Source organism: Limosilactobacillus pontis, assembly GCF_002940945.1.
Lineage (GTDB): Bacteria > Bacillota > Bacilli > Lactobacillales > Lactobacillaceae > Limosilactobacillus > Limosilactobacillus pontis_A.
Genome location: NZ_PNFV01000001.1, coordinates 1 through 115,343, shown reverse-complemented (window position 1 = coordinate 115,343; position 115,343 = coordinate 1). Strand labels below are relative to the sequence as shown.

Here is a 115,343-nt window from a genome sequence, read left to right as displayed (position 1 = left end):
GTTGCCCCAAACGTGCTCAGCAAGCTCGGTCGTGAGCCGGTCCGTTCCAGCCACGGTACCGGAACCGCCTTGCAGAATCTCAACCAGCGTTTGGTCGGCCTTTATGACAAGCGAAGCCAGCTGAACTTTGCCACCAGTAAGGCCGGGACTACGGTTACCATTTCAATTCCGTTAGTTACGAAAGGGGAATCATAATCATGAAGGTGTTAATTGTCGACGATGAACCGCTCGCCCGGGATGAGCTCCACTACTTGGTTGAGCAGAATCCACAGGTAACGGCAATCTGTGAGGCTGATGGGGTGGTGAGTGCCCAGCAGGTGGTGGATAAGGAGCATCCGGACCTGATGTTTCTTGATATTCAGCTGACGGACGGAAGCGGGATGGCCCTGGCGGAACGCCTTAAGAGCCGCCCCAACCACCCTTACATCGTCTTTGCCACGGCCTATGACCAGTACGCCCTGGATGCCTTCAAAGCCGATGCGGTTGACTACCTGCTCAAACCGTTTTCTCAGCAACGAGTGAACGACGCCATCAAGCGGGTCGCTAAGCTGACCGGGCCCAGTCAGCCGGCTCCCGACCAGCAGAACCAGCAGACCAACCCGCGTCTATCGCTGACTAACGACGAGCGGACAATCGTTTTACAGAAGGACACAATCTTTTATATTCAGACCCAGGACGGGATGACCACGGTTTGGGCGAAGGGTGGTCACCGTGTCGTTAGTAAACAATCACTGACCGGTCTGCTCAAACAACTGGATCCGGCCCAGTTTATCCGGATTCATCGGAGCTTTGCCGTTAACCTTAATATGGTCAGTGAACTTCAGCCCAGCTTCAATCATACCTATCAATTAACCCTCAAGGATGGCAGTAAGGTCCCGGTTAGTCGGTCCTATGTAGCTACCGTTAAGCAGGCGTTAGGAATGCAATAATTACGGAAACCGTCTTGATACGGTTTCTTTTTTTACATTAAATAATAATTTGTTTAGCTTAGCCAAAATTGTTGGTAGTTGAGCAAGAATAAGGGTATTTCGTCCCAGGAGGAGGGTATCTCAGACCAAATTTTGGTTATTTCAGTGTGAAAACCCGCACAAAGTATAATGTTGCGTTAAGATTACAACTGTAATGATATTGCAATCGCAATATTGAGCAATTATTTCTATTTATTTCTGTGGGAGGGAATATCTTATGGACAAGAAGGATAAAAAGCCAGAAGCTTCTAACATTTATGTTCAAATGGGAATCTTCGCTGCTATTCTGTTTGTTTCTCAACTGATCTCTGATCTTTTTCCAAAGAGCTTCGTTGTGCCAACGCCGCTGATTGGGATGGTGCTGCTTTATATTTTGCTAGCTTGCCACATTGTTAAGCTGCACCAGGTTGAAAAGTTCGGGACGTTCATGATCGGCTTGATCGCATTCCTGTTCGTTCCATCGGGTATCCAATTGGCCGCTCACTTGGACATCATGCGTCGTGAAGGAATCCAGGATGTATGTGTTATTATCATTTCGACGATTATCATCCTGGTTGTTATTGCCTATATCGGTGCCCTGGTTATGGGCATTCACCACAAAATTACTGGTAACAAGAAAGACTAGGGGGCGCAATAAATCATGTCAGCTACAATTGCAACAAATCTAGCATTACCATTTACTGGTATTTTCATTTCATTAGTTGTTTATCTTATCGGGATGTGGTTAACCAAGGTTAGCAACGGTTTCTTCCTCTTCAACCCACTGCTGGTTGGGATGATTCTTGGGATCGTTGTTCTGGTCATCTGGGCTAAGAGTACCGGTTCCACGACCGAAGCTGTTTACACGAAATACTACCTGCCAGGTGGTAACATTATCTTCTGGTTCCTGAACCCTGCTACCATGGCCTTCGCCATTCCAGTTTACAAGGTTAACAAAACCTTCAAGAAGTACTGGTTCGATATCATTGTTATCTGCTTCGTCGGTGGTTTTATTTCCCTGTTCCTGATTCAATTAGTAGCTAAGCTCTTCGGTCTGTCCGCAGCTTCAACTGCTTCCATGCTGCCGCAAGCCGCAACGACTGCCGTTGCCATGCCAATCGCTGCCGGTGTTCATGGTGTTCCTGCTGTCACCGCAATGGCATGTATCTTAAACGCCGTTGTTATCTACGCCTTGGCTGAGTTCCTGATCAAGATTCTGCGGCTCGACAAGATCTCTGCCGTTGCTACTGGTTTAGGTTTGGGCTCTGCCGGACACACGGTTGGTTCTGTTAAAGCCCTGCAGTTAGGTGATATTCAAGGTGCCATGGCTGGTGTTTCTGTGCTGGTCATTTCCCTGGCAATGGATATCCTGGTTCCAATCTACGCTCACTTATTCATGTAATCTGCTGACGGGAGATAATCGATTATGACCAACAATCATCAAAAAGTCGTCCTTGTCGGTAATGGGGCGGTTGGGTCAGCCTATGCCTTTGCAATGGTTCAGCAAGAGCTTGCTGAAGAATTTGCAATCATCGACCTGACGAAGAAGCGGGCTGTAGGTGACGTTCTGGACCTGGAAGACGCGACTGTCTTCACGGCACCAAAGCAGATTTATGCTGCTGATTACGATACTTGTAAAGATGCTGATGTAGTGATTATCTGTGCGGGCGCGGCCCAGAAGCCTGGTGAAACTCGTCTGCAGCTGGTTGACAAGAATCTCAAGATCATGCGCGAGATTGTTCAACCAATCGTGGGTGCCGGATTCAACGGTATCTTTATTGTCGCTGCCAACCCGGTTGATGTTCTGACGTATGCGGTCCAGAAGATCTCTGGATTCCCAGCCAGCAGGGTCATCTCTTCCGGTACCTCACTCGACTCTGCTCGGTTGCGGGTAGCCCTGGCAAACCGGTTCGGGGTAGATCCACGGGACGTCAACGTCAATGTAATGGCTGAGCACGGTGATTCAGAGTTTGCCGCTTATTCCAGTGCAACCATTGGTGGATTGCCACTTTATGAGCTTGCCAAACGTGAGCACATTGCTCAGAAAGACCTGCTGAACATTGAGGATGGTGTTCGCAAGAAGGCCTACGAAATTATCAATCGCAAGGGTGCCACCTACTATGGTGTTTCCACCTGTCTGGCACGGATCACGAAGGCTATTCTGCGTGATGAAAATGCCGTGCTGCCGGTTGGTGCCTACGTCAACGGCGAGTACGGAGTCAAGGATCTCTACATTGGTACCCCGGCGGTCATCAATGCCAACGGGGTCGACAAGGTTATCGAGGTGCCGCTTGATGACCGCGAGCGCGCCGCAATGGCTAAATCAGCTGAAACATTAAAGAAGACTGCCACAGATGGGATGACGAGGGTTGGCTTAGTCAACTATCTCTGGTAGTAAAAGTAGCCCACGGTTAGGACCTGTAAGGCTAGCCTAGGACGATTGTTGGCGCGGAACGAGCCAGCTGGCCGTAGCTAGACGCTAAGGCCCCTGGGGTATGGCACGTGATATCTTTGTAATATTCGATAATAAGCAAACGGGGTTGCGGCAAAACATTGTTTTGTCACAACCCCGTTTTTGAATATGTAATGAAAATGACGTTAGCGAAAACGAATGCTTCGCTAACGTCATTTGATGTTTAAATCAGCCCGCGCTGCTGGGCGTATTCGTAGAGCGGTCCCGTTAGGATAAAGTCAACTTGGCTGAGGTCGCTAAATTGGTGTGCTCCGACCAGGGTCAGCAAGCGGGGAAGCTCGGTCTGCCAGTCGGTCAGGACCTGGTCTAGAGCGGGGACGCCGGAGTGGATTAAAAGGTTGAGAAAGTAGCCAGCCACCCCAACGGCTTGGGCACCGAGGACCCCGGCCTTGATAACGTCAAGCGGGCAGGTGATTCCACCCGAGGCGATGATGGCGGCCTTGCTGTTCCGGGCCTCAAGCAATGACTCGGGAGTAGTCTGGCCCCAATCGGTGAGGTCAGCCATATCGAGCTGGTGGTTACGGCGATTTTCAATCATGGCGAAGTTGGTCCCGCCACGACCACTGACGTTGATCAGCTGGACACCAACTTCTTGCAAGCGGTCGATCGTGGCCCGGCTCATCCCGAAACCGACTTCCTTGACGATTACTGGAACGTCGAGACCGTCGACAAGGCGGGCAATGTTATCCAGCCAGTAGAATTGGCGGTCGCCTTCAGGCATTACCAGCTCCTGGGCGGCGTTGAGGTGGAGTTCCAGGGCGTCGGCTGACAAGAGGTTAATGGCATCTCGCGCCTGGGTTAGGCTGGCGTCGGCACCGAGGTTAGCGATCACGACACCGTCCGGGTTTGTTTCCCGAACTATCGTGAAGGATGGTCGGGCCGCTGGTTCTCTAAGGGCCACACTGAGCGAGCCGGTTGCCATCGCCAGGTGATGTTTCTTGGCCAGCTGTGCTAGGGCCTGATTGACCCGGGCGGCCTGCTTGCTGCCGCCGGTCATCGCCTCCAGGTAGAACGGCCATTCTAGCTGAAGATTGTCTGCCAGCTGGACGGTATGATCAACCGCGTCAACAGCCATTTCCGGCAAGGCGTCGTGGATCAGGCGGACCTGGTCGAAGTAGTGGTGTTGGTGGGCCTGCTGGTAGGATGCGGTGGCCAGGGAAAGGTGTTCATCCTTGCGATGGGCTTGTTGTGACTCCATAGAATTTACCTCCTAAAAAGGGCCGTAGCAAACTGAATTGTCACCGCCCCTTTTTTGATATTTCTTAAATTAACGGCAGGTGTTCCCGCACGGTGTACTTGACGTCGCCAATGAAGTGGACGGACAGGGGTAACTGTTCGATTTTTTCCTTGGCCCACGACTTGAGGACGGCCTTGAAGTCGGCATTGCGGTCGATAGCAACGATTCCGCAGTCACCGCCGCCAGCACCGGAAGTCTTGGCGGCGCCGCCAAAGTGCTCCGCAATCTGGCAGAGGCGGTTGAGCACGGGGGTCTCGATGTCGACTCCCGAGTTGGCACCGAGTCGCTTCAGCAGGTGACGGTTGAAGCGAATTTCCCGTTTGATGGCGTCGAGATCCTGATGGTGGAAGCCTTCCACCATCCGCTGGATGCAGGCCTTGCTGTCCTCAAGAAAGCGGTGGTATTCATCCTGCTGGCGGGCCTTGAAGAGGGAGATCTTATCGACTAGTTGGGAGGTAGAAGCCGGTTTACCGGTCCAGCCAATTAATAGCTCCAGATTTTTGGGGGCCGTCAGCGATTCAATCTTGAGATCTGGCCAGGGGAGGTCGATCAGACTCTTCAGGTCAAGGTACTGGCGTTGCTGAGCCAGCCATTGCCGATCGAAGGAGTGGTAGGAGATCCAGCCGCCATAAACTGAGGCCGCCACGTCTCCCAACGAGCCGTTGCCTTGGACCTCAAAGTGGGCAATAGCCGCCAGCTTGAAGATCTCATCCTTGCTTACGGGCAGGTGGTAGTAGTGACAAAGGGCTTTGACAGTTGCCACCGTGACGGCCGCTGAGGACCCCAGACCGTACTTGCGGCCATTGGCGCTGTCGAGCTGACTGTCAATCTGCATGTCGTAGATTCGCAGCTCGCGTCCGAAGCTGCGGGCGTATTCTTCCGTGATTCGGATGGCTGACAGGATGTAGGAGAAGGGGTTGTCGCGTTTGTCGACCACCATCCGTTCCCCCATCCGCCGCCAGTTCAGCTGGTCATTGGTGTACTGCTGGCTGATGATCTGGCCAATCTCACGGGCACTATCCTTGATCGTGCAGGTGACAAACTGGTCCAGGGCCACGAGGATGGCCGGGTAGCCGTTCTCAACAACCGCGTATTCGCCAGCAATATACAACTTCCCAGGTGCTTTTTCAGTTATCAAAGTCTATATATCCCCCTATTTGTTAATCAATTGTTCTCATCCCAAATTTCAATCCCCGGACCAGCCGGTGAAACCACCAGGCGGTCCCGGTCAAAGGTCGCCGCAAGTCCGTCCACGATCCGTTCGCGGTCCCGTCGGTCATAGATGACCTTGACGTTGGGTCCGGCATCCATCGTGAAATAGCAGCTGATGCCCTGCTCGCGAAGACGGTGGATGGCTGTGATGGCGGTCAGGGTCTCACTGTTGAAGTAAGTATACCCCGGATCCGCCGAGAGGGTCAGGGCGTGCATCCGGAGGGCGTTTTCCTCAGCGGTGTGGCCGATGGTCGGAATATCGCGGGCCGTGATGGCGGCCTTCATGGTAACCATGTCGTTGGCCACGACTTCTTTCCAGCTATCGTAATAGGGCGAGCTGATCACGCTGGACTGCATCCCGTAGCGGCTGGAGATCTTTTTGCGATCGGTGTTGATCATGATGGCCAGCATCTCCAGGCCGAAGTCGAGTTTTTCCATGATCGGTTCGGCATAGGAGGTTGCGTCGTCGTGACCACGATGCCATTCGACCAGGCCCCCGTAAATGGAACGAGTGGCTGACCCAGACCCGCGCCGGGCCAGGCGGGACAGGTCCCGCCTGGAGAGGTGCAGGCCGGCGGCTTGGCTGGCGGCCCCGGCCAGGGCAGCAAAGGCGGAGGCTGATGAGGCCAGCCCCGCCGCAGTTGGTACGTGGTTGTGGGAGTCAACCCGGGCAAATTGATGGCGACCACTCAGCTGCCGGACAAGATCAAGGAAGCGGGTGATTCGCGCCAGTCCGTCGCCGGTTACCGGCCGGTCGTTGACCATGACTTGGTCCGCGGTCAGGGCAGGATCAAAGTTGACCCGGGTGGTTGTGTAAAATTCATCCAGGGTCATTGACAGGCTGTCTGTCTGCGGAATGATCAGGTCTTGGTCCTTCTTACCCCAGTACTTGACTAGGGCGATGTTGGTATGTGCTTTAGCGGTCGCCATTAGTCTTCACCTCGTGATGTGTCTAGCGGCTGAATCCAGGTCTGACGGGCGCCATTGTCTTTCAGGATTCCGGATAAGCGGCGGGCCCCCAGGGCAGTCCGGGTGATGGCAAACATGCAGCCACCGCGTCCGCCACCGGTCAGCTTAGCCCCCAGAGCGCCGTTTTCAATGGCGACGTCGATCAGGTGGTCGAGCTGGTCATCGCTAACCTGGAGGGCACGCAGGTCTTGCTGGGCAGCGTTTAACGTTGTACCTAGCTTAAAAACTTCATCCTGGGCCAGGAAGGTCCGACTCGCCACGACTAACCGGCCCAGGTGGTCAATGTGCTCCTGGGCCCGGTCGTGGTCATGGGCGAGGAGGTCTTGAACAGCCATGATGGCCTCTTTGGTGGCGCCCTTAACTCCAGTATCGGCGATTACCATCGTCGCCTGGAGGTTCATCGGGATGGCTGTGCCTGCGTGACCTTTGACGTAATAGAGTGGGGTTTTGGAACTGACGGTCGCCGCATCGAGGCCGGATGGACTCCGGTGGGTGATTTGTTCTTCGACGTCTGCCAGCGCCAGCAGTTCAGGACGACCGAGCGGCTGTTCATAGTAGTCAAAGAAGGCCCGGACGATGGCCACCGCGGTTGCGGCCGAAGAACCCATCCCACGTTCGGCAGGGAGCTGGCTGTCAATCTGCATCTTCCAAGGATCGTCTTGGCCATTAAAGTGATCGACTAGGGCGGCGATCAGCTTACGGACCCCCTGCATAACAGGCGGCAGGGCGTGCCAGTCACCGCTGAAATAGCGGCTATCAACGGTCTGCCCCTGGTGGGTAGGTGTCATGGTGACGGTCAGCTTGACCGAGGGGAGGGGCAGGGCGATGGCCGGTTGTCCGTACACAACGCTGTGCTCCCCCATTAAGATGATTTTTGCGTGGCTGGTGCCAATCCCTTGTTCTTTCACCATCGTAACCTACTTTCTTCTAAAAATTCCATTCTTCATCATAACTTAAAATTGATTATTAGAAAAGGGGCGACCCCGACTTATTACTAAATCTAAATATTTGGCCGGCGTTCACCCGCGGAAAGGGTTGATCAAGGGACAAACGCGCGGTAGATGGTGTATCATAAAGAAAGTAAATTATTGAAGAGATTCGGTGATAATTGTGAAGAAACAAAAAACAACGCGCCGTCAGAAACGCGACAAGCAGGCGCCAATTTATGCCGTGGTGGACCTGGAGACAACCGGGACCAACGTGAACCACGGTGATCGGATCATCCAGGTCGGCTGTGTACTCGTCCAGGATGGCCAGATCATCAATCAATTTGAAACCAAGGTTAACCCGCGCGAGAAGATTCCGCACACGATTGTTTCACTGACCGGGATCCGCAACCAGGACGTTCGCCGGGCCCCACTCTTTGAGGACGTCGCCGGTACGATCTACAGCCTCCTGTCGGGGACAATCTTCGTGGCCCACAATGTTAACTTTGATTTTCCGTTTTTAAATGCGGAATTGGAACGGGCGGGATATCCGCGGCTGCCGATTCCGGCGATTGATACGGTGACGATGAGTCAGATCCTCCTGCCAACCGCACAGAGCTTCCGCTTGCGGGACCTGACCAGCACGCTGGACATTGAGCATGACCACCCGCATAGTGCGGTGTCCGACGCGGAGGCAACCGCTCAGCTGCTGATTGACCTGCTTGACCGGGTGCACCGTCTGCCGACTCTGACCCTGGGAAAAATCGTTGACCTAAAACTTGCCCTGCCGCAACAGACCAGTGCCGTCTTTGAGCGTGAACTGGCGCGTCGGGTCGACCACCCGCAACCGCTGGCCGACGCACTCTATGTCAGCCATGGTTTGGTCCTCCACAAGCAGCGACCCTTGACGGTTGATAAGGTCAGTGATACGCCACGGTACCCGTCGACCAAGCGGGGAAAGGCTAAGCTTTTTGGCGACCACCTGACCGTTCGCTCGGTGCAATCTAAGATGATGAACAGCATCTATAATAACTACACCCATGACGAACCCAAGAACATGATCGTTGAGGCGGGAACCGGAAGCGGTAAGACGCTGGGCTACCTCCTGCCGCTGAGCTACGCAGCCCACCCCGACAAGCGGATTGTGGTCAGTACCGCCACGAACCTCCTGCAGCAGCAGATCGCCCAGCAGGCGGTTCGCCAGTTGAACACGGTCCTGCCATTTAAGATGAATGCCGTAGTCGTCAAGGGCAACGACCACTACCTGGACCTGGCTAAGTTTGCCCACTCCCTGAGTGTGATTGAGGATTCTAAGCTAGTTCAGCTGCTCAAGGCCCGAATCCTGGTTTGGCTGACGACCACGACCAGTGGCGACCTGGACGAACTCAACCTGACTACCCAGCAGTCGCCGTATTTCACCGAGATCCGCCACCACGGGGTCAAGAGCCTCAACCCGGCCAGCGAATTCTATAACGACGACTTTCTTGTCCGCCGTAACAAGCGGCTGCAGCAGGCCAACATCGTGATCACTAACCACGCCTACCTGGTAGCACATGCCCAGGAACTGGGGGATGGGACCCGGCGACCATACCTGGTGGTCGATGAGGCCCAGCACCTCAGCGACAGTATCCTGCGGCGGTCACGACGACAGTTTGATTTTCCCCGTCTGCGGACCGCTATCCACGTCCTGGCCGGTCTGGTCAGCAATGGAGAGGATCGCAACCTGACTGACATCTTCGCCGCCCATGCCTTGGCCAGCTACAATGTTGAGCTCCTTCGCGGCGACCTGACCAATATTGAGGCGGCGCTCGATCGTTTCCAGCAGGCTCTCTACCGCCAGTTCGTCCAACAATCAACGGCTGGTGGGGAGAATGAGCTGATCGAACAGGAGCTGGATAACCAGCAGCTTGCCCAACTCCTTGACGTTAGCGGGCCGGTGATGATGGACCTGGAGCAGGCTCTGGGAAGTGTCCAGCTGCACTTTTCCGCCCTCCAGCATATCTTTAACCAGCAGGCCGACCGCTGGCTGCCCAGTGACCGCTACCTGATGAGCCAGTTCCAAAGTCAGATGGCTAAGCTGACCGCTGCCGATGCCACACTGAATAAGTACAACGCAACCTTAAGACAGCGGGGTGACTCGGCGGCCTTCTGGCTTACCATTCGTCAATCCAGCGAGTATAGCGCAATGCGGCTGACGGGGGGACTGCTGGCTACCAACCACTACCTGACCGAAAACGTCTACCCGTATTTTGCCCAGCCGCTGTTCGTTGGCGCCACCCTTTTCTCGTCAAGCCGGTCCCACTACCTTTACCAGCAGCTGGATCTTGATCGGCGGTCAACCCTCGCCAAGCGGTTTGCCTCGCCGTTTGATTATCAGCAGCACGCCCGGGTTCTAGTGGCTACTGACGCACCAGTACCGAATTCCCAAAATAACACCGAGTATGTTCACTACCTGAGCAGGACGATCTACAAGCTGACCAAGCAGACGAACTGTCAGACGATGATCCTTTTCAACTCTTTGCTGATGATCGAGCAGGTATACAGTCAGCTGCGCACGACCGACCTCTTCGACCAGCGGGACATTCTGGCTCAGGGGATCACTGGTGGTCGGGAGAAGCTGCTCAAACAGTTTGCCAACGGTAAGAACGCGGTCCTGCTCGGGGCCGCCAGCTTCTGGGAGGGAATCGACCTGCCCAAGACTGCTTTGGAGCTGTTGATCATCACCCGGTTGCCGTTTGACGCCCCCGGCGAGGCCATGACCCGGGCATACAACGACCTGCTCAAGCGCCAAGGCCGCAATCCCTTCTACAGTGCCGCCCTACCTAAGGCAACGATGCGTCTGCGTCAGGGGATCGGCCGCCTGATTCGGACGGCCGATGACTATGGGGTTGCGGCGATCCTGGATTCTCGCCTCCACAGTCGGCACTATGGGGCGACAATTTTGAAGAGCTTCCCTAAGGACCTGCCGATCAAGGAGTTACCGACGGACCAGCTGATTGATGTGGCAAATAATTTTATCAAAAAGAATCATCGGGACCCGCAAGAGTGAATTATCTGGTATAATCAAAAAGATTAACATGATTGTTGACGAATCGTTCGTCAGACGTAAGAAGGGAATAATTACATGCAAAGTCGACGCGAAGTGCAGCGGGAGCAGAGTCGAGGTTCGGCGCTGCGCACGATTCGAAATATACTACTGACTATTCTAGTACTACTATTGCTGGGCTGGAGTGTCTACGCGGTTGCCAACCAGCCCCGGGCCGCCGCCCGCCGGCAGACGGTCTCCATGGCTGAGAAGTATGCCCACCTGCATAGCCCGGGCCACTTCTACATCTATAACCGGGAGAGCACCTATTATACGGTGGCCGGCAAGAACCAGAATAACCAACCGATCCTGGTGATTGTCCCCCAGCACGGTGGAAACATCCGGGTGGTCAAACAAAGTGCGGGCATCAACGAGCAGCAGGTGCGGGCGATGGTTACGTCGGCCCGGCACCCAGCCCAGATCCTGAAGGTCGCTCCCGGAGTCTTCAACAACAAGGTGGTGTGGGAGGTTACCTACCGCAACCATAAGGGGAGCCTGTGTTACGACCTGATCAATTTCAAGAACGGTCGCTATATTCAAAATATCAATAACTTGTAGTTTTAATAAAGAGGAGTTGTAACCCTGGTTATAATTCCTCTCTTAATTTGTTATGAAGGGAATGGTGATGATTGTGACAGAAGAAACACCGCTGCAGCGCTACATTCGGGCTGGTCAGACGACGGTCAGCAACCTGCTGGTGCACCACTACAAGCAGCTCGGCATGTCGACCGCCCAGTTGGTTCTCTACCTGCAGTTTAAGTCCTATCAGGACCGGGGAACGATGAATCCAGATGTCCGGGTGATTGCCAAGAACCTCGGGACAACCGAAACCCAGGTCTTCAATCAGCTTCATCAGATGATGGTCAACCACTTGGTGAAGCAGGGGATGCGACAGCTGCCGGACGGCAAGGAGGATGCCATTTATGACTTCACTCCGCTGCTCGACAAGTTGGCCCTGCTAGAGGACCAGACGACCGCAACGGCCCAGGAAGAGGCAAGCCAGAATAGCCGCCAGCAGGTCTTCGCCACCCTGGAGAGCGAATTTGGTCGGCCCCTGTCTTCGATGGAAATGCAGATTGTCAATGACTGGCTGGATAAGGACGACTATTCGGCAGTCATGATCAAGCTGGCCCTTCGCCAGGCAGTGATGAACTCCGCCTTGAACCTCCAGTATATGGAGCGAATCCTGCAGAGCTGGGCGCGGCAGGGACTGCGGACCGAACACGACATCAACGAACATGAGCGCCAGTTTGAAAATCGCCGTGAGGGACAGGCAACTACCCAGCGGGGAAATCAGCCTCGCTCAGCCGGGCCGAAGATCCCAATCTACAAGCTGGGTGAATAACAGAAAGGAATGATTAAAATGCAGAACACATCGTCACGCCACGTCATGAAGGGGATTATCATCGCCGCCCTAGCATCAACCATGTGGGGGATCTCGGGGACAGTTCTTCAGCTGATCTCGCAGAACCTGGCGATCCCGGCTACCTGGATGCTCTCAGTCCGCACCCTGGTCACCGGGAGTATCCTGCTGATTATCAGTGCTTTCATCTACGGTAAGCGGATCTTCAATGTCTTTGCCACCCGGAGTTCGACCATCTCGGTGGTCACCTATGCGATCTTCGGGTTGATGGCCAACCTTTTGACTTTCTACTATGCCATCCAGCGGGGGAACGCCTCGGCAGCTACAATTCTTCAGTACCTATCACCACTGTTCATCGTGCTCGGGGGAATTGTCTTCATGCACCGGCGACCGTTTAGAAGTGACATTATCGCCTTTGTTATCGCCCTGCTGGGAGTTGTCTTGAGCATCACCCGGGGGAATATCACCAAGCTGGCGATTCCGTTTGACTCCCTGATGTGGGGGATCGGTTCGGGAATTACGGCAGCCTTTTACGTGGTCTTGCCACAGAAGGCGGCAGAGAAAAATCCGCCAATCGTCGTTCTCGGCTGGGGGACCATGATCGCCGGGATCCTCTTCAACCTCTATCGGCCATTTTGGATTAATCCACCGCAGATCTCTACGACTTTGGTTGCCTCGGTCGGAACAGTGGTCCTGTTCGGGACGATCCTGCCGTTTGGCTTACTGATGGAGGCCACCAAGTTTGCCCCGTCGGACGTGGTTAGTATCATGGACGCCCTCCAACCGATCGTTACCTCGGTATTGAGTGTGATCTTCTTCCACCTGGTCCTCAACTGGGTCGAGATCCTGGGGATTATCCTGGTAATTTTGGCCATCTACATCCTGCAAGAGGGGCGGCGTCGCAAGCTCAAAAATGTCTGAATATTTATAAGCAAAGTACAAAAAACGCTGAATACCAACTTTTACATGAGCTGGTATTCAGCGTTTTTGTTTGCGCTTGATTTTGATTATTGACCGTCGTTAGCGGGTTGTGAGTTCGGCGCTGGAGCGGTAGACGGCGCGGAAGACGTCGAAGCTGACGAGGCCGATGAGGAATCAGCTGCAGAGGAAGCAGATGAGGCTGCGCTAGACGAGGAGGACTCGCCAGAATGATGATTGTTGTCACTGCTGGATTCACTGCCGTTAGATTCGCTGTGACTGGAACTGGACGATGATGAGGAGTGGTCATTATCATCATTGCCATCGTCGTAGTCGACGTTTGCGGCGTATTCAAGGGCCCACTTAGAGTCCTTGATGACTAATTGCCGCTTGCCGTTGACCCGAACAGCCTCAACCGTATCGGGCATTGCCCAGTTGCTTGCGTGGTTCTGACTGTCGAGGTAGCTCATCAGGTCCTTGTACAGGAGGATGGCGGACTGGGTACCGGAATCACTGAGCCCCGGTGATTGCATCGGGTGATCATAGCCGGTCCAGACAGCGATCGAGTAGTTCTTAGTATAACCAGCCATCCACGAATCCATGGCGCCGGAGTGACCGGTGCCGGATGGGTAGTCGGTCGTCCCGGTCTTCCCAGCCTGGTTGACGCCATCAAGCTTAGCCGCGGTGGCACTTCCCTGTTCAGAAGAGTCGAAGACGCCCTTCAGCATGTCAGTAATCATGTAGGCGGTAGCCCGGCTCATAGCCCGCTTTCCTTGCGGGTTGAACTGCTTGACGTTCCCGTCCTGGGTAGTGATGGAACTGATGTAGTATGGCTTATAGTATGTTCCGCCATTGGCAAAGGCCGCATAAGCAGCCGAAACCTGGAGTGGTGAGATATAGAGGGCGATCCCGCTTTGCAGGGTGTAAGGATCTTTTTGGGAAATTCCCAGGCCGTTGACAAAGTCGGTTGCCCGTTTGAGGCCGACCTCTTGGAGGGTCCGGATAGCAGGAACGTTCCGCGATTGTACGAGGGCGGCCCGCATCGTCATCGAACCCTTGTATTTATTATCGAAGTCACGTAGGACCTTGTTAGTACCAGGATAGACGAACTTGGTATCCTCGACCCGCTTGAAGGTTGGCCATTGCAGGTATTCAATGGCTGGACCATAATCCATCAGCGGCTTAGCGGTTGAACCAGAACTCCGGTTGGTCTGAACGGCCCGGTTCAGTCCATAGACGACGTTACCGGTGTGCCGCCCCCCAAGCATGGCCACAACCTGACCATTGTGGGGATCGGTAACCGCAACCCCGGTCTGCACCTTATCTCCTTGGAAGGAGATGGTGTTGTTGGCGGCGTCGTAGAGGTGTTCTTGGGCGTCCAAGTCAAGGTTGGTGTGAACCTTGAGGCCATCGTTATACGGGTTATAGCCGCGGGCCTCCAGGTTGGCCAACACCTGCTTGACGTAGGCGTCGATGACTTTACCCTTGACCCCGGTTCCGTTGCCAGAGGTGTTGCCGTGGTCCGGATCGAGACCGTCAGTGACGCTTTCACTGGCAGCCTGGTTGGCCTGGGACTGACTGATGTACTTGCTGCGGACCATAGCGTTCAAGACCTCGTTACGCCGTTGGGTGGCGTACTTGGTATTATCGGCCAGAGGGTTGTAGTAGGAAGGTGACTGCGGCATCCCGGCGAGCAGGGCCTGCTGAGAGAGGTCCAGCTCATCGAGGTCCTTACCGTAGTAATACTGGGCCGCGGTCTGCATCCCGTAGACCCCGTTACCCATGTAAACCTTATTAATGTAGAAGTCAAGAATCTGGTTCTTGCTGAAATGCCGCTCGACGTTGATGGCCAGCCAGGCTTCCTGGGCCTTACGTTTGAAGGTCCGATCCGAGGCTGCAGTTGAGAAGACCGACAGCTTAACCAATTGCTGAGTCAGGGTACTACCACCCTGCATTCCGGCGGAGCGGCCGAAAATGTTGGCGGTAGCAGCACCGACGATCCGGATCGGGTCGACCCCGTGGTGTTTGTAGAAGCGCCGGTCCTCAATTGCGACGACGGCGTGCTTGAGGGTGTCTGGTACCTGATCGCTCTTGGCGTATTCACGCTTCTGAGCACCCAGTCGGGAGATAATCCGGTTTTGGTCGTCATAGATTGTGGTGGTACTCTGTCCGGCTAACTCACTCCGGCTGATGCGGGGAGCACTGGAGGCATAGTAGAAGAAGAGGGCGGTTCCCGCCACAAACAACAGGATGATGATCCCGAGAATCCAGAGGAGGATCCGCTTGACGAGTCCTCCGTGACGCGGTTCATCATTATTGTAGTCATAGTCATCGTAGTCAGGCCGGTGCCGGTCGCTGCGACGCGGTTGATCATTACTTGTCATGATAAACTCCTTTGCGTTCGGCAGCGATAATCTGATCGACTGCCTTTAAATATGGTAGGCGGGGGTTGAGCTGGTATTCAATCTGGAAGCCCCAGTGTTGGATATCAGCCAACGCGATTGATTTGCGGCCACCCTGACCCTGCTCGTCCCAATAATGAAATAGAATTGTTGCAGGTAATAGATAGACAAGGTCCAGGTCAGTGAATTTGATGAAGGCAAAACAAATCCCGCCTTGGTTGACACATTCCCGCATGTGGTTGATCTGGTGAGAATGAAAATTTTTCAGGGGGAATGAACGGCGATTGCGCGTTTCCTTGGCATCGAAATCGATGTAGCGGCCCCGGTATATTCCATTGTAGTCCGTGGTCGATGGGCGGCGGAAATAGGCCTCCCGGATCACGGCCGCACTCCGCTTCGGGTAATCGACCTTGACCAATTGAATGGGGGTTGGCTTCTTATGGATTACTGCGATGTGGCGGGCCAGGTAGTACTGGTTACTATGGTTAATCTCATCCTCTAACGACATCCCCCGCTTGGCATAGATCGATTGGTGGGGTGTCGGCAGATCACGGTTGACATGATATGTCTGCCGCGGGTGTTGACCATTGGGATAGTGAATCGTCATTTTTGCATCACTCTCCTAACTAGCCTTATATTATACCAGAATGTCGGGTAAAATAATGATACAGAAATGTTACGGAGGTGAGTTTCGTGCGCCGCTTATGGGTAACCGGCTATCGCAGCTATGAATTGAACGTATTTAAGGATGATGATCCCAAGGTCCAGGTTATCAAAAAGGTCTTGACCGACTACCTGAAAAACTACCTAGAGGAAGATCCGGAAGAGTGCTGGCTGATCTCGGGTCCCCAGATGGGGGTCGAGCGGTGGGCCCTGGAGTGCGGCCTAACCCTCAAGGATGATTATCCCCAGGTTCGCTTGGCCCTGATGGAACCCTACACGGCATTTGATCAGCGCTGGAACGAGGGCAACCAGGAAAAACTGGCGATAATTAAGAGCAAGGTTGATTTCACCGCCCCAGTGACCGACCACCCTTACCAGTCGCCCCAGCAGCTGCGGACCTACCAGCGCTTCATGCTGGACCATACGGACGCCATGCTGATGGTCTATGATCCGGAATACGCGGGCAAGCCCCAGTATGATTACCGCCAGGCTCAGCAATACCAGGAGCAGGGGGATTACCCGATCACCTTAATTGACTTTGACGAACTCCAGGAGGCGGCGGTCATGTGGCAGGAAGAACAGCATTCAAAAAATCAGGAATGACCCCTTGAATTTACGGGTGAGTTTGGTAAAATAATTATTGTGTCACGTATAGCTTAAAGGGGTGTTTGAGTTGGATAACATTAAGTTTACACCGCAAGATATCTTGCATAAACAGTTTAAGGAAAAGAACATTGGTAAGGGCTATGATGAGGCTGATGTCGATGCCTTCCTGGACGATGTTATCAAGGATTACGACACCTACAACAAGGAGCTTGACCGCTTGAACAACGAGAATGAGCGCCTGCGGACCAAGGTTGATGAGCTGAATCGGCAGGTTGAGGTGGGCTCCACGATGAGTGCCCACACCAATAGTCAACAGCCGGTTTCTAACGCCACCAACATGGATATCCTGAAGCGGCTGTCTAATTTGGAACGGCGGGTCTTTGGCTCTCAGATCAATGAGGGTCAGGGTCAAGATGACTCCCATCTGCTATAAGATACGTTCTTAAAATTGAATACTTTGCAAGCTTTGGGTAATTGAGCACAGCTTATGTTGTGTTAGGAAGGTCCATGCTCGCACAGGCTGCGATGCCTGTAGTGTTTGTGCTCGCTGAAAAAATAAGGCGGGGCACCGATTCTTCGGTGACGGCGGAAAAAACGGCTAATGCTTCGGCGATGCCCGAGTATTCCTGAAAAGTGCCACAGTGACGATACAGGTCGGGAAACTGACCTGGTGGAACGCGGTAAACCCCTCAAGCGGTAAACCCAAACTACGGTAGGGGAGCTTTGGATAACGAATTGAAGTGATTCCAGGGGAGAGTTTTTTACTCTGAGATAGATGATTACCTCGGGGCCATCATTACCTGGTGGTGGTTCTACGACAAAACATGGCCTACAGATGCTTGCAAACAGGTGCCCGGATTCGTCCGGGCTTTTTATTTTTAAATTTAGCAGGGTGTATAATGGAGACGTTCGTTAACGATGATAAAGGAGTGACTTTTCATGAAAACAGTAAGGTTAAACAATGACGTGGTCATGCCGATGGTTGGCTACGGGACCTATCAGATTCCGGTGAGCACGCCCCGGGATAACGTCCTCCAGGCCCTACGTACGGGTTACCGATTGATCGATACGGCCCAGTACTATGGCAACGAGGCTGGAGTTGGCGAGGCTATCCAGGAGAGTGGCCTGCCCCGGGATGAGGTCTTTGTAACTACAAAGGTCCAGACGACTGGTTACGCTGCGACCAAGCAGGGATTAGATGAATCGCTGAACCGGTTTAACCATGACTACTTTGATCTGGTCCTGATCCACTGGCCAACCGGGAACGATCTTGAAACCTACCGGGCACTGGAAGATGCCTACCAAGACGGCAAGGTGCGGGCAATTGGCTTGAGCAACTTTAATGCTGCCCAGGTTCAGACAATCATTGATAATTCGACGGTGGTACCGATGGTTGACCAGATCGAAACCCACCTGCGTTGGCAGCAGAAGCGGATGCATGCCTTCCTGGCGAGTCGGGGGATTGTCCACGAGTCCTATGCTCCGCTGGGTGAGGGTCAGCCAGGCTTCATGGATGCCCCGGAGCTGGTCAAGATCGCTGCTAAGTACCATCGCACCCCAGCCCAGGTTGTTTTGCGCTTTCTCAACCAGGAGGGGATCGTGGTGATTCCTAAGACCCTGAACCCGGAGCACATGGCCCAGAACCTGGGGATCTTTGACTTTGAGCTGGATAGTGCTGACCGGCGTATCCTAGAGGGCCTCGATCGTAAGCAGGCACTCGACGGCTGGCCGGAGTCGATGCGTGAGGATAACTATTAATTAAAAGAACGGGATTGTGACAAAACAATGTTTTGCCGCAACCCCGTTTGCTTATTGTCGAATATTACAAAGATATCACGTGCCATAACCCAGGACCTTAGAGTCTAGCTACGGACAATTGCTGGCCCGTTCCGTGCCAACAATCGTCCTAGGCTAGCCTTACAGGTCCTAACCGTGGGTTATGTCACAGCTTCGTTTCTAGTATGGTAGAATACTGGTAGCACTATGAAGCAAAGGAGCAATAATTGTGGAGAAGTATCAATTGATCGCAACGGCAGCGGCCGGTATTGAGGCCCTAGTCGGCAAGGAGCTACGGCGCCTGGGGTATGACACCCGGGTGGAGAACGGCCGGGTCCGTTACCAGGGGGATATGAAAGACATTCTGCGGACCAATCTCTGGCTGCGAACCGCGGACCGGGTCAAAATTGTGGTCGGCGAGTTCGACGCCCGCAACTTTGAAGAGTTGTTTGACCGGACCAACGACCTGGCATGGGAGAATTTCCTGCCGGTCGATGCTCAGTTTCCGGTTGAGGGAAAGAGTCATCACTCTCAGCTGCATAACGTGCCCAGCGTTCAGGCAATCGTGAAGAAGGCGATTGTCCAGCGGTTGAACCACTTCTACCACCGGCGGACCCGCCTACCGGAAACCGGGGCCCTTTACCCGCTGGAGGTTGCCATCAACAAGGATCACGTCCTACTGACCCTGGATACCACCGGGGAGGGACTCTTCAAGCGGGGTTACCGGAAGAATAAGGGGGGCGCACCGCTGAAGGAGAACATGGCAGCGGCCCTGGTGATGCTGGCTCACTGGTTCCCGGATAACCCGTTTGTTGATCCCGTTTGTGGTTCGGGGACGATCCCAATTGAGGCCGCCCTGTATGGACATAACATTGCACCAGGGATCAACCGGTCCTTCATCTGCGAGCAGTGGGTCAACCTGACTCCGGACGGCCTATCCGATGAGGTTCGCGATGAGGCGGATGCGGCGGCCGACTACGACGTTGAATTGGAGATTCACGGCTATGACATCGACCAGAACATGATTGACATCGCTGACGAGAATTGCCGGGCCGCGGGGTTGACCCACGACATCACCTTCAAGCAGCTGGCTGTCAAGGACTGGCGTACCGATGAGCTCAACGGGGTCATCGTCGCCAACCCGCCGTATGGGGAGCGGCTAAGCGATCATGAGGCGGTCCACGAACTCTACCGGCAGATGGGGACTCTCTACCGGCCGTTGACAACCTGGAGTAAATATATTCTAACGGCCGACATGGAGTTCGAGAAGTACTACGGTGCCCCAGCTACCAAGCGGCGCAAGCTCTACAACGGGGCGCTGCGAACTGACCTCTTTCAATATTGGGGGCACAAGAAACGGTAGGCTCATTAGATGTCTCTATGCCAATCAAGGCTTCCAGACGTTGTGAAACACTGATAAGTGGCTAATAGGTGGCTTTCTGCTTCGATTACAAGCTAAAAATAGTGTCATCCCACTTTGACTTTGCATTTTGTGTGCCGTGCAAATAAATTCCGCTTCATTTTGCCCCAAAATCTCGTTGCCACTTGATTTGTGTTTCACGGGCTTTGAATACGTGTGAAAATGCCATGAACAAACTGACTTTTTGTAATTGGATGAGGTGAGGATTGACTAAATAGGAAAAGGAAGCTACTTATTTGCCACCCATTATCGTTTCAACAGAGAAGACGACACCCTCGAAATGGGCTACTCCCCCTAGGGTAGACACGGAATTATACAAAGATTCCATCTACCTTAGGGGGAGCATATCTGCGCTGACTTCGGTTGGCGCTTTTTGTTTTAGGCTAATTGTCAAACTAAGTACAACGGGTGACGTGATCTCAGCCACGAAGGTTTACATTGACGCTGGTTCAACCGTATTTAAGGGTAAAGGCTTTGTAAGCCAAAGGAGGAGATAAGCATGGCACAAAGAAGAATGTTTAGTCAAAAGGTGGTTGAAACGGACCGCTTCCTCGACATGGCACTAACCGCCCAGACCCTGTACTTTCACCTGGGGATGAGTGCTGACGATGATGGCTTTGTCGGCAACCCGAAGTCGATCAAGCGGATGATCGGGGCCAGTGACGATGACCTCAAGGCTTTGGTTGAGCGAGGGTATTTGATTATCTTTGATGATGGGGTGGTCGCAATCAAGGACTGGCAGGTGTCCAACTACGTCAAGAAGGACCGCTATACGCCCACCATTTACTCGACAGATCGCAAGCAGCTGGCTGTTGATCGCAACAAGCGTTATCAGCTGGCGACTGCGGTGGATGAGCTCCCTGTTCAGGATCGAACCACTGTGGAACCAAGACGGATCCAAAACGGCTCCAAGGTGGATCCCCAGGTTAGGTCAAGTCAGGTTAAGTCAGGAAAGGGTAAGGATAGTTTAAATGAGACTACTAGTGCTGCTGAAGCCAAACTTAAAAGTCTTCACATAAAACTCACCCCCACTCAGCAACGGATTTTAACCGACTACATTGAGAAACTCTCACCTGCGGTCGTCGATTTTGCCATCGATTCAATGGCCCGGTTTGCGGATAAACCGCGTTTCAACTACCTGGACCGAATTCTCAGCCGTTATCAAGCGAGCGGGATTTGCACCCTGCATCAGGCCCAAGAAGATGATGATCTTTATCATGGCAAGGCTGTTCAGGCCCCACCAGGACCGGTTATCCCCATCTACAAGCTGGGGGAGTAGACCTTCTCACATTCTTTTTGCTATATTGGGGTCATGAATGTCGGTGTTAAAATAAATCTAGAAAGGACTAGATAAAATGGTAAAAATTGACCTTGATTTTGTTGAAGGATTAACACTGGAAGAACGGGCATCGCTGGTTTCGGGGAAGGACTTTTGGTTTACTGCTAAGGTACCGGGTGTTGATCGGATGATGATGTCTGATGGCCCATCAGGTCTGCGAAAGCAAGACATTGATGTTGCGCCGGCAGATATTAATAGTTCGGTGGATGCGGTTTGTTTTCCTTCTTCAGCACTGACGGCCAGTTCCTTTGATGATCAAATGCTATTTAAACTGGGGCACCACCTTGGTGTAGCAGCTAATGCTGAGAAACTCGGTGTACTGTTGGGCCCGGGAGTTAATATCAAGCGAAGTCCGTTAGCCGGACGGAACTTTGAATATTTTTCAGAGGATCCACTGTTAACGGGCCGGATGGCAACCGCTTACGTTAAGGGAGTTCAAGAAGAGGGTGTCGGAGTCAGCGTTAAGCACTTCGCGGCTAATAACCGTGAAGATCAGCGCTTTACGTCTTCGTCCAATATTGATGAACGGACACTTCGGGAAATTTACCTTGCCCAGTTTGAACGGATTGTAAAGGAAGCACATCCCGCAACCTTAATGTGCTCCTATAATCGCCTGAATGGAACGCTAAATTCACAAAATCAGCGGCTTCTGACAGATATCTTGCGGAACGAATGGGGCTTTGAAGGACTTGTGATGTCTGACTGGGGTGCGGTAGCTGATCATGTTGCAGCACTCAAGGCCGGGTTAGATCTTGAGATGCCTGGAAAGGGTCAGGCCTCGGTTGATGAAGTTGTGACAGCAGTTAAGGAAGGCCGGTTACAGGAGTCAACGTTGAACCGGTCTGTACTGCGGGTTTTAAAGATGGTTGAAAAATGGGGGAAGGATGTCAATAAGAAGGAACCATATGATAAGGAAGAACAACATGAGTTTGCTCGGCAGATGGCTGATGACAGCATTGTCCTTCTTAAAAATGATCATCACCAGCTGCCATTAAAGACGAGTGAGTCACTCGCAATTATTGGGGAACTGGCTGCGAAGCCTCGCTTTGAGGGCGGCGGGAGTTCTCACGTTAACGCTCACCACGTTGTGACACCGCTAGATGCGGCACCGGCCAGTGCAAACTATGCGGCAGGCTATTCACTAACGACGAGCACTTCAGATGAAAACTTAACCAAGGATGCGTTGCAGCTGGCTAAACAAAGTGACCGGGTGATCTTCTTTGCCGGCTTCCCCGAGCAGATGGAAACGGAGGGTTTTGATAAGAAGACCATTTCGTTGCCGAGAAACCAAAATGAACTTTTAGCTCAGGTGGTGAAGGTTAATCCGAACGTAACGGTTGTGCTACAAAATGGTTCGGTGGTTGAGATGCCGTGGGCAGACCAAGTACCGGCGATTGTTGAAACTTACCTGGCTGGTGAAACAGTTGGTGAAGCTACCTGGGATATTTTGACTGGGAAGGTTAATCCATCTGGTAAGCTATCCGAAAGTTTCCCGCTTCGTTTGCAGGATAATCCAACGTACGGGACTTTTGACAGGGACCATGATGAGGAAGATTATCGTGAAGGGATCTTTGTTGGCTACCGTTACTACGACCTGTATGAGATGCCAGTACGCTTCCCGTTTGGTCATGGGTTAAGTTACACTAGTTTTGATTATTCTGACTTACGGGTTAATGAAGAACGTAACGAGGTGAAGGTTGAATTTACGATTACCAATAGCGGGAATGTTGCTGGTAAAGAAGTTGCTCAAGTCTATGTTGCTAACCGCGTGAGCCGGGTGGTAATGCCGGTAAAAGAACTACGTGACTTTGTGAAGGTAACACTTCAGCCTGGGGAAAGTACGGCGGTAACGCTTAGTCTGCCGCGGCGGGCGTTTAGCTATTATAATGTTGCCAAGCAGCAGTGGGAAGCCGATAATGGTGCCTACGAGATTATGGTTGGCAGTTCTTCGCGGGATATTCGCTTAACAGCCAACTTCGACTTGACGATTGGCGTTAGTCCATTGGGTGAAATTACGGCGGATAGTTACATTGGTGACATCTGGAACGATCAGGATCCACAAGTTCAATCAGCGCTCAAAGACTCGGGCCTTTATGAAGTCTTAAAGCCAATGATGGATGATGAGCAATGGGTAGCAATTTCGGCCAATATGCCACTACGGTCAGTTGCCGCTACTGGAATTGATGAAAAAGTGCGAGATAAATTTATCCGTTTAGTAAGGGATATTAAATAGGAGATATCTCCTAACATAAATAGAAGTACAATATACAAAGGGGCCGCCAGCGTTTATGAAATCTAAACGCTGGCGGCCCCTTTCTTAAATTTAGTTGTTTTTTGAGATGTATTTAGGCGACGTTTCTGGTGCCCAGATTAGGCAGATGGTTCCACCGACAATTAAAACCACCAGGCAAACCAGCATGGCGAGGTGGGCGCCGCCAAGGCTAGTCAGGATAGGTAACAAGAAGGTCCCACTAGCTGCCCCAATTCGGCTGATCGTAATGCTAGTTCCTACACCGGTTGCTCGTACCTTAATGTCAAATAGCTCAGTTGGATAGGGATAGTCTAATGTCAGGCTGGAAGAGAGAATAATTGAAAACAGGGCAAAGAACGCCATTTGAAAGACGAAAGAACGGGCAGGCCCAAGTAGCATTAGCAAAAGGGCTAATGCTGATAAGAAAAATGACCCAATCAGGAAAGTACGACGGCTTAAGGTTTGGAATAGTCGGCTACCAAGGAGAACTCCGACTAGCATACAGCCGTTATAAAGAATTCCGGAAAAGTTACTGTCGCTCATCCCCATGCTTTCTAGCAAAATAGGTAAGAAGATACTGATGCCAAAGAAAGCAAAAGCCTGGCAAGCATAGAACAGTCCGCCGACCAGTGTTCTGCGGCGATACTGTTTTGTAAACAGGGTCTTCCATGACACGCTATCGGTTGGCTTTGCTTTTAGGAGTTTGAATGGTAGACCCCACTTTTTACCAATATGCTTCTGAATTAATTTTTGGGCGGTCTTGTATTCACCTTGGCTGGCCAACCAGCTGGGGGATGCCGGAAGCTTGGCAACCGAACGAAAAATTGCGGTAATCAAGCCTAAAATGGCTGATGAAGCCAGAATTATCTGCCAGTTTCGACTGCCAAAGCCGTGAATTGTAATCCCAGCGATATACGAGAGAATGAATCCGATGGTCCAATAAACAATTAACTGGCTCTGTCGCTTACCACTCTCATTAAGAGGCAGCCATTCGACTAATAAGGAATTACCAACGGTATAGTCAATGGCGATCATTAGTCCGATAAGGAAACGGATAAGAAATAGTGCCAATGGATTTACCGTTAACAGCTGGAGCAGGGAGAGAAGTGCGAATAAGTACATGTCGATCATGAGCATTTTCCGGCGACCAAATTGATCGGCAATCCGGCCCATAATGGCGCTCCCCATTAGTCCTAGCAAGCTACCAGCCCCGATTAGGCCAACCCAAAGATCGCTAATATGGATATAGTTTTGTGCATCGTTTAATGCAGTTCCGGATATTCCTAATGCGTATCCGCAAGCTATTTGTCCAAGAACGATTGCTAAAAATACCCGTAAATGGACTTCTTTAATTGGTGCTTTTTTGTAGTTCTTTTTGTTATAGTTATGATTAGTCGGTATGATCTTGGCTTTCTCTCCTTTATATTTAAGAAATTACGTTACAAGATAAAGTATAATGGTTTAGAAAAAGGCCTGTCAAATTGGCTCTCCTTACCAGGGAGGTAATACAAATCATAAGGAGTCACCACAGTATGTTAACCAGCAGCTTTATTAAGAAGCTTACTAATGATAGCAAGCTAAATATAGAGAACCTCGTGATCTTAACATGTGCAATATTTATCGCCAGCATTGGACTAAATATGAACTCAACGGCAACCATTATTGGTGCCATGTTAATCTCTCCCTTGATGTCGCCCCTATTGGCGATCGGTGCTGGGCTGGCTATTTATGATACTAAACTGATCAAAAACGGTGGTATTACAATCCTTGTGGAAATTGTGATTAGTATTCTGGCATCCACCAGCTATTTCTTCTTTTCACCGCTTTCCTATGCAAGCAAGGAGATCCTCGCCCGAACCAGCCCGACCATTTGGGATGTAATGATTGCTTTTTTTGGTGGGGTAGCAGGCATTATCGGTGCCAGCAAAAAAGAAGTGACTAATATTGTCCCTGGAGTGGCCATTGCTACTGCGCTAATGCCCCCGCTTTGTACGGCCGGCTATGGAATTGCGGTACATAATTTACGATTTTTCCTTGGTGCGGCTTACCTCTTCTTGATTAATGCGGTTTTTATTATTTTAACCGCATTTTTAGGGGCTAAGATTATGCACTGGTTAGGCCGTCCTAAGGGTTCTCCTGCTAGTTTCTTTCGCCTGCCGACTAGCAAAGAGTTTATCTTTATAACGGTCTTATTATTGCTGATTGTACCTAGTGTCTTTTCGGCAAAACAAATGGTTCAGCAATCAATTGTTGAGAATAATGTTCACAAATTGGTCTCGTCAGAATTTGCTGATTCGTTAGTCATTAAAGAAGATGTTGATAATCAAAGCAAAACCATTAATTTAACAATCTCTGGTTCTAAGGCAGACTCAAGGAAAATCAAACATATCAAGGAAAAATTAACTAGTTATGATCTTAAGGGATATTCATTAAATGTTATCCAGGTTGCTCAGCTAAATGCGGCGACGGAAGCCCAGTTCAATAACCAGGTAACAAGTATTATCAACCAGCAAAAACAGGCAGAGGCTGAAAAGAATAGGCAACGCTTAAAAGATCAGGATAAGCAAAATAAAGAGATTGCCAAGTTATCGCGCAATATTAATTCAGTTACTTCCGTTAGTGATACAAATAATAAGGATTCGATTATTGTGGAACTTAATAAAAAGATGGACCACGATCAGAAAGATCAGTTAACGTTAAAGATCAAAAAGCACTTTCCACGGGTCGAAAAGATTGATTATGTGTTAGCGGATTCCTAATGGACAAAATAGAGTTGTGACACAACCCACGGTTAGAACCTGTAAGGCTAGCCTAGGACGATTGTTGGCACGTGATATCTTTGTAATATTCGACAATAAGCAAACGTGGTTGCGGCAAAACATTGTTTTGTCACAACCACGTTTAATTTAGTCTGCGATGTTTAATTCAAAAGCAATCCGGTGGGGATCAATTTTATCGTCAACGAGGACTTGGCCGCGCTTGACGAAGCCAAAACTTTCTGCCAGGTGTTGCATCCTAGTGTTCTTGGGATAGGTATCGAGGCGAAAATTTTTGATTCCTTGAACCTGCCCCATTGAAATCAGGTTAGAGAATAAGTATTTGCCTAAATGCTGACCGCGGAAACTACTGGAGATGGCCACCCGGTGAATCGTGGCATATGGTTGATCGATTATTTGCCATGCGCCGTCTCTTATCTCGGAATAGGTCGGTTCTGGGGTAGATTGAAGGGTAGCTGTACCGGCAATTTCATTACCAACGGTCAATACCCAGTTGGTCTGATCCTTGATATCTGCCGCAAACATCTCTCGACTGGGATGCCCATCTTGCCACTGTGGACTGCCTTCCTTCTTTAATAGCATTTTAGCATCGTCCACAATCTTCATGATTTGGTCTAAGTCAGCACTTGTCGAGTGGCGAATTGAAATCTGCGCCATTATTTTTCCTCCTTGCTTTATCCTGCTAAAGTGAATGCCGTTCGACGGTTTCGACGGGGAGAAGGGTGGTTGAACTAGCACTATCCTTCTTACTTATTTGCGTCAGCAACTTATCGGCGGCGATGTTGCCCATCAGTTCCATATCCTGTTTTAAAAGAAAGATTCCATCACCCACGTACTGTGACCATTCCCAGTCATCAAAGCTGACGAGTCCCACGTCGGCCGGGAAGGTAAGGTTAAGATTCCTGAAGATGCTGAGGAGGTCAAAGAGAACGGGTCCCATCAATGAAACGACGGCCGTCCGACCATTTAGTGCATTGAATTGGTTATGGAAGGCATGGGTTAGCCACTGCCGGTCATGGCCTCGTGTTTCGATATTATGATAACTCAGGCCGTCCTCTTTTGCCGCCAGCTTAAGACCGGCAATCCGGGGGATTTGTCCCGATGCTTCAGCAAAGCGGGCGCTAATGGTTAGGATATTGTCATAACCACGCTGGCTGAGTAGCTTCCCCAGTTGATAGCAGGCATCCCGGTTGGTACTGGTAACCTTACCGGTAGTTTGCGGCTGGTCATCGACTTCCCGATCGACAATGACAAGGGGAACATTATTCCTTTTGGCAAATTCGTACTGCGAAAAATGACGGGAATTCGGCTGGACGATTATTCCATCGACCCGTTGCTGGTATAGCCGTCTTAATGCCCGTGCTTCGGTATCAATCGAGTTGTTTGTATTCATTAGCAAGATATCATAGCCCGCCTTCTGCAATATATCATCTATTCCCTTAGCGAGCAGGGATGAAAAGGGGTTAGAGATATCGCCGACCAGGACGCCGATTACGTGGCCCTGTGCTTGGCGAAGGCGCTGGGCTGATGCAGCTGGGACATAGTTGAGGTTATTAATTGCCATTTCGACGCGCTCGCGGGTTGCTGGCCGCATTTTCTCGTAGTGGCCATTGAGAATCCGGGAAACGGTAGTTACTGAGACGCCAGCGGCTTTGGCGACATCTGCAATTGTAATGTGCTGTGTCATTGTCATCTTCCTTAGTTATACTTAATATTTGGTTCCTGCCTCATGGGATAACTTTGCCAGCAGAAAGTGGCCGGGATTGTTATAGCAAGGGATCAAACAGCATCCCCAAAGCAGGAGTACTGCCCACAAAATTTTAATGATGGCAGGGTTTGCCTGCGTGCAAATTAACCACTACGGACAGGACGCAGGTAATAATATTTTTTAAGATAAGAATGGGAAACAACCATTCTGCGGCTATTTCCCAATTCTACTGTTTACGTCCATTATACGCTAATAGGGGGATTGAGTCCCCTCCAATTATAAAAAGGAGCCCCAACGTGTTGGAGCTCCCTTTTAAATTAGCAGTGTAGATATATGTTAAACGAATAGTGAAATTGCGTATACCGCACCCAGTCCGGCAATTGCCAGGACGGAGGTTAGGGTTGACCAGGAAAGCAGGGTTTCCTTCAGAGAGAGGCCAAAGTATTCCTTGATCATCCAGAAACCGGCATCATTGACGTGATCACAGAAGACAGACCCGGCACCAACGGATAGAACCATTAGGGCGGCCATCGCCGAGTTGGAACCGAACTGATGCGCCATTGGAGCAACAAGACCAGCGGCGGTCATTGCCGCAACCGTAGATGACCCTAGCGATACACGGAGAATTGCGGTGATGAGCCATGCGGCCAGAATTGGTGAAATATTGGTTTGGGCGAAGAGGGTTGAAATATACTTCGAAATTCCACCGTCAACAAGGACCTGTTTAAAGGCACCCCCACCACCGATAATCAAGAGCATTACGGAAATCTGTTTAATGGAAGCAACCATAGAGTTGGAAATTTCACCCATTTTCTTGTTCCGCCAAAGCCCCATTGTAAAGATGGCAAAAATCAATGAAAGAAGCATTGCGAGGTCGGGGGCACCAATAAATTGGATGAATTCGTTAACGGGGTTGCTTTTAGGGAAAATAAATGAGCAGATGGTGGCAACGGCAATTAAGATGACTGGCATCATCGCTGTCAGAACGGAGATACCAAACTTCGGGGTCTCGTTAAGGCTGAATTCCTTGTATTCACCAAGAACCGAGATGTCGATATTCTTTCGGTAAACCTTTGGATAAACCTTGTGAAGGAACCAGTTGAATACCGGCCCGGCAATAATAATGGTTGGAATCGCAGCAATGATTCCAAGCAGGAGGACGTGACCGAGGTTGGCGCCAAGAATATCAGAGATCGCCGTTGGTGCCGGGTGTGGCGGCAGGAAAGCGTGGGTAACGTTCAGAGTGGCAGCCATTGGGATACCAAGGTACATCAGCGGCATATCAAGCTCACGGGCGATAATGAAGATAATCGGCAGGACAACAACGAGGCCAACCTCAAAGAACAGTGCCAGCCCGATAATGAATGAGGCTAGGATAACGGCAACTTGAATCCACCGCCGGCCGAACTTATCGATAAGGGTCGTGGCAATCCGGTAACCACCACCAGCATCAGAGACAAGCTTTCCAAGCATTGATCCAAAACCAAAAATGATAGCCAGGTGCCCCAGCTGACCGCCAATCCCGGTTTCAATAGTTGTCGGGATCTTGGTAAGCGGCAACCCCAGCAGGAGGGCGACAATAAATGAAGTGATAACTAAGGCAACGAAGGTGTTGAGCTTTAACTTAACGATCATGAAGATTAAGAGGGCAACACCGATTAAAACGATAAGTAATGGCATAATTTAAACCTCCTTATGAGAAGACTGCTGTTGCAGCATGGCAATTGTTGAATAGGCCGGGGTTAATAATCCTTCAACCTGTTGGAATAATGGCAGGTATTGCTGGTAAACGTGAACGGCACTTGTCCGTGGCTGGTATGAGCTGATGTCACCAATAAAGTCCTGGACAACGTCGAGACTGTCGACAATCCCGAGACTCTTCATCGCCATGGTGACTGCTCCCAAGCATCCAGACTCAAATGAATTTGGAATGTTAACCGGGCAATTGAGGACATCCGCCAGCATCTGCCGCCAAACTTCTGCCCGGGCAAAACCACCAGTCGCGGTGACGCTGGTTGGTTCACCAATAAGGTCGCGGACGGCTTGGAAGACGGTGGCAATATTCATGCAGATTCCTTCCATTACTGACCGCAGCATGTCGGCACGGGTATGCAGCTGCGAAAGGCCGAAGAAGCTTCCCCGGGCATTGGCATCCCACAGGGGAGCCCGTTCACCACCGAGGAAGGGATGGAAGATGAGCCCATGGGCGCCAGCCGGAACTCCCTCAATAACGTGATTAGCGAGGGTATAGGGGTCAACTTGTTCGTTCTTAACGGCGCTGGCGTCCACTAGGTGTTCGACTGCCCATTGGTAGACATCGCCACCGTTGTTCAGGGGACCACCAACCACCCAGAGACCGTTATCGACGGCATAGCAGAAGAGTCGCTGCTGAGGATCGATTACGGGGTGGTCAGTGACAACGCGAACGCCGGCCGATGTTCCAATAGTGATTGCCACCGTGTTTTGCTTGATTGCGCCAACGCCCAGGTTTGACAGGGCCCCATCAAAGGCACCATAGACAAATGGGGTATCTGATGGAATGCCCAGCTTTGCTTGGGCCTCGTCTGTTAAACCGACCGCCTGACTTGTCCCGTTAACGATGGTGGGCAGCTGGCTGGCCTTAACCTTAGCAAGAGCCAGGGCCTGACTGTCCCAGTTGCCGGTATTGATGTTCATCATTCCGGTGCAGGAGGCGATTGAGATGTCGACCTTGAATGACCCGAAGAACTTATAGAAGAGGTAGGACTTAATATCGCCAAAGTAGGCGGTTTTTGCCACCGTTTCTGGTTGGGCCTGATTAAGCCACATTATCTTGGTCAGCGGTGACATTGGGTGAATCGGTGTTCCGGTCTTGGTGTATAGCTGCTGCCCCTCCGGACTGCGTTTCAGCTGGTCAGCAACCGCCCGCGCCCGCGTATCGGCCCACGTGACTATCCGAGAAAGTGGGTGGAAATGATGATCGAGCATGATAACACTTTGGTTAGCACTGGAGAAAGAAACCGCTAACAATTTTTCGTTTGAAAAATCGATCTTTGCTCCAGCGTCATGGATCACCTTTTCAACGGCATTGAGCATTGCTTCCGGGTCCTGTTCGGCCATTCCACTGGCATCCCGGTAAAGAGAGTAGCCTTCGCTAAAGTGATCTAATACTCTTGCGTGTTCATCATAAAGGACGGCTTTTGTTGAAGTTGTGCCAACATCAACACCAATAAAGTAGTTCATTTGTATAACTTCCTTTGATAGTATTTCAAAAAGATTTATGGTTTATCGATACACCAAATAATATATTATCTTATGTAAGCGATGTCAATACCTAATTTTATAAAAGGGTATCGTTTTCCTAAAAATATAACGGGAAAGTACTGCTGCAACAGTAAAAAACAGGCTAGGACTAAAAAATCCTAGCCTGTTTACGGGTAGTATGGTAGTTTGGGGATGCAAAATGATACAATATAGTCGGTTTGATGTTGAAATCAATTATTCACGTATTATATAAGTGACGGCCTATTCGAGTGACTGCAACGCCTGGTTGGCCAGGTGGTGGGCTCCGGGGTTCTGCTGGTCAGGGATCCACTGGGTGACCACGGTGGTGAACTGGCCGATAAGCCGATTGAGTTCCGCGAGCTCATTTTGGTAATGTTTTGTATAATTTTTCCCAATGGCATCACTGAGAACTCGGCTGTCGGTGTAGAATAGCACTGTTTGCTGAGGGCCAAAGTGGTCCAACAGGTATTGGAAACCAAACTGAGCGGCGGCAAACTCGCCATGATGGTTGTCGGCGCATGCCAAAGTGGCGGTCAGCTGGTACTGGCGGTGGTCAGCAATGACCAGGGCGCCAAGGCCGGTGGGACCGGGATTGCCCTTGCTGGCAGCGTCGGTATAGAGTTTTAACATTGAAATTACCTCACTTTGAAAGGAAGAGTCTGTCTTATGGAGGAAGAGACCCGATATTTTTATCAACCGGACCTGACTGGGACGATCATCAGCTGGTGCTGGACGTTCCTGTTGTTTTTGGTTGGCTTGATTATCTGGCTGGAGATCACCCATTTTCAGTGGGTGACGGCCCTGTTCTTTGTGGCCTTTGCTATTTTAACATTTTTGGGGATCAAGCGGCGAACGGTACTGATTACCCCAACCAAGCTGGTTTTCAGCCGGCTTTTACAGCGTGACTACCTGATGATCCCGCTGGCCGATATTCGTCAGCCGCGATTCACCAAGCATACCGTGACGATGACGGTGAACGGGGAGATCCTCAACTTCACCTTCACTCAAAAAGCCATTAAACGGTTACAGCTGGCACTTGCCAACCAAACGGAGGGTACCGACCGTGATCATTAGCATCAGTCTGCTTCTTGTCATGATCCTGGTGGTAATTGACCAGCTGGTAAAATATTGGGTGGCAACCACCATTGCCCTGGGGGCCAGTCACGAGGTGATTCCTGGAGTGCTGGCGTTAACCAATCTTCGCAACCAGGGCGCGGCTTGGAGTATCCTTCAGGGGCAGCAGTGGTTCTTTGCCATCATCTCAGTGGTGGCCATCGCCGTGATCGCCTACCTGATGGTTCGTTGGCGCCAGCAGCCAGTCCTAATGGTTGGCCTGTCCCTGATTCTAGCCGGGACTCTTGGCAACTTTATCGACCGTCTGCTGAACGGTTACGTGGTTGACATGTTCGAGTTGCTTTTCATCAACTTTCCGGTGTTCAACGTAGCGGACTCCTGCTTGACCATCGGGGTACTAATATTGGTTATTGCAATTCTACGGGAGGATGATTGATAGAATGGTTGAACCAGTACGACTGGTAATTGATAATGAATTGACGGGACGGATCGATAAGCAGCTCGGCCACCACTTCGCACAATACTCCCGTTCCCAGCTCCAGCGCTGGATCGAGGATGGCAATGTCCAGGTCAATGGCCAGGCGGTCAAGCCTAAGTATAAACTGGCGACCGGGGACGTGGTCACGATTGAACCAGAGAAGCCTAAGAAGATTGACCTAGTCCCAGAGAACATCCCCCTTGACATTATCTACGAGGATGACGACGTGATTGTGGTCAATAAGCCCCAGGGGATGGTTGTCCATCCAGCACCGGGGCATCCGGACCACACCCTGGTCAACGCTTTGCTCTATCATTCGCCCCTGTCGACCATCAACGGTGAATTTCGTCCCGGAATTGTTCACCGGATCGACAAGGACACCTCAGGCCTGCTGATGGTGGCCAAGAATGATATGGCCCACCGCTCACTGGCTGCCCAGCTCAAGGCCAAGACCAACGAGCGGGAGTACGTGGCCCTGGTTCACGGGGTGATCAAGGAGGACCGGGGGACGATCGATGCGCCCCTGGGCCGGTCGCTTAAGGATCGGAAAAAGCAGGCGGTGGTAGCCGATGGTCGGCATGCGGTTACCCATTTTAAGGTCCTCAAGCGCTACCACCACTATACCCTGGTGGCCTGCCGCCTTGAGACCGGCCGGACCCATCAAATTCGGGTTCATATGAAGTATATTGGCCACCCACTGGCGGGGGATCCCCTCTATGGGCCGCGCAAGACCCTGCCGGGCAATGGGCAGTACCTGCATGCGCGGCTGCTGGGCTTTAAGCACCCGCGGACCGGTAAGCAGCTGACCTTCACGGCTCCGCTGCCCCCGTATTTTCGGCAGATGCTAGACAAACTAGACAAAAGTGATAATTAATTTCTTGAAATTGTGCCCCCAAACGGCATAATAGGATATGAGAACGTATATTAAGGGTGAGTGATAAAGTGACGGCACGATACCTAATATTTGAAGACGGAACAATTTTTTCTGGGGAGGGCTTTGGCGCCCCTGCGGTTACCTTTGGCGAGGTGGTTTTCAACACCAGCATGACTGGCTATCAGGAGATCATCACCAACCAGATCTATAATAACCAGATCGTGGTGTTTTCCCAGCCCAACATCGGTAGCTACGGCATCCAACGCAACATCTATGAGTCAATTGTGCCGACGATCAAGGGGGTGGTCGCGCGCTCATTAGCCAATGTGGGGGCTAACACCTCCCGCCAGCTGACACTCGACCGCTACCTCAAGCAGATGAACATTCCCGGGATCACCAACATCGATACCCGGGCAGTGATTCACAAGCTGCGGGACGCTGGCAAACCGCTGAAGGGGAGTATTGTACCCGTCCCGGATGATCATGCCTTTGATCAGCTTCACGCGACGGTGCTGACAAATCAGCAGGTTGCCCAAGTGGCCACCCCTAAACCATACCCGAACCCGGGGGTGGGGATGAGCGTGGTCGTTGTCGACTTCGGCCTGAAAAACGGGGTCCTGCGGGAACTTAGCCGCCGCAAATGTAACGTCACGGTCCTGCCGTATACCGCCACTGCCGAGGAAATCCTTCGCTTGGATCCAGACGGCGTCGTGTTGTCCAGTGGCCCTGGGAACCCAAACAGCATCAAGCGCTCGGTCCTAGAGATGATCCAGCAGGTCCAGACCAAGGTGCCGCTGTTTGCGATCGGCCTTGGGCACGAGCTCTTTGCGATCGCCAACGGGGCAACGGTCCAGCGCACACCGGTTGAACACCACGGGATGAACCATCCGTTGAAGGAGATCATCACCGACCACATCGTTTACGCCAACCAGGGTGGGGGTTATCAGATCGACCCGCATACGGTTGACCGGTCCCAGCTGTTTATTACCTACGTGGACCTGATTGACGACAGCATCCAGGGTCTGCGTCACCGGCACTACCCGGCCTTCTCGGTTCAATTCTTCCCGGACGGGGCTCCGGGACCGGATGAGACGGATGGCCTGTTTGATGAATTTCTTGACATAATGAAGCGAAAGGAGGCGCGGCGCTGATGCCAAAGCAAACCATCAAGTCGGTCCTGGTGATCGGAGCCGGGGCCAACGACGTCCAGCACGGTGATGAACTAGATGCGGCGACCTTTCAGATCACGACCGCCTTTAAGCAGCTCGGTATCAAGACCATCCTGGCCGACGATAACCCGTTCTCAATTAGCTTAGAAAACCGGGCGGCAATTGACCATGCCTGCATTGGCTCGCTGAACGTCGAGAACCTGGTCGGCTTGATTGAGCGTTACCACCCTCACGCCATCCTGCCGACGGTCGGCAACAAGCACGCCTTTGAGCTGACCCAGGAGCTTCTTGAGAAGGGGATCATCCAAAAACGCGAAATCCGGTTGCTTGGGGTTCCCGAAGCGACGGTCCGTCAGGTGAATAACCCGGTGTTGCTCAGTAGAACTCTCCACAAGATGGATGCGCCGATGAAGTCGGTCGTGACGGTCAGCAACTACCAGGATGCCCTGGAGGAGGCCCAGAAACTGGGCTACCCGGTGATTATCCGCTCCGTTTTGCCAAAGAGCAATAGTACCCGGCAAATTGTCCATGACCAGCGGGAACTGGCAACTGCGGTCCAAAGCTGCCTGAGTCAGTCACGGGCCGAACAGGTCCTGGTCCAGCAGAGCCTGGCCGGCTATAAGGAAATCGAGGTGATTGCCCAGCGGGACGCCTCGGGAACGATGATGATGCTTTCAATGGTTGAAGACATGGATCCAATTGGCATTCACGCTGGTGACTCGGTGGCCTTTAATCCGCCTCAGACCCTGCTTGATCGGCAGATCCAGGACATGCGTGACACCGCCTTTGCGATCACCCGGAAGCTGCGAATTGTCGGTATCAACCATGTTCAATTCGCCTTAAATCCCGAAAACGGCAAGTTCTACGTCATCAAGGTCAGTCCCTATTTCGACCGGATGACCTCCTTTGTTGCCCAGTCGACCGGTTATCCAATTGCGGCGGTTTGCGCTCAGCTTTATGCCGGCAAGCTCCTGCGTGACATTGACCTGGGGCCTAACTACGTCCATCACGCGGCCCTGGTTGAGCCGACGATGGATCATATTGCGGCTCGGGTACCAGTCTGGGGGTTCACCGAGATCCCCGAAGCTAGTCGTCTGCTGGGAACGGAAAAAAAGTCGGTCGGTACCGTCTTTGGAATTGGCCGAAATACGATTGAGGCCCTCTTCAAGGCCATCGAGTCCCGTTATCGGGAACCGGCCGATTTTCATTTGGCCGCTCAGCAGAAACTGACCGATGACGAGCTGATTGTTAAGCTGGTTCACCCGGAAGCTGGGCGTCTCTTTGTCCTGATTGAGGCAATGAACCGGGGCTACTCCGTCGACGAGCTGACGGAGATGACCAAGATCGATCCTTTCTATTTTGAGCAGATCAATAAGATGCGCCTCCTGATCAAGGAGGTTAGTGATAACCCGAATAAGGAACCAGTCCTGATCAAGGCTAAGGGTTACGGGTTGAGCAACCAGCTGATTGCCCGTCTCTGGAAGACGACACCGCAGCGGATCTACCAGATGCTGGTGGACCACCAGCTGACGACTAAATACAAGGAGATCGAACCGTCTGCGGGTGAGTTTGACCAGCATACCAATAGTTTCTACTCGGCTCTTGAGGATGAGAACGAGGGAACCAAGACGGCCCAGCCGAGTGCCATGGTGATTGGAACTGGTGGCTTACGACTTGGCCTCAGCAATGCCGGGGATTATTTTGTGGCAGCAATGATGCAACAGCTGCATCGGGAGGGCTACCACACCGTGATCGTTGACACCAACCCGAGCTCAGTGGCCCTGGTGAGCGAACTGAGCGACAAACGCTACCTGGAGCCGCCGACCCCGGAGAATATCCGGCAGCTCCTGAAGGTGGAGCAGCCCCAGTTGCTGTTTGTACCGGCATCCTATTCCCAACTGTTGGCGGCACTGAAGCCGGTTGACCTAGACTGTCGGCTGGTTATCTTGCCTGACGATCGCCTGCCCCAGCTTGACAACCGGGCTGCTAAACTGGTGGCCTTCAATTACATCTTTGACGGTGAGTATGCCTACCCGTTGGGGACGACGACCAACCTGCTTTCACCTGAGCAGTTGAACTACCAGTCGACGGCGATCCGCTATCCGGCTGAGGTGCCGGACTATGCCTTTCAGTCAGTCAGTGACCAGGCTAGCAATGCGGTCATGACTAAGGATGAACCAGGACTGTACCAGGTCATCTTCGTCAAGGCAGGGGACGAATACCACCAGCTCGGCGTTCAGCCACTACCATTGACCGAGACCGCCTTCCTGTCAAAGGTTCTCCAGGTCAGTCTGCCGGGGGTCTTTACCCAGCTGCTGACCGGTAGTCTGGCCGATAAGGCAGTGATTGATTCCCTGAAGCAGGCCATCGATCCGGGAGTAGTGACCTATCGGGCAACCTTCCCGTTCAAGGCCCTTCACGTTCGGGATGGGGTCCCGGCTATCAACAAGATTATCGGGGCACGGATGCAATTCTTGACGTCCCACCACCAAGATGAGCAAACTGGGAAATAAGCTTCCCGGTGATTAGTCAAGGATAAATTATCAAAATTGAGTGTATACTAAAATAACCCGATTAAGATAATTTAAAAATTAGGTAATCATGGATAAAAGGCATTTCAGATTTTTATTCATGCAAGCTACTGTTGCGACCTTATTCAGCTTTGGATAGGGTCGCTTTTGTTAGGAGGCGGTTAGAATGGTTCGGATTGCGATCAGCAGTGATAACCACTTAGACGTCAATCGGGTCGATCCCCGAGCGGCACTGACAATGCAGGCCCGGTACCTAGCGGAGCAGGGGGTTCAATACTACTTCTTTGCCGGGGACCTCTTCAATGACTTTACCCGGACCCGCCAGTACATGCACGATCTTCGGCAACAACTGGCTGGCCAGACGCGGGTCTATTTTATTGCAGGCAATCACGACCTTCTTAAGCACGCGCCCGTTAGTTTGGCTACAGGTCTAGCGGATTTGTCTTATCTTCAAAACCGCTTTGTCGACCTGCCGGGGACGGACTGGCGGGTGGTTGGCAAAACCGGCTGGTATGACTACTCTTTTTCAAGCTACCGAACCGACCCGGGGGCGATTCGGCAGTGGAAGCGCGTTTACTGGCTGGATAGCGCGATCAACCAATTGGGCAATGACCAGGAACGGATGATAATGGTACTTGACCAGGTGGCCGGACAACTGGCCACCGCCAAGCAGGCTGGCCGACGGGTGCTGTTCTTGACCCATTTTGCGCCTCGCCATGAGCTGCTGGCTCCGCGTCCGGCAGCAATTCATACCGCGCGCCAGGAGCGGTTTTATCAGATGATCAATGCGATGATGGGCAGCGATCGGTTGGGGACCCTCCTGGAGACAGCAGGTAACGTTGCTTACGTTTTCTATGGTCACCTGCACGGCAGTCACCCGCCACTAGTCCGGCACGGGGTCACCTACCTCAATCAAGCGGTGGGGGTTCGCAATCGGCGGATCAACGAATGGCAGCAGGCAGACTTTAGCACCCAGTGGCAATCCCGCCTGCGGATCATGGACCTATAGTATTGAATTAGCGGTATAATGGGGTAGTGAAAAGGAAAGGATTAGAAGATACTACCAGGCGACTGAGGAGGTCAGCAAGATGCGCAACTCATTGAAAAAGAATCAAAAGTCGACGATCGTTGCCCTGGTGACCGGGGCGATCATCTGGCCATTCTGTCTATATTTGAAGAGTCGGCGGAAGTAGCTGGTGGGCGGACGCAAATTAGTTTAATTTTTTTAAGAAAAGTCCTTGCCATTTAGTAGGAATCTTGCTATTATTGTTCATGTTGTCAAGGACGACATGCGGAAGTAGTTCAGTGGTAGAACATCACCTTGCCATGGTGGGGGTCGCGGGTTCGAATCCCGTCTTCCGCTTCAACCGGATGACCCGTTAGTCAAGTGGTTAAGACACCAGCCTTTCACGCTGGTATCGTGGGTTCAAATCCCGCACGGGTCACTTTTTGGGGAATTAGCTCAGCTGGGAGAGCACCTGCTTTGCAAGCAGGAGGTCATCGGTTCGATTCCGTTATTCTCCATTGGCAATCGTTGCATTGCCTAACTGAATTTGTTGGCGGTATTGGTGAAGTTTGGTTAACACACCGGTTTGTGGGTCCGGCACGCGTGGGTTCAAATCCCACATACCGCCCTCTATATTAAGCAGGGATAGACATTTTGTCTGTCCCTGCTTTTTTGTTGTGATTGGGGAAATATTGCGTATATATTATAATAGGGAATAGTGTAATAGTCTGAGAAGGGAAGAAAGCATAATGCGTTTTTTGCATACCGCCGATTGGCACATCGGTAAACACCTGAACGGCTTTGACCTGTTGGCTGACCAGCAAGCCGTCTTTGAGCAGATTGAGAAAATTGCTAAGGAGAAACAAGTCGACGTGGTGGTGATCGCCGGCGACCTCTATGACCGCGGGATTCCCAGTGAGGCCGCGGTTCGCCAGCTTAACGCCGAACTCGGCCAGCTGAATCTGACGGATCATTTTCCAATCCTAGCGATCAGTGGGAACCATGACTCGGCTACTCGGCTGGGTACGGGGGCCAGTTGGTTTGTCCAGACTGGCCTTTACCTTAATACCGACATAGATAATGCCTTTCAACCAGTGACAATCGGCAATACCGAGTTCTTCCTCCTACCGTTCTTTGGCATTCAGGTGGTTCGCAACTACTTCGGTGATGACACGATCCGCGACGTCAATACGGCGATGGCCCGGATCGTTGATGAAATGCAGGAGCACTTTACTCCAGGGAAGCACCATGTCCTGGTGGCCCACTTCTTTGCGGCCGGGAGTCAGCACACGGCGGATTCAGAAACCCTGATCGAGGTCGGGGGGCTGAGCGCGGTGGCGACGACCACCCTGGCGCCTTTTGACTATGTCGCCCTAGGTCATCTTCACAACCGGGACGCCCTCCACGACGACCGGGTGCGCTACAGCGGTTCACCGATGAAGTTCTCCGTTTCCGAGGTTAATCAGGAGAAGGGGGTCTGGATCGTTGATACTGATCCCTTCAAGGCTGAGTGGGTACCGCTGGCGCCGGTTCATGGCATCCACCTGCTGAAGGGGCGGTTTGCCGACCTAATCGCCGATCACGATCAGCACCCTAAGGATGATTTTTACGACATCGAGCTGACCGATCACGAGCGGATTCCGGACGTCCTGAACAAGCTGCGGGAGCACTACCCGAAGATTGTCAGTCTGCACCGGACGCACGCCGCCCGGCAGATCGATACCAACCATGCCAAGGTCCGGCAAAAACAATCGCCAACGGACCTGCTGGCCGATTTCTACCAGCAGACGATGGGAATTGAGCTGACCGATACCCAGCGGAAGTGGGCCAATGATGCCCTGATGGCTGTCAACAATAAGGAGGACAGGTAAATTGCGACCATTAAAAATTGAATTGAAAAACTTCGGCCCCTATGCTGACACAGTGGTCGATTTCACTGAGTTTAGCAAACGGTCGCTGTTCCTGGTAGCCGGCAATACCGGGGCGGGAAAGACGACTATCTTTGACGCGATGTGCTATGCCCTCTTTGGTCAGACCACCAGTGATCAGCGGTCAGCAGCGGCCATGCGTTCGGACTTTGCCCCGGCCGCCCAAGAGACCGCGGTTACCTTCACTTTTGCCCATCAGGGACAGACTTACCGGGTGACCCGGCGGCCCAAGCAGACCTTGATTGGGCGGCGTGGTCGGCCAGTTGAGCATAACCAGGCGGTTGAGCTGGTCTACCCTTTGGAGAGCGATCAGCCTCACGAAATCACCAAGATCAAGGCGGCCGACTCCTTCATCACTGACCTGCTCAACCTAACCCGGGACCAGTTTCGCCAGATTGTCCTCCTACCTCAAGGAAAGTTTCGCCAGTTTCTGGATTCGGACAGTAATACTAAGGAAGACCTGCTTCGCGACCTTTTTAACACGACCATCTATGAGCGCTGGACAACGGAACTCAAGGACCAACTGACCCAGCGGAAGCGGGATTTAGCCGACCAGGCGACTAAGCTGCAGTCTGCTAAGGAAAACATCAGCACGGTAGACGCCCAGCTAGGCACTGACGAGTGGCTGACGGCCGTCCAAAAGCAGCTGAAGGAACTGCAGGCGGCGCTGAACAAACTGGAGGGGCAGCGGGATGACCAACAGGCAGCCGTCAATCAGGTGACCAAGCAGCTGCACGCGGAACAGGAACTTCAGGAGCAGTTGAAGGAACTGCAGGCAGCCCAACAGACCGCTGCCGCCCTGGCTGAAGAACAAGCGGCTGTGGCTGCCAAGCAAACCCAGCTAGCTGACCTCCAGTGGGTCCAGGAACACCGGGCTGCCTACCAGCAGTGGAAGGATGGCGCCCGGCGCATGACGGATCAGGAGAAGCAAATCACTTCGTTGACTCACCAGCAGGCAACCTTGACTGCCCAGCACCAGGCTGTCGCTCATCATTACCAGGAATTGGCTGCCCAACAGGATGCGATAGCGCAGGTACGGGACCAAGCCAGTGAACTGGCCAAGCGCCTACCGCTGTTTGCTAAGTTTAGTCAGCTGACGGCCCAGGTCAAGGCTAGTGAACATCAACTGACTGTGGCTCAGCAACATCAGGCTACTCACCAGCAGGCAGCTGCGGACCTGACGAAGGCGATTGCCCAGCTGACAGATCAGTTAGCGGCCCATGGCGACCTGGCAGCACAACGGCGGCAGATTGACCAGGATCAGCGCCATCAGGAGGATTTGGAACGCGTTGGTATGACCCTAGCTGATCTTATCAGCAAGCGGGCCGCCACCAGCCAGCGTCGGCAGCAGCTGGCAGCCAAGCTGGAACGGCAGGCCGCCATTGTTGAGCGGCAGACCCAGGAGCTGGCCGACCTTACCGATGCCGATGCCCGTTACCAGATTGCCCGGCTGGCGAGCCGGCTTAAGCCTGGTTCGCCGTGCCCAGTCTGCGGGGGCACCGATCATCCGCACCCAGCCCGGGTTGATGACCAGGCAGAATTGGTTACCGATGAGCAGTTGCAAGCCGCTAGTGACCGCCTCCAGAAGAGCCGTGACACTATGAGCCGGTTAAAGGAGCAGGTTAAGCAGGTTCACCAGGAACAAGCCGACTACCAGGCGCAGGTAGCCACCGCCCAGACTCAGCTGGCCGAACTGTTGGGGACTACGGAGCTGCCAGCTGACTGGCAGGCCCAGGTTACCCATCATGGACAAGAGGTTCAGGCGGCGGCACAACGGTGGCAGCACCAGCAGGACCAGGCAGCTGAGGAACAGGACCGGCTGACCGCCCTGCAGGAGCAGCAGACGACCTTACAGGCACCATTGGAGAAGGACGCGGCTGCCGTTCAAGCAGCCCAGGCAACGTTAACCCGCCAGCAGGCAATCCTGGAAACCAAACGGGGGGACCTGCCAGCCGGAATTGCCGATGAGGCCGCGGCTAAACGGCAGCTGGCCAACCTTCAGGATCAAGTCAAGCAGTTTAATGACCAGTTGACGGCGGCCGACCAGGAGCGACAGCAACTTGCCCAGCGCCTGGCGGTCACGAAGAATTCCCTGGCGACGATCAAGAACGAGCAGGCAGCCCTATCCAAGGAACAGGCAAACCGCCATAAACGGTTATGCACGGCCCTAACGGCCTACCGGGCTGACTTGAAATGGGATTTCTGGGACCGTTGTCTAGCCCAGCTGGCGCAACTGCCGCAACTCCAAGCCGCCATCCAAGACTACCAGACTCGTGTTCACGATAATCAGCAGCAGGTTCAGCGTCTGACCGCCCAGATTGCTGGTCGGCCGGCACCAGATATTGCTGCCCGCCGTAATGCCTTGAGCAAGGCGCAAGCGGATTTGAGCACTCTCCAACAGTTAGTGGGTCAGCGCAATGCCGAACGCCGTCAGCTCCAGGATGCCCAGGCGCGGGTGACTAAATTAGTCCAGGCAAGTGGCAAGCAGGCGACAGCCTTGACTGCCTTTCAGACCCTGACCGATGTTGTCACCGGGAATACCGAGAACCACCTCAGCCTGGAGCGATACGTCCTGCAGTCCTATTTTCAGGATGTCCTGGCGGCGGCCAACGTCCAACTGGACCGGCTGACTAACGGCCGCTACCAGTTTGAACTCGCCAGCGAGCGCCACGGGGCTGGAGCCAAGTGGAGCGGCCTGGAGGTTAACGTGTATGACGATAACGCTGGGAAGACGCGGAGTGCGCGAACCCTGTCTGGTGGGGAGAGCTTCATGGCCTCCCTGGCCTTAGCCTTGGCTTTGTGCCAAATCATCCAGGAACAAAGCGGGGGCATTACCATCGACGCCCTCTTTATCGATGAAGGTTTTGGATCGCTGGACCAGGAAGCCTTGGCTGACGCTCTGCATGCCCTTCAGGACCTGGAGGGGCACCGGATGATCGGGATTATCAGTCACGTCACCGAGCTTGAGGAGCAGATTCCCGATCAGTTGCGGGTTACCTCAGTTAATGGCCGTAGCCACGTTTCCTACCAGCACGATATCCACGCCTGATTACCCTGATCAGGGCCAGAATAGGAGCAAATTACAGCAAAGGGGAGATTTTTCAATGGCTAAACCTACTACCCTCGCCGAACTGGTCAACACCCTGCCGGATACGGTTGACCCAGGCCGGTTTACGGGCGACCTCCTGCAGGCGATCGAACGGCTGCGGCGTCGGCCCCTCGACATTTACTACGCCGGGCCGCGTAGTCTGCGGGTTGACGGGGTCACGCTGATGGTCGATCTCCAGCCTAAACAGGCCGTTATCACTCACTTCGCCGGTCGGGCGGTCAATGTTCAGGTACCCAGGTAGATAAAAAATCGCTTATCCGTTGTTATGCGGATAGGCGATTTTGCTTTTAAACCCGGTAGTGTTAGAACCAGCCAGTCAGGTCGTGGACGATAAAGAAGACGATTGGCACCAGGAGGGCCGGCAGGATATTAAGGGTCTTGATATCACGGAGTTTGAGCAGGGAGATCCCGGTGGTGGCGATCAGGAAACCGCCGACGATGGCGATCTCGGTAACCAGCGGCTGGCTGAAGAAACTGGCCGATAGGTATTTGGCAACCAGGTAGATGCCGCCTTGCCAGCAGAAGAGGACCGGGGCACAGAGGAGCATTCCCCAGCCAAAACTGGCGCCGAAGACCATCGTCGTCACCAGGTCGAGGGTAGCGTTGGTATAGAGCATCGTCTGGTCATGACGAACTGCCGCCATGACCGGCCCGACGATCGAAAGCGCACCGATACAGCAGAGGAGGATCCCGGTGGCCAGCCCCTTGACCAGCTGGGATTTGCCCCCGAAGCGGCGGATCAGGCGGCCAAATTTGCCGTCAAGGTCCCACCAGGTACCGAGCAGGGCCCCAATCGCCAGACTGACGATGAAGAGAACCGGGAAGCGGCTCTTTGGCAGGTTGTTGACGACATTCTCAAGCCCGATCCCCAGTGCGGCGAGCCCCATCACCGTAAAGAGGGCGTTCTCGTACTTCTTGCTGATGCCGCGCTTCAATAGGCAGCCGATGGTGGTGCCGATGAGGATCGCAGCCACGTTAGTGTATGTTCCAATCATGATGATTCCTCACTTTGCAAAATTTCACTTACTCTATAATAGCAAAGATTTGCCGCTGGTGTGGCTAAGTCAGGGCGCCCCAAAAAATCTGAGGACAAATGTCTTCAAAGTGTTAAACTAAAAATGCTAAATCCGGCAATTTTGTGGTAATTGCGGGACAGGTGACATAGTTAATGAAAACGCTGTCTTTTATAATAATGATAAAGAGTGAGGCGATCCTCTTGAGTATTAATGAAGTATATGAGGCCATCAATTCAGATGACCGGGTGCGCCGCTTGATGAAGACCGTGCCGCTTAACATCTTAGAACGGATGCGGGTGCGCCACTTTGCCAGCAAGCAGTTTGTCCTCCAGCAGGACGAACGTTACGACTACACCTACCTGCTGGTCAGCGGTCGGGTCAAGGTTTTCCTGAATTCGCCGAGTGGCAAACAGGTGGTGCTGGACGTCTATGATCCGGGGATGTTCCTCGGCGAGCAGGAGGCGATTATCAAGCGCCCCTACAGTGCGTCCGTCGTCAATATCTCCCCAGTTACCGTGTTGGAGATGAAGAACGCTGATTTCGTGGAGTGGACACAGAAGGATCACTACTTTGCCGACCACCTGATTGGCAACCTATCGGCGCAGATCTACCACCTGACTAAGCGGATGGAACGTTACAGCATGCATTCCGCTCTGCAGCAGATTGGTCTGTTTCTCCTGCAATGCGGCGACGGGCGGGCGCCAATCACCCGTGAGCGGATCACCTACGAGGTGGATACCTCATATCGTAACATTAACCGAGTCCTTAAACGGCTGGCCGATATCGGCGTTATTGAAATTTCCCGATCGACCATCCATATCACCGATCGCCAGACACTACAGAAGATTATCGAAAGAGAGGAATAGCTTATGACTGAGGAGAAACAGCCACACACCCAACTGACCACCGCCATCGATACCGATAGTGCCGTAATTGTCGGTGACCCGGCCCGGGTCGACAAGGCCGCCGAGTTCCTGGATGACGTTTCCAAGTGGGCTTTCAACCGGGAGTATAAGTCGATCATCGGGAACTACCAAGGGAAGCGGATCCTGGTCATGTCAACCGGGATCGGAGCACCATCCGCTGGCATTGGGGTGGAGGAGCTCCATAACGTCAACGTCCAGAAGGTCATCCGGGTTGGTTCGGCCGGCGCCATGCAAAATGGGATTGGCTTAGGGGAGCTGATCATCGGTGAAGGGGTTGTCAGAGACGATGGCCTGACCCAGAAGTACGTGCCGGGAATCTACCCGGCGGTGCCATCCTTTAAGCTGATGGCACTGGCTCACAAGTACGCCCCGGACGCGGTCTATGGGATTATCCGTTCCCACGATGGTTTCTACATGGATGATAACGCCAAGAACGAAGCCTTCTGGTCCAGCAAGGGGATCGTTGGCGCCGACATGGAATCCGGCGCCCTGATGACGATTGGTCGTCAGCGAGGGATGGAGACCCTATCGATCTTGAATAACGTGGTCCTCTATGAGGGGGACCTGGCCGCTGGGGTCAATGACTTGGTTGACGGGGATGCCTTGATGGCCAAGGGCGAGGTGTCCTCACTGAAGCTAGCATTCGATATTTTAAGTGACAAGAGTTTGGAGGGGTAAATAATGTCAAATGCAAGTAGCCATGGTTGGCTGTACACACAACTGTTTAGCAAGTGGAAACGATTCGAAGTCATCTACGTCACGATCCTGATTCTGCTGCAGGTCGGGGTTTACTTAATCGCACCAGATAGCTGGATCGGAATGATGTCGGGGGTATTCGGGACCCTGGCCCTGGTCTATGGGATGAAGGGGCGGAAGATTACCTTCATCTTCGGCTTTATCCAGTGCGTGGCTATGACCTACGTGGCCTGGCAGAGTCACACCTGGGGAACCTTTGTGATGGACATCTTCTACGTGATCTCACAACCGATCGGCTGGTTCATGTGGGGACACGATGACGCTACCAAGCGCTTCAGTCCCAAGGTGCGGCGCTGGGTCTTCGCCGGAGTGGTTGCAGCCTACTTCATCGGTTGGTACTTCATTTCAATGTTCAACGGCCAGCTGCCATACTTTGACTCCTTCAACCTGGTAGTCAGCTTTATCGCCCAACTGCTCTACATTTTGAAGTACCAGGAAAACTGGTCCCTTTGGATCTGGGTCAACACGGCCAACATCATCTACTGGATCATCCTGGCAGTCCGTTTCCAAATGGGCGTTCACATCGGGACGTTCGGTGGCGACCTGTCACAGATTGCCCTCCAGGCAGCCCTGCTGTTCAACTCTGTTTACGCAACCAAGGTTTGGGCCAGTGGTGAAGCCGATAACGAAGGTGGGACTGCAAAGTAGGTCCTGCCGGACGGATTAAGTAAAGACATTTTCTTAAGCTCAGAAGAATCTTCTGGGCTTTTCTATTAAGGAGGAATAACATGGATGGATACAAGTGGCTGACCTTGGCGGATGGTCAGCGAATGCCCCAAGAGGGCTTTGGGACCTACAAGGTGCGTGGTCAGGCAACAATGGATGAGGCAATCAAGACGGCCTACGCGGCGGGCTTCCGGCTCTTCGATACCGCTCAGCTCTATGAAAACGAGGATGAGGTGGGCCTAGCCCTGCAGCACTTGGGGGTACCACGGGACGAGTACTTTGTGACCACGAAGATCGCCGAGGCCAATGAGTCCTATGACCGGGCAATTGCCTCGGTCAAGGATTCTCTCCATAAGCTGCGGCTGGATTACGTTAACCTGCTGATGATCCATTGGCCGACCGAAAAGTACTTCTTCGAGTCGTGGCGGGCGTTGGAAGACCTGAAGAAGGCCGGACTGACCCGGTCGATCGGGGTCAGCAACTACCCGATGGTCCACCTTCAGTACCTGGCAACCCAGGCCAGCGAGCTGCCGGTGGTTGACCAGGTCGAGCGCCACCCCCTGCTGACCCAGCAGCCGCTGATTGATTTTAACCGTCAGCACGGAATTGTTACCCAGGCATGGAGTCCGCTGGGGCGGGGGAATATCCTGACTAATCCCTTGCTGGAAGTGATCGGGAAGCGTCATGGCAAGTCGGTAGCCCAGGTGATCCTGTGCTGGCAGCTGCAGAGTGAGGTGGCCTTTATTCCGAAGGCGGTTCATGCTGCTCATATTCGGCAGAATATCGACATCTATGACTTTTCCCTATCGGATGCGGAGATGGCGCAGATCAACGGTTTGAATAATTTTCACCGCTTCGGCAAGGAGCCGGCCTTGGCCTATGAGTATAATAAGAAGTACGAGACCCGTTAAATGAGATCGGCAAAGTTTAAGCGGCCTTCCAGACTATAATTTGCCATGTAACAAATGAAACACGCAGTAATAAAACAATCGAGCAGGCTGCCTAGATTTAGCTAGGGCCTGCTCGATTGCTTTTATATTTGAGAGTCAGTAGGATCGTTCCATCCAATAGGAGCTGTCGGCGAGGACCTGATCGTCACTGGAAATTAAGATCACTTCCTCGTTTGGATTGAACTTGTTGATTTCGGCGTACATGTTGTAATTATAGGTGTCGCTACGGAAATTCCATGGCACCCGGATGTCAACCTGGTCGCCATTGTCGTAGTGGAGGGTTACCCAGGTGATGTCGCGGCAGTGCTTTAACCGGTCGCCCAGACCCTCTTGACGCCCGTTTTGATCAAGGGCAAAGGTCTGCAAAGCATTGATCTGCTTATAATCAAAAGCCAGGACCAGGGTTTTGCAGGTGAATTCCTGGCTGACGCGCCCATCCCGGTGACCATTGATGTCTTCCTGCAGGGAGAGGGCGGTGCGTAAATCATCGCAATAGAAGCGCCGGATGTATTTGGCGGGGATGTCCCAGTACTCGACGTTTTCCATCGTGAGCTCAACGTTTACTAATTTCTTCTCCATAGTTTTTTCCTCCATGATAAATGTGATTTTTACTATGGAAAACGAAAAGAGCTTAATCTAATTTAGGGTACACTTTCCCCTTCCCATAGTTACCTACAGAAATATTAGATTAAGCTCTTAATCAAGCTAAGATTTATTATAGCTTTTCTGGGTGACTTGTCAATTGTCAACATATGGTCTGGGCTGGTAAGTGGACAAAATTTACTAATTTGGCAAAAAATATTAAAAATATTATTGAAAACGGTTGCATGAATTGTCATAATATTTATGAAACTAAATGGTATACTACTGAGTTGTTTTTTATGGAATTGGGGAATTATTGATGAAGATTAAGAAATTAACAGCAACATGTGCAATATTATCAGGTTTGTTACTTGGTGGCGCAACCACCGCTGTTGTACCGGCAACGGCATCTGCCGCATCAAATAAGGATCAGGTAACCATTTACTTGACTCGGCATGGTGAAACCACGGCCAATGTCATGCAGCGTGTACAGGGATCAAGCGACTTTCCATTGACGAAGAATGGGGTTACCGTTGCCAATGACCTTGGCTACGGTTTAAAGGGAATCAAATTCAAGCATGCTTATACTGGTAACTTGACCCGTCAAGAAGAGACGGCCCAACATGCTCTTGACCATTCTGGCAATAAGGGAACTAAGATTACCACCACGCCTAAGCTGCGGGAAGGTGGCTACGGTAGTTTCGAGGGTGATAGCATCCAGGCGGACAACCAGAAGATTGCGAATGTCTATGGCTATTCAGATGGACAGCAATTCCAGCAACAAACTGGCAAGGACTACTGGAACAAACTACAGGATGCCTACCACAAGCTGGACTCTGAGAATTCACAAAACACTAAGTTAGCGAAGAACGATCGTGCGGAAAGTTCAAAGCAGGTCCAGCAACGGATGACCTCTGAACTGAACCACATTGCCAAGACGACGCAAAAGCAGGGTGGCGGTAACGTCCTCGTTGTAAGTTCAGGGATGTCAATCAACGAGTACCTTTCAACGATGAGCAATAAGTACAAGGGTAAGCCATTGCAGAATGCCGCGGTAACTAAGCTGGTTTACAAGAACGGCAAGCTGCACGTTGACGGCCCAATCGGTACCCTGCACTATGTAAACAAGGGTGAAAAGATCGCCGACAATAAGTGATTTAGTAGAGAAATAATTTGATTATTCAGTAGTGTAGATATTTAGCCATTATTAAAGTAATAGAGCAGGCTGCCTAGTCTTCTAGGGTCTGCTCTATTGTTTTATTAACCTTATTGAAACCGTTGATTACCATAGCATAACTGTCCTTGCCGATGCTCCGGGGACTACCGGTGATAAAAATTCCGGCTACGCTTTTTACGTAATAGAAAGCGCCCAACCAATAGGAAGGGCGCCAAGATTATTAGCCATTACTTGAACAGCTTCTTGATTAGGTGTTTAATGTGCTTACTAGGCACAAACAGGATAATAAGGAACCAATGTCCCACAGGAGTCACCTCCCAATGCACATGGTTTAAGCGGAGCTATCCACCCGATGTGCATTAACATTGTAACATATTTGGATTGTGGTATAATAAGTTTACAGGATAATAAGGCCGGTGTGCAAAATGGTTATGAGGTAGCTCCTCATATGCCGAACCGGTTGGGGCGCTTAATAGGCGCTCTTTTTTATTATCGGTGTAATTTCAGACGATTTGGCACCGATATGCTATAATGCAGAACAAAAGACGGCACCTTCATTAAAAACGGACTAATTAAAACGGTAGTCATTAGCTTAGACGAGGTTGCATTGTTACTATTTTTCACATAAATAGAAAGCGCCCAACCAATAGGAAGGGCGCCAAGATTATTAGCCATTACTTGAACAGCTTCTTAATTAGGTGTTTAATGTGCTTACTAGGCACAACAAAGACTAGAAGGCCGGTGCGCAAAATGGTTATGAGGTAGCTCTTCATGGACCGAACCGGTTGGGGCGCTTAATAGGCGCTCTTTTTTATTATTGGTGCAATCTCAGGTGATTTGGCACCGATATGCTATAATGCAGAACAAAAGACGGCACCTTCATTTTGAGGGTGTCGTTTTGCGATACTGGACATATTTTTGGGGCAAAATGAACAAGTTGTTTTCCTATATATGACTAGAAATTATAAAAGTCCCTGAATTCTCAAATCAATTAAATTAAAAACGATTCTGCACAATATTTTGTGAAGTAATATAATTAAATTACCGCAAAATTATAGACATAATCTGTGGTTTATAAAGTTTAAATTGGGAGACAGACATGGCAAAAACAAATGAAACAAAAAACTTAGAAACCGCCTTGTTCAGCGCGGCGGATGCACTGCGTTCCAAGATGGACGCGAATGAATACAAGAACTATCTCTTGGGGATTATCTTCTACAAGTATTTATCCGATAGTCTGCTGTACGAGGTCGCCGACGAGATCGGTGATGGTCGTGAATCGACCACCCTCGCCGAAGCACAGAAGCTGTATGAGGAAAATACCGACGACGAGGACCTGCGTGATGAACTGATGGATACCTTTTCCTATGTGATTACGCCAGAAAACACCTTTACGAAAGTCATGGAGCACGTGAATGACCACTCATTCCAGATTGTGAATCTTGGGGATGCCTTCAAGGAGATTGAGGGGACCAACGATACCTTCGAGGGCTTATTTGATGATGTAGATTTGTTTTCCCGTCGGTTGGGGAGCAATGCCCAGAAGCAGGCCGATACGATTAGTGCGGTGCTCTCGGCAATCGATGGTCTGGAGTTGGTTAAGTCAGCCGGGGATACCCTGGGGGATGCTTATGAATACCTGATCAGTCAATTTGCTTCAGAGTCCGGTAAAAAGGCGGGCGAATTTTACACGCCGCAACAGGTTTCCGAATTATTAACCCGCCTGACCCTAGTCGGTAGGCACTATCCAGAGGGGCTGACCGTTTACGACCCGGCAATGGGGTCTGGCTCACTGCTGTTAAACTTCCGAAAGTATACGCAACATAAGGAAGAGATTATCTACTACGGCCAAGAAATCAATACGTCAACCTACAACCTGGCCCGGATGAACATGATCCTGCACCATGTCGATACTGCTAACCAACACTTACGGAATGGTGACACCCTGGATGCGGACTGGCCGCCGTCAGCTAAGACCAACTTTGATGCCGTGGTCATGAATCCCCCGTATTCCTTGCACTGGTCGGCGGCTAAGGGTTTCCTGGAAGATCCGCGCTTTAGCAAGTACGGAGTCCTGGCTCCAAAGTCAAAGGCCGACTATGCCTTCTTATTGCATGGCTTCTACCACCTGAAGAATACGGGGACGATGGCGATTGTCCTTCCGCACGGGGTGTTGTTCCGGGGAGCCAAGGAAGGCAAGATCCGCCAGAAGCTACTAGAGGACGGCTCCATTGATGCCGTTATTGGGTTACCGGCGAACTTGTTCTACAGTACCTCGATTCCAACGACGATCGTGGTGCTGAAGAAGGATAAGCAGGACCGGAGCGTGATGTTTATTGATGCTTCCAAGGAGTTTGAAAAGGGGAAGAACCAGAATAAATTACGTGAAGCCGATATTAGCAAGATTTTGGATACCTATGAAAAACGCCAGGACGTTGATAAATATGCGCATTTGGCAACCTTTGATGAAATTAAGGAAAACGATTTTAACCTCAACATTCCGCGCTACGTTGATACCTTTGAGCCAGAACCAGAAGTAGATCTGCGGCAGGTATCAAAAGAGTTACGGGATGTTAATGCCCAAATCAAGGATAATGAGCAGGAACTGGTGGGGATGCTGAAGCAACTGACGTCTAAAGACGATGAGGTGATGGCCGGAATCAATGACATCATCAAGGACCTAGAAGGGGAGATTAAGTAATGGCTAAAGAGAAAAAGAAAGTACCTAATCTTCGTTTTAAAGGCTTCACTAACGATTGGGAGCAGCGTAAGTTTAAAAATAATATTTTAAGGATTAACAGACATGGTAAGGGTTCTAATTTGCCTCATATAGAATTTGAAAATATCAATTCCGGAATGGGAACCTTAAATGGTAAAATTTCAGAGTTAAAATCTGATAAAGTGGGAATCTTGTTTGAAAAAAACGACATATTATTTGGGAAACTACGTCCATATTTAAGAAATTGGTTTTTGGCTACTTTCGATGGTGTAGCTATTGGCGATTTTTGGGTATTACGTCCTAGTGTACCATCTAATTTTATATATTTTTTAATTCAAACTGACAGATTTTATGCGGTAAGTAATCTATCTTCTGGATCAAAAATGCCTCGTTCTGATTGGAGCCTAGTTTCCAACTATAAATTTAACGTCCCTACTCAGAAACAAGAAATGATTAATATTGGAAAGCTATTATCAAAGTTGGATTCTTTACTTTCTCTCCAGCAACGAAAACTAGACCTCTTAAAGCAACTTAAAAAAGGCCTGCTACAAAAGATGTTTGCTGATAAGGATGCTAAGCAACCAGTATTACGGTTTGATGGCTTTAGTGGCGATTGGGAGCAGCGTAAGGGTAGTGAATTATTTAAATCTAAATCAGACAAGGGCTATTCATATTTACCAGTTTTATCTGCAACTCAGGATCAAGGCATGATATTAAGAGAAAAGACAGGCATTGATATAAAGTATAAGAAAGACAGTCTGGATAATTATAAACGTATAGAACCGGGAGATTTTATTATCCATTTAAGATCATTTCAGGGTGGATTTGCCTATTCAAGTATAGAAGGAATAGCTTCCCCAGCATATACCATCTTTTCTTTTAAGGAACCTGATGAATATAATGATAACTTTTGGAAAGAGAAATTTAGTAGTCATAATTTTATTCAGTTGCTAAAAAAGGTTACGTACGGTGTAAGAGATGGTAGAAGTATTAGCTATGGTGATTTTCTAACATTAAAGGAACAATTTCCTAATTTGCAGGAACAAACTAAAATTGGTAAATTATTTACAATATTGGATAAAACCATTCCTCTCCAGCAGAGTAGATTAACTAAACTAACTCTTCTGAAAAGGTTCCTCCTCCAACAAATGTTTATCTAAATCATTGTAAGAAAATAACCTCCAATAAATAATAATTACGTGTTTGAAACACAGATTATTATTTATTGGAGGATTTTGTATGTCAAAAAGTTACTATAGTACCAAGCTATTTTACAAGTATTACTTGAACTGGATTAAGCTTTATAAAGATGGTGCCGTTCGGCAGGTTACCTTAGACAAGTATTACCTTACCTATCGTAAGTTAAGAGCACTCGCCCCGGAACTTCACATGAACGAATTGAATCGGCAGACATATCAAAAGTTGCTGAATGACTATGCAACTACGCACGAAAGACAAACTACTCTTGACTTTCATCACCATTTAAGGGCTGCATTAGTTGATGCTATCGATATGGGCGATCTTAGACATGATCCGACTCGTCGCGCAATTATTAAGGGCCGTACTCCTAAGGCTAAGAAAAGTAAGTTTCTGAATTTATATGAACTGCGATTATTAATAAATCATCTGGAGTTAGGGCCAAACATAAGCTGGGACTGGTTTATTCTGCTTATCGCTAAAACCGGTTTGCGTTTTGCGGAAGCCCTAGCCCTAACACCAACTGACTTCAATTATGAAAAACAAGTGATCACGGTCAATAAGTCGTGGAACTACAAGGCGCCGACGGGACATTTTCAGCCAACCAAAAATGAATCGTCGAATCGGTCGGTAACCGTTGACTGGCAACTAATGAGTCAGTTTAAACCCCTATTACAAGGCATAGATAGTAAACAGCCAGTTTTCGTATCACCAGATAAAAGGGTCTTTAATTCAACCATTAATCAATTGTTGGAACGCTATTGTACCGAGCTTGGTATTCACATAATTTCAATTCATGGCTTGCGACATACCCATGCATCCCTATTACTGTACGAGGGAGTTTCCATCGCCAGCGTTGCTCGCCGGTTAGGACACGCGAATACAACAACGACCCAGGAAACCTATTTACACATTATTGAAGAGTTACGAAATAAAGATAACGATAAAATTCTTCATCATCTTTCCCAACTATAAAAAATGGCGGCACTAATCGATATTGGTGTCGCCAAATTATTTAGATGAACATTTGTTGTAAGAGGAACTTTTTAAGATAGGTTAGTCTATCTAGTTTAATCCGCTGATGAGAGATAAGATTGTCTACCTCATTAAATAATTTAATAATTCTTTCTTGCTCTTGAATATCAGGCGCTAATATTTGCAAATTAAGAAAATCAGATTCATGAATTTTCCATTGACCATAGACTACTCCTTGACGATAACGAAGCATTTCATTTATAAAGCTTTTTTGCTTTGACAAAATACCAATAAATTGACTTTCTTTATTATTGTTTGATTTAAAAATGCTATATACCGGTGAAATTACTGCCTTACCAGTTTTATTAAAACCAATAGAACCTGTTTCTAAATTATTTGAGCTATAGATGAAATCGCCTAATTCGGTTTTTTTATACTTTTTGCTAGAGTTTTTTACTAAAAATTCTCGGTCATAACGTTGGCTTTTCGGGACAACTCCTGTTCCTTGAACAAAAGACATTAAAGGGTATTCTTTACTTGCAGTTGTTTTTTCATTTCTCTCTTGTAGCATTTTACTTAGCTTATGTTGCTCCCAGTCACCACTGAAGCCCTTAAACCGTAGTATTGGTTGTTTGGCATTCTTATCAACAAACATCTTTTGTAGCAGGCCTTTTTTAAGTTGCTTTAAGAGGTCTAGTTTTCGTTGCTGGAGAGAAATAAGATTGTCAAGCTTTTTCAAGAGGTCAGCAATACCTTGTTGCTCATTAGTATTTAAAGGAAGTCTAATTTCTGATGTTTGTAATTTATCAAAAAAGTAGTATTGCCTAACACCTCCTTCTTGATATTTTATTATTTGGTTAAAAAACATTTTAGTATTAAACCATTCTTGTAAGAATAAGTCATTAATTTGTTCATTTGTTTTAAATATTTCATACAAAGAACTTACTAGGACAGGACCCTTCAAATTCTGATAACCAATCGACCCAACATTTATTCTTGCGGGATTATAAGCAAAAGAATTAGGATAAACTATATAATTGTTTTTTTTATCTGCTTTCGAATATGTATTATCCTGCCCAAACTTTTTGTCTTGAGATATGAATCCATATTGATTAGATATTGAATATGATGGTAAAGGTAATCCGTCCTTATTTTTATTTTTGTCAGCACGTACCAGTGTTCTAAACTTACGCTGCTCCCAAGCAAGTGGCTGCATTAAAATTGCCTATTGTATCAATAGATGAAGCGCTTTTCTGTTACAATGAAACTATAAAATATTGATGAAAAGAGATTGTTATGCAACAAGAGCTAGAGATGGAACAGAAACTGATTAACCAGTTGACACGTGATGAGTCACAATGGACCCTTCGCGAGGATATTAAGACGGAAGACGACCTCTGGGATAATTTCTTTACAATCCTCCAGAATAATAATCGGGCGGTCCTAAATGGAGTGGCTCTAACTGATAATGAGAAAGCTAGTATTAAAGCTAAGATCAATCATTCAACCTTCTTCAAGGCTGCCCAAGACTTCACTGGTGCCAATGGTCAATACCGTATTACTATCCAGCGTGATGATACAACGGTTGGTACGATTAGTTTATTAGTGATTGACCATACCAATATTGCGGGTGGAACCTCGGTATATGAGGTTGTTCACCAAATTCAATTGGGTCGGCGTCAAAAAATGGATAATGATCGACGGGGGGATGTTACCTTACTAATTAACGGCTTGCCAGTCATTCATATCGAATTAAAAACGCCTAAACGTTCCTATCTGCAGGCTTTCAATCAGATTCAGAAATACATTACTGAGCAAAAGTTCAACGGTATTTTTTCCAACATTCAAATGTTTGTCGTAACCAACGGGACAGATACTAAGTACGTTGCGGCGGACCAGCACCTGCGAGAGAAATTTCTGAGTGGTTGGGTAGATAAGGATAATAATCCGGTGCGTAATTACCTAGACTTTGCCAAGGATGTTTTATCAATTCCTGCGGCTCATCACATGGTTGCTGATTACTCCGTCCTGGACAGTAAGCAGAAACACATTATTCTTCTCCGGCCTTATCAGGTCCATGCCATTGAGGCCATTTTTGACGCATCTAAGAGGCAACAATCCGGTTATATTTGGCATACGACTGGTTCTGGTAAGACACTGACTTCATACCGAGTGGCCCATAACCTGCTTTCCATTCCGTCACTAGATAAGGTTATCTTCTTGATTGATCGGAAGGATTTGGATAACCAAACTACGCAAGCCTTTCAATCGTATGCTAATAATGATTCTATTGACGTCAAAGAAACCGAAAGCACGTATAATCTAGCGAAGAAATTAACCAGCGGTGAGCGGACGGTACTGGTTACTACTCGCCAAAAACTACAGACACTTTTCAAATGGCAGGGTGAAGATCGCAATGATGCCATGTTTAATCGTCTTAAAAACCTTAAATTGGCGTTCATTGTCGATGAATGTCACCGAACCATTTCACCAGAAAGTAAAATGGATATTGATAAGTTCTTCAATATTCAGCCACTCTGGTATGGCTTTACGGGGACCCCGATCTTTTCGCAAAATAGTCGGAATGAAAATGGGAAAGCTGCACGGACCACAGAACAGCAATATGGACCCTGCCTGCATAGCTACACCATTAAAGATGCTATCCGTGACCATGCCGTTTTAGGTTTTCAGATTAATGATATGCAAAATATTTATCAGGATAGCGATGACGAAGATAATAAAGATAAACTGAATGCCCAGTATATTACCGATGCTCATATGCATGCCGTTGCTAAGAGTATCCTCAAATTATCGTACCGGGATCTGGGTATCCGGAACATCAATAATCGCGGTTATACCTATTCAGCAATTCTTACCACGAGTCCAGCTAATAAGCGGCCAATTGATCAAGCAAAACGTTACTATCGGTTATTCCGAGATATTAAAAATGGTAAGTCATCGGTTGAAGTACCTAAGCGAATCAAGGAGATTTTGCCCGATTTCCCCAAGGTTGCCATTACCTTCTCGGTTACCCAAAATGATGAGGATTCACTTGGTGATCAGGAATTTATGAAGGAAGCCATCGATGATTATAATCATGAGTATGGAACCAGTTATAGCTTGGATGAAATTGGTGCCTATAATAAGAACATCAATGACCGACTAGCACGGAAGAACGATGCGTTCAAGCCGCAGAGTGAGCGATTAGATTTGGTTATTGTTGTAGATCGCTTGCTGACGGGCTTTGACTCCCAGTATCTTTCAACACTCTTTGTTGATCGGCCACCGATGAACCCGCAGAACATTATTCAATCATTTTCCCGGACCAACCGGATTTTTGATCAGGATAAGAAGTATGGGAACATCATCACTTTCCAGTTCCCCAAAACGTTTAGCAAAGATATTGATGACGCACTAACCCTGTATTCGAAGGGTGGCATTGGTGAGGTTATTGCGCCGACGTGGACTGAATCCAAGGAAAAGTTTGACTATGCATATGATCAAATCGCTCCTTATGCTTTTTCGGTAGGGGAACAGTCGATCCTCTACGCAACGGATGAAGAGCAGAAAGACTTTATGAAGGATTATCAACAGTTTGATAAGACTTTTGCAGCGGTTCAGACTTATGATGAATTCGATGATGTTGATCAGGTAGCTGATTATAAATTGACACCGGAAACCTTGGACGCGATGCAAGGAACATATGAAACGCTGGTGGAAAAATTCAAGAAGTGTGGTGGTGATGACGATGATGATGCGGAGCCTGTCAATACTGACTATGAACTGGAATCAGTGATTGATAAGTCAGTTAATTATCAATATATTCTGTCATTGATTCAGGCTTATGTTCCGGATGAAGGTGAACTATTGCCAACAGCTGGTGAACAAGAAGCTACGGAAATTGAAGATTATATTGACGATTTAGGGCGTACTAATAAGCCGTTAGCAACTATTGTTAGTCAATTATGGGGCAAGATTAAACAACATCCAGAAAAATTTGCAGGGCAACAGGTTGATCAACTCTTAAATAAGATGATTGATCAGGCTTATAATCAAGAACTAGTTGCCTTTGCGGATAAGTACCACGTTAGTTTAGACGACTTAAAATTTGTTATTAAGAATTATGATGTTCATGCCTCCAAACAGGCTGGCGTTAATCAAATGTTGTCCCGCGATGCTTTTAAGAAGTTTAAGGAAGCTAATGCTGACTCTGAACTAAAACGGATGATGGATTGGAAGAAGCAGGTACGGGCACAGTTGGGTGACTTGTATGTTAACCACATTGCACCACTACTTGATGACTAAGTATCTTTATAAAACTAATATTCTATGAATTCATAGTTTACCGTTATTTTTTATAAAACCGAATTTTATAAATGCAAAGAGTAACATTTGAACGTCAGTGTAAATCTATCAGCCGTACGGCAAGAGAGATACTATATAGTCCTGGTATGGAAAAGAAATACGGTTTAGTAACGTGTAATAGTTAAGGTATGCGAAAGTGGTATAATAATTTAGAAAGGGCATTCATCGTAGTTTTAATAGCGGGAAGAGGCGTCGTTAATATGCTCAATGACAAGCAAAAGGAGATCGTTCATCATCGGCGGGTGATCTTTGCGATCATTATTGCGATTCTGATTACCCTGCTCGGACTCTGGCCAGTAATCTTTTACTTTGGTGCTGGGCTCTTAATGTTGTACCTTGTCTTAGGAGGAATCAGCTGGCTGATCACATGGCTCAGTGGCGATGACTTAACCAATCCCCGGCATGCTTCGAACGAAAATAACGATGACTCGGTGTCCGATACGCTGTGGGACAATGAAACCCTGCATGCGATGCAGCACCACGATGATAGCTATGCCCATTATCATGATTACCTCAACGATGATGATCATAACGATGGTAACAATGACCTCAACTAAGAGAAGAACGATGCAAGCTTTTGTAGAGCTTGCTTTTTTTGAAAATCCTGAATTGAAGTGCATGGCTACTTCTTTGATTTTCAATAGTTAACTTAATGAAAGAAGAATTGCCATGAAATATACCGAACTAAAACATGATACTGTATCCTGCCAAGCTTCCACATTAAATAATAAAAATTAGTTGGCTTTACCAGTAGCGGAATTCTGTTGCAGTAAGGTCATTTCTTTTGACTAAAATAAATGGGGTTGTAAAGTATTTGATTCCTTATTCTACTATCCTTTTAAGTTCATCATGTTACGGAGTTAGAAGAACAGATTCCTGACCAACTACTGATTAGTTCTAAGAATGGTTGAAGTAAAATTTCGTGCCAGCACGAACTATAACTATTAGTAGGTGACCGGTTGAACCTTAAAAAGGTAATTCGTTAATTGTGTAACCCCTTTTAAAAATTGATAACTACTACCAAAATTAAGTTTGAATCATGCTAAAATCTAATCAGATTTTAATCTGCTATTATTCATCCGCACTTATGGAGGAGTTATCTCAAATGAAGAGTAAGGGTTCTAAGTATACGTTATTATTGGGAACGGCACTATTGGGATTTTATTTGCAAGCGAACAGTATTCATGCAGCGACGACAACTTCGAGTAACGGCCAACCAGTTACTGATAATGTGACACCACTGGTTCAGACGAATAAGGATGAGGCCAGCACACCACAAGCGACAACTGACTGGGCTGATCCAGCTCAATACCAGCATGATGTTCCGGTACAAATCTTGGGGATCAATGATTTACACGGAGGCCTAGAAACAACTGGGTCAGCAACAATTGGTAATAATACCTATTCTGATACAGGAACTGTTGCTCGGTTGGCCGGCCACCTTGATTCTGCTGAAGAGAGCTTTAAGGCTGCTAATCCAACGGGAACAACTATCCGGGTTGAGGCAGGGGATATGGTTGGTGCATCACCAGCAAATTCAGCATTACTACAGGATGAGCCAACGATGCACGCCTTAAAAGCGATGAACTTTGATATTGGAACATTAGGAAATCATGAATTTGACGAAGGTCTTGCCGAATACATGCGGATTGTAAATGGTGGGCAGCCGGTAAAGCAGTACAATGAAGCAGCAATGGCATATCCTCATGTTAAATCTGGCATTAACATTATTACTGCTAATGTGGTCCAAAAGTCTGATGGCCAAATTCCGTTTGGGATGCAACCATATTTAATTAAAGAGATTCATACTAGTGATGGGAAGGTTGCAAGAATTGGTTTTATTGGGATTGAAACAACATCGTTACCAATCCTAACTTTATATGATAATCACAAGGATTACGATATTCTTGATGAAGCAGAAACAATTGCTAAGTATGACAGGATTTTACGGAAAAAAGGCGTAAATGCGATCGTAGTATTAGCCCATACTGGTGTATCGACGGACAAAGAAGGAAACACCAAGGGAAATGCAGTGGATATTATTAAGAAGCTCTACCAAATCGACCCTAATAATTCTGTTGACCTTTACATTGCTGGTCATTCTCACCAGTATGCCAATGCGACAGTTGGAAGTGTCAAGCTTGTTCAAGCTATCTATACGGGAAAAGCATATGATGATATTATCGGCTATATTGATCCTACGACTGATGACTTTGTAAAGGGCAGCCTTGTTTCACATGTTTACCCAGTCCTATCTGAAAAAGATGCACCGAACGTCAAAACTGATGCTAATGTAACTGCAATTGTTCAGGATGCAAACCGCCGAGTTGCACCAATTATTAATAAAAAGATTGGGGAAGCTGCTAAGCCAGGTGATATTTTAGGGCGGCTTCATAATACCGCCACTCGCGAAAATGCTGTTGGGGAGTTGGTTGTTGATGGTCAGCTATATGCTGCTAAAAAGGCGGGATTACCAGCAGATTTTGCAATGACTAATACCGGTGGGGTTCGTGCTGACCTTCACGTGAATAATGATCGTTCAATTACGTGGGGAAGTGCTCAGGCAGTGCAGCCATTTGGTAATATTTTACGAGTAGTTCAGATGACCGGCGCCCAAATTGTTAAGGCGCTTAACCAGCAATATGATGAAGATCAAGCATATTATTTACAGGTTGCCGGTCTGCATTATACGTATACTGATCAGAATGACCCTAACCAGCCGTACAAGGTAGTTAAGGTATATGACCAAAATAATCAGCCACTGGATATGCAGAAGACCTATAATGTTGTAATTAATGATTTCCTTGCTGGTGGTGGGGATGGCTTTTCCGCCTTTAAGGATGCTAAGTTGGTTGGAATTGTTGGACAGGATACGGATGTTTTTATTGACTACATTACTGATATGACGAATAAAGGTAATCTAATTACTGCTCCGGTAATGAACCGTAAGATTTACATGACAGCTGCACAATTAGCAGGAGAAACAACAAAACATAATGAAAAGGATCAATCTGCTACCCAATCTGTTACAACCCAAACAGATAAAGTAGTAAATCAACCAACCGCGCCAGTAGTGGTGATACCAGCAACGGTTGAGCAACCTGCTAATACTGTTCAGCTGAATGCAGAATCAATGCGAAAAGCGGGGACCAATAACGCAAGCGTAAATAATAGTTTAACTAATTTAACGCCGGTTGGACTTAATTCACGAACAAATCGTCCTACAAATAAGCAAGCTATATTACCACAGACTGGTGATAATGATGAGCTTAGCTGGCTATTGTTAGGGACTTCATTGATGAGCATGACTGGCTTAACACTTATTAAGCGCAAGAGAAAACAAGCATGATTAAAAGAAGTCGTTGGAAAACAAAATGAGCTTTTCTACGGCCCTTGTTGATGATAGATTAAAGAAATTACGAATGATCCTTCAATAGCAAGATGGAAATGTGCGATTCAAAGATTTACAATTTGTTCGTAGCTATCACTGATGGTAAAATACAATTGTAAACAAAAAAGCGAGCCGCTTTAAAGGCGGTGGCTTAGTTACTTTTTATCTAATAAAAGATCGTCCGCAACCTGCCAAAGTTAACTGGACGGTCTTTTATTATGCACAGAATGTGAAAATAAAGGTTAGTAAATGCAACAACGAAAGTCGCAAATGCTAACGCTAGCATGAGTGCCTGGTAGACGCTCACGGGCTGTAATCCTTTCTGAAGAATAGCTCACAGGAACCACCTCATTTCAAGAAAACAGCCACCGCCCATAAAACTTCTCGCAAGGGTGATTATATTATACCTGGGTATCAGCTGTGGAAGTCACAAGTATTGATACTAGTTGTCTGTATAACTTGAAGACGAGAAAAACTTTAACTCTTACGTTATTTAGTGAAAGTAGGGGATAGGAATGAACTACGATCAGCTGTTATACGTTACCGAGTTGGCAAACCACCGGACCCTTCAGGCGACGGCAGATTTTCTGCATATCTCCAAATCGGGGCTGAGTCAATCAATTTCACAATTAGAGGATGAGCTGGGTGTGCAGCTCTTTGCGCGGAGCCACCAGGGGATGGCCCTGACTGATAAAGGGCAGGAACTGTTACCTTACATTAAATCAATGATGTCGGCGAAGGTTAACCTAGTTCATCAGGCCAGTCGGCTGGGGAGATTAAACAAGAGTCATACCATTCGCTTTGCCTATACCAACACGTTCTTGAAGCCAATGTTAACTGAATTTCTCAAGGCCTATGATTCAAACACCACGCTTCTGTTAAAACGAGAATCTAGTTCAACGATTATTGAGCAGGTGCGCCGCCAAGAATTGGATGCCGGATTTATCGCAATCGATAGTAAGCACCAGGCCGATCTGCTAGGATTAAAGTTTATCAAGGTCCACGACGGCCACATTAGTTTAATCACCAGTAAACAGAATCCACTGTTAAGTAAGGATCGGGTAACTGAGGAAGAACTCGCTAGGCAGAAGTTTGCCCTCTTTAATGATCCTTATAATGATCAGTTATTTGAACATCTCCAATTTATATGTGGACCGTTGGAAACCGTGGCCCGCCTTGACGACAGTTGGGCGATGTATACGGTGATCACCAAACTAAATGCGGTTTGCTTGGCAAGAGATTGGCAGGCACTCCACTCACCGGATGAGCTGTTTGCCACGCTGCCAAAGATAAACTTGAGCAATATCATCAACGATCGCTTTACCCTTGGCTGGGTTATTAATCCGGCCGCAGATTTAGACCAAACCACTAAGTTCTTGATTCAAAATATCAATAAGCAATTATAAAAAACCAGCTAGCAAAAGTGCTAACTGGCTTTTTATAGTTGCATTACTTCTTAAAATCATCCAGATTAAAGGATGAGCTGGTACCATTCTTTAAGACATCTTTGTTCAAGGAACCCGCTTGATGGAGGGCGTAGATTGACTCCCGGCCTGGCAAGTGCGGTTCCATTTTTGGATCAGAGAAAAGATTGATGAGGCCGGGCGTTAAATGGGACTTCTTAACCTGTTCAGGAGAAATCTTACGAATAATTTCGTTACCACGGCCTTCGCTTATCTTGAGACCGATTTGTGGATCAATCAAGGTTGCCCGGGCCATTGCCACCAGGTCGGTCAGCTTCAAAGCGGCTTGGGCATCTTCTTCTGACATGACGTCCCCAACGATAATTTCTTTAGCATCGTTGCCGATCGCTGGTTGGAATAATTCCGCAAAGGTCTTATCCGAATCCTTTGGTTTTGCGTCATATTTAGGAAGTGAAAGGTGAATGTAATCTAGGTCGTAGTGGTCAGTGATCGCCTTGATCAGTTGGGTAGACTCATGCCAAGTGTAGCCAACCGTTTCGTGAATCTCCTCTGGACTGATCCGGTACCCGACGATGAAGTCCTTTGGTGCATATTCCTTAACAACACTCAGCACCTCTTTAACAATGGCCAATGGGAAGTTCATCCGTTTTTCCAAACTACCGCCCCAATTATCAGTCCGATGGTTAGAGAATGCTGAGAAGAACTGTTGAATTAGGTAATGGTTAGCACCATGGATCTCGACCCCGTCAAAGCCGTAATCGATGGCGCGCTTGGTTGCGGCCCCAAAGTCGTTAACCACATCTTGAACCTCGTCGTCCGTTAATTCATGAAGCGGGTAGTCAATCCACGGGAAGTCCATCTTGCTAGGAACTTCGACCGTGCGGCCAAGTTTCGGGGCATAATTAGCTTCCCGACCGGAGTGGACTAATTGCAAAATCGCCTTATTGCCATCCTTCTTTAATGCCTTAGCAACCTTTGCCATCCCCGGTTTGAAATGGTCATCATAGATTGCTAATTGTTCACGATCTTTTGCCCAGCTCCGAGATGGGCCACCATTTTTACGAACGGAAGTATACTCGACAATTACCATTCCCGCTGATTGTGAACGGGCACCATAGTAGTCTAAGGTATCCTGAGAAACCGCTTCGTTATCACCACTATTGGTCAGCATCGGTGCTTGAACTAATCGATTGCTGATGGTTGCGCCATGTCTAAATGTAACTTGATCAGTTAATTTTTTCATTTTAATAACCTCCGTTTTGCTTTCTCTCCACATGTTCAATGTATCACGAAAGCGTTTGAGAGGAAATTAACGGTTTCTGAACCTGGCGTTAAGCAGCGGTGAACGAGCTTGAAATGTAGTGATGGCTTCGGCCATGGCAGCGCTTTGTGTTTGTACTTGCAAAATGACATTATAATCTCCTAATTTTAGCTATTGAAATCGGTACCATTCACCCTATAATGTAACCATATTAACAAAAAAGGGGTGTTCACAATGAATCATCATCGTCGCCAGATATGGTTAGCGGTTGCGACCGGCATATTGTTTTTGGGTAATCTAAGCTGTGCTGCACCGGTGTTAGCCGATAATATACCCGCCAATAATCAGCAGCTAACTGTTCAAAGGTCAACTACGACAGCTGAGGATAATACACAGGTTGCGGCTAAAGTAGATAATCAATCGGCCACCAGTATTGCCAGACAGATCAGCTCAGGTCAGCTTAATGCTCAGCAGGTGGTTGATCATACCTATCAAAAAATAAATGATGAGAATCCTCGATTGAATAACGTTATTTACCAGGACCCAGCTGATGCCCAGCAACAAGTGCAGCGTCTTCAACAGTCTAGCCAAAATCCAGCACAAGATCAAAAACAGGATAAGCCGTTTTACGGAACACCAATTTTGATTAAAGGCTTAGGTCAAGCCTATAAGGGCTACTCAAACACTAACGGGTTGCCTTACCTAGAGGGAAATACGTACGGTTACACGAAAAATTTTGTCAAGAAGCTCCAGGACATGGGATTTATCATAGTAGGTTCAACCAATTATCCTGAATTAGGATTAATTAACGTGACGGACTCTAATCTATATGGGGTTGCGCATAATCCATGGAGCCTTGATCACAACACGGGCGGTTCATCGGGGGGCGCAGCCGCGAGTGTTGCGGCGGGGATTGTTCCGGTCGCAACGGGAAACGATGCTGGGGGTTCACTGCGAATTCCTGCTTCCTGGTCTGGAGTGATTGGATTAAAGCCAACCCAAGGAATCATTTTGGGTGATTCGTCGATCCCGTCGGTGGTCAACTTTGCGGAAACACGGAATATTGACGATACTATTACCCTATTCAAGGGGGTGATGAATCCGCGTCGTGCTGCTTTATTGAAAGCCACACCTGCTAATTTACGTTCCTTGAAGATTGCCTACTCACTCACATCTCCTGTTGGTACATCAGTCAGCAAGGATGCCCAACAAGCTATCTTAGATGCTGTTAAGTTTCTTAGGCGGCAGGGCTTTACTGTTGTAGAGCAGAATAGTCCGGTGGATGGTGTCAAAATGATGCAGAGTTATTATTTAGGAGCGCTTGCTGATGGTTCGGTTGCTAATTTCATGGCGAATCAAAAGTTACATCGTAATTTAACGGCAGCAGATGTTACCAACCACTTGATTAGCCCGATGACCTATGCACTGTATGAAGCGAATCGGAAAGCGCCACGAGATACGTTACAAAAGTATCGGGCGGAGTTAAAACTGATTAGCCAGCAAATGACGGCTTTTCATGAAGAATATCCAATTTATCTAACACCGACAACCGCGACCGTAGCGCCCTTGAATAGCGAGCCGGCTTTCCTGCCAGATAATGTCCAGAAAATATTAAAAATTAAGGATTTACCATTCGACCAGCAGATGCAGTTAATCTATGATTCTTGGTTACATGGATTAAGCAAAACTCCTTTTACACAATTGGCAAATCTTTCCGGGGAGCCTGCATTAAGTTTACCAACTTATGTTAATGCTGCTGGATTACCTCTGGGGATTCAGCTGCAAGGACCCAATGGGAGTGATTTGACATTGTTAGAACTTGGAAGATTATTTGAAGAGAATCATAAATTGATCTTCCTAAACAACTATCTAGCTGCTAAGTCTTTTGGTACTGCGTCTGAAAAGATTGTCCCTATTACTGGAGCAGCAAACGTGGATTCCATTGCTGCTGAAAGCAGGACAGGTCAGGATGCCTTGGCGAGTGATCTGACTGCAAACCAAATCAATGGTGAACTCGCTAAGACTGCTAGCTCAACTCAAGCTAATCCTATGAGGCGTGGAGGCTATCAGGGATCACAAAATACTAAAAAAAATGGCGAAGAAATTTTGCCACAAACCGGTGATGGATCAGCATATGTTTTGGCTAGTCTAGGCTTATTATCCGCATTGTTTAGTACGCTCTTCCTGTATCGTCGTCATAACTGATATATTCGGGTACTTTAGGAAATCAGATAGAAACGCCATCCAGGATTTTCAATGAATCCTGGATGGCGTTTTTGGATGAGGGATACTTATCAAAACTCCTTAACCGTCCCATCAAGGTTGAAAAGCGGGAGGGGCTTTAAAAACTGAATATCGGTCCGCTTGGCAGCGGGTCCTTCTGCCAGGATAGCAAGCTTGCTAACAACGTGGCAGCCGGCCTTATCGAGGAGCTGGCAAGCAGCGTGGATAGAGTTTCCGGTGCTGATGACATCATCAACCAGGACCACGCGCTTTCCCTGCAGCTTTTTCGCGTCGTCGCCGTCGAGGACTAATTCCTGTTCATGGGTCGTGGTAATGGCGTTAACGGTGGTCTTCAGCGGGTCCTTCATGTACCCCTTCACCGATTTGCGGATGACAAGCGAGCGGGGATGGCCGCTAAGCAGGGCCAGGTCGTGAGCTAGCGAGATTCCCTTGCTTTCGACGGTAACGACATAATCAAAGTCCTTTGGGAGCTTGGGCAGTAATAGTTTAGCAGCCGTATAGCTCATTGCGTCATCCCCCAGCAGGACAAACGAGGCGATGGCGGTATCGGCACTGATGGGGATGAGGGGTAGGTTCCGGCGCTGGTCACCGATGATAAGTTGGTATGTTTTCATTGAAGACCTCCTAGAGTGATGCAAATAACGGTAATAAGACTTTCAGCAGGCCACCGGAAAGCAGCCCGGCGAAGGGGTCGACCAAGGCAGTCACCAGCATTGTGGTGGCGGCGACGAGCTGTTCCTTTCCGGTGAGGGCAACAGCGGCGTTTTCCGGGAAGGTCACAAACATCCCCAGGACAAATAGGAAACCAGCAATTGAGGCGCTAGGGACATACTTGCCAATTTTTTGCAGCCATCCTAAGAGGAGGATCACTGCCATGATCACCATCATCAGGCAACCGGCAATCACTGGCTCCGGGGCGCTCGCCGTTGCAGAGATGATCGTCTCTACTGGGGCCCTGCCGAGCAGGCTGGTACCCATATCGGCCAGGGCCTGGGAACTGGTCAGCAAGTTCAAATTGACGGGGTTCGGTTTGATTCCCGTCATCTGGCCCGTGATTAGTCCATAGGAGAGGTTCGCACCGATATTCAAGCAGGCGAGACTAAGGGCACCCCGCACGATGCGGAGGTTGAACATTGGTTTGGTAAAGATAAACTTACGGACGGTCACGCTTGCCGGAAGCGTGGCGCGGTAGTGTTCGCCAAAGACCGCATAGAGACTTGAGAGGATTACCGAAAGGCAGATGGTCCACACCAGGTCTTTTGAGACTAGATAGGTGATCACCGCAACCAGGATTGACAGCCAGCCAGTCAGGCTCTGCCGGTGGACCTTTGACATGTCTAGAGCAATTTTTGCCAGCATGATTCCGACACCAGCCATCATGGCGGTGATTATCTGATTACCGAAGATATGAACAATCCGGGTAAGGATACCGGTAAAGCCAATAATCGCCATGATAACCGATCCACCGAAGATGATTGAGGTAAATTCGCGCGTGTTATGCCCCAGCTTCCCCGTCAAGGCTAGTGATTCGGCCTGGAAGGAAACTGGCGCAACGGAGTGAAAGACAAAGTTAATTGCGGCAACAAGTAAAAATGAAAAGGTGGTGGGAAAAATCGCAAAACCTAGTCCCATCGCCATAATCCCCTGGGGAATCCCATTCAGGACAACGCCAATTGCGGCCATTAAATCAGCAAACCAATGCATATTCTCCTCCTAAATCCGAACAATATCGGCAATATCTGTGACAAGATTAGTTATTACGCGAATATTATTGAGCGCATTTGCGTTATTGTCAACTCATAGCTTAACGAAATAGCTTGCAGGAATTGAAATGTTAATAAAATTAACCTTATTAGGTGTTTGATAGGCAATATAGATGATTGATGAATCATAAAATTAAGCTGCACTGATTAAAAGGATAGCAAACCATCCTTCTGGGCTGATGACCTGCTCCCTCAAGTTGAGAGAATATCGGAAAAATAAAGGGCATGCGCCGTTAATTTGGCGCATGCCTAGTTTGAATCCCTGTGGGAGTAAGGAGGGAATTTATCCTTTGTATTCAATTACGTTAGCATTTGTCCCGGTCTTAAGACTTTCGGCGAAGTTGTCGAAGCTGACCGAGATCATGTCCTCAAGGGCTGGCTCAGTGAAGGACCCCATGTGCGGTGTGATGACGACCTTTGGATACAGCTTGGCCATCTCCTTGACGTCCTCATTCGGCAGGGCGTCAAGGGACGGAAACTGCTTGTTCATGATCTGTTTCTCGTCGATGACGACATCGGTGGCGTAACCGGCGATCTGCTGGTCATTGATCGCGTCAATGACAGCCCTGGTATCGACAATCTCACCCCTGGCCGTGTTGACGAAAATCGCCGAGTTCTTCATCTGCTTGAAGGTATCCGCATTGATCATGTTATCATTTTGGCCTGGGAAGTAAGGAACGTGGATCGAAACAATGTCACTCCTGCTAAGTAGTTCAACCATACTTACGAAGTCAACGTATTGCTTTGCAGGTTCGTATGGGTGTGGGTCAAATGCCAGTACGTGGGCGCCCAGTCCGTGGTAGAGCTTTGCCTCAGTCAGACCGATCTTGCCGGCACCGATGATTCCCACGGTTGAGGTGTGAACCTCGCGGCTAAACAGGGCCGGCTTGACGGTGAAATCGCCTAACCGGCTATCGTTGACGGCCAGGTTAACGTGCCGGAACATCTGCATTCCCAAGGTCAGAGCTAATTCTGCCACCGCATACGGTGAGTAGTTTGGCACCCGCGCAATCTGGATGCCCAGCTGCTTAGCCGTCTTTAGGTCGATGTGGTTGAAACCAACCGACCGGGTGAAGACGTATTTGATACCGTAGCTGGCAAATAAGTTGAGGTTCTTCTCATTGACCGCACAGTTTCCCCGGACCAGGACGGCATCCATCCCAGCGGCCTCGTTACCATTGTCATTAGTCAAAAAGTCACTGACTAATTTAAGACCAAAATTATACTTATTCAGCTTCTTGAAATATGGTGCTTCGATCGGCCGCACGCCGTAACAAACAATTTTCATAATATATATTTCCTCCCTAAACTAGTGAAAAATTCCCGCACTGTTTAAGATGCCCAGAATGGCAATCCAGATTGGCATCATCACAACCGCAGAGACCGTCGAAATCAGTGATGAGTTTGAGGTTAATACCGCCTGCCGGTCGTAACTGATGGCGTAGGATGCTGCAACGGCTGCGGTTGGCGTTGCCATCATGACGACAATGGTGGCAATAGCCACGAAGTTTAGCGGCATGATCCGGGTGACGTCCAATACTAACAGGATAACCAGGTTCAGCAGCGGTACCAGGATTACCTTATTGAAGGAGTAGTACCATACCAGCTTGTTAGAAACAGCGCTCTTGAGTGAGATCGAACCAAGCGTGCACCCGATCGCCAGCCATGCCAGCGGTGAGGCCAAGGACGCCAGGTAGTTTAATGGCTTCCACAGCCAGATTGCTGTCTGGTCGATTCGGTAAAAGGCCACCGTGGTTACGCCGCCAGCCGCGACACCATTCTTCATCAGTGGAACCGTTACCTGTGGGGCCAGGCCCTGTACCAACCATAAAACAAAACCAAGGATTGTCGCAATCACAATTGGGTTCAGGAACATTTTCTTAATGTTTTCCTTTTCCATCTTCAACCCGGTCATCTTGATATAGGCGTATGAGTAGAGAAAGATCCGGTAGCCGATATTGAAGATCGAACTGTACAGAACCCCTTTGGGACCGTAGATTACCCCGACGATTGGGATACCGAAGAAGGTGGTGGAACCAAAGGCGGTCAGAATCCCCATGACCTCACGTTTATCCATATCCCTACGACTGTACATTAACGGGGCGGCAAAGATCAAAATGATGTAGATAATAAATCCCCAGACAAGGACGCCTAGCCCCTGGTGGAGGGACTGGTGGTCGATTGGCTGCATGAATGAGTTGAAGGAGAGGGCCGCAATGGCAACTGCCAGCACGACCTTGGTGAGGACCTTACCGAAATTCGGGCCAAACGTTCCCTTCCGACGCAGGTAGAAGCCCAGCAGGATGATAAAAATAGTTGATGTAATTGCACTTACCACACCCACATTAGTGAATGTCTTTTCAATTGCATTAGCAATATTCATTATGATACCCCCAGAATAGAATACATGTTAAAAAGTAAATAATAGCGAAAATGACAATAAGTAATTGAAAGCTTTCAGTAGTTTGCCGTTGCATGGGGCGGCAACCCTTTGTATACCACTTGTATACAATCTGTATACTACACCTGGTGCTGAATATTGCAATAGTTTTCACAATAATAAATAATTATTTCACAAGCGAAATTTAAGAAATCCTAAAGCGACAGTAATCACAAAGTAAATTTCACAAAAAGAAAAAAGCCGCTTAGCAGTGGCTTTCATTTTAATTGATGTAATTCAGGTAGGCGCCAACGGAATCGTAGACACGTTGCAGGTGGTAGGCTAGGGCTTTCTCGGCTTCATCCAAATTGCGCAGCCGAATCCACTTGATGATTTCCTTGTGCTCTTCGATGGAGCGGCTCATTCGATGGGGGTTGTATGAGCTAACGTGACGCGTCCGGGCCGTCTGGGCCTTCAAAATATTGAGAAACTGTTTTAGCCGCGGGTAACCGGATAGGTGGGTTATCAAGGCGTGAAAGCGGGTATCGACATCGAGGTAGGCATCCCAGTCATTTGCCTGGTAGGCTTGTTCAAACTCGTCTTCAAGCTTATCCAGGGCGACGATGGGGATGATATTGATGGTCTTCTTCAATGCGTATGTCTCAAGCAGGCTCCGCAATTCGTAGACCTCCTGGACATCAGCCGCTGTCAGCGGGGTGACCACGTTTTCTCGGCCGCGGAACATTACCAGGCCATCCGCAACTAGTTCCTTGATTGCCTCTCGTACTGGGGTCCGGCTCATATTGAGCCGCTCTGTGATCTGATTTTCAGAGATCACCTCATTTGGGTGAAGGTGGTTGAGGATGATCTCGTTCTTGATGTAATTATATGCTTCGTCTTTACGCGTCATTGACTTATCAATGCCCCTTTCTAGAAAATAGATTGATGAACAACATCTTCTCGGACCTATCAAGGCCATATACAAGTGCGGTATTTTTCTTCCACTATGTTAGATAAAAGGATCAACCACATTATATCATTATCCAACCGTCGCTTTTTAGCCCAGATTTGGTAGCTTATCATTAAGAAATAATGGTGTATTCCTTGTTATGTGATTCTATGTTGAAGCCCAGTGTATCATGGTACAAATCAATGAGGGAAAATTTTGGAGACAAGCTTAGTTAATAACTCTTTATGCAACGTGCTGAATGCCTAATGATATAATTAAGTTGAACAATCAATGCGCCAGCGGCTCTCGATCGGAGGTAGCAACCATGAAGTTAAACCGGATTTTCAACATCATCATTGCTGTCTTATTGACGGCCATCGTTATCTTTGTTGTGGCAATCTTTATCAATGTTCATAACAGCGGTCCCGACCGTTCGGCGTCGTCGTCAGCCCCGACCGCCCGGACAAACAGTCGGAAATCCATTAGCCGCACCAGCGAGGAATCGACGTCTAGTGAGGACGTGAATGATGAAGAGACAGCGGACTCATATGCTACAGATGGCAATGATGACCAGGATAGTTCGGTAGCGGCTAACACTCAGTCGGAGGATGCGGTAGCCCCTGGATACGTACCTGGCGAGGGTACTAAGTTTGCGTATAACATTGCCCGGGCTGGTGGCCTGGTGGGTGCCGATACGCTGGAGAATGAGGAAGAGTTCTATCGTAACTACCAGCAGAATGGCAACCAGATCACCTACAACGGGCGGACGGTGGAATACCACCGGGTTGACCGCCCGGACGGGACCTACTACTATGCAGTACAGTCGGTTGACTAACTCAATCTCGTTCCAGCTGCAATACAGTTACGGAAATTTTGCATTGTAAGGGCAGGGAGTTTTCTAATATTTCGTACACTAGAAAAAGCATCCGTTTTTGCGGATGCTTTTTTAGGAACGGCGAAGTTACTTAGCAAAGACTGCGGTTTGCTTCTTAGACTGTGCCTTGGTAACTAAGTAGCCGTTATCGTTGGCTCGTTCGTAGCCAATAAAGTGGCTATCGTAGACGTCAAAGGCGACCGGCATCTCCAAACTGAGTGTGTCCTTCTCCTGCTCATTACTGATGAAGACTTCCTTGGTCAGGTCATTGCAGAAGTGTGGTGAGAACATCCTATCGGTCCCCGTATTAACAGCTGTTTGGGCGGTAGCCATTTGCTTTGGATCGTGGGCTTTTTGTTTCAACGTTGCCCACTGAGCAAAGCGTTTCATGATCGAAGGATCCTTTTCAGCCATCTGCAGGAAGTTATCCTGGACTTGGTCGACATCGACGCTGCTTGTATACTGGATTGTTGCCGTTTGAGAAACAATATGGTTGCCGGAAGCGTCGGTCTGCGAAGTGTTCTTGACCTTGATTGGCTCAGGGGCAGTATAACTTACCTGGCGGATGTGCTCCTGTAGGCCGGTGTCCATGCGATTTAAAATGGTTGTATTGTGCTTTTGGTCGTTATCATTTTCTCTGACAATTGGCGTGTAATTTTCCCGGATATTGCCGGGCAGCTGGGTGGTTCCCCGGGCGCTGCTAGTCATCTTACCGGCGGTATTGAAGATGACCTGGTAAGGTCGGTCATTGTGGCCCTTTTCACCAGTGTCAATGGCCGTACCGACGACCTTGTTATCATCGTTGATCAAAACATAGTAACTCGGTGCACTCATGGCAGGTTTGAAGTCGGTATTAAAACCGTCATGAACACCGCGGCGGGCTAAGGCAACCTCCTTGGTTGAGACGTCAAAATACTTCTTATCCTGTTGCTTAGCGTAGCGGAGGACCTGGCGATTGCTCATCTTAGCGATCTTGCCCAGCGTTGTATCGTCGTCATACGTCCGGTAGGTCCGGGCCCGTCCGTCCTTCAATACAACGATGTAATAAACGTTAGCGTCCTTATCCTTACCGGTCGTCATATACCAGACGTGGGTGCCTGTTCCATGGGCCTGCTGGACGAACGAAACGTGTCGTGGAGGAAAGAGCGTCTCGCTGTTACTGTGCAATCGGCCGAATAACATGACTGCTAGGGCCGCGACGATAATACCGGTGATCCATTTCCATTTTTTAGAAAAATTCTTTAACTTCATTTGGGCATCCTCCCATATTAATTGATTGACTTGTTAAAGGTCCATTCATAGAATTTGCGGGCCATCAGCTCAGGCGTTGCTACTAGGTACCGACTGATCTGGTCTCGGTTGGTTGCCAGAATATGGTCAACCTCAGCGGCAGGGACATTGCAGGCGTGGTAAAACTTGATCATTTGGTTAATAAATTCGTGTTCGTTCATCATAATTAAGCCACCTCAATTGATAATTGTTCATTTGCAACAGATAACTTGATTATTTGGCCCGGTAAAACTTCATGCCTCAAGAGCTTGACGGCCAGGGGACCCATGATTGTTTGATCGATTCCCCGTTCGAGCGGGCGTGCCCCGGCATTGGGATCGGCATAACGGGCGACGATGTAATCGGGTAGGGACTGGTCCCAGACAAGGTGGACATCCTTTTCTAATAGGAGTCGCTGTTTATTTTCTAGCAGCAGGTTGGCGATCTTGCTCAAGTCAGAAGACTGTAATCGGTTGAAAACAATGATCTTGGTCAAACGATTAAGAAATTCAGGAGCAAAGCGTTTTTGCATTGCCTGGCGCACTGTATCGTAACTACTTTGGTTGTCGTTAGCCGAAGCACTGGTAAAGCCGACATGTTGTTCTAACAGTTGTGCGGCCCCAATGTTGGATGTCATGATGATGATCGACTTGCTGAAGTCGGGATTGAGATTAAAGTTGGGAAGTAGGACTCCCTCATCCATAATGCTGAGTAGGATGTGGTCGAGGGCTGGTTTTGCCTTCTCAATCTCGTCAAGCAGGATGACCGCATTCGGGTGTGCGGTGACCTGTTGAAGCAGGCTGGTGACGAATAGGTCTTGGCCATCGAAACCGTTAAAATCAGGCATGTTAAAACGTAGGAGATTCTGGTCAGAACCAAATTCCGCAATGGCCAGCTGTTTGGCTGTCTCAGTCTTTCCGGTTCCGGTTAAACCAGCAAAGAAGAATGACCCGATCGGAGCCCCCGTTTTCCGCAGACCAGCTTTGGCAATCATAATGGCTTGGGATAGTTCACTCACCGCTTGATTCTGACCGATGATGTGGTCTTGCAGGTGCTTTTCAAGTTTAAAGATGGAGGTACTTTCAGCGGTCCGCCGTTGCTTGGCGATACGGACATCCTGTTTGCTCAGGGAACGCCCCAGGATACCTGCAGTTGCCTTGATCACCGCCTGTTCGGTGATTTTGGCAGTGTACTGTTTCTGGTCACCATTAGCCTTTTGCACGGCATACCGGGCCTGCAGGTCGCTGATGGCTCGTTTGAGCTGGTGGACCTGGTCATCATTGAGACTCTTGGTGCGTGCGGTGGCCAACTGGTTTTCTAGTGCTTGGAGCTGTTGAATATAGTCCTGCGAATCAGGTGACGTTGTCCCGGTATGGGCAGTTACTAGTGCCCCGGCATTATCCAAGATAGTCAAAGCCGCATCTGGCAGGGGTGTGGCAAGGTAAGCCGAGGCAAGGTCAACGGCTGTCAGCTTAGCTGCGGTAGTGTAATTAGCCCGGTAGAAGTTTTCGTAGGGGATGCTGGCCGTGGCCACCACCTGATCAGCCTGAGATCGGGTTAGTGGCTTGACCATGATGGTCGCAAAACGCCGTTGCAAGGCCGTGTCATTGTCGAAAAAGTCCTGGGCTTCCGTCGGTGTAGTAGCGCCGATCAATTGTAGTTCACCCCGGGCCAGGGCTGGCTTGAGCATGTCAAAGAGACCAAGGCCGCCGCGGTGGCGCAGGACCTGAACCTCATCGATGAACAAGATGACATCCTGTCGCTGGGTCAGTTCCGCGAGCAAGTGGTTGATCACCTCAGCGCTGGCGGCACGTGCCATCAGAGTGGCAAACCGGTCTGGATCAAGGGCGATGAGCCGCTTGGCTTTAAGGGTCGGAAGATGGCCGGTTGCAATGCGCTGAGCGAGGCCTTCCGCGATCGCCGTCTTTCCCACTCCAGCCGGGCCGATCAACAAGGCATTTGACTTCTGGCGCCGGTTGAGAACCAGGGCCAGGTGTTTAATTTCATCATCCCGGCCAACAACCGGCGCGAGTTTCTTCTCCCGTGCCAGCTGAGTGAGGTCTCGTCCGTATTCCTTCAAGATGGAGTAGTCGGGGTTCGTCAGTTTATTTACCAGCTGAGCGGCGAGGGCTTTTTTCTGCTTTCGGCGGTTGGTCTCATAACCGTCCCGGTACCAATCCAGGTCCAGCTTTGAAAGGACAACGTTAGTGTAGGCATTGGCGTAGAAGCCATGCATCCGCATGATCAGCAGTTTGAGCAATAGCCAGAAGGCATTGCTGTCTTGGACGTCTACCATCCCGAGCAGAAGATCCTGTGTTTCAATTTCCGTGGTACTCCGCTGTTGGAGTAAGGCTTGGGCGTAATTCAGCCCATGAAGAACATAGTCAGAAACATGGTATTCGCGGTCGATGATGGTGACAGGGTTATTTCCTGGCTCCTTGATAAAGGGGACCGGATTGCTTTTGATTTTGTTTTCAAAGGCCTGTGAATCGTTCATCCCGGCGTAGACGAGTGAAGGATCATCCTGGGAATGTGCCGTCACGGACTGGGCAGTCGCAATTTCCCGCTGAATATCAAAGCGGGTGACGTAACGGTCAAATAGAATCTTTCCAGCGCTGCTGTCATTGGTTTCAGCCAGGGCGGCCACCAGATCCTGTGTTTCAATTATTGAACGCTTATATTTATTGGAGATATTTTTAGCAAGAGCAAAGGCTTGCTGGCCTTGATAGGTAATTTTGAACATATTTAATCCCTCCTATAGATGAATTAGTACCAACGAATACCACCGGGCTGGCCCAAGATATTACCGCACTTGGGACAATAGTTACCGAACGCAACCGCAAAGTCGTCCAAAACATAGCCGCATTTTCCACAGTGAGGTTTTTCAAATAATGACATAATATAAATGTCCTCCTTTTGATTTTGTTCAAGTCAACGATTAAAATATATACCTAAATATCTTATATGTCAATAGATTTTCGAAAGAAATATTATATATTTGCCAATTTGATAAAATGATATATATCTGGTAAGATTAAATCATAATTATATAAGGAGGAAACAAAAATGGGGTTGGATAGAATCATTCTTGACCTCCAGGATAAGGTCCTAAAGCTCAGCGATGAAGTGGAGGCCTTGCAGCGCGAGGTTGCAGAATTAAAGAATGGCAAGCCGGTGCCTGTTTCGACGGCAGCTAAACCAGGGAAAAACATTAACAGCAAAATCCGCGGTTCTATCAGCAAAAATGAACTGGTGGGAGCGGTTCGGAGAAATTTAGCTGATAAAATTCCTGCTGAAGATATATTGAAGGGGAGCCGGAAAGAAGGTTCTGGAATCGTTATCACTAATGGGGCAGGGAAGCTGAAAATAAGTTTGCGCGGCTCAGGTTTTTATGGTAAGGATGATGTGAGTTCCCGGATGATGTACACCGGTTTTTCGACCATTTCAAAAAAGACCATTTATGATGATAATGGCCAATTTGCATATGATTTCTTTGTCTTTGCCGTGAACCACAGTGACGACGCTGAACAGCCCGATATCGACTTCTTCGTCTTCGATCAGGATGAATTTAAGCACTTGCTAGATGCTAAGTCACCGAGCGGCAAGAACGAGATGTATTACTTCTACTTCGGCAAGACTGTCGATGGCCACTACATCGATGATCGGGAACGTAACCAGGAGATCATTCTTGATGTTGACCACGATGCCTGGGATAAGGTCGTGGTGGCGTATGACAAGTTATAAGGAGGCTATGATTATATGAATAACGATCAAGTAATGAACGATGGAATCATAGGGTTTGAGAGTGATTGGTACATCAAGAGCCGTAATTCCTGGGTAAAAGTTTGGGAATCATTAGATCCTGATGTTGCTATTTCAAAGGTGCCGATCCCCGATGCGGATTGGGTTGCACCTATGAAGAATGCGTCGTTTACCTTAAAAGACATTGAGGAACCAAAGATCCTGTTGACGCTGGGCCTGAATCCCCGCTCGTATTTTTCCGACGATCAGGTAGAAGATGATCAGGTAGAAAACCTGAGAAAGATTTACCAACAGATTGTCCAGGATCACCGTCAGTATAAGCATGATAATAAAACGGATACGCCAAATCGAACTCACACGGGTGGTGGACTCGATAACGTCAGGAAGTTGAGCATCAACAAATTTGACTATCTTCATGTTCAGGATTGGGAGAGTTTTCCCGCTTCAATCAACGAACTAGTTCAGATCGACATGTTTTCATTTAGGACCTATGATGCTAATGAAGCTTATAAGGTTCTGACTGCATACTTACAGGATGAGGAAAACGCAAAGCAGGTCGATGCTGCATTCAAAAAGGCAACCGAGCAAATTGAGAACTACGCCAATCAGGCTCAGTACGTTTTTATTGCTTGGGGGCAAGTCACCGGTGAATTCTTAAGTAATCACCGGGAATATGCTAAGAAACTGTATAAGGCATTACAGAAAGCGGTCGAGGCCCATAAGGTTTTCACCACCGCAATTAAGCAGGGTAAGAATAAGGCGGTTGAATATTATTATCCACATACAGTTCAACGTTTTACTAAGGAGAAATATGAAGTGGTCACACTTGATGGTTTAAATAAGCTTCTGAATCTTTGAAATCATAACGAGCTCGACTGAGAAGTAGAGACGGTTGTGATGTGGTTGCCGTAAGAATAAAAAATGGGATCGGTGAGCGTGTGGCTTAACCGATCCCATTTAAAAAATAAGTCAGTGATCCTTCCTGTGGTGGTATTGATCACAAGTGAAAAACAAATTAAACTTATTTAATGAATTGATTGACACGGGGATGCTGATTAGTTAAACTGTCCCTAACTTGAGAAGGGACGATTGCCATGCTAATGACCTTATTAGTAAACGGGAATAACTGTTGTTGTGGATTGCGTCTAAGCGGTCCACAATTTTGGCATACTCATTTTAAGTTAAAATGAATTAGTTCAAAATGATTGTGAAGCCATGGGCGCAGATTCAGGATACTGAATTTGCGCCCATTTTGTTTTTTTAAAGGAGGAATTTCCGTTGCTAGTTACTGATACATACCAGCTCATCGGCCATACGCCGTTGCTTAAGGTAGAAATCGCTGCTCCCCACGACGTTAACATCTACGCTAAGCTTGAGATGTTTAACCCCGGGGGAAGTATTAAGGATCGTCTGGGAATGGCATTGATCCAGCGCGGCATTGCTGAGGGAAAGATTGATGCCCAAACCACGATCATTGAGCCGACCGCGGGAAATACGGGGATTGGGCTGGCCATTGCGGCCCTTAAGCACCACCTGGCTGTTAAGCTGGTTGTCCCAGAAAAATTCAGCTTTGAGAAGCAGACACTGATGCAGGCTCTGGGCGCCGAAGTCATCAATACCCCCAGTGACCAGGGAATCACGGGTGCCATCGACTATGCCAAGAAGCTGGCAGCTGAATTACCGAATGCCTATCTGCCCCTGCAGTTTATGAATCCGGCCAACCCGGATGTTTACCAGCAAACGCTGGGGCCGGAAATCCTGCGCGACCTGGCTGGCCGGCCGCTAGCTGCCTTTGTGGCGGGCGCTGGTAGTGGCGGGACCTTTGCCGGAACAGCCAAGGCCCTCCAGGCTGCCTACCCGCAGCTTGAAAATTATGTTGTGGAACCGGCCGGATCGATATTAAATGGTGGGCCCCAGCACTCTCACCGGACTGAGGGGATCGGGGTGGAATTCGTTCCGCCATTCTTCAAGGATGTGAGGATCAACGGGATTCAAACGATTGAGGACGACGCGGCGTTTCACTATGTCCGCTGGGCGGCCCGCCACCTGGCCCTTTTCATCGGCAGTTCCAGTGGGGCGGCTCTTGCGGCCAGTCTTCGGGTAGCGGCCACCCTTCCCCAGGGTGCTAACTTGGTGACCATCTTTCCCGATTCCAGTGAGCGTTATCTTAGTGAACACATTTATGATTAAGCAAGCGAGGTAATTGATTATGACTAAATTCAACACCCGATTAATTCATGGCGGCGATAGTGAAGACCTCACGACCGGTGCCGTTTCAACGCCAATCTACCGGGCATCGACTTTTCATCAGCGAGTCTTAGGCGGAAGCCCCAAGTGGGAGTATTCACGAACGGGCAACCCGACTCGAGCCGCATTGGAAAAACTGATGGCCCAGCTGGAAGAGGGGGTGGCTGGTTTTGCCTTTGCCTCTGGTTCCGCAGCCATTGCGACGGTTTTTGCACTGTACTCCCGTAGTGACCACTTTGTCGTTGGCAAAGACGTCTATGGTGGAACCTTCCGATTGATCAACCAGGTCTTGAAGCGGTTTGGCATGGAGTTCACGGTTGTTGATACCCAGGACCCAGCGGCAATAGAGGCGGCGATTCAGGACAATACCGTTGCTATATATTTTGAAACACCAACGAACCCGCTTCTTCAGATTACCGATATCCGGGCGGTAACCAGACTGGCCAAGCGGCATCACTTGCGGACAATTGTTGATAATACCTTTGCAACACCCTATAACCAGCAGCCGCTGACCCTAGGAGCGGACATCGTCGTCCACTCCGCAACCAAGTACCTAGGTGGCCACAGTGACGTGGTTGCTGGGATCGCTGTTACCAACGATGCGGTGATTGCTGAGCAGCTGGCTTTTCTCCAAAACTCGCTGGGCAGTACGCTGGGGCCGGACGACAGCTGGCTAGTCCAGCGGGGGATCAAGACACTGGCGGCCCGGATGCGGATTCATGAGGAGAATGCTGCCGCGGTGGTTGATTTTCTCCAGACAGATGCACACGTTGCTAAGATTTATTATCCCGGACTGACCGATTTCCCGGGGCATGCCGTTGCTGCTGAACAAATGCGGGGCTTTGGGGCAATGATCTCCTTCGAGCTTCAGGCTGGATTGGATGTTAAACAATTCGTTGAACACCTGCAGCTGATCGACCTCGCTGAAAGTCTTGGAGGAATTGAGAGCTTGATTGAGGTTCCGGCAGTGATGACCCATGGTTCAATTCCACGGGCCGTACGGTTGAAAAACGGGATCAGTGATGAGCTGATTCGTCTATCCGTAGGGATCGAGGATGCCACGGATATTATTAGCGATCTTCGTCAGGCACTTAGTCAATTGGACTGAAAGATGACAAATGGGATCGGTGAGCGTGTGGCTCAACCGATCCCTTTTGCTTTATAGAATGAACTTGAAGATGATCGCTAGAATAATTGCGAGGATCCCCAAGGCAACGGCATACCAGCGGTGGCGCTCGTCGCTAGTAGCGGTCACCGCCCGGTAGATATAGCCACCGGTGATGGCAATAAGGATCAAGACGGTGACGATCATCAACCAGAACTGGCCGTCCTTTGGCAGGTTGTCATAGAGATTCGCATAGAAGACTACCGCCCCGATGTACATAACAAATGAGTAGCCGTAGTTATCCTGGCGGAAATTGCGCTGCAGGAAGTAGAGAAAGCCGATTAACAGAATCGTGCTAATGATGATCATAGTCAAGGTAATTTCCTTCTTTTTCAGTATTGATACCTTCATTATAGTCACTTTTTTCCAGAATGAAAATTAAGTTTAAGGAGAAAGACAAGCCGGACAAAAAAACGATGACCGGGGACTAAAAGTGTGTCATACTTGAGTAAAATAGTGAGGAGGAAACAACGATGCGCAAACCATTCATTGCGGCTAACTGGAAGATGCACAAGACCGTGGCGGAGTCAGTGAGATTCGTCAACGCGATCAAGGACAAGCTGCCCAGCCCGGATAAGATTGAGGTGGGGATTGCTCCCCAGGCCTTTTCTCTCTATAGCATGAAGCAGGCTGCCGGTAACTCTGGCCTGCAGATTATTGCCCAAAACGCTGCGGCCGAGTACTCCGGTCCCTATACCGGGGAGCTGAGTCTGCGCGGGCTCAAAGATCTCGGTGTAAGTTACGCTATGCTTGGCCACATTGAGCGGCGGCGACTCTTCGGTGAGAATAACGCGGCCGTCAACCGGAAGGTCAAGGCCGCCCTCCAGATGGACATCACCCCGATCATCTGTACTGACGAGACGATGGTTCAAAAGGAGGTCAATGGTGAGATTCACTATGTCTTTCAGCAGCTGATGAGTGTTCTGCACGGCGTCTCCTTGGACCAGATCAAGCGGGTTGTCATCTCTTACGAGCCAAGTTGGGCGGTTGGGATTGGCCAGCACGCCAACGCCACCCTGGCCGAGGAGGGCTGCCGGATGATCCGGCGGACAATCGCCGACAACTACACCTACGAGATTGCCGATAAGATCCGGATTCTCTACGGGGGCAGCGTTAACCCGGATAATATCAAAGAGATCATGGCCAAACCAGATATTGACGGGGTGCTGATTGGCCGGGCTAGTCTCGACGTCGATAACTTCCTGAAAATGGTCAACTACGCTGAGAGTGAGGAGGAGACCCTCGCCCAGACGACTAAGAAGTCCCAAGCAAACAGCAATAAGTAAGATTAGATTGCGGCTACTACTTGCGGAATATGGCAGATTTTTGCCCTCTTTAGTGGCATAATAGTAGTTGACTTAATAATTTTAATGGTGGCCCCGCCTGCGGGCACTAGCCACCAGCTTGGGAGTGAGTTTTATGAAGATGAAGAAAGCAACGATGGAAGATTTGGACACTATCCTGGCGATCCTGCGTAACGGCCGCGACCAACTGGCTGAACGCGGGGTTGACCAGTGGCAGGGGGACTACCCGAATGTCCAGCACATCAAGGAGGATATTGAACACGGTTATGCCTATCTGGCCCAATCCAATGATGACTTGACCGTCGGCACTCTGGCAATTGTCGATGCGCCAGACCACTTCTACGATGACTTGGACGGGAAGTGGCTGATGGAGACGGAAGACTACGTGGTAATTCACCGGGTAGCTATCCATTCTGACCACGCCGGTAAGGGTTATGCATCCAAGCTCTTCATCCATATGCTGGATTACCTGGAGGAACATCGGCCGACGGTTAAGTCGATTCGGATCAGCACCAACGAAAATAACCAGGCCATGCAACATGTAATTGCCAAGAACGGTTTTACCAAGGTGGGGACCCTGCATGGTGCCTTTCGTCCTGAGGAGCTCTCCTACGTCTATGAGCTTCTGGTACCGAGTGTCAGTGGTCATCCGCAGGTATAGTCAACCGTAGATATAAAGGGAGGTCATACCATGAAGACAAGAACACAACTGAAGGCGGAAGCCCGTAGCCTATTGGCGGGTAATTGGCTGACCGCCATTAAGCTCAATATCGTCCAGGTAGTTTGTCAGGTTATCACCGGGGTTGTTATTACTGGAGTGATTGCTGGCTTGACCTACTATCTTACCAAGGTCAGCCCGACGTTACCTGGAGATTTCACCACTTCTGCTGGTAGTAATGGTAGTGCTAGTGGCAACTCAGGTCAGTCCTTCATCGGTGATCTGATTACCACCTACCTTCTGCTCAGTGTTGACTTTGCCCTGATCGACTGGATCCGGACCAAGGTACCGACGCGATCACCATTCAAGGCAGCCTTTCAAACCATCTCCGGCAAGTACATCCTGCCGGTCTTCGTCCTCTACGTTATTCAGCGGGTCTTGGTCTTTCTTTGGTCGCTGTTGCTGATTATTCCTGGGATCATCAAGACCTTTTCCTACTCGCAGACATTCTACATCTATAAGGATGTCAAGGAGCAGGGGGGCGACACTGAACGCAGCTACTTCGACTACGTGACGATGAGCCGGCAATTGATGAATGGCCACAAGTGGGAATTGTTTGTCCTTCGGCTGAGTTTCCTGGGCTGGGACATCCTTGGTGTGCTGACTGCAGGAATCGGTTTTATCTGGATCACGCCATATAAGCAGATGACCTACATGAACTACTATGTTTCCCTGGTGGGGGACCACTACCACGAATGGGGGAACCGGCCAGCTGATGCATAAACTAAATAATTGAAAAAGGAACCACCTGATGACCTTATTTATCACCAGGTGGTTTTATTTGTTATAGGCAAGTACAATGTTGAGTTGAAATTTACTTTAACCAAACATAAAACAAACACAATAAAAAGAAATCAACCAAGCCAATCAATTTTCATCAATAACATTTACTTTAATAGCTTATATGAAGTTTTGCGTTAATAACTAAGAAGCGCTCAACCCGAAGGAAGAGCGCCAAGATTACTAGCCGTTACTTGAACAGCCTCTTAATTAGATATTTAATAGGCACGACTAAGATAAATAGGAACCAGTGTCCTATGGGAGACACCTCCCATCTTGCGCGGTTTAAGTGGGAGCTACCCACCCGATGCGCACATATATTGTATCATATCATTCTTGTGGTATAATATAGTTACTAAGATAAATAGGCTGGTGCGCAAATTGGTACTGAGGTAGCTCCTTAGACCGAGCCGGCGGGGTACCTGAAAAGGCACCCTTTTTATTATCGGTGCAATTTCAGACGATTTTGCACCGATTTTTCGTTTATTATACCGATAAAAGAGATTGAATAAAATCATAGGTAATTGCATATTAATACAATACAAAAGGAAAAAGCCGATAGTCAAAATTGCTATCGGCTAAATATGTCCAATAAATGTCCAATTTAAACTTCACCGTTCCGCTAATCATTGAGCTTATGCGGCGTTACGTACAAAGTTTTCTGACCGGTGAAGGTTACGAAACCGGGCTTGGCACCATTCGGTTTATGAAGTCGCTTGACTGGCAGGTAGTCAACAGGGACGTTGTCTGAATCGCGCCCCTTGGAGAAGTAGGCTGCCAGCTGGGCTGCCTCTAGAATCGTCTGCTCACTAGGGTTAGTTGACCGGATGACAACGTGGGATCCTGGGATGTCCTTGACGTGGAGCCAGATCTCGTTCTTATTGGCGGTCTTAAAACTCAGCCGGTCGTTTTGCAGATTATTCTTGCCTACCAAAACCAGGGTACCATCGCTGGTATGGAACTGCTCGGGCTTGCTGAGGCGGACTTTGCGACGTTTCTTACTCTTCTGCTTCTTGCTCTTGATGTAGCCTTGCTGTTGCAACTCCAGCCGAATCTCTTGGATATCGGCCGGGGAGGCAAGGTCGATCTGATTCTGAATGTTTTCGAAGTATGCGATCTCATCCTCGGTCAGCTTCATCTGCTCGTTAACGTGGGCAACCGAAGCTTTCAACTTATCATACTTGGTAAAGTATTTCTGGGCGTTGCGCGATGGCGACAGCTCTGGGGCCAGCGTGATCTTCAGCGGCTTGTTATCATCGTAGAAGTTAGGTAGGGTGATCGCCGTCATGCCCGGCTTGAGCTTGCCAAGGTACGTGGTGAGAATTTCCCCGCGAATCCGGTAGCGGTCGGCAGCGTCCGCGTCGGCCAGCTGTTGGTGGAATTTATTGACCTTGCGCCGGTCCTTCTTCAATTCGTTCTTGATGACCTTGATGACCTGGCCGGCCAGCTCCTTGGACCGGTCCTGCTGGGCCTTTTGGGCGTAGTAATTGTCAAGCAATTCAGATAAGGTGGCGAAGTGCTGGAGGTCATCTTCTTCAGCATCGCGTGGCGGGAAGGCCATAAATGACTTTCGCTTACCGTTGATAATTACGGGGTCCGGATGATCGAAATGCTGGATGAACTGTTGATAAGTAGTAGGCAGGTGATCGCTGGCCAGCAGACGGTTGGCCAGGTCGCGGGCCGTATCACTGCCTAGTCCTTCATAGCCCTGCTGGAGATGGTGAGCCAACTCACGCGGGTCCTGGTACTGTTTAACCAGATCGCTGTAGAGCTGGTTAGGCAGGTAGGGATTCAGCTTGTCTTGCTTTGGCGGCATAACAAAGGTCGCGCCAGGGAGGAGGAGACGAACCCGATTCTGGTCGGACCCGACGTGCTTGACCGTATCGATGATTTTACCGGTCTTGTGATTGATCAGGGAGATGTTGCTGTGGCGGGCCATGATTTCACTGACCAGGATCAGCTGTTGGCTATCGCCGAGTTCGTCGCGGGTATCGAAGGTCAGCTTGATGATCCGGTCATTGCCAGCTTGTTCGATTGAGTGAAGAATGGCCCCCTCCAGGTACTTGCGGAGGGTCATCGTGAAGTTTGTTGGTACGGCCGGATTACTGTAAGGGATCGTGGTGATCTGGATCCGCGGGTAGGTCGGGTTGGCCGAGAGCAGGAGGGCATAGTTGTGCCGGTGTGCCCGGATTGTGATGATCAATTCGGCGGGGTAGGGCTGACTCACCCGGGCAACCCGGCCGGTGGTTAATGTTTGGTCTAGTTCATGCACCATTGCATGGGTAAAGAAACCGTCAAAGGACATGCAAAGCGCTCCTTTCATTAAATGACGTTCAAAAATGTGCGATTCCTATTATACCGTTTTTCCGTGTAGGCAAACAAGTTATAGCATTTGTCTGCCGAAATAAGTTGGTTTATACTTCTTCATGTGGTATGCTTCTTGTATTATGTGGATTTTTATCCATTACAAAGCAATTATATTTAATTTATATGGAGGACGATACAATGAAAATTGCTGTTGTGACCGACAGCACCGCCTACCTCACTCCGGAAGAGGCGGCCGCCAATCATATTCACGTTGTCCCAATTCCATTCGTTGTGGACGGTAAGGGTTATCGTGAGGGCGTTGACATCACGACCGAGGAATTCTACCATCTGTTGAAGACGTCCAGTACCTTTCCCAGCACCTCCCAGCCGTCAATTGGTGAGATGATGGAACTCTACCAGAAGCTGGCCGATCAGGGTTATGATGCCGTCATCAGCATTCACTTGGCCAAGTCGATCTCCGGCTTCCTGAATAACATTGCTCAGATTGCGGCAGAGATGAAGGACACCATCAAGATTGTGCCATTTGACAGCCAGATCACCGTCAAGTTGATGGGCTACCTTGCTATCCAAGCAGCCCAGATGGTTGAGGACGGCGACGACCTCGACACCATCATTACCAAGCTAACCCAGCTGCGAGACACAATCAACGAGGTCTTCGTGGTCGATGATCTGCAAAACCTGGTTCGGGGGGGACGTCTTTCCAACGCCTCCGCCTTTGTCGGCTCAATTTTGAAGATAAAGCCGCTGTTGAGTTTCCACAACGAGCACCATGCCATCGAGGCCTTTGAGAAGGTCCGGTCGATGAAGAAGGCTAAGCTGCGTTGTGAGCAGATCTTCAAGGCAGACCTGGCTAAGCTTAATTACCCGGTCCGTGGAATTGTCTTCCACGCCAACGCACCGGAAGCTGGCCAGAAGTGGCTGGAAAAGCTGCAGGGTGAATTTCCTGATATCAATTTTGAGCTGAGCTACTTTGGGCCAGTCATCGGGACCCACCTTGGCCAAGGGGCCCTGGCACTAGCTTGGATGCAGGATACTGATAAGAAGCCGCTGTAAGACCATGAAAATTAGTCTTAAGTCCCTTGCTTTTGATGCCCTAGCGGTGGTTCTGATGGTCATGGTTAGCCTGATCAGTACCCGCTTCATCTTGCCAACGGGGGTGTTTGTCGCTCCCTGGGCGGGGATCATCAGTCTGGCTGTCCTGCTGGCGGCAGGTATTGGAAATGCCCTCGGTGTTGCGATTGCGGCCCTAGTCGTCATGTTTTGGACCGGGACAGTCAATGCGGTTGCTAGTGTGTCCATCCTGCTGACAGTGGTAGTCCTGGCCTGGTTGATTGGCTGGCAGCTGGGTGACCGAACCGTCACCCACCAGCAGCTGATTTTCCTTGGTTTGCTTGCCGGCTTGCTGCAATTAGTGTTTATGGAGGCCGGGCTGGCCATTGTGGGTCTGCTCTTCGATGGCCAGGCGGCGACCGCCCTGACCTATGCTCGGTTAGGGTTATCGCTCAGCGTTCTGACGGCCCTGCTTTACGCGGTCTTGACACCGTTGCTGGGCCTGGTTGCCCGCTGGTTGTGGCGGCACTGGGTCGCGCCCATTGATTCTGATAGTAACGATAAAAAATAAGAAAAAATGCTCGCTAAGCATCTAAATACTGGTGCCTAGCGGGCATTTTCCAATTGTATAAAAAAGAGCGTTTTTGTTTACTTTTTGGCTTGCCACTCGGCCTTAAACTCGGCTAAAAAGTCGAGCATGACCTGTTGGCGATGTTCGGCAATCTGGCGGGCGGTTGTCGTCTGCAGCATGTCCTTCAATTTGAGAATCTTTTCGTAGAAGTGGTTGATGATCGTTTCGTCGGCTAGGTTGCGGTATTCTTTCCGGCTCATGTTTTGACGAGGCTTGACTGCTGGGTCGTAGATCTTCTCATGGTGGCCACCACCGTAGTAGATCGCCCGAGTAATCCCAAGAGCACCGATCGCGTCCAGCCAGTCGGCATCGCGGACGATCTTGCCAACGATCGAGAGACGGATCGGTTCACCATCAAGAGTGTGGGCAAAGGAGATATTGCTGATGGTGTCCATGATTGTGGTCACCTGCTCAATGGTAAAGCCGTGGGTCACCAGGTAGTCACGTAGTTCCTGCTCAGCTGCCGGAATACTGGTTACCAGCTTTTCGTCGATCGTATCGTGAAGGTAAGCGGACACCACCGGTAAGAAAGGATCGACCCCTTCACCGGCGGCTAACCGGCGGGCCATTTGAACGACCCGGTTGATGTGATCCATACCGTGCCCAGTCTCATCCTGACCCAGTTTTGCGATGGTGTATTTTTTAACTGCGACAATTTGTTCTTCCTGTTTCATAATACGTCTCCATTTCTGATTTCACCTGCCTGGTTCCACCGACAATTGCTATAATGAGCTTATTGCAAGGAGGACCATTTCATGAACCTATTATTCTCAATTGATGATCATTATACTACCCAGCTGGCGACCGTCCTGCTTTCGATCAAAGCCAACACGACCGCCCGCAATTTTGATGTCTACGTGATTCAAAAACAGCCGCTTCAGCAGGGGGACATACTGGCTGCTTTCTGCCAGCGCTTGGGGATGACCTACCATCCGGTGATGGTAAAGAACGAAATGTTCAAGGATGCCCCGGTCACCGACCGCTATCCGACAACGATCTACTACCGGCTCCTGGCGCACAAGCTTCTGCCAGCCAACCTGCATAAGATCCTTTATTTAGACGCCGATGTACTCTGTATCAATGACCTGACTAGGCTCTACGCGACCGACCTGTCTGACTACCTTTATGCTTCAGCCATCCACACCGGACTGACCAATACCACCGAGGTGATCAACAAGATCCGCCTGCAAAACTTTGACGCCGATGGTTATTACAACTCCGGGGTGCTCTTGATGAACCTCGATGCTATCCGTCAACGGGTCCAGCCCAACGTTATCTTTGACTATATCCGTAATCATGTTCTTTTCTTGCCTGACCAGGACGTGCTCAACGCCCTCTATGGTAGGAATATCAAGTCGGTCCCCGACGAACTCTATAACTATGATACACGGAAGGGGCAGATTTACGAAACGATCTCCTTTGGCGAGTGGACAACCGATTGGGTAATCAAAAACACCGTTATCCTTCACTATTGCGGCCGTGATAAGCCCTGGCTAGTGAAGAAGAACAGTGGCCGTTATACAGCCTTGTATAAGCACTACTATCACGTCGCCCAGCGACTGTTGAAGACTAGTCAGCAATTGTAGCGCCGAGGCTATTCTTGAAGTGGTCCAATGCCCACTCATCACCATTTGTCGTAAAGGTTGCGACCCCGCGCCGGGGAATAGTGATTTGGTAGTCGCGATTGTAAGCATCAATTGCCGTATGGAGGACGCAGATGTCAGTGCAGACACCGCTGATCCAGAGGTCGGTGATATGTCGCTCACGCAGGTAGTTATCGAGGTTGGTATTTGCAAAGGATGAGTAACGGTTCTTAGCAAAGAGGTCAACCCGGTCGTTACCACGGTGTGCCTGATACCAATCGTTCACCCGGCCGTATATGTTCCGGCCCGGCGTCCCGATGATGTTGTGGGGCGGGAAAAGCTTGGACTCCGGATGGAAAGGGTCGTGCCGGTGGTGAGCGTCAGTCGGAAAGATCACGTAATCACCATTGAGGTAGAATTGGTCGGCTAGGTCAGCGAGGTAGCCATCTAGCTGCTGGGCCGGTTTGCCCACGGTCAAGGCCCCGTTGTCCGCTACGAAGTCGTTGGTGTAATCAATAATCAATAGTGCCTTAGTCATGCTGATCACTCCTTTTTAATTCTTAATAGTGTATCATTTTTATCATCAAAGGGCGAGGGTGTCGTCGCTGAGAAAACTCGTCGCAAATTTATCCCGTGGGTGAAAATAGACCTTGCCAAATTCGTCGATTAGGCCATGAAAGTCCTTAGCCATCGCCGGGGTGAAATCATCTGGCAGGTTGCACCGCTGGGATAAGCTCTGGTAGTCGGTCAGCCCGGTCACTCCCAGGTAGGTGAAAAGGGTGCGGGCGTACTTATCACTGATGAAGGTTGGCACGTCAAAAATATAGGTCAGCAGGACGTCGGCTGTTTCGGGACCAACCCCGTGCAGGGCCCGTAGTTCCTGGCGAAGGCGGGATCCGTAGTGTTGACGGATAGCAGGATAGTCGTAGTTGCCTCGGGCTAGCCAGGAGAGGACACTGACCAGAGCCTTGCTTTTATTGCGGTAGAAGCCAGCTGGACGTACCAGGTCGTGTAATTGATCCATGGTCAAGGCCAGGATACGATCTGGTTGGAGGCCCGTGGCTTGACGGAGGAGGTTGAGGGCCCGGTCAGCGTTGCGCCAGTTAGTGTTCTGGATCAGAATTGCGCCAATGACGATCTCCTCCTTGCTGTCGGCGGGCCACCAGCCGGACGGGCCCATCTGACGGCGCATCTTCTGGTAGAGTTGGGTAATGGTGAGCTGCATGGTGCTTTACTCCTTTCAATTTCTTATTTTAGAATACAATTATTATAATGGTTAGTTCCAGCATAGTATCTTGTGCCGAACCCGGACAGGTAAATTACTTGTCAGTTAAAAGCAAAGTATGTTACATTGTTTAAGTTGTTTTGATGAGCACAACCATAATAAATACTCATGAAGGGATGATAGTCCAATGCAAATTAAGCAAGCAACGATGAATGACCTTGACCAGATTCTTGAAATCCTGCGTGATGGTCGCGACCAACTAGCCTCACAGGGGATCGATCAGTGGCAGGGGGACTACCCAAACGTTGAGCACGTCAAGGAAGACATCAACAATGGCTTTGCCTACCTGGTTCAGTCCGATGATGATGAAACGGTTGGTGCATTGTCAATCGTTGAGGCACCGGACCACTCCTATGATGAGCTGCATGGTGACTGGTTGATCGACACTGATAAGTACGTCGTAATTCACCGGGTGGCCATTCACTCCAACCACGCTGGTAAGGGTTACGCGTCAGCCTTGTTTACCAACGTGATCGACTACATCAAGCAGCACCGTCAGGACATCAAGACGATCCGGATTGATACCCATGAGGATAACAAGATCATGCAGCACCTAATCGCCAAGAACGGTTTCACCAGAGTCGGTGAGCTGCACGGTGTTTACCGGGCAAACGAGATTTCTTATGTTTACGCCCTGCTGACGCATCCTGAGGAAGACAAGAATTAATTAGTTGAAGTTTCGTTATAGAAGTAAATAGTTAGACAATAACATCAAAATAGGTCACAAGCTCCTTTGATCTATAGTTTAAATATCGTTATTATGAGTGACAACAGCTAGTACATTGCTTAGCTTTGGCAAGATGAACCTGTGAGCTTAAAAGGGCCTCCAGTATTCGGATTATCCGAACGCTGGAGGCCCTTTGTAGTTGCGTATCTATAACGTTCAAACAAGTCCGTAACCCTTTTTAGGTGAATGGTTAAAGAAACTATTAATTTTATTTAGACGATAATTGACGGTATTATGGTGGGTAAACAAACGTTTGGCTGTTTTATTAACATTGAGGTCATATTTAATAAATGTGTAACTGGGGTAATTCTCGCAACTGGTTCATTCTCGAAAGCAATTCTTGGCTTTGGCGTTGCACCATTGGCTGCAGCAGCGATGGTTCACACGGGGGCAATCGTGATTGATCAGCCTCCTCAGGGGAACTATTTCCACGTTACCGCCAATGCCATGCACATGGATATTAAGGAACGGTCACATGGTATTTTATATGAAGCACTGGTTGGAGGCTCCGCAATGCTCACGGCAACGATTCTTTATGGCTTCTTACACTTGATCTAATATCGAAAGGGTGAATATATTATGAAATTTGTAATTGCACCAGATTCTTTTAAGGGCGGTTTGACCGCTAAACAGGCTGCTGAAACAATGGCGCGGGGGATTAAACGAATTTACCCAAATGCGGAATACGAACTGGTTCCCATGGCTGATGGTGGTGAAGGGACGGTTCAATCCCTGGTTGATGCGACGGGCGGTCAATTAATTACCGCAAGGGTTCACAACCCCTTTAATGAACTGACCAAAGCCGATTACGGGATGCTTGGTGACGGTAAAACAGCTGTGATCGAAATGGCAGCTGCCAGTGGAATTCAATTTATCAATTCACAGACAGCTAACCCGTTAATCACGACGACATACGGAACGGGGGAGCTGATCCTCGATGCAATCGATCGAGGGGCTTCTAAAATTATTATTGGGATTGGGGGAAGTGCGACCGTTGATGGTGGTGCAGGAATGGCCCAAGCCCTGGGTGTGAAACTTCTGAAAGCCGATGGCACAGCAATCGGCTTTGGTGGGGGCTCTTTAAGTGACTTAGATCACCTGGACATTTCACAGATTGATCCGCGTGTTTTAAAAACAACCATTGCCATTGCGTCTGATGTTACCAACCCATTAACTGGCGCCAATGGAGCAGCCGCCGTTTTCGGTCCCCAAAAAGGCGCAACGCCGAAAATGGTGAAGGTGCTTGATAACGGACTCCATCATTACGCGCAGGTAATTGCTAGAGACACTGGAAAAAATGTGGAAGATTTGCCAGGAGCAGGAGCCGCTGGTGGCCTGGGGGCAGGCTTGTTGGCCTTTACTAACGCGCAGATGCAACATGGTGTTGACCTTGTGATTGCTGCGACTAAGTTAAGAAAAAAGGCGAGCGGTGCTGACTTTGTCTTTACAGGTGAAGGTGGGATTGATTTTCAAACTAAATTTGGTAAGACTCCTTATGGGGTTGCCCAAGCCTGCAAGAGTGTTGCACCCAATGCTCCAGTAATTGTTTTGGCGGGAAACATTGGCAAGGGAGTTGAAAGTCTTTATACTGCTGACGCAATTGATGCTATTTTTTCGACTCCTGCCGGGGCTAAGTCCCTCGACCAAGCGCTGGCAGATGCAGAAAATGATATTGCACAAACGGCGGAAAATGTTGCTCGTTTAATTAAGGCAAGTCGTTCCTAAAGCATCATATTATTCTTTCAAGTGGCCAGCTGGTCTGGTAGAATGAGGGCATTGTTTGATTTGGGAGGAGATAAAGGTGAGAAGTAAGCGCGGACGCAACTTTCACTTTGCCCTGACCAGCTCTATTCCAGTCTTTTTTGGCTACGTAATTCTGGGGCTTGGTTATGGCTTGTACATGCACAACTTAGGGTTCTCGTTTTGGTACCCAACTCTGATGGCGGCGACGATCTACGGGGGCTCGGTCGAATTCATCATTGCCACCCTCCTGACCCAGCACTTCAACCCGGTCAACGTCCTGCTGATCACTGCCGTGGTCGGTTTCCGCCAATTCTTCTATGGTATCTCGATGCTGACCAAGTACCCGCACCACGGCTGGCGCAAATTCTTGCTATTGTTTGGACTAACCGATGAGACCTTTGTAATCAACTATAGTCTTCGAGTACCGGCCGACTGCGATCGAACCGCCGTCCAGCTCTGGATGACGATTCTGGACTACAGTTACTGGGTACTGGGCGCCTTCCTCGGCGGCTTTCTCGGCAGTGCATTTAATATCCAGATTAAGGGGTTGGATTTTGTGATGACGGCCCTGTTCATTGTGCTGGCTCTGGAGCAATTTATGCAGGAAAAACGCCACATCAGCTCACTCAGCGGGGTAGTAATCACGATCGTCTGCCTGTTGATCTTTGGCAAGACCTACTTTTTAATTGCCACCCTCCTGCTCCTGGTTGCCGAATACTACTACTTCCACCGTCGTCACCAGAAGGCAGGTGACCAGGTATGACCATTATCCAACAGGTCATTACGATTGCCATTGCTGCTTTGACCAATTTTGCCACCCGCTGGCTGCCTTTCCAGATCTTCACCAGTGATAAGGATGGGCAGGATGAGTTATCGCCCTTTATCAAGGGACTCGGGGCCTTCCTGCCAGCTGCCATCATGGGAATGCTGGTAGTCTATTGTTATCGCAACATCAACCTATTATCCGGTGACCACGGCCTGCCCGACCTGATTGCCGGACTGATTACAGTGATTGTCCATCTTTGGCGGCGGAGCATGTTTCTCTCGCTGATTGTGGGAACTGTCAGCTATATTATTTTAGTTAACTATATTTTTTAGGATCAAAAGGACCCGCACCGTCATTGGCGATGCGGGTCCTTCTTTAATTGCAATGGTCGGCGACAAATTGGAGAAAGTGCTCGGCCGCCGTGGTCAGCTGGCGATTCTTTTTCCAAACCAGGACGTGGCCGGTGCTGGTTGCTGGAGTGAAGGGAACAAAGGTAATAGCGGGATCATGGAAGAGGTCAGCCACTCCTTTGATGGCCAAGCCGTAATAGCGGCCGGTCCGAATCAGGACGATGGCGTTGCTGGGCTGGTTGTTGCTGGCCCGAATATTGAGCTTGCGCTGATCAAGCTTGAGGACGTCACTGACTTCATCGCGGACGATGTTGCGGTGGGGAATGATCAGGGGTAACTTGTAGAGGTCGTCACGGGTGAAACTCTTCTTCTTGGCTAGGGGATCATCGCTGCGCAGGATGATCCCCCACTGCTCCCGGCTGGGCAGAACCAGGTAGTTGTACTTGGCAGCCTCAACCGGTTCGATCAAGCAGGCCAGTTCGGTGGCAGCCTCGTCAATCTGGCGGCGGAGGAAGTCGCCGTCCCCGTCGAAGAGGTTGAAACGAACGGCCGGGTGGGCCTGCTGGAAGCGGTCAACCAGTCCCATCAAGAAGGGCGAGACACTGGAGACAACACAGCCTAGGTTGATGGTTCCGCTCAGCTCATCTTCATTCTGTTGGTGAAGATCATTCTCAGTTTGGGCAAGGAGCTGGAGGATAGTGGTTGCTCGACGTTGAAAGAGAACGCCCGCCCGGGTTAGTGCCATCCGCCGCTGCTGGCGGTCGAAGAGGGTGACACCGAGCTCGGTTTCCAAGTCCATGATCTGTCGGGAGAGGGTTGGCTGGGTAACGTGCAGCTGCTTAGCGGCCTTTGTGATATTATTGGTGTGAGCAACCGTGAGAAAATATTTGATAACACGCGTGTCCATATAAAATACCTCCAATAAATTAAACGTAAGGAATGATTGAAATGGCCAAACAGGCATTGATTTTGTATTATTCACAGTTTGACACAACGGCAAAGCTCGCCAGCCAGATCCATCGGCTGACCGGTGCCGATATTTTAAGAATCAAGGTGGCAGCGGGGACTTTCCCCGATGACATGACGGCCACCGACAAGATCTACAAGCAGCAGCGAGCAAGTGGGCAGTTGCCGGCCTTGACGACTAAGCTGCCCAAACTGGACTACTACGACACGATCCTAGTTGGTGGCCCGGTTTGGGACGGCCAGATTGCTTCACCGATCATGCAGCTCCTCAAGCAGCTTCAAGGCTATGCAGGCGTCGTGGCGCCGTTTAGCACGGGTTGGAGCGCCACCGGCAACTATCAGCAGGACTTTCGGGCTCACGCTGGGAAGCTCCACGTGGTCGATGGTTATCACGTCCTGACCCACGCCGCCCCACGTTTTGCAGTCCCAACACTGGCCACCTGGTTACGTAAATTATAATACGCTATTTGAATAGAAAAAGCTTAATAATAAGCATTTTACATTATCATGGCATACCCTTATATTAAAGGTAAACAAAGACATAAAGGGAGTGCTGATAATGGCAAAGAACGAACAAGCGGTTAAGAATGACCTCTTCGGCTTCGGTGACAAGAACGTTGCCTATGCCAAATACTTCATCGGTACCAGCTACCTCAATGGTCTGGTCAGCCCCGATGACAACGTGGACATCAACGTTGCCAACGTTAACTTCGAACCGGGTTGCCGGAACGACTGGCACATCCACCACAATGGCTACCAAATTCTCCTGGTCACGGCTGGTGAGGGTTGGTATCAGGAGGAAGGCAAGCCGGCCCAACTCCTGACTCCCGGTGACGTGGTTGTGATCCACGAGGGCATCAAGCACTGGCACGGGGCCACTAAGGATTCCTGGTTCTCTCACGTTGCAATCACCAAGGGGACCAGTGAATGGTGTGAGAAGGTCACCGACGATTACTACGATCAGCTTACAAAGTAGAAGGGATGATTTGACATGGCTAAGAAACAAACTGCTGGCCGCGACCAGTTGGGCGACTTCGCCCCGAAGTTCGCGGAGTTAAACGATGATGTGCTGTTTGGACAGGTCTGGTCCCGCGAGAAGGAACTCAGCCCGCGCGATCGGAGTTTCCTGACGGTGACCGCTTTGATCACTAAGGGTGCCTTCGAGCAGCTGCCGTACCACATGCAGACGGCCAAGAACAATGGGATCACCAAGGAAGAAATCGCTGAGATGATTACACAGCTGGCCTTCTACGTTGGCTGGCCAAATGCCTGGTCAGCATTTAATGTTGCCAAGAAGGTCTGGACTGATTAACAAAGCAAAAAAAGTCCGGATTAAAAAAGATCCAAGAAAACAGTTATGGTAACTCAGACTAATAAAAAATTGCCTCGTGGCTGTTGGCCATGGGGCAATTTTTCGTCTAATTTAACGGTTGCTGCCAAAACGGATAAGAACAGCAGGATAGGGCCAGGTCAAAGGCGCGTTTGCCCGGTTCATCACCGTCGATCTGCCCGTATTGGGCGGAAGTGACCTGGTAGCGCAATGCTTTACCACGGAAGAGGTGAGCAAAGCGCGAGGTAATCAGGTGACCACTAGCAAACATCAGCATTGCCCATAGCAGGGTTAACCGGTGACGTTTCTCAACTACCACCAGTTCCAGTTCCTGCTGGTCGATGCGCTGGTCAGCCGCAATTCGGACCCCGCCGCCAATGTAGGGATGGTTGCTGGCGACCAGAAGGAAGGCATGGTTGAAGGTTTGCAGTTGTCTGCCATCTTGGATTTTCACTTGGAAATCCGGCTGAGTGAAGAAGACCCGGACAGCCTTATAGATATAGGCGAAAGTGCCGAGATGGTGATGATTTAGGAAAGTCTTAGCCCGCGAGTGGTTAGTGGCGTGGACGATTGCCGCGTCGAAACCGATCCCGAAATTGTTGAGAAAGATCCCATCGCAATTCCGGCTGTAATCATGGTAGTGGCCGATGTTGATCCGATGAGTCCGCTGGTTGGTAAGAATCTGGATCAGGGCCTGCCGAGGGGCGGTTGCGATCCCATATCCCCGGGCAAAATCGTTCCCAGTCCCTGCGGGGATGTAGGCTACCGGCAGGGGATCATCTTGTTGGACCGTCATCAGACCAGTGATCACCTCATGGAGGGTGCCGTCGCCACCGACTACGACCAGACAGTCAAGGTCGTTGCGCTGAGCTGCCTGAGCTGCTAGTTCACGTGGTTGCCCGACGTACCGGCTGGTGATGCAATCGAATTGGATCCCCGGGGTGGTAGCTAGCTGGGCTTGGACCTTGGACCAGGCTGTTTTGCCCTTGCCACCGCCTGCGCAAGGATTGATGATAAAGAGGTACTTCATTACGGTGCTCCGTTTCTCAAGATTAACAAATACCATTATAACGCAGGATAAGGAACCTTCTCATGACAGTTTGTAAAATAAAAAGCGCTCAACTTCTATGCTATGATAGTTGTATCAAGGGAATTATGCCGGTGTGCAAAATGATCTCAGTTGATTACTTAGGTCGAACCGGTTGAGGGCGCTTAATAGGCGCTCTTTTTTATCGGTGCAAAATCATCTGAAATTGCACCGATTTTTAAGTTTTTATATAAATAAGGTAAGCAATCAAAAAAAGACAACAGTTGCAAAAATAACCGTTGTCTTTAGCATAAAGTGGTACGTTAGGCTCTTCTTACTAAGAGTCTTAAAACGTGCCATCACAAGCAATATAGTCGTCAACTCCGTCAGGGTTGCCAGACCACTTATATTTGTCATACCAGATGGTGTGCTTCTCCTCGTCTAGCATCGCAATTTCCTCCATCTCGTCCGCGTCGAGGGTAAAGTCGAAAATATCGGCATTTTCCTGCATCCGTGTGACGTGGGTCGACTTAGGGATGACGATGAAGCCTTGTTGGATCTCCCAACGCAGCACGACCTGAGCTGGGGACTTGCCCTTGTCCTTGGCGATCCGGTTGATCACCGGATTATCGAGTAGTTGTCCGTTGCCTAGCGGGGACCAGGCCTCCAGCTGGATATGCTGTCCCTGGCAAAAGGCAACGGTATCAGGCTGGTGAATCCGCGGGTTAAATTCGATCTGGTTGATCATTGGCTTAATCGTGGCATGGTCGAGGAGGTTGGTCAGATGTTCCACATTAAAGTTGCAGACCCCGATCGCCTTGGCTTGGCCATCGCGATAAATGTCCTCCAGGGCCCGCCAACTGGTATTGTAGCGGTTGAAGACTGGCCAGTGGAGGAGCAGGAGATCGACGTAATCGGTCTGCAGATTTTGTAGCTGCTGGTTGACGGCCTGACGGACCCGGTCGTAGTCGCCCTGGTCGCCATTGAAGACCTTAGTGGTTAAGAAGAGGTCCTGCCGGGACTTGCCCGTAGCAGCCAGTCCGTCTTTGATTCCTTGCCCGACCCCACGCTCATTGCCATACTGCTTAGCGGTATCGATCAGAGCATAATTGTTTTCGATCGCGGTGGCAACCATCTTAGCTGTCGCGTTGATTGGTACCTTCCAGACGCCTAGGCCAACCCGGGGCATCACCAAACCATTGCTTAATTTAACGTTTTCCATATTAATCATCTCCGATACTCTAATTATCGCACAACTTTCTCTAAATGGTGAAATGGGGTAGTATGATGGAAGCGATAATGACTATTTCTTACGTTCTATATAGATAGTGGGCTCAATGACTGAGGAGGAAATATTTTGGCGACACCAATAGACATTCTACATACCAACTTTGGCTTTGATCATTTCCGGGATGGCCAGGAGCAGGTTATTACCCAGGTTCTGAACCACCAGAATACCCTGGCGGTAATGCCGACTGGTGGCGGCAAGTCCCTGTGCTACCAAATTCCAGCCTTGATCAACCCGGGAATTACGATCGTCGTCTCACCCTTGTTATCGTTGATGAAGGACCAAGTTGACTCCTTGCGCCAGAATGGGATTGCTGCCGCGGCCCTCAACAGCGCAACACCGCGAGAGGAGGTTAACCCAATCCTGCGGAGCGCCTACAACGGTGAAATCAAGCTTCTCTACGTCACCCCGGAACGATTGGCGATGGACTACTTCCAGTATCAATTGAGCTTCCTAAATATTAATTTGGTAGCGATCGACGAGGCCCACTGTATCTCGCAATGGGGGCACGACTTCCGCCCGGCCTACCGGCAGCTCAACGCGGCCATTCAGCGACTCAAGACAACCCCAGCCATCTTGGCACTGACTGCTACCGCTACGCCGCAGGTTCAGGCCGACATTGGTGATCAGCTGGCGATCCCCCAGGAGAATTTCGTCATTACCAGTTTTGCCCGGCCCAACATCAGCTTCCGGGTAGCCCACCCGCAACAGGGCACCCGTCAATACATCCTCAAGTACCTGGCAGCTCATCAGGGTGAGGCAGGGATTATCTACGCTAACACCCGTAAAAGGGTTGAGTCGCTGACGGATTTTTTGAACGAGCGGGGAATCCATGTAGCGATGTATCATGCTGGGATGACGGCAGCGGACCGGGCTCGGGTTCAAGACGACTTCCAGTTTGACCGCGTGCCGGTGATCGTAGCGACCAACGCCTTTGGGATGGGGATCGACAAGAGCAATGTTCGCTTCGTTCTTCACGCAACCAGTGCTAAGAACTTAGAGTCATATTACCAAGAAGCTGGGCGTGCTGGTCGGGATGGCCTGCCCAGTGAGGCGGTGATGCTCTACCACGCCAACGACATTCAGCAGTATCGCTGGTTCATTGACCAATCAAGCGCTGATGACCAGTACCGGGAAGTCCAATACGAGAAGCTTCAAGCGGTCACTGCTTATGCTAACACGCCGCGCTGTCTCCAGCAGCAAATTGTTGAATACTTTGGCCAAGAGTGCGAACCCTGTGGTCACTGCAGCAACTGCACAGATGACCGCCAGCTGGAAGATATTACCACTGCCGCCCGGGCAGTCATCGCTACGGTCAAGGAGCTCCATGGCCGCTTCGGCAAGTCACTGGTGGCCAAGGTAGTGACCGGATCTCACGACCAGCGGATCCAACAGCTTCACGCTGACCAGCTGGATCATTACGACGCTCTCAGGCTCTCCCAGCAGGAGGCTGGCAGTCTGGTTGATTATCTGGTGGCGACCGGCTACCTGGTATTAGAAGGTGGCCAGTTTCCAGTGGTTAAGATTGCCAAACCAGGCTGGCAGGTCCTTGACGGCGAGACTACCGTCCAACGGCGGGCCGAACCGCAGCCGACCCGGTCGGCTACCACGGTGGAGGAGACCCCCGAACAGGCGGCCCTGTTTGAGGTCCTTCGCAAGCGCCGTCGGGAACTCGCCACTGAGCAAGGGGTCCCGCCATTTATGATCTTCTCGGACCGGACCCTCCACGACATGGCCCGCCTTCAGCCTCAGACTCCAGCAGACTTTCTAGCGGTTAACGGGGTTGGTCAAACTAAGCTGAAGCAGTACGGCCGGATCATGATGGATGAGATCAGCGCCTATTTATCAGGTAACGACGAATAAATAAAAATTGGGTTTTGAACGACGGTTGTCATTCAAAACCCAATTTTATTATGCCCTGGTTTTAACCAGCATCATCGTACCGACGACCCCGATTAAGGCAAAGATGGCACCAATGTAACCAACCTGGCTGATTGGTACGAAATTAACACTGATTGAAGCAACCAGTGAACCAACTGAAACCCCAATATTAGTACAGATTGGGTTAAGTGACGAGGCCAGGCTCATCGCCTCCGGGTAGTTACTATCAGCCACGTTTAAGAACATGACCTGGAGAATTGACCCGGGCATCCCCAGTACGAAACAGATCACGCACAGCAAACCGATTCCCAGCCAGGAGAGGTGAAAGGCTACCCCCATTACCAGCAGGAGGACCAGGCAAGCGGCGCTAATCAGCGGCATCTTAGTAATTCCGTAGTGACTAGAGATGATTCCCGCACAGGTGTTACCGATGATGAACATTACCCCGATCAGACCCAGCAGCCAGTTTAGCTGGCCAGCACTAAAGCCAAGAACGTCAGTGATGATTGGTCGAATGTAGGTATAGAAGGTGTATTCGGCGGCCATCAGGGCAATCATTACGACCACTCCCAGGACAATCCGCCGATCGGCCATCAGCCGTAACTGGCTCTTGATCGACCCAGTGACCTGACTGCTCTGTCGCGGCACTAGCCAGTAGAGACCAGCACCGATGATGATCGTCAGCACTGAGATCACTAGGAAGCTGATGTGCCAAGACGAGAGCATACTGATGGTTGTTCCAATCGGTACCCCGATGATAGTGGCAGTGCTAAATCCTGAAAAGACGGCGGCAACCAGCATCGACCGCTTTTCCAGCGGGGCAATCACGCTGACGAAGACCAAGATCAGGGAGATAATGACTCCGGCTACCGCTGCTGTGATGATCCGGGCGACGAAGAGCCAGAAGAGGTTCGGTGCCAGGGCGGTCATGGTATTCCCAATCCAGAAAACGATCAGCATAGCCATCAGGACCTTAAAACGGTTGTATTTGCTGGTAAGAGTGGTCAACACAGGTGTGCAGACCGCGTAGGTAATGGCAAAGAAGGTGACCAGCAACCCGACCGTGGACAAGGAGGCGTGGTAGCTTTTGGCGATGTTGGAGATGACCCCAACCACCATGAACTCATTGCAGCCCAGCAAAAAGGCGGTCAAGACAAAGACAATACTCTGCAAACGATACTTCATATTCAATTAACAATCCCTTTCTACAAGCAGATAATGCGATAAGTTTAGTTAAGGCACGTTTTGTTTGGCTTGGGGACAAAATGGGGAAGATTGCTTATAAAACCCCGGAATTATAAACGAACTTATCAATAATTCCAGTTGCCATTATACAACATTTGTTTGGTATTAAAACGATTAACTTCATATCCACGGAAATTTGCAATCAGAATTTGTATGGGGTGCTGAAGTGTGTACGTTACTTCCAGATACAGAAAATATAAAATAAGCTCGTAATCTTTTGAATGAGCATTACGAGCTTTATTTTACTAAGACTTATTAATCTTATGATAGAGCTGCCGGCTGAGGATCAGGGAGATAACCAGCAAGAGCAGGCAAAGAAGGAAGCCAGATTGGATCCCGAGGTGGGAAGCCGGATTATGAATGATCCCATTAACAATGCCGACAACTGCGACGATCAGGGCAGTTCCAAACGAGGCCGCAATCTGGCGGAAGGTGTTGAAGCTGGCCACCGCATCAGGAACGATCTCGTTGGGTAACAGGGCCAGGGCTTGGGTTTGTAACGGGATCAGCATTGTGACCAGGCCAAATTGCCGGACGGTCTGGAAGATGGTGATGATCAGTACCGAGCTGTTGGCACCGATCATCGCCTGACCAAGGGTCCCGAGAATATCAACGATCAACCCGGTACCAACCAGGACGCGGATCGGGTAGATATCGTAGAAGCGGCCGCTGGTGGTTGAAAGCAACCCGGTCAAGCAGGCACCCGGGAGAACAGTTATCGCCGAGATAATCGTACTCTTTCCTAGAACAATCTGGACCAGGAGGGGGATCAGGATGGTGTTTCCATACATCGTTGCCGTGATCAACATGTTGATGGTAGTGGCGAGGACAAACTGTTTATGGTGGAAAATCGCCAGGTTGATTAGCTGGTGGTCACTGTGTCGCTGGCTGAGGTAGAAAAGCACCAGAAAGGCAAGTCCAATCAAAACATAGCCGCAGACGTTGAAGGAACCCAGCCGGTTGTTGGCGACGTTTGATAGCCCCATCAACAGCGACCAGAGACCGATCGTAATTGTGACCAGGCCAACCGTATTGAAGCGTGGCGACTCGTTGTGCGGAATGTTGGGCAGAAAGATGAAGGACAAGACGAGGACAATCGCCAAGAAGGGGATTATCAAGATAAAGAGGTAGCGCCAGGAAAGGTAGTTCAGCAATACCCCGGAAAGAACCGGGCCGAAGATCGGGGCACAATTGAAGGCCAGGCCGATGATCCCCATAATCCGTCCCTTTTTGCCGGGATCGGCGTAGCGAATGGCCAAGACGTTGACCAAAGGCATCATCATCCCCGCCCCAATCGCCTGAATCATTCGGGCAATGACCACTGTGTTGAAGTTGGGCGCCGTGGCCCCGATGACCGTACCGATCAGGAAGACACCGCAGAAGAAGATGAAGAGCCAGCGGAAGGAAAAGCGTTTGATCAAGTACGAACTGACTGGGATCATCAAGGCATTGACCAGCATATAGCCGTTGATCACCCACTGGACATGGGCCTCGCTGATACCAAAGACCCGCATGAAGGTTGGCAGGGCGATGTTCATCAGGGTGGAGCAGAGGATCCCAAAGAAGGTTCCCAGCACCATGATGAGCAGGGCGTGCTGAATTCGCTTATTTTGCATTAGTTAAGTTAAGACTCCTTTGATAAAAATCACACAGTGTACTAGTTTACCAAGTTCGACCCGGAAGTCAATCCAGCAGTAGGCTTTGCAACGGGAGAAGATGGTGTTAGAATTACAATTGTAATCAAAGGATAAAAGGGGCGGTAAGATGACTAAGGGATTAGAAATCACACCAGCCGAGTGGCAGGTTATGCGGGTCGTATGGACGCTGGGCGAGACAACCAGCAGCCAGATCATCACCATCCTCCAGCGCAAGGTTGATTGGAAACCGGCCACAGTGAAAACACTTCTTCGCCGCCTGGTAGCTAAAGGGGCACTCTCAACCACGCGACAAGGGCGGTCATTCATCTACCGACCGCTGGTGGCGGAGCAGGCGACGATGGATCAGGTGGCTGACGACCTGTTCAACAGTATCTGTGAGCATTGTGTCGGCCGGACCTTGGACCACGTTATCGGCCAGGCAACCCTAAGCAAGACCGATATTCAGCGCCTTCAGGTGACCCTAGCGGATAAGCTAACTACGGCACCCGACCAGGTTCACTGTAACTGTGTTCCGGGTAAGGATGCCCATTGCTAACTAAAAAAGGAGTGCGCTTCGCACTCCTTTTTTAGTTAGTTCTTAAAACTGTGGATCGGCGCCGGAATGAGGCCACCCCGGTGGATCAGTCGGTCAGCCGGGGCCGGGTTGACCGCCATGATTGGCGCATGCCCGAGTAAGCCACCAAACTCAACGGTATCGCCAACCTGCTTGCCAGGTACCGGGATTACCCGAACAGCGGTGGTCTTGTTATTGATCATGCCGATCGCGGCCTCGTCGGCAATCATTGCGCTGATCGTTGTCGCTGGAGTGTCACCGGGGATGGCAATCATGTCGAGGCCGACTGAACAGACTGCAGTCATTGCCTCGAGCTTGGCAATATTGAGAGTGCCGGTCTCAACCGCCTTGATCATCCCCGCGTCTTCGGAGACCGGGATAAAGGCGCCGGATAGCCCGCCTACGTGGCTGCAGGCCATGATACCGCCCTTTTTGACAGCATCGTTGAGCATCGCCAGGGCAGCCGTGGTTCCGTGACCACCGACCCGGCCGACCCCAATCTCTTCAAGAACCTCAGCAACCGAGTCACCTGGGGTTGCGGTCGGGGCTAGGGAGAGGTCGACGATTCCAAACGGTACATGCAGGCGATCAGCAGCAATACTACCGACCAGCTGGCCCATCCGAGTAACCTTGAAGGCTGTTTTTTTGATTGTCTCAGCGACCACGTCCATCGGCTGGCCCTTAACCTTTTCCAGGGCGGCCTTGACGACACCCGGACCAGAGACTCCGGCGTTAATCACCGTATCTGGTTCACTGACGCCATGGAAACCACCAGCCATGAAGGGGTTATCCTGAACAGCATTGCAAAAGACCACTAACTTGGCATTGGTCATGACGTCGCGCTGGGCACCGTCAACGACCACCTGACCAAGCTGGGCAACGGCGTCCATATTGATCCCGCTCTTGGAGGAACCAACGTTAACCGAGGAACAAACATAATCCGTTTCAGCCAGGGCTTCCGGGATGGAGTCGATCAGGACCCGGTCACCCTCCTGGTAGCCCTTCTGGACGAGGGCACTGAAACCGCCGATGAAGTCAATCCCCAAAGTTTTAGCTGCCCGATCCAGGGCCTGAGCGTACTTAACATAGTTGTGATCATGGGAGGCGGCAGCAATTAGGGAAATCGGCGTAACCGTTACCCGCTTGTTAGCGATCTTGATCCCGTACTCGGCCTCGATCTGCTGGCCAACCTTGACCAGGTCGCGAGCTTTCGTAGTGATCTTGTCGTATATTCGCTGGCAGGACCGGTCACTGTCGCTGTCAATGCAGTCGAGCAGGGAAATTCCCATCGTGATCGTCCGAATGTCCAGGTTTTCACTGGCCAGCATCTGGCTAGTCTCATAGATCTGATTAGCGTTCATAACTCGGCCCCCTAAATCGTGTGCATGGCATCGTAAAGCTTGGCATTCCGCATGTTAATCTCCAATTGGAGCTGGTCGCCAAGCTTGGTGAGGGCGGTACTGATCGTATTGAAATTGCTACCTTCCGGAATGGCGACCAGCATCATCATGACAAAGTTGTCCTTCATCAATGTCTGGGAGACATCCAGGATGTTAACCTGGTGTTTGGCGAGAACCTGGCTAACCTGGGCAATGATGCCAACCTGGTCCTTACCAATGACTGTGAGAATCGCATTCATGAGAAAATCCTCCACTTTCTTTTTGTTGGCCCTATCATAGCCTAAAACAGCCTTGGGTACCAGCAGGGAAGGGGAAATGTTAATAAATATTACAAAACGGCTGCGGAAATTAGCTTTCCGCAGCCGTTAATGGTTATTTCTTGTCCTGGTCGTTTTGATCAGTTTTCTTTTTCTTTGGTTTGATATAGACAACCTTGAACTTATTAACGTAGGCATTCTGCAAGTCTAACGGGGTGAAGGAGAAGTTATCAACCCGGATCGGTTGGCCAACCCTCAAGTCATACTGCCGTTCCAGGAAGAACCCGGTCAGCGTGGTTACCTCGGAGTTATCGAATTGCTCAATGCTGGTGTTAAAGTAACGCTCGAAGTCTGCCAGCGGCATCTTCCCAGAAACCTCGTAGGTTGGATTACCCTTGCTGTCGGGGTCCTTCTTCTCGATCATGTCTGAGGTGGCATGGTCGATTTCCTCACCGACCGTACCAAACAGCTCCTCGTAGATATCCTTGTCGGTGATGATTCCGGAGGTCCCACCGTACTCGTCCTGAACGACAACGATTGGTACCTGCTTCTTCATCATGACTTGAAGAACCTTGGTGATCGGCTCGCTCTCGTAGACGATCGGAATCTTCCGCATGATCGTCCGAATGGATTGTTCAGGGTTGATCTGGCTCTGCCGCATAATATCGTAGGAGAAGATGTAACCCAGGATGTGATCCTTATCGTTGTTGGCCACAACCGGGAATCGGGTGAATCTCTTCTCAAAGTAAAGTTTAACCGCATCGTCGATCGTTGCCTGAATATCGATCACCGACAGCTGGGTCCGGTCAATCATGATATCTTCAGCGACCTTATCGTTCATTTGAAAGGCCCGCCGCATGAAGAGCACGTCCTCCTTGTCCATCTCACCAGCCTTTTCGGACTGCTGGGAGAGGGTCATGATTTCGTTTTGTGAATAGGTATCCTCTTCCGGCTGGACGTTGTAACCCAGCATCTTGGTGATCTGAGCCGCCACGACGGCAAACAGCCAGACGAATGGGTAGAAAATCGTGTGGAAGAACTGGATCGGGTGCACGATGGACAATAGGATCGGCACGGGCCGGTCGATCGCCATGTTCTTTGGAACCAGGTCGGTAAAGACCGCGTGGAAGAAGGTGAAGATCAGCACACCCAGGATTGGGGAGATAATCTCTCGTACCGTTGCCGGAACGACCGTAATCTTGAGCAGGAGGTCAGTGATGAACTGATCACCAATCCACCCTAATACCAGGGAGGTCATCGTGACCCCGACCTGGGCGGTGGACAGGTACTCGTTGAGGTTGCCGACCATGTGCTCGGCACGCTTGACCTTGCGGGTCTGCTTGAGCTCCTTTAATTCGCTCGGCCGTACCTTGACGACGGAATACTCCAGCAGCGTGAACAGCGCCGCCAGCAGTAAAATCAGAATGATAACAACTAACTTAAACCAATATGAAGACCATAATGTACCCATATTTGATATATTCACCTATTTCCATAAAATAATTTCAGTATCTATTGTATCAAGTTTGTTATACCCTGACCAATATTTTTCCCAATTCTTTTGCACCGGACTTGCGGTAAAATAGAACTAATATATTTCAAGTAGTTAGGATGATTAAAATGACCAGTGCGACCGACACCGAAATTAAGAAGGGGCAGCGCCTGCGTGAGATTATGCAGGTAATGCGCCGCCACCACTTTCTCAGTAATTTCTACCATCAGAAGAATCCCGAGGAGGTTTCCGCCGCTCTCCAAGAGCTCGGCCCAACCTTTATCAAGATGGGGCAGATCCTATCAACCCGGCCGGACTTAATCTCGCCGGCCTATGTCAAAACCCTCCGCCAGCTCCAGGACCAGGTCAAGGCCGACCCCTTCACCAGTGTCCAAGAGACCTTCAAGAATCAGACCGGTCATGATATTGATGAGGTCTTTGCCAGCTTCGATCACCGGCCCTTTGCCTCGGCATCGATTGGCCAGGTTCACCACGCGACTCTTAAGGACGGTACCCCGGTGGTGGTCAAGGTTCAGCACCCGGCGGTCGGGCAGCTGGTCAACACCGACATTGCCCTGCTGCGTCGGGCGGTCAAGCTCTTCCAGTACGTACCCAACGAGGTGACAGTGGTCAACCTGGATAAGGTTCTCGACGAGCTCAGCCGATCCCTGCTCAGTGAGGTCAACACAATGAACGAGGTTCACAATGGAGAGGAGTTCTACCGGCTCAACAACGGTGACGACATCATCACTGTTCCTAAGGTCTACGCTAAGTACTGTGCGCCTCAGATCCTGGTGAATGAGGCGATGTCAGGAAAGAGTGTCCGCAACCTCTTTCCACAAAATGCCAGTGACCAGGATGATCCGGATTTGCCAGCCCAACGTAAGTACATCGCTAACGTCCTGGTCAAAAACTTTATGAAACAGGTCTTCGTCGACCACTTCTTCCATGCCGATCCGCATCCGGGCAACATCCTGATCCATAGCCTCGCTACGGCTGACCAGAACCCACCAGCGATGAAGACGACCCATCAGCACCAGGTTCAGGTAGGGAAGACGGCCATCAGCTACCAGCAGGAAACGGCCCTGCCGCCGTACCGGATTGTCTACCTGGACTTTGGAATGATGGGAACCTTGACCCCAACCATGGCTGACGGGATCGCTAACGTGATTTTGGCCATCACAACTAAGAATGTACGGCGGATTTCCCAGGCGGTCCTGGCCATCTGCAACCAGACCGGGCCCCTTGACGAACCGGCCTTCACCAAGGAGCTGGGCACTTTTATCCGGCCTTACTTGGCGATGGGGGTTGGGGAGATCGACTTTGCGACAATGCTCTACCAGATTGTTCAGCTCTGTCAGCGCAACCACCTGCAGATGAAACCCGAAGTAACCCTCCTGATTAAGGCATTTGGTACCCTGGAGAGTACCGTGGCCCGGCTCGACCCCGACATCTCGATGATGGAGGTTGCCCGGCCGTTCGGGCTCCGCTACCTAAAGCGGAAGTTCAACTGGCGTGACAGCTTGGATGACCAGTTGATCAATCTCGTTACTACCGCCCAAGAGACGGCCCAGCTACCGGACCGGATCAACGCTACCCTGGAGACGATTGCCAATGGCGACGCCCAGGTCAACTTCAAGCTTAAGGGCCAGGAACGATTGATCAAGCAGGTAGAGCGGATTACCAACCGTTTTCTAATCGTGATCATCCTCGCAGCGGTGATCCTCGGCTCTTCGGTGATCATTGAGGGTAGTAGCCAGCATCCCCACATCTTCCGCCTCGGGGTAATCGGCTACTCAATCGCCCTAGTCGTGATTGTTGCCCTTGTCCTAAGCGAGATCGGTCACCGGTGGAAGAACTGGCGTAACAAGAATAAGTAAGGATAGCCGCGTTTTCAGTAACAAGGGACCTTAGGCGTTCGAAAGATTTGAACGCCTAAGGTCCCTTGTCTATATTCTAATGAGGTCGAATCGTATTACTTGTTCTTGTAGACGGCAATCTCGACCAGGTTGTTGTCGGGATCGTGCACGTAGATCGAGGTCATGGCACCCTCGGAACCGTGCTTCTCCACCGGCCCAGCGACTACGTCCACGTAGTAACTACGCAGGTGGTGGAGGATGTCCTCTAACTTGTCACCAGCAACCAGGCAGAGGTCCGCGCTGCCAACGGTCGGTTGAGCCGCCTTCAAGTCGGTTGGCCGGTCGGCCTTCTGCAGGCGGATCAACTGATGGCCACAACGCAGGGTGATCACGCTGTCACTGGTCTGGCGATCAATGATCGGCATATCGAATACCTCATGGTAAAAACGGCTGCTTTCCTCAAGGCTAGTGACGGTTAAAACAATATGGTCGATACGACGCATCTTCATGGTGATTACTTCCTTATTTTTATTTTTTCTTATTATACCAGCTTAGCAGGGATGATTGGCAAACTGCATTCGGCGTAGTAAGATGAAATGATGATTTTCTAAATTAAGGGAGTTTTGACAATGAAACTATCGAATGCCATCAGTGTAGCCGCCTTCGGGTTTGCTGGCGGGATCTTCCGTGACCTGCTCAGTACCGCTCTTGACGTCAAGGGGGTCCTAATCGCCAACCTGCTGGGCTGCTTCCTGCTGGCGTTTCTGACCTACTACGTCATCGAACGGGATCTCCTGGCCGGCTGGCTGAATGCTGGGCTCGGTACCGGACTGGTCGGGGCTTTTACCACCTTCTCTTCATTTTCGACAACCACCATCAAGCTCGCTTTGCATAGTCTGACCAGTGCGGGCCTTTATTTGTTGTTGAGCATGGGTTGCGGTCTAGTAATGGCCGGGCTGGGGATGCTGCTGGCTCGTCATCTGGGAAGGATGGTGGACCACCATGCTTAGTGTTGGTTGCGGTGCGGCCCTTGGCGCCCTCCTGCGTTACTGGCTGACCAGCCGTTGGAAGAGGTGTCGGATCGACTGGCCACTGGCAACCCTGCTGATCAACCTGACCGGTGCCCTGGCTCTTGGTCTATTGACCGGTCACCTGGCTGCCAGTGACGCTGCGATGCGCTTTTGGGGAGTCGGTCTGCTCGGTGGCTATACCACCTTCTCAACCTTTAACACTGAGCTGGTTGCGATGATCGATGAGCATCGGTGGGGAAGCCTGCTTGTTTACTTCATGCTTTCCTATGCTGGAGGCCTGCTCGCCGCCTGGGTCGGAATGCAGATATAGATAAAATACGCTATGAGCCAAAAATAACAGTGTAAAACATAAGTGGGCTCCAAAGCTCGGCAAAACCGAGTTCTGGAGCCCAATTGTGTTTTTGGAGAATTGGCTGCCCTAGTTATAGCGATGCCAATACTCGGCTAGGTAATGAGTAGTCAGGCTGGTCGACTGATCAATCAGGTCCTGCGGTCGACCAGTGGCCACAATCTGTCCCCCGTTTTTACCGCCCCGGGGACCCATGTCCAAAATATAGTCAGCATTGGAGATCAGGTTGAGATCGTGGGTGATGGTGACAATGGTGGCGCCCCGGTCCAGCAGACGCTGCATGACGTCGAGCAGTGTCTTGACATCCAGGGGGTGAAGACCAATCGTCGGTTCATCGAAGACAAAGAGAGTCGTGGCCTGATTTCGGTTAAGGTGCTTGACCAGCTTCAGCCGCTGGGCCTCACCGCCGGACAAACTTGGCGTGCTCTCGCCAAGGTGGAGGTACCCTAGGCCGACCTCCTCAAGCAGTTGCAGTTCACGTTCGATCTTCGGAACGTCCTTGAAGGCAGAAAGGGCGGCACGAACGTCAAGGGCCAGGAGGTCAACAATTGAGTAACCATGCCACTTGACCGCCTGAATAGCCTGGTTATAACGCTCGCCATTGCAAACGGGGCAAGTCTGCTGCATGTCAGGCAGAAACTGGATGTCCAGCGTGACAATCCCGCTACCACCACAGTTTGGGCAGGCCCCCTGTTTATTATTGTAGGAGAAATAGCTCGGCGTGTAGTGCTTTTCCTTAGCGAGGGGCTGGGCCGCAAAGAGCTTGCGCAAGTTGTCCATGATGCTGGTGTAGGTGGCAACGGTTGACCGCATTGTCTTGCCGATTGGGGCGGCGTCAACGCTGACAACCTCTTTCAGCGGGGAGGATAGCCGTTTGACCTGCTTGGGCAACCCGAGTCCCTTGGCCTGAGCCTTGATTGCTGGCACCAGGCTATCCAAAATCAGACTGGTCTTGCCGGCCCCAGAGAAGCCAGTTACAGCGCTGAGTCGGTTGATTGGCAGCTGACCGGCCACGTCATGCAGATTATAGTAGTCGCCAATTGCAAAGCTGATCTCCTGATCGGCGGGCTTATCGGCAATCGGCCGGGTACGGAGCTGGGCGGTACCATTCAGGTAGGGGCCAATCTTGGAGTTAGGGTCTTGGGCAATCTGGTCTGGGGTTCCCTGGTCGAGAATCCGGCCACCCTGGGTTCCGGAGCCGGGACCGATCTCGATGATCCAGTCGGCGGCCTTGATGATGTCGACGTTATGGTCGACAACGACCAGCGAGTTCCCCTGGTCGACCAGCTCCCGGAAGACGTTCAGCAGGCCGGCAACGTTGTCGGGGTGCAAGCCAATCGAGGGTTCATCCAGGATATAGAGGACCCCTGTTGTCTGCGTCCGCAGAGTCCGTGCCAATTGAATTCGCTGCAATTCCCCGGTTGAAAGGGTGTTCCCATTTCGTGACAGGGTTAGGTAGTCTAGACCCAGCTCGAGCAGGGGGCGAAGGTTGTCATCAAACTCCTTGAAGAGGGAATCGGCCATCTTGCTCATGTTAGCGGGTAAATCACCGAGTACATCTTTCTTCCAACTAGGGAGATCGCCGAGGGTCAACTCACTGACTTGAGCAATGTTTAGCCCACCAGCCAGCTGGGTGAGCAGAACCGGCTTCAGACGGGTACCATGGCAGACCGGACAGGTGGAGTAATGGAAGAACTCGCTGATTCGTTTCTGAGCTCGTTCGCTCTTGCTGGTGCGGGCCGACTCGTAAACCGCCTCGTGGGCATTCTCGTAGAGGGCGTTGAAGTCGTGGAAGACCCGGCCGGTTCCGGAACGAAAATCCATCTTGAACTTCTTCTTCGGGCCGTTCAGCACAAAATCCTTTTCCTTATCGGTCAGGTCCTTGTATGGAACGTGAATTCGGACACCAGCCTGCTCGGCAACGCTTGGCATAAAATTCCGCCCGGGCAGGTGCCAGGATGCCACCGCACCATCAGCTAGGCTAAGGTTTGCATCACCAATCAGCTTGCTTTCATCGATCTGGCGAACAACCCCGGTCCCCTGACATCTCTCACAGGCCCCAGCGGAATTAAAGGCGAAATCCTCAGCACTGAAGGCTGGGAAGGCAACCCCACAGGTGGGACAGGTAATCATCCCCATCTGGTCGCCGGACTTGCTCATCGCTTCAGCAATCGCCAGACTGGGCTTGACTTGGTGACCATTGGGACAGCGGGGGGACCCCAGCCGAGAGAAGATCAGTCGGATGACATTAAAGATTTCACTCATCGTCCCCACAGTAGCCCGCTCAGACGGGATCGCCGGGCGTTGCTTAAGGGCCAGGGCTGAGGGGATATGCTTGACGCTGGTCACATCCGCCTGGGCACCAAGCTTGATCCGCCGCCGGGTATAGGTGGACAGGGCCTCCAGATAACGTCGCGAACCTTCCTCATAGAGAATGCCCATGGCAAGTGAGCTCTTTCCAGAACCTGACAGGCCCGAAATAGCAACAAATTTGTGGAGGGGGATGTTGACGTTGACACTTTTCAGGTTATGAACGCGGCCGCCCCGAACTTCAATTTCGGTCGGCAGGGCCGTTTTTGACTTGCTCATCATTTAAAACACCTTTCTATCTCAATCTTATAGTTTCATCATAGAATAGCGCTTCCCTCCTTGGCAAATGAAAAGCGGCTTTCCTATTTGCTAACAAATCACGTATAATAGCGGTGAGATGAGGTGATAAAGGTGAACTACGAAGAACTGATTCCCAAGATTGCTGAATGGGCCCACGCTCGGCGGATTGACCAGGCCGACCCGCGGGTAGAGTTCATGAAGATGGCCGAGGAGCTTGGAGAAATATCGGCGGCTTACAATAAGCAGAATCACGAGCGACTGGTCGACAGCATTGGTGACCTGCAGATTGCCCTGTTGATCTTCTGCCGCTTGGTCGGGGTTGACCACCGGAAAGCTCTGAATGCGGCCTACGAGGAAATCGCCCATCGGACGGGGGAAACCACGCCAGATGGGGTGTTCATCAAGCAGAGCGATATTGAAAAGGAGAATTAATCTTGAAATTTATCTCATGGAACATTGATTCAATTAACGCGGCCCTGACTGGAACGTCTAAACGAGCCGGGGAAACCCGCCAGGTCCTGCATACGATTGCCGACCAGGACCCGGACGCAATTGCCATCCAGGAAACCAAGCTGTCCAAGGATGGGCCGACGAAGAAGCACCTGCAGGTTTTAGCCGATCTTTTCCCAGATTACACAGTGGTCTGGCGCAGCTCGGTTGAACCGGCACGCAAGGGGTATGCTGGAACAATGTACCTCTACAAGAAGCAATATCAGCCAGTGATTACCCAGCCGCAGATTGGGGCGCCGGCGCCGATGGACGACGAGGGACGAATCATTACCCTGGAATTCCCCGAGTTCTACCTGACTGAGGTCTACACCCCCAACTCGGGCAACGGTCTCAAACGGCTGGATGCACGTCAAGACTGGGATGACCACTACCGCGAGTATCTCCACCGTCTTGACCAGGACAAGCCGGTCATCGCCAGCGGGGACTTTAACGTCGCTCACGAGCCGATCGACCTGGCTCATCCAGCGAATAACCATCATTCGGCTGGCTATACCGATGAAGAACGGGAGCACTTCACCAAGCTCCTGGCAGCCGGCTTTACGGACAGTTTCCGCTACCTTCATCCCGACACTGCCGGTGCTTACTCCTGGTGGGCCCAACGGGTAATTACCAGCAAGCAGAACAATTCAGGATGGCGGATCGACTATTGGCTAGTCAGTGATCGCTTGGCCGACAAACTGCAGACTTCAACAATGATCGATAGCGGTGCCCGACGCGACCACACCCCGATCATGTTAGAAATTGACTTATAACAAAAAGGAGCGCAACTGCAGTTATGCTTTCACGCTTCTATAAATACAAAAATGACTCCAAAGTCCGGTACGGCACTAGCGCCTGTCAAGTATACAGTTCAAATAGAAAAATAGTTTATGCGGCTTGAGCGCGGAATTTTTCCGCGGTCAAGCCGTTTTTGGATGTATAAGCTCGTTGAGTGTTGAAATATTTAATAGCTTCCTTTACTGATTGTTCTAATTCCGTCAATGTTTTAGGCCGCGAGCGTTTGGCTAACCAAATGAGCTTAAAATCATTCCACCAGCGTTCCATCGGCGAGTTCTCCCA

Annotated in this window: 106 protein-coding genes, 4 tRNA genes, 1 other RNA gene and 1 pseudogene (1 of these 112 running past the window's edge); 69 read left to right on the top strand and 43 right to left on the bottom strand. The window is 50.0% G+C overall.

The features are described 5' to 3' along the window. From CK797_RS00560 to CK797_RS00540, 5 genes are all read left to right on the top strand, one after another. Positions 1-195, top strand: the 3' end of a protein-coding gene (locus tag CK797_RS00560) for a sensor histidine kinase (RefSeq protein ID WP_104687882.1). The gene continues 1,551 nt to the left of window position 1, outside the view; only the last 195 of its 1,746 coding nucleotides appear in the window; the start codon falls outside the window, past its left edge; the stop codon is at positions 193-195. A gap of 2 nt (positions 196-197) precedes the next feature. Beyond that, positions 198-929 (top strand): LytR/AlgR family response regulator transcription factor, encoded by a 732-nt coding sequence (locus tag CK797_RS00555; protein ID WP_104687881.1) that lies wholly within the window; start codon positions 198-200, stop codon positions 927-929. Between the two features lie 256 nt (positions 930-1,185). Continuing rightward, on the top strand, positions 1,186-1,593 hold the full coding sequence (locus CK797_RS00550; protein WP_104687880.1) for a CidA/LrgA family protein: 408 nt from the start codon (positions 1,186-1,188) through the stop codon (positions 1,591-1,593). 15 nt (positions 1,594-1,608) lie between these two features. Next, positions 1,609-2,349: an LrgB family protein gene (locus CK797_RS00545; RefSeq protein ID WP_104687879.1), complete on the top strand. Its 741-nt coding sequence runs from the start codon at positions 1,609-1,611 to the stop codon at positions 2,347-2,349. Between the two features lie 24 nt (positions 2,350-2,373). Then, on the top strand, positions 2,374-3,342 hold the full coding sequence (locus CK797_RS00540) for an L-lactate dehydrogenase (protein ID WP_104687878.1): 969 nt from the start codon (positions 2,374-2,376) through the stop codon (positions 3,340-3,342). Between the two features lie 241 nt (positions 3,343-3,583). On the opposite strand, the gene fni is transcribed toward CK797_RS00540, so the two are convergent. The 4 genes from fni to mvk form a co-directional block, all read right to left on the bottom strand. Continuing rightward, positions 3,584-4,618 carry a type 2 isopentenyl-diphosphate Delta-isomerase gene (gene fni, locus CK797_RS00535; RefSeq protein ID WP_104687877.1) on the bottom strand — a complete coding sequence of 345 codons (1,035 nt, stop codon included), beginning with the start codon at positions 4,616-4,618 and terminating at the stop codon, positions 3,584-3,586. Between the two features lie 64 nt (positions 4,619-4,682). Then, a complete protein-coding gene (locus CK797_RS00530; protein WP_104687876.1) occupies positions 4,683-5,795 on the bottom strand; it encodes a phosphomevalonate kinase in 1,113 nt (370 codons plus the stop codon). Positions 5,796-5,821: 26 nt separating this feature from the next. Next, positions 5,822-6,799, bottom strand: a complete 978-nt coding sequence (mvaD, locus tag CK797_RS00525; protein WP_104687875.1) for a diphosphomevalonate decarboxylase — start codon at positions 6,797-6,799, stop codon at positions 5,822-5,824. Next, on the bottom strand, positions 6,799-7,749 hold the full coding sequence (gene mvk / locus CK797_RS00520; RefSeq protein ID WP_104687874.1) for a mevalonate kinase: 951 nt from the start codon (positions 7,747-7,749) through the stop codon (positions 6,799-6,801). The genes mvaD and mvk overlap by 1 nt, the downstream gene beginning before the upstream one ends. A 199-nt stretch (positions 7,750-7,948) precedes the next feature. Here mvk and CK797_RS00515 point away from each other — a divergent pair, with 199 nt between their 5' ends. The 4 genes from CK797_RS00515 (at position 7,949) to CK797_RS00500 (ending at position 13,133) form a co-directional block, all read left to right on the top strand. Next, positions 7,949-10,813 carry a helicase C-terminal domain-containing protein gene (locus CK797_RS00515; protein ID WP_104687873.1) on the top strand — a complete coding sequence of 955 codons (2,865 nt, stop codon included), beginning with the start codon at positions 7,949-7,951 and terminating at the stop codon, positions 10,811-10,813. Between the two features lie 75 nt (positions 10,814-10,888). After that, positions 10,889-11,407, top strand: a complete 519-nt coding sequence (locus CK797_RS00510) for a DUF5590 domain-containing protein (protein ID WP_104687872.1) — start codon at positions 10,889-10,891, stop codon at positions 11,405-11,407. Positions 11,408-11,480: 73 nt separating this feature from the next. After that, positions 11,481-12,194: a DnaD domain-containing protein gene (locus CK797_RS00505; RefSeq protein ID WP_104688090.1), complete on the top strand. Its 714-nt coding sequence runs from the start codon at positions 11,481-11,483 to the stop codon at positions 12,192-12,194. Positions 12,195-12,212: 18 nt separating this feature from the next. Further along, positions 12,213-13,133 (top strand): DMT family transporter, encoded by a 921-nt coding sequence (locus CK797_RS00500; RefSeq protein WP_104687871.1) that lies wholly within the window; start codon positions 12,213-12,215, stop codon positions 13,131-13,133. 86 nt (positions 13,134-13,219) lie between these two features. Here the strand turns inward: CK797_RS00500 and CK797_RS00495 are convergent, their stop codons facing one another. Both CK797_RS00495 and recU read right to left on the bottom strand, forming a co-directional pair. After that, positions 13,220-15,514, bottom strand: coding sequence for a PBP1A family penicillin-binding protein (locus CK797_RS00495; RefSeq protein ID WP_104687870.1), 2,295 nt, complete (start codon positions 15,512-15,514; stop codon positions 13,220-13,222). Beyond that, positions 15,504-16,139, bottom strand: coding sequence for a Holliday junction resolvase RecU (recU, locus tag CK797_RS00490; RefSeq protein ID WP_104687869.1), 636 nt, complete (start codon positions 16,137-16,139; stop codon positions 15,504-15,506). Before recU ends, CK797_RS00495 begins: the two co-directional genes overlap by 11 nt. Positions 16,140-16,225: 86 nt before the next feature. Here recU and CK797_RS00485 point away from each other — a divergent pair, with 86 nt between their 5' ends. The 7 genes from CK797_RS00485 (at position 16,226) to CK797_RS00450 (ending at position 23,569) form a co-directional block, all read left to right on the top strand. Next, positions 16,226-16,798 (top strand): DUF1273 domain-containing protein, encoded by a 573-nt coding sequence (locus CK797_RS00485; RefSeq protein ID WP_104687868.1) that lies wholly within the window; start codon positions 16,226-16,228, stop codon positions 16,796-16,798. 70 nt (positions 16,799-16,868) lie between these two features. Then, complete coding sequence (gpsB, locus tag CK797_RS00480; protein WP_181049492.1) at positions 16,869-17,234, top strand: cell division regulator GpsB; 366 nt, start codon at positions 16,869-16,871, stop codon at positions 17,232-17,234. Positions 17,235-17,263: 29 nt separating this feature from the next. Continuing rightward, positions 17,264-17,638: RNase P RNA component class B (gene rnpB, locus CK797_RS00475), an RNA gene on the top strand. Between the two features lie 102 nt (positions 17,639-17,740). Continuing rightward, positions 17,741-18,559, top strand: a complete 819-nt coding sequence (locus CK797_RS00470) for an aldo/keto reductase (protein WP_104687866.1) — start codon at positions 17,741-17,743, stop codon at positions 18,557-18,559. Between the two features lie 247 nt (positions 18,560-18,806). Next, entirely contained in the window at positions 18,807-19,940 is a 1,134-nt protein-coding gene (locus CK797_RS00465) for a THUMP domain-containing class I SAM-dependent RNA methyltransferase (protein WP_104687865.1), read from the top strand. A 556-nt stretch (positions 19,941-20,496) separates the two neighbouring features. Then, positions 20,497-21,276, top strand: coding sequence for a DnaD domain protein (locus CK797_RS00455; RefSeq protein WP_104687863.1), 780 nt, complete (start codon positions 20,497-20,499; stop codon positions 21,274-21,276). A 76-nt stretch (positions 21,277-21,352) separates the two neighbouring features. After that, entirely contained in the window at positions 21,353-23,569 is a 2,217-nt protein-coding gene (locus CK797_RS00450) for a glycoside hydrolase family 3 C-terminal domain-containing protein (protein ID WP_104687862.1), read from the top strand. A 90-nt stretch (positions 23,570-23,659) separates the two neighbouring features. Here the strand turns inward: CK797_RS00450 and CK797_RS00445 are convergent, their stop codons facing one another. Next, positions 23,660-24,988 (bottom strand): MFS transporter, encoded by a 1,329-nt coding sequence (locus tag CK797_RS00445; RefSeq protein WP_104687861.1) that lies wholly within the window; start codon positions 24,986-24,988, stop codon positions 23,660-23,662. A gap of 131 nt (positions 24,989-25,119) precedes the next feature. On the opposite strand from CK797_RS00445, the gene CK797_RS00440 reads away from it, so the two are divergent. Next, positions 25,120-26,346 carry a DUF389 domain-containing protein gene (locus CK797_RS00440; protein WP_104687860.1) on the top strand — a complete coding sequence of 409 codons (1,227 nt, stop codon included), beginning with the start codon at positions 25,120-25,122 and terminating at the stop codon, positions 26,344-26,346. Positions 26,347-26,493: 147 nt separating this feature from the next. Here CK797_RS00440 and CK797_RS00435 read toward each other — a convergent pair whose 3' ends face one another. The 5 genes from CK797_RS00435 to CK797_RS00415 form a co-directional block, all read right to left on the bottom strand. Then, positions 26,494-27,021 carry a GNAT family N-acetyltransferase gene (locus tag CK797_RS00435; RefSeq protein ID WP_104687859.1) on the bottom strand — a complete coding sequence of 176 codons (528 nt, stop codon included), beginning with the start codon at positions 27,019-27,021 and terminating at the stop codon, positions 26,494-26,496. A gap of 25 nt (positions 27,022-27,046) precedes the next feature. Beyond that, on the bottom strand, positions 27,047-28,051 hold the full coding sequence (locus tag CK797_RS00430) for a LacI family DNA-binding transcriptional regulator (protein WP_104687858.1): 1,005 nt from the start codon (positions 28,049-28,051) through the stop codon (positions 27,047-27,049). A 357-nt stretch (positions 28,052-28,408) separates the two neighbouring features. After that, entirely contained in the window at positions 28,409-29,752 is a 1,344-nt protein-coding gene (locus CK797_RS00425; RefSeq protein WP_104687857.1) for a gluconate:H+ symporter, read from the bottom strand. Between the two features lie 3 nt (positions 29,753-29,755). After that, entirely contained in the window at positions 29,756-31,294 is a 1,539-nt protein-coding gene (locus CK797_RS00420) for a gluconokinase (protein WP_104687856.1), read from the bottom strand. A 282-nt stretch (positions 31,295-31,576) separates the two neighbouring features. Next, positions 31,577-31,966: a ribonuclease HI family protein gene (locus CK797_RS00415; RefSeq protein ID WP_104687855.1), complete on the bottom strand. Its 390-nt coding sequence runs from the start codon at positions 31,964-31,966 to the stop codon at positions 31,577-31,579. A gap of 36 nt (positions 31,967-32,002) precedes the next feature. Here CK797_RS00415 and CK797_RS00410 point away from each other — a divergent pair, with 36 nt between their 5' ends. The 13 genes from CK797_RS00410 (at position 32,003) to CK797_RS00350 (ending at position 43,746) form a co-directional block, all read left to right on the top strand. Next, positions 32,003-32,410 carry an EbsA family protein gene (locus CK797_RS00410; protein ID WP_104687854.1) on the top strand — a complete coding sequence of 136 codons (408 nt, stop codon included), beginning with the start codon at positions 32,003-32,005 and terminating at the stop codon, positions 32,408-32,410. Continuing rightward, a complete protein-coding gene (lspA, locus tag CK797_RS00405) occupies positions 32,406-32,846 on the top strand; it encodes a signal peptidase II (RefSeq protein WP_104688089.1) in 441 nt (146 codons plus the stop codon). Before CK797_RS00410 ends, lspA begins: the two co-directional genes overlap by 5 nt. Positions 32,847-32,850: 4 nt before the next feature. Beyond that, the gene (locus tag CK797_RS00400) at positions 32,851-33,762 is read left to right on the top strand and encodes an RluA family pseudouridine synthase (RefSeq protein WP_104687853.1); all 912 of its coding nucleotides are present in this window, start codon (positions 32,851-32,853) and stop codon (positions 33,760-33,762) included. Positions 33,763-33,830: 68 nt separating this feature from the next. Further along, positions 33,831-34,913 (top strand): carbamoyl phosphate synthase small subunit, encoded by a 1,083-nt coding sequence (locus CK797_RS00395; RefSeq protein ID WP_104687852.1) that lies wholly within the window; start codon positions 33,831-33,833, stop codon positions 34,911-34,913. After that, entirely contained in the window at positions 34,913-37,444 is a 2,532-nt protein-coding gene (locus CK797_RS00390; protein WP_104687851.1) for an ATP-grasp domain-containing protein, read from the top strand. The genes CK797_RS00395 and CK797_RS00390 overlap by 1 nt, the downstream gene beginning before the upstream one ends. Before the next feature lie 184 nt (positions 37,445-37,628). Continuing rightward, complete coding sequence (locus CK797_RS00385; RefSeq protein ID WP_104687850.1) at positions 37,629-38,471, top strand: metallophosphoesterase; 843 nt, start codon at positions 37,629-37,631, stop codon at positions 38,469-38,471. A 282-nt stretch (positions 38,472-38,753) separates the two neighbouring features. Then, a tRNA-Gly gene (locus CK797_RS00380) sits at positions 38,754-38,825 on the top strand. 10 nt (positions 38,826-38,835) lie between these two features. Then, positions 38,836-38,907: transfer RNA gene (locus CK797_RS00375), tRNA-Glu, on the top strand. Positions 38,908-38,913: 6 nt separating this feature from the next. Then, positions 38,914-38,986: transfer RNA gene (locus tag CK797_RS00370), tRNA-Ala, on the top strand. 35 nt (positions 38,987-39,021) lie between these two features. Beyond that, positions 39,022-39,096 (top strand) — tRNA-His (locus tag CK797_RS00365). A gap of 121 nt (positions 39,097-39,217) precedes the next feature. Beyond that, entirely contained in the window at positions 39,218-40,339 is a 1,122-nt protein-coding gene (locus tag CK797_RS00360; protein ID WP_104687849.1) for an exonuclease SbcCD subunit D, read from the top strand. A 1-nt stretch (position 40,340) separates the two neighbouring features. Beyond that, positions 40,341-43,445 carry an AAA family ATPase gene (locus tag CK797_RS00355; protein ID WP_104687848.1) on the top strand — a complete coding sequence of 1,035 codons (3,105 nt, stop codon included), beginning with the start codon at positions 40,341-40,343 and terminating at the stop codon, positions 43,443-43,445. 55 nt (positions 43,446-43,500) lie between these two features. Beyond that, complete coding sequence (locus CK797_RS00350) at positions 43,501-43,746, top strand: hypothetical protein (RefSeq protein WP_104687847.1); 246 nt, start codon at positions 43,501-43,503, stop codon at positions 43,744-43,746. Between the two features lie 61 nt (positions 43,747-43,807). Here the strand turns inward: CK797_RS00350 and CK797_RS00345 are convergent, their stop codons facing one another. Then, positions 43,808-44,500 (bottom strand): DUF554 domain-containing protein, encoded by a 693-nt coding sequence (locus CK797_RS00345; protein ID WP_104687846.1) that lies wholly within the window; start codon positions 44,498-44,500, stop codon positions 43,808-43,810. 221 nt (positions 44,501-44,721) lie between these two features. Between CK797_RS00345 and CK797_RS00340 the strand changes: the two genes are divergently transcribed. The 4 genes from CK797_RS00340 to CK797_RS00325 all read left to right on the top strand — a co-directional run bounded on the left by CK797_RS00340 (position 44,722) and on the right by CK797_RS00325 (position 47,780). Further along, positions 44,722-45,387 carry a Crp/Fnr family transcriptional regulator gene (locus CK797_RS00340; RefSeq protein WP_104687845.1) on the top strand — a complete coding sequence of 222 codons (666 nt, stop codon included), beginning with the start codon at positions 44,722-44,724 and terminating at the stop codon, positions 45,385-45,387. 3 nt (positions 45,388-45,390) lie between these two features. After that, positions 45,391-46,125: a nucleoside phosphorylase gene (locus tag CK797_RS00335; protein WP_104687844.1), complete on the top strand. Its 735-nt coding sequence runs from the start codon at positions 45,391-45,393 to the stop codon at positions 46,123-46,125. Positions 46,126-46,128: 3 nt separating this feature from the next. Beyond that, entirely contained in the window at positions 46,129-46,851 is a 723-nt protein-coding gene (pnuC, locus tag CK797_RS00330; RefSeq protein ID WP_104687843.1) for a nicotinamide riboside transporter PnuC, read from the top strand. A gap of 80 nt (positions 46,852-46,931) precedes the next feature. Further along, positions 46,932-47,780: an aldo/keto reductase gene (locus tag CK797_RS00325; RefSeq protein ID WP_104687842.1), complete on the top strand. Its 849-nt coding sequence runs from the start codon at positions 46,932-46,934 to the stop codon at positions 47,778-47,780. Positions 47,781-47,915: 135 nt separating this feature from the next. Here the strand turns inward: CK797_RS00325 and CK797_RS00320 are convergent, their stop codons facing one another. Next, positions 47,916-48,398: a hypothetical protein gene (locus tag CK797_RS00320; protein ID WP_104687841.1), complete on the bottom strand. Its 483-nt coding sequence runs from the start codon at positions 48,396-48,398 to the stop codon at positions 47,916-47,918. A 322-nt stretch (positions 48,399-48,720) separates the two neighbouring features. On the opposite strand from CK797_RS00320, the gene CK797_RS00315 reads away from it, so the two are divergent. From CK797_RS00315 to CK797_RS00300, 4 genes are all read left to right on the top strand, one after another. Beyond that, positions 48,721-49,557, top strand: a complete 837-nt coding sequence (locus tag CK797_RS00315) for a histidine phosphatase family protein (protein ID WP_104687840.1) — start codon at positions 48,721-48,723, stop codon at positions 49,555-49,557. A gap of 1,120 nt (positions 49,558-50,677) precedes the next feature. Further along, entirely contained in the window at positions 50,678-52,279 is a 1,602-nt protein-coding gene (locus CK797_RS00310; protein ID WP_104687839.1) for a type I restriction-modification system subunit M, read from the top strand. Further along, on the top strand, positions 52,279-53,457 hold the full coding sequence (locus CK797_RS09125; protein ID WP_225364996.1) for a restriction endonuclease subunit S: 1,179 nt from the start codon (positions 52,279-52,281) through the stop codon (positions 53,455-53,457). Before CK797_RS00310 ends, CK797_RS09125 begins: the two co-directional genes overlap by 1 nt. Positions 53,458-53,536: 79 nt before the next feature. Continuing rightward, positions 53,537-54,469, top strand: coding sequence for a site-specific integrase (locus tag CK797_RS00300; protein WP_104687838.1), 933 nt, complete (start codon positions 53,537-53,539; stop codon positions 54,467-54,469). Between the two features lie 40 nt (positions 54,470-54,509). Here CK797_RS00300 and CK797_RS00295 read toward each other — a convergent pair whose 3' ends face one another. Continuing rightward, positions 54,510-55,685, bottom strand: a complete 1,176-nt coding sequence (locus tag CK797_RS00295; RefSeq protein WP_104687837.1) for a restriction endonuclease subunit S — start codon at positions 55,683-55,685, stop codon at positions 54,510-54,512. Between the two features lie 80 nt (positions 55,686-55,765). Between CK797_RS00295 and CK797_RS00290 the strand changes: the two genes are divergently transcribed. The 3 genes from CK797_RS00290 (at position 55,766) to CK797_RS00280 (ending at position 62,183) form a co-directional block, all read left to right on the top strand. Continuing rightward, on the top strand, positions 55,766-58,774 hold the full coding sequence (locus tag CK797_RS00290) for a type I restriction endonuclease subunit R, EcoR124 family (protein WP_104687836.1): 3,009 nt from the start codon (positions 55,766-55,768) through the stop codon (positions 58,772-58,774). A gap of 260 nt (positions 58,775-59,034) precedes the next feature. Continuing rightward, positions 59,035-59,391 carry a hypothetical protein gene (locus CK797_RS00285; protein ID WP_104687835.1) on the top strand — a complete coding sequence of 119 codons (357 nt, stop codon included), beginning with the start codon at positions 59,035-59,037 and terminating at the stop codon, positions 59,389-59,391. 548 nt (positions 59,392-59,939) lie between these two features. Further along, positions 59,940-62,183: a bifunctional metallophosphatase/5'-nucleotidase gene (locus CK797_RS00280; protein ID WP_104687834.1), complete on the top strand. Its 2,244-nt coding sequence runs from the start codon at positions 59,940-59,942 to the stop codon at positions 62,181-62,183. A gap of 208 nt (positions 62,184-62,391) precedes the next feature. On the opposite strand, the gene CK797_RS09225 is transcribed toward CK797_RS00280, so the two are convergent. Beyond that, the gene (locus CK797_RS09225; RefSeq protein WP_412458016.1) at positions 62,392-62,511 is read right to left on the bottom strand and encodes a hypothetical protein; all 120 of its coding nucleotides are present in this window, start codon (positions 62,509-62,511) and stop codon (positions 62,392-62,394) included. Positions 62,512-62,740: 229 nt separating this feature from the next. On the opposite strand from CK797_RS09225, the gene CK797_RS00270 reads away from it, so the two are divergent. Then, the gene (locus CK797_RS00270; protein WP_104687833.1) at positions 62,741-63,631 is read left to right on the top strand and encodes a LysR family transcriptional regulator; all 891 of its coding nucleotides are present in this window, start codon (positions 62,741-62,743) and stop codon (positions 63,629-63,631) included. Positions 63,632-63,674: 43 nt separating this feature from the next. On the opposite strand, the gene CK797_RS00265 is transcribed toward CK797_RS00270, so the two are convergent. Next, positions 63,675-64,892, bottom strand: coding sequence for an NADH-dependent oxidoreductase (locus tag CK797_RS00265; RefSeq protein WP_104687832.1), 1,218 nt, complete (start codon positions 64,890-64,892; stop codon positions 63,675-63,677). Positions 64,893-65,144: 252 nt separating this feature from the next. On the opposite strand from CK797_RS00265, the gene CK797_RS00260 reads away from it, so the two are divergent. Further along, positions 65,145-67,115, top strand: coding sequence for an amidase family protein (locus CK797_RS00260; RefSeq protein ID WP_104687831.1), 1,971 nt, complete (start codon positions 65,145-65,147; stop codon positions 67,113-67,115). 89 nt (positions 67,116-67,204) lie between these two features. Here the strand turns inward: CK797_RS00260 and CK797_RS00255 are convergent, their stop codons facing one another. The 5 genes from CK797_RS00255 to CK797_RS00235 form a co-directional block, all read right to left on the bottom strand. Beyond that, a complete protein-coding gene (locus CK797_RS00255) occupies positions 67,205-67,768 on the bottom strand; it encodes a phosphoribosyltransferase family protein (protein WP_104687830.1) in 564 nt (187 codons plus the stop codon). Between the two features lie 10 nt (positions 67,769-67,778). Then, positions 67,779-68,858: a guanine permease gene (locus CK797_RS00250; protein WP_104687829.1), complete on the bottom strand. Its 1,080-nt coding sequence runs from the start codon at positions 68,856-68,858 to the stop codon at positions 67,779-67,781. Positions 68,859-69,200: 342 nt separating this feature from the next. Then, the gene (locus CK797_RS00245) at positions 69,201-70,205 is read right to left on the bottom strand and encodes an NAD(P)-dependent oxidoreductase (RefSeq protein ID WP_104687828.1); all 1,005 of its coding nucleotides are present in this window, start codon (positions 70,203-70,205) and stop codon (positions 69,201-69,203) included. A gap of 21 nt (positions 70,206-70,226) precedes the next feature. Next, positions 70,227-71,300, bottom strand: a complete 1,074-nt coding sequence (locus CK797_RS00240; protein WP_104687827.1) for an AEC family transporter — start codon at positions 71,298-71,300, stop codon at positions 70,227-70,229. Between the two features lie 280 nt (positions 71,301-71,580). Further along, complete coding sequence (locus CK797_RS00235) at positions 71,581-72,207, bottom strand: GntR family transcriptional regulator (protein ID WP_104687826.1); 627 nt, start codon at positions 72,205-72,207, stop codon at positions 71,581-71,583. Positions 72,208-72,571: 364 nt separating this feature from the next. Between CK797_RS00235 and CK797_RS00230 the strand changes: the two genes are divergently transcribed. Continuing rightward, positions 72,572-73,081 (top strand): hypothetical protein, encoded by a 510-nt coding sequence (locus CK797_RS00230; protein ID WP_104687825.1) that lies wholly within the window; start codon positions 72,572-72,574, stop codon positions 73,079-73,081. A 126-nt stretch (positions 73,082-73,207) separates the two neighbouring features. On the opposite strand, the gene CK797_RS00225 is transcribed toward CK797_RS00230, so the two are convergent. From CK797_RS00225 to CK797_RS09190, 4 genes are read right to left on the bottom strand one after another with little or no spacing between them, the layout of a single operon-like run. After that, positions 73,208-74,371, bottom strand: coding sequence for a hypothetical protein (locus CK797_RS00225; RefSeq protein ID WP_104687824.1), 1,164 nt, complete (start codon positions 74,369-74,371; stop codon positions 73,208-73,210). A gap of 17 nt (positions 74,372-74,388) precedes the next feature. Beyond that, complete coding sequence (locus CK797_RS00220; protein WP_104687823.1) at positions 74,389-74,574, bottom strand: hypothetical protein; 186 nt, start codon at positions 74,572-74,574, stop codon at positions 74,389-74,391. A gap of 2 nt (positions 74,575-74,576) precedes the next feature. After that, entirely contained in the window at positions 74,577-77,132 is a 2,556-nt protein-coding gene (locus CK797_RS00215; protein WP_104687822.1) for an AAA family ATPase, read from the bottom strand. Between the two features lie 23 nt (positions 77,133-77,155). Next, on the bottom strand, positions 77,156-77,287 hold the full coding sequence (locus tag CK797_RS09190; RefSeq protein WP_263851272.1) for a hypothetical protein: 132 nt from the start codon (positions 77,285-77,287) through the stop codon (positions 77,156-77,158). Between the two features lie 168 nt (positions 77,288-77,455). On the opposite strand from CK797_RS09190, the gene CK797_RS00210 reads away from it, so the two are divergent. From CK797_RS00210 to CK797_RS00195, 4 genes are all read left to right on the top strand, one after another. Further along, a complete protein-coding gene (locus CK797_RS00210) occupies positions 77,456-78,133 on the top strand; it encodes a hypothetical protein (RefSeq protein WP_104687821.1) in 678 nt (225 codons plus the stop codon). Between the two features lie 15 nt (positions 78,134-78,148). Continuing rightward, a complete protein-coding gene (locus CK797_RS00205) occupies positions 78,149-79,009 on the top strand; it encodes a hypothetical protein (RefSeq protein WP_104687820.1) in 861 nt (286 codons plus the stop codon). A gap of 420 nt (positions 79,010-79,429) precedes the next feature. Next, positions 79,430-80,341, top strand: coding sequence for a PLP-dependent cysteine synthase family protein (locus CK797_RS00200; RefSeq protein WP_104687819.1), 912 nt, complete (start codon positions 79,430-79,432; stop codon positions 80,339-80,341). 19 nt (positions 80,342-80,360) lie between these two features. Beyond that, positions 80,361-81,506 (top strand): trans-sulfuration enzyme family protein, encoded by a 1,146-nt coding sequence (locus tag CK797_RS00195; RefSeq protein ID WP_104687818.1) that lies wholly within the window; start codon positions 80,361-80,363, stop codon positions 81,504-81,506. A gap of 51 nt (positions 81,507-81,557) precedes the next feature. Here CK797_RS00195 and CK797_RS00190 read toward each other — a convergent pair whose 3' ends face one another. Further along, on the bottom strand, positions 81,558-81,914 hold the full coding sequence (locus CK797_RS00190) for a hypothetical protein (protein ID WP_104687817.1): 357 nt from the start codon (positions 81,912-81,914) through the stop codon (positions 81,558-81,560). Positions 81,915-82,036: 122 nt separating this feature from the next. Here CK797_RS00190 and tpiA point away from each other — a divergent pair, with 122 nt between their 5' ends. The 3 genes from tpiA (at position 82,037) to CK797_RS00175 (ending at position 84,308) form a co-directional block, all read left to right on the top strand. Then, positions 82,037-82,849, top strand: a complete 813-nt coding sequence (gene tpiA, locus CK797_RS00185; protein WP_104687816.1) for a triose-phosphate isomerase — start codon at positions 82,037-82,039, stop codon at positions 82,847-82,849. Positions 82,850-82,982: 133 nt separating this feature from the next. Further along, complete coding sequence (locus tag CK797_RS00180) at positions 82,983-83,528, top strand: GNAT family N-acetyltransferase (protein ID WP_104687815.1); 546 nt, start codon at positions 82,983-82,985, stop codon at positions 83,526-83,528. A gap of 30 nt (positions 83,529-83,558) precedes the next feature. Next, a complete protein-coding gene (locus CK797_RS00175; RefSeq protein ID WP_104687814.1) occupies positions 83,559-84,308 on the top strand; it encodes a DUF975 family protein in 750 nt (249 codons plus the stop codon). Between the two features lie 679 nt (positions 84,309-84,987). Here the strand turns inward: CK797_RS00175 and CK797_RS00170 are convergent. Next, on the bottom strand, positions 84,988-86,670 hold the full coding sequence (locus CK797_RS00170) for an NFACT RNA binding domain-containing protein (RefSeq protein ID WP_104687813.1): 1,683 nt from the start codon (positions 86,668-86,670) through the stop codon (positions 84,988-84,990). 200 nt (positions 86,671-86,870) lie between these two features. Here CK797_RS00170 and CK797_RS00165 point away from each other — a divergent pair, with 200 nt between their 5' ends. After that, on the top strand, positions 86,871-87,746 hold the full coding sequence (locus CK797_RS00165) for a DegV family protein (protein WP_104687812.1): 876 nt from the start codon (positions 86,871-86,873) through the stop codon (positions 87,744-87,746). Positions 87,747-87,750: 4 nt separating this feature from the next. Then, a complete protein-coding gene (locus tag CK797_RS00160; protein WP_104687811.1) occupies positions 87,751-88,314 on the top strand; it encodes a hypothetical protein in 564 nt (187 codons plus the stop codon). Positions 88,315-88,391: 77 nt separating this feature from the next. Here the strand turns inward: CK797_RS00160 and CK797_RS00155 are convergent, their stop codons facing one another. Continuing rightward, positions 88,392-89,048, bottom strand: a complete 657-nt coding sequence (locus CK797_RS00155; RefSeq protein WP_104687810.1) for an HD domain-containing protein — start codon at positions 89,046-89,048, stop codon at positions 88,392-88,394. A gap of 81 nt (positions 89,049-89,129) precedes the next feature. Between CK797_RS00155 and CK797_RS00150 the strand changes: the two genes are divergently transcribed. Further along, positions 89,130-89,960, top strand: a complete 831-nt coding sequence (locus CK797_RS00150; protein WP_104687809.1) for a glycosyltransferase family 8 protein — start codon at positions 89,130-89,132, stop codon at positions 89,958-89,960. Here CK797_RS00150 and CK797_RS00145 read toward each other — a convergent pair. Together CK797_RS00145 and CK797_RS00140 are read right to left on the bottom strand one after the other, a co-directional pair. Further along, positions 89,944-90,495, bottom strand: a complete 552-nt coding sequence (locus tag CK797_RS00145; RefSeq protein ID WP_104687808.1) for a cysteine hydrolase family protein — start codon at positions 90,493-90,495, stop codon at positions 89,944-89,946. The genes CK797_RS00150 and CK797_RS00145 overlap by 17 nt on opposite strands. 45 nt (positions 90,496-90,540) lie before the next feature. Then, a complete protein-coding gene (locus CK797_RS00140) occupies positions 90,541-91,182 on the bottom strand; it encodes an endonuclease III domain-containing protein (RefSeq protein ID WP_104687807.1) in 642 nt (213 codons plus the stop codon). Between the two features lie 187 nt (positions 91,183-91,369). On the opposite strand from CK797_RS00140, the gene CK797_RS00135 reads away from it, so the two are divergent. Next, positions 91,370-91,909 (top strand): GNAT family N-acetyltransferase, encoded by a 540-nt coding sequence (locus tag CK797_RS00135; RefSeq protein ID WP_104687806.1) that lies wholly within the window; start codon positions 91,370-91,372, stop codon positions 91,907-91,909. Between the two features lie 216 nt (positions 91,910-92,125). Here the strand turns inward: CK797_RS00135 and CK797_RS09220 are convergent, their stop codons facing one another. Then, positions 92,126-92,218, bottom strand: coding sequence for a helix-turn-helix domain-containing protein (locus CK797_RS09220; RefSeq protein ID WP_412458013.1), 93 nt, complete (start codon positions 92,216-92,218; stop codon positions 92,126-92,128). Positions 92,219-92,266: 48 nt separating this feature from the next. On the opposite strand from CK797_RS09220, the pseudogene CK797_RS00125 reads away from it, so the two are divergent. The 4 genes and pseudogenes from CK797_RS00125 to CK797_RS00110 all read left to right on the top strand — a co-directional run. Continuing rightward, positions 92,267-92,527: pseudogene (locus CK797_RS00125) on the top strand (GntP family permease); the annotation flags it as partial. A 21-nt stretch (positions 92,528-92,548) separates the two neighbouring features. Continuing rightward, the gene (locus tag CK797_RS00120) at positions 92,549-93,694 is read left to right on the top strand and encodes a glycerate kinase (protein ID WP_104687804.1); all 1,146 of its coding nucleotides are present in this window, start codon (positions 92,549-92,551) and stop codon (positions 93,692-93,694) included. A 76-nt stretch (positions 93,695-93,770) separates the two neighbouring features. Beyond that, positions 93,771-94,475, top strand: coding sequence for an AzlC family ABC transporter permease (locus tag CK797_RS00115; protein WP_225364994.1), 705 nt, complete (start codon positions 93,771-93,773; stop codon positions 94,473-94,475). After that, positions 94,472-94,810: a branched-chain amino acid transporter permease gene (locus CK797_RS00110; protein WP_104687803.1), complete on the top strand. Its 339-nt coding sequence runs from the start codon at positions 94,472-94,474 to the stop codon at positions 94,808-94,810. Before CK797_RS00115 ends, CK797_RS00110 begins: the two co-directional genes overlap by 4 nt. Positions 94,811-94,853: 43 nt before the next feature. Here the strand turns inward: CK797_RS00110 and CK797_RS00105 are convergent, their stop codons facing one another. Continuing rightward, positions 94,854-95,735, bottom strand: a complete 882-nt coding sequence (locus CK797_RS00105) for a LysR family transcriptional regulator (RefSeq protein ID WP_104687802.1) — start codon at positions 95,733-95,735, stop codon at positions 94,854-94,856. A 41-nt stretch (positions 95,736-95,776) separates the two neighbouring features. On the opposite strand from CK797_RS00105, the gene CK797_RS00100 reads away from it, so the two are divergent. The 3 genes from CK797_RS00100 to CK797_RS00090 all read left to right on the top strand — a co-directional run bounded on the left by CK797_RS00100 (position 95,777) and on the right by CK797_RS00090 (position 97,106). Continuing rightward, positions 95,777-96,253: a flavodoxin family protein gene (locus CK797_RS00100; protein WP_104687801.1), complete on the top strand. Its 477-nt coding sequence runs from the start codon at positions 95,777-95,779 to the stop codon at positions 96,251-96,253. A gap of 100 nt (positions 96,254-96,353) precedes the next feature. Beyond that, positions 96,354-96,770 (top strand): cupin domain-containing protein, encoded by a 417-nt coding sequence (locus CK797_RS00095; protein WP_104687800.1) that lies wholly within the window; start codon positions 96,354-96,356, stop codon positions 96,768-96,770. A gap of 15 nt (positions 96,771-96,785) precedes the next feature. After that, positions 96,786-97,106 carry a carboxymuconolactone decarboxylase family protein gene (locus CK797_RS00090; RefSeq protein ID WP_104687799.1) on the top strand — a complete coding sequence of 107 codons (321 nt, stop codon included), beginning with the start codon at positions 96,786-96,788 and terminating at the stop codon, positions 97,104-97,106. Between the two features lie 106 nt (positions 97,107-97,212). Here the strand turns inward: CK797_RS00090 and CK797_RS00085 are convergent, their stop codons facing one another. Together CK797_RS00085 and CK797_RS00080 are read right to left on the bottom strand one after the other, a co-directional pair. After that, positions 97,213-98,154 (bottom strand): diacylglycerol/lipid kinase family protein, encoded by a 942-nt coding sequence (locus CK797_RS00085; protein WP_104687798.1) that lies wholly within the window; start codon positions 98,152-98,154, stop codon positions 97,213-97,215. 343 nt (positions 98,155-98,497) lie between these two features. After that, positions 98,498-99,382, bottom strand: a complete 885-nt coding sequence (locus CK797_RS00080) for an aldo/keto reductase (protein ID WP_104687797.1) — start codon at positions 99,380-99,382, stop codon at positions 98,498-98,500. Between the two features lie 126 nt (positions 99,383-99,508). On the opposite strand from CK797_RS00080, the gene recQ reads away from it, so the two are divergent. Further along, entirely contained in the window at positions 99,509-101,302 is a 1,794-nt protein-coding gene (recQ, locus tag CK797_RS00075; RefSeq protein ID WP_104687796.1) for a DNA helicase RecQ, read from the top strand. Positions 101,303-101,350: 48 nt separating this feature from the next. On the opposite strand, the gene CK797_RS00070 is transcribed toward recQ, so the two are convergent. Both CK797_RS00070 and CK797_RS00065 read right to left on the bottom strand, forming a co-directional pair. After that, a complete protein-coding gene (locus CK797_RS00070; protein WP_104687795.1) occupies positions 101,351-102,505 on the bottom strand; it encodes an MFS transporter in 1,155 nt (384 codons plus the stop codon). 305 nt (positions 102,506-102,810) lie between these two features. Further along, on the bottom strand, positions 102,811-104,181 hold the full coding sequence (locus tag CK797_RS00065; RefSeq protein ID WP_104687794.1) for a DHA2 family efflux MFS transporter permease subunit: 1,371 nt from the start codon (positions 104,179-104,181) through the stop codon (positions 102,811-102,813). Between the two features lie 148 nt (positions 104,182-104,329). Between CK797_RS00065 and CK797_RS00060 the strand changes: the two genes are divergently transcribed. Continuing rightward, the gene (locus CK797_RS00060; protein ID WP_104687793.1) at positions 104,330-104,758 is read left to right on the top strand and encodes a CopY/TcrY family copper transport repressor; all 429 of its coding nucleotides are present in this window, start codon (positions 104,330-104,332) and stop codon (positions 104,756-104,758) included. 35 nt (positions 104,759-104,793) lie between these two features. Here the strand turns inward: CK797_RS00060 and CK797_RS00055 are convergent, their stop codons facing one another. The 3 genes from CK797_RS00055 to CK797_RS00045 form a co-directional block, all read right to left on the bottom strand. After that, complete coding sequence (locus tag CK797_RS00055; RefSeq protein ID WP_104687792.1) at positions 104,794-106,137, bottom strand: PFL family protein; 1,344 nt, start codon at positions 106,135-106,137, stop codon at positions 104,794-104,796. A gap of 11 nt (positions 106,138-106,148) precedes the next feature. After that, positions 106,149-106,415, bottom strand: coding sequence for an ACT domain-containing protein (locus CK797_RS00050; RefSeq protein WP_104687791.1), 267 nt, complete (start codon positions 106,413-106,415; stop codon positions 106,149-106,151). A 133-nt stretch (positions 106,416-106,548) separates the two neighbouring features. Then, the gene (locus CK797_RS00045; RefSeq protein ID WP_104687790.1) at positions 106,549-107,904 is read right to left on the bottom strand and encodes a hemolysin family protein; all 1,356 of its coding nucleotides are present in this window, start codon (positions 107,902-107,904) and stop codon (positions 106,549-106,551) included. A gap of 149 nt (positions 107,905-108,053) precedes the next feature. On the opposite strand from CK797_RS00045, the gene CK797_RS00040 reads away from it, so the two are divergent. Further along, a complete protein-coding gene (locus CK797_RS00040; RefSeq protein ID WP_104687789.1) occupies positions 108,054-109,805 on the top strand; it encodes an AarF/UbiB family protein in 1,752 nt (583 codons plus the stop codon). Between the two features lie 95 nt (positions 109,806-109,900). On the opposite strand, the gene CK797_RS00035 is transcribed toward CK797_RS00040, so the two are convergent. Beyond that, positions 109,901-110,293, bottom strand: a complete 393-nt coding sequence (locus tag CK797_RS00035) for a VOC family protein (RefSeq protein ID WP_104687788.1) — start codon at positions 110,291-110,293, stop codon at positions 109,901-109,903. A gap of 120 nt (positions 110,294-110,413) precedes the next feature. Here CK797_RS00035 and CK797_RS00030 point away from each other — a divergent pair, with 120 nt between their 5' ends. Further along, the gene (locus CK797_RS00030; protein WP_104687787.1) at positions 110,414-110,794 is read left to right on the top strand and encodes a fluoride efflux transporter FluC; all 381 of its coding nucleotides are present in this window, start codon (positions 110,414-110,416) and stop codon (positions 110,792-110,794) included. Then, positions 110,787-111,125, top strand: coding sequence for a fluoride efflux transporter CrcB (crcB, locus tag CK797_RS00025; RefSeq protein WP_104687786.1), 339 nt, complete (start codon positions 110,787-110,789; stop codon positions 111,123-111,125). The genes CK797_RS00030 and crcB overlap by 8 nt, the downstream gene beginning before the upstream one ends. Positions 111,126-111,233: 108 nt before the next feature. Here crcB and CK797_RS00020 read toward each other — a convergent pair whose 3' ends face one another. Beyond that, positions 111,234-113,753, bottom strand: coding sequence for an excinuclease ABC subunit UvrA (locus tag CK797_RS00020; RefSeq protein ID WP_412458012.1), 2,520 nt, complete (start codon positions 113,751-113,753; stop codon positions 111,234-111,236). 132 nt (positions 113,754-113,885) lie between these two features. Between CK797_RS00020 and CK797_RS00015 the strand changes: the two genes are divergently transcribed. Next, complete coding sequence (locus CK797_RS00015; protein ID WP_104687784.1) at positions 113,886-114,206, top strand: MazG-like family protein; 321 nt, start codon at positions 113,886-113,888, stop codon at positions 114,204-114,206. A 2-nt stretch (positions 114,207-114,208) separates the two neighbouring features. Further along, positions 114,209-115,036, top strand: coding sequence for an exodeoxyribonuclease III (locus CK797_RS00010; protein ID WP_104687783.1), 828 nt, complete (start codon positions 114,209-114,211; stop codon positions 115,034-115,036). Between the two features lie 115 nt (positions 115,037-115,151). Here CK797_RS00010 and CK797_RS00005 read toward each other — a convergent pair. Further along, on the bottom strand, positions 115,152-115,343 hold a 192-nt coding region (locus tag CK797_RS00005), incomplete at its 5' end, for an IS3 family transposase (RefSeq protein WP_146085271.1).

Coding starts and splice junctions, on each gene's coding strand:
- CK797_RS00440 (WP_104687860.1), top strand. CDS start 25,120: ATGTTAACCAGCAGCTTTATTAAGAAGCTTACTAATGATAGCAAGCTA.
- recU (WP_104687869.1), bottom strand. CDS start 16,139: ATGACGATTCACTATCCCAATGGTCAACACCCGCGGCAGACATATCAT.
- CK797_RS00090 (WP_104687799.1), top strand. CDS start 96,786: ATGGCTAAGAAACAAACTGCTGGCCGCGACCAGTTGGGCGACTTCGCC.
- CK797_RS00070 (WP_104687795.1), bottom strand. CDS start 102,505: ATGAAGTATCGTTTGCAGAGTATTGTCTTTGTCTTGACCGCCTTTTTG.
- CK797_RS00020 (WP_412458012.1), bottom strand. CDS start 113,753: ATGAGCAAGTCAAAAACGGCCCTGCCGACCGAAATTGAAGTTCGGGGC.
- CK797_RS00065 (WP_104687794.1), bottom strand. CDS start 104,181: ATGCAAAATAAGCGAATTCAGCACGCCCTGCTCATCATGGTGCTGGGA.
- CK797_RS00385 (WP_104687850.1), top strand. CDS start 37,629: ATGGTTCGGATTGCGATCAGCAGTGATAACCACTTAGACGTCAATCGG.
- fni (WP_104687877.1), bottom strand. CDS start 4,618: ATGGAGTCACAACAAGCCCATCGCAAGGATGAACACCTTTCCCTGGCC.
- CK797_RS00500 (WP_104687871.1), top strand. CDS start 12,213: ATGCAGAACACATCGTCACGCCACGTCATGAAGGGGATTATCATCGCC.
- CK797_RS00495 (WP_104687870.1), bottom strand. CDS start 15,514: ATGACAAGTAATGATCAACCGCGTCGCAGCGACCGGCACCGGCCTGAC.
- CK797_RS00315 (WP_104687840.1), top strand. CDS start 48,721: ATGAAGATTAAGAAATTAACAGCAACATGTGCAATATTATCAGGTTTG.
- CK797_RS00360 (WP_104687849.1), top strand. CDS start 39,218: ATGCGTTTTTTGCATACCGCCGATTGGCACATCGGTAAACACCTGAAC.
- CK797_RS00300 (WP_104687838.1), top strand. CDS start 53,537: ATGTCAAAAAGTTACTATAGTACCAAGCTATTTTACAAGTATTACTTG.
- CK797_RS00060 (WP_104687793.1), top strand. CDS start 104,330: ATGACTAAGGGATTAGAAATCACACCAGCCGAGTGGCAGGTTATGCGG.
- CK797_RS00180 (WP_104687815.1), top strand. CDS start 82,983: ATGAAGATGAAGAAAGCAACGATGGAAGATTTGGACACTATCCTGGCG.
- CK797_RS00205 (WP_104687820.1), top strand. CDS start 78,149: ATGAATAACGATCAAGTAATGAACGATGGAATCATAGGGTTTGAGAGT.
- CK797_RS00085 (WP_104687798.1), bottom strand. CDS start 98,154: ATGAAGTACCTCTTTATCATCAATCCTTGCGCAGGCGGTGGCAAGGGC.
- CK797_RS00510 (WP_104687872.1), top strand. CDS start 10,889: ATGCAAAGTCGACGCGAAGTGCAGCGGGAGCAGAGTCGAGGTTCGGCG.
- CK797_RS00245 (WP_104687828.1), bottom strand. CDS start 70,205: ATGAAAATTGTTTGTTACGGCGTGCGGCCGATCGAAGCACCATATTTC.
- CK797_RS00240 (WP_104687827.1), bottom strand. CDS start 71,300: ATGAATATTGCTAATGCAATTGAAAAGACATTCACTAATGTGGGTGTG.
- CK797_RS00260 (WP_104687831.1), top strand. CDS start 65,145: ATGAATCATCATCGTCGCCAGATATGGTTAGCGGTTGCGACCGGCATA.
- CK797_RS00540 (WP_104687878.1), top strand. CDS start 2,374: ATGACCAACAATCATCAAAAAGTCGTCCTTGTCGGTAATGGGGCGGTT.
- CK797_RS00295 (WP_104687837.1), bottom strand. CDS start 55,685: ATGCAGCCACTTGCTTGGGAGCAGCGTAAGTTTAGAACACTGGTACGT.
- CK797_RS00415 (WP_104687855.1), bottom strand. CDS start 31,966: ATGTTAAAACTCTATACCGACGCTGCCAGCAAGGGCAATCCCGGTCCC.
- CK797_RS00110 (WP_104687803.1), top strand. CDS start 94,472: ATGACCATTATCCAACAGGTCATTACGATTGCCATTGCTGCTTTGACC.
- CK797_RS00270 (WP_104687833.1), top strand. CDS start 62,741: ATGAACTACGATCAGCTGTTATACGTTACCGAGTTGGCAAACCACCGG.
- mvk (WP_104687874.1), bottom strand. CDS start 7,749: ATGGTGAAAGAACAAGGGATTGGCACCAGCCACGCAAAAATCATCTTA.
- CK797_RS00210 (WP_104687821.1), top strand. CDS start 77,456: ATGGGGTTGGATAGAATCATTCTTGACCTCCAGGATAAGGTCCTAAAG.
- CK797_RS00455 (WP_104687863.1), top strand. CDS start 20,497: ATGGCACAAAGAAGAATGTTTAGTCAAAAGGTGGTTGAAACGGACCGC.
- CK797_RS00450 (WP_104687862.1), top strand. CDS start 21,353: ATGGTAAAAATTGACCTTGATTTTGTTGAAGGATTAACACTGGAAGAA.
- CK797_RS00195 (WP_104687818.1), top strand. CDS start 80,361: ATGACTAAATTCAACACCCGATTAATTCATGGCGGCGATAGTGAAGAC.
- CK797_RS00030 (WP_104687787.1), top strand. CDS start 110,414: ATGAAACTATCGAATGCCATCAGTGTAGCCGCCTTCGGGTTTGCTGGC.
- pnuC (WP_104687843.1), top strand. CDS start 46,129: ATGTCAAATGCAAGTAGCCATGGTTGGCTGTACACACAACTGTTTAGC.
- crcB (WP_104687786.1), top strand. CDS start 110,787: ATGCTTAGTGTTGGTTGCGGTGCGGCCCTTGGCGCCCTCCTGCGTTAC.
- CK797_RS00035 (WP_104687788.1), bottom strand. CDS start 110,293: ATGAAGATGCGTCGTATCGACCATATTGTTTTAACCGTCACTAGCCTT.
- CK797_RS00100 (WP_104687801.1), top strand. CDS start 95,777: ATGGCCAAACAGGCATTGATTTTGTATTATTCACAGTTTGACACAACG.
- CK797_RS09190 (WP_263851272.1), bottom strand. CDS start 77,287: ATGTCATTATTTGAAAAACCTCACTGTGGAAAATGCGGCTATGTTTTG.
- CK797_RS00280 (WP_104687834.1), top strand. CDS start 59,940: ATGAAGAGTAAGGGTTCTAAGTATACGTTATTATTGGGAACGGCACTA.
- CK797_RS00045 (WP_104687790.1), bottom strand. CDS start 107,904: ATGGGTACATTATGGTCTTCATATTGGTTTAAGTTAGTTGTTATCATT.
- CK797_RS00120 (WP_104687804.1), top strand. CDS start 92,549: ATGAAATTTGTAATTGCACCAGATTCTTTTAAGGGCGGTTTGACCGCT.
- CK797_RS00080 (WP_104687797.1), bottom strand. CDS start 99,382: ATGATTAATATGGAAAACGTTAAATTAAGCAATGGTTTGGTGATGCCC.
- CK797_RS00410 (WP_104687854.1), top strand. CDS start 32,003: ATGGAGGAAGAGACCCGATATTTTTATCAACCGGACCTGACTGGGACG.
- CK797_RS09225 (WP_412458016.1), bottom strand. CDS start 62,511: ATGCTAGCGTTAGCATTTGCGACTTTCGTTGTTGCATTTACTAACCTT.
- CK797_RS00145 (WP_104687808.1), bottom strand. CDS start 90,495: ATGACTAAGGCACTATTGATTATTGATTACACCAACGACTTCGTAGCG.
- CK797_RS00345 (WP_104687846.1), bottom strand. CDS start 44,500: ATGATTGGAACATACACTAACGTGGCTGCGATCCTCATCGGCACCACC.
- CK797_RS00250 (WP_104687829.1), bottom strand. CDS start 68,858: ATGCATTGGTTTGCTGATTTAATGGCCGCAATTGGCGTTGTCCTGAAT.
- CK797_RS00155 (WP_104687810.1), bottom strand. CDS start 89,048: ATGAAACAGGAAGAACAAATTGTCGCAGTTAAAAAATACACCATCGCA.
- CK797_RS00350 (WP_104687847.1), top strand. CDS start 43,501: ATGGCTAAACCTACTACCCTCGCCGAACTGGTCAACACCCTGCCGGAT.
- CK797_RS00225 (WP_104687824.1), bottom strand. CDS start 74,371: ATGAAGTTAAAGAATTTTTCTAAAAAATGGAAATGGATCACCGGTATT.
- CK797_RS00215 (WP_104687822.1), bottom strand. CDS start 77,132: ATGTTCAAAATTACCTATCAAGGCCAGCAAGCCTTTGCTCTTGCTAAA.
- CK797_RS00430 (WP_104687858.1), bottom strand. CDS start 28,051: ATGACACAGCACATTACAATTGCAGATGTCGCCAAAGCCGCTGGCGTC.
- CK797_RS00140 (WP_104687807.1), bottom strand. CDS start 91,182: ATGCAGCTCACCATTACCCAACTCTACCAGAAGATGCGCCGTCAGATG.
- CK797_RS00235 (WP_104687826.1), bottom strand. CDS start 72,207: ATGACGCGTAAAGACGAAGCATATAATTACATCAAGAACGAGATCATC.
- CK797_RS00390 (WP_104687851.1), top strand. CDS start 34,913: ATGCCAAAGCAAACCATCAAGTCGGTCCTGGTGATCGGAGCCGGGGCC.
- CK797_RS00255 (WP_104687830.1), bottom strand. CDS start 67,768: ATGAAAACATACCAACTTATCATCGGTGACCAGCGCCGGAACCTACCC.
- CK797_RS00400 (WP_104687853.1), top strand. CDS start 32,851: ATGGTTGAACCAGTACGACTGGTAATTGATAATGAATTGACGGGACGG.
- CK797_RS00425 (WP_104687857.1), bottom strand. CDS start 29,752: ATGCCATTACTTATCGTTTTAATCGGTGTTGCCCTCTTAATCTTCATG.
- CK797_RS00325 (WP_104687842.1), top strand. CDS start 46,932: ATGGATGGATACAAGTGGCTGACCTTGGCGGATGGTCAGCGAATGCCC.
- CK797_RS00040 (WP_104687789.1), top strand. CDS start 108,054: ATGACCAGTGCGACCGACACCGAAATTAAGAAGGGGCAGCGCCTGCGT.
- CK797_RS00265 (WP_104687832.1), bottom strand. CDS start 64,892: ATGAAAAAATTAACTGATCAAGTTACATTTAGACATGGCGCAACCATC.
- CK797_RS00320 (WP_104687841.1), bottom strand. CDS start 48,398: ATGGAGAAGAAATTAGTAAACGTTGAGCTCACGATGGAAAACGTCGAG.
- CK797_RS00310 (WP_104687839.1), top strand. CDS start 50,678: ATGGCAAAAACAAATGAAACAAAAAACTTAGAAACCGCCTTGTTCAGC.
- CK797_RS09125 (WP_225364996.1), top strand. CDS start 52,279: ATGGCTAAAGAGAAAAAGAAAGTACCTAATCTTCGTTTTAAAGGCTTC.
- CK797_RS00470 (WP_104687866.1), top strand. CDS start 17,741: ATGAAAACAGTAAGGTTAAACAATGACGTGGTCATGCCGATGGTTGGC.
- CK797_RS00545 (WP_104687879.1), top strand. CDS start 1,609: ATGTCAGCTACAATTGCAACAAATCTAGCATTACCATTTACTGGTATT.
- CK797_RS00175 (WP_104687814.1), top strand. CDS start 83,559: ATGAAGACAAGAACACAACTGAAGGCGGAAGCCCGTAGCCTATTGGCG.
- CK797_RS00435 (WP_104687859.1), bottom strand. CDS start 27,021: ATGGCGCAGATTTCAATTCGCCACTCGACAAGTGCTGACTTAGACCAA.
- CK797_RS00290 (WP_104687836.1), top strand. CDS start 55,766: ATGCAACAAGAGCTAGAGATGGAACAGAAACTGATTAACCAGTTGACA.
- CK797_RS00105 (WP_104687802.1), bottom strand. CDS start 95,735: ATGGACACGCGTGTTATCAAATATTTTCTCACGGTTGCTCACACCAAT.
- CK797_RS00335 (WP_104687844.1), top strand. CDS start 45,391: ATGACTGAGGAGAAACAGCCACACACCCAACTGACCACCGCCATCGAT.
- CK797_RS00165 (WP_104687812.1), top strand. CDS start 86,871: ATGAAAATTGCTGTTGTGACCGACAGCACCGCCTACCTCACTCCGGAA.
- CK797_RS00170 (WP_104687813.1), bottom strand. CDS start 86,670: ATGTCCTTTGACGGTTTCTTTACCCATGCAATGGTGCATGAACTAGAC.
- CK797_RS00135 (WP_104687806.1), top strand. CDS start 91,370: ATGCAAATTAAGCAAGCAACGATGAATGACCTTGACCAGATTCTTGAA.
- CK797_RS00285 (WP_104687835.1), top strand. CDS start 59,035: ATGCTCAATGACAAGCAAAAGGAGATCGTTCATCATCGGCGGGTGATC.
- CK797_RS00230 (WP_104687825.1), top strand. CDS start 72,572: ATGAAGTTAAACCGGATTTTCAACATCATCATTGCTGTCTTATTGACG.
- CK797_RS00150 (WP_104687809.1), top strand. CDS start 89,130: ATGAACCTATTATTCTCAATTGATGATCATTATACTACCCAGCTGGCG.
- CK797_RS00420 (WP_104687856.1), bottom strand. CDS start 31,294: ATGAACTACTTTATTGGTGTTGATGTTGGCACAACTTCAACAAAAGCC.
- CK797_RS00050 (WP_104687791.1), bottom strand. CDS start 106,415: ATGAATGCGATTCTCACAGTCATTGGTAAGGACCAGGTTGGCATCATT.
- CK797_RS00160 (WP_104687811.1), top strand. CDS start 87,751: ATGAAAATTAGTCTTAAGTCCCTTGCTTTTGATGCCCTAGCGGTGGTT.
- tpiA (WP_104687816.1), top strand. CDS start 82,037: ATGCGCAAACCATTCATTGCGGCTAACTGGAAGATGCACAAGACCGTG.
- CK797_RS00220 (WP_104687823.1), bottom strand. CDS start 74,574: ATGATGAACGAACACGAATTTATTAACCAAATGATCAAGTTTTACCAC.
- CK797_RS00555 (WP_104687881.1), top strand. CDS start 198: ATGAAGGTGTTAATTGTCGACGATGAACCGCTCGCCCGGGATGAGCTC.
- CK797_RS00550 (WP_104687880.1), top strand. CDS start 1,186: ATGGACAAGAAGGATAAAAAGCCAGAAGCTTCTAACATTTATGTTCAA.
- mvaD (WP_104687875.1), bottom strand. CDS start 6,799: ATGGCGACCGCTAAAGCACATACCAACATCGCCCTAGTCAAGTACTGG.
- CK797_RS00055 (WP_104687792.1), bottom strand. CDS start 106,137: ATGAACGCTAATCAGATCTATGAGACTAGCCAGATGCTGGCCAGTGAA.
- CK797_RS00190 (WP_104687817.1), bottom strand. CDS start 81,914: ATGAAGGTATCAATACTGAAAAAGAAGGAAATTACCTTGACTATGATC.
- CK797_RS00095 (WP_104687800.1), top strand. CDS start 96,354: ATGGCAAAGAACGAACAAGCGGTTAAGAATGACCTCTTCGGCTTCGGT.